Source organism: Vibrio sp. S12_S33 (genome assembly GCF_963889785.1).
In the GTDB taxonomy this organism is placed as follows: Bacteria; Pseudomonadota; Gammaproteobacteria; order Enterobacterales; family Vibrionaceae; genus Vibrio; species Vibrio aestuarianus.
This window is the reverse complement of the sequence record NZ_CAWPQZ010000001.1, coordinates 57672-173014: the sequence shown is the minus strand read 5'-3', so window position 1 is coordinate 173014 and position 115343 is coordinate 57672. Positions and strand designations below refer to the sequence as shown.

100 protein-coding genes and 4 pseudogenes (2 of these 104 cut by a window edge) are annotated in these 115343 nt (G+C 43.2%); 57 read left to right on the top strand and 47 right to left on the bottom strand.

Annotation, left to right across the window (positions count from 1 at the left end; genetic code table 11):
- Nucleotides 1–491 carry the 5' portion of an SDR family oxidoreductase gene (locus AACW06_RS00705; RefSeq protein ID WP_053310250.1) on the bottom strand. The gene continues 337 nt to the left of window position 1, outside the view, so 491 of the gene's 828 nt are visible here — the first part of the coding sequence; it begins with the start codon at nucleotides 489–491; the stop codon falls past the left edge of the window.
- Between the two features lie 8 nt (nucleotides 492–499).
- Complete coding sequence (locus AACW06_RS00700; RefSeq protein ID WP_192073587.1) at nucleotides 500–1414, bottom strand: TIGR01777 family oxidoreductase; 915 nt, start codon at nucleotides 1412–1414, stop codon at nucleotides 500–502.
- Nucleotides 1415–1669: 255 nt separating this feature from the next.
- Here AACW06_RS00700 and AACW06_RS00695 point away from each other — a divergent pair, with 255 nt between their 5' ends.
- Genes AACW06_RS00695 through yfcE form a run of 5 tightly spaced genes read left to right on the top strand, consistent with a single transcriptional unit; the run spans nucleotide 1670 to nucleotide 4531 of the window.
- The gene (locus tag AACW06_RS00695; RefSeq protein WP_192073586.1) at nucleotides 1670–2404 is read left to right on the top strand and encodes a DUF1538 domain-containing protein; all 735 of its coding nucleotides are present in this window, start codon (nucleotides 1670–1672) and stop codon (nucleotides 2402–2404) included.
- Nucleotides 2401–3195, top strand: coding sequence for a DUF1538 domain-containing protein (locus AACW06_RS00690; RefSeq protein WP_192073585.1), 795 nt, complete (start codon nucleotides 2401–2403; stop codon nucleotides 3193–3195). The genes AACW06_RS00695 and AACW06_RS00690 overlap by 4 nt, the downstream gene beginning before the upstream one ends.
- Nucleotides 3185–3535, top strand: coding sequence for a P-II family nitrogen regulator (locus AACW06_RS00685; RefSeq protein WP_192073584.1), 351 nt, complete (start codon nucleotides 3185–3187; stop codon nucleotides 3533–3535). Before AACW06_RS00690 ends, AACW06_RS00685 begins: the two co-directional genes overlap by 11 nt.
- On the top strand, nucleotides 3532–3936 hold the full coding sequence (locus tag AACW06_RS00680) for a CBS domain-containing protein (protein WP_192073583.1): 405 nt from the start codon (nucleotides 3532–3534) through the stop codon (nucleotides 3934–3936). The genes AACW06_RS00685 and AACW06_RS00680 overlap by 4 nt, the downstream gene beginning before the upstream one ends.
- A 49-nt stretch (nucleotides 3937–3985) precedes the next feature.
- Nucleotides 3986–4531, top strand: a complete 546-nt coding sequence (yfcE, locus tag AACW06_RS00675; protein ID WP_192073582.1) for a phosphodiesterase — start codon at nucleotides 3986–3988, stop codon at nucleotides 4529–4531.
- Nucleotides 4532–4547: 16 nt separating this feature from the next.
- Here the strand turns inward: yfcE and AACW06_RS00670 are convergent, their stop codons facing one another.
- The 3 genes from AACW06_RS00670 to AACW06_RS00660 all read right to left on the bottom strand — a co-directional run bounded on the left by AACW06_RS00670 (nucleotide 4548) and on the right by AACW06_RS00660 (nucleotide 6307).
- Entirely contained in the window at nucleotides 4548–4826 is a 279-nt protein-coding gene (locus AACW06_RS00670; RefSeq protein WP_168524053.1) for a SelT/SelW/SelH family protein, read from the bottom strand.
- Nucleotides 4827–4920: 94 nt separating this feature from the next.
- Complete coding sequence (locus AACW06_RS00665) at nucleotides 4921–5436, bottom strand: regulatory protein ToxS (RefSeq protein WP_192073581.1); 516 nt, start codon at nucleotides 5434–5436, stop codon at nucleotides 4921–4923.
- 10 nt (nucleotides 5437–5446) lie between these two features.
- The gene (locus AACW06_RS00660) at nucleotides 5447–6307 is read right to left on the bottom strand and encodes a winged helix-turn-helix domain-containing protein (RefSeq protein WP_192073580.1); all 861 of its coding nucleotides are present in this window, start codon (nucleotides 6305–6307) and stop codon (nucleotides 5447–5449) included.
- Between the two features lie 258 nt (nucleotides 6308–6565).
- Here AACW06_RS00660 and htpG point away from each other — a divergent pair, with 258 nt between their 5' ends.
- The 3 genes from htpG (at nucleotide 6566) to hemH (ending at nucleotide 10567) form a co-directional block, all read left to right on the top strand.
- Nucleotides 6566–8473, top strand: a complete 1908-nt coding sequence (gene htpG, locus AACW06_RS00655; protein WP_192073579.1) for a molecular chaperone HtpG — start codon at nucleotides 6566–6568, stop codon at nucleotides 8471–8473.
- A gap of 366 nt (nucleotides 8474–8839) precedes the next feature.
- A complete protein-coding gene (gene adk / locus AACW06_RS00650; protein WP_053310240.1) occupies nucleotides 8840–9484 on the top strand; it encodes an adenylate kinase in 645 nt (214 codons plus the stop codon).
- 117 nt (nucleotides 9485–9601) lie between these two features.
- Nucleotides 9602–10567, top strand: a complete 966-nt coding sequence (gene hemH, locus AACW06_RS00645; protein WP_192073578.1) for a ferrochelatase — start codon at nucleotides 9602–9604, stop codon at nucleotides 10565–10567.
- A gap of 122 nt (nucleotides 10568–10689) precedes the next feature.
- Here the strand turns inward: hemH and AACW06_RS00640 are convergent, their stop codons facing one another.
- On the bottom strand, nucleotides 10690–12078 hold the full coding sequence (locus AACW06_RS00640) for a peptide MFS transporter (protein ID WP_192073577.1): 1389 nt from the start codon (nucleotides 12076–12078) through the stop codon (nucleotides 10690–10692).
- Nucleotides 12079–12384: 306 nt separating this feature from the next.
- Between AACW06_RS00640 and rfaH the strand changes: the two genes are divergently transcribed.
- Nucleotides 12385–12882 carry a transcription/translation regulatory transformer protein RfaH gene (gene rfaH / locus AACW06_RS00635; RefSeq protein WP_192073576.1) on the top strand — a complete coding sequence of 166 codons (498 nt, stop codon included), beginning with the start codon at nucleotides 12385–12387 and terminating at the stop codon, nucleotides 12880–12882.
- A gap of 62 nt (nucleotides 12883–12944) precedes the next feature.
- Here the strand turns inward: rfaH and asnB are convergent, their stop codons facing one another.
- The 4 genes from asnB to nagA all read right to left on the bottom strand — a co-directional run bounded on the left by asnB (nucleotide 12945) and on the right by nagA (nucleotide 18877).
- A complete protein-coding gene (asnB, locus tag AACW06_RS00630; RefSeq protein ID WP_192073575.1) occupies nucleotides 12945–14609 on the bottom strand; it encodes an asparagine synthase B in 1665 nt (554 codons plus the stop codon).
- A 241-nt stretch (nucleotides 14610–14850) separates the two neighbouring features.
- A complete protein-coding gene (locus tag AACW06_RS00625; protein ID WP_192073574.1) occupies nucleotides 14851–16437 on the bottom strand; it encodes a cation:proton antiporter family protein in 1587 nt (528 codons plus the stop codon).
- Between the two features lie 86 nt (nucleotides 16438–16523).
- Complete coding sequence (gene nagC / locus AACW06_RS00620; protein ID WP_192073573.1) at nucleotides 16524–17738, bottom strand: DNA-binding transcriptional regulator NagC; 1215 nt, start codon at nucleotides 17736–17738, stop codon at nucleotides 16524–16526.
- A 2-nt stretch (nucleotides 17739–17740) separates the two neighbouring features.
- Entirely contained in the window at nucleotides 17741–18877 is a 1137-nt protein-coding gene (gene nagA, locus AACW06_RS00615) for an N-acetylglucosamine-6-phosphate deacetylase (RefSeq protein ID WP_192073572.1), read from the bottom strand.
- Between the two features lie 481 nt (nucleotides 18878–19358).
- On the opposite strand from nagA, the gene nagE reads away from it, so the two are divergent.
- From nagE to purF, 9 genes are all read left to right on the top strand, one after another.
- Entirely contained in the window at nucleotides 19359–20933 is a 1575-nt protein-coding gene (gene nagE, locus AACW06_RS00610) for an N-acetylglucosamine-specific PTS transporter subunit IIBC (protein ID WP_192073571.1), read from the top strand.
- A gap of 271 nt (nucleotides 20934–21204) precedes the next feature.
- A complete protein-coding gene (glnS, locus tag AACW06_RS00605; protein ID WP_192073570.1) occupies nucleotides 21205–22875 on the top strand; it encodes a glutamine--tRNA ligase in 1671 nt (556 codons plus the stop codon).
- Nucleotides 22876–23110: 235 nt separating this feature from the next.
- The gene (locus AACW06_RS00600) at nucleotides 23111–27310 is read left to right on the top strand and encodes a FimV/HubP family polar landmark protein (protein WP_192073569.1); all 4200 of its coding nucleotides are present in this window, start codon (nucleotides 23111–23113) and stop codon (nucleotides 27308–27310) included.
- Between the two features lie 100 nt (nucleotides 27311–27410).
- The gene (truA, locus tag AACW06_RS00595; protein ID WP_192073568.1) at nucleotides 27411–28205 is read left to right on the top strand and encodes a tRNA pseudouridine(38-40) synthase TruA; all 795 of its coding nucleotides are present in this window, start codon (nucleotides 27411–27413) and stop codon (nucleotides 28203–28205) included.
- 176 nt (nucleotides 28206–28381) lie between these two features.
- Nucleotides 28382–29308, top strand: coding sequence for an acetyl-CoA carboxylase, carboxyltransferase subunit beta (accD, locus tag AACW06_RS00590; RefSeq protein ID WP_192073567.1), 927 nt, complete (start codon nucleotides 28382–28384; stop codon nucleotides 29306–29308).
- A 44-nt stretch (nucleotides 29309–29352) separates the two neighbouring features.
- Nucleotides 29353–30618: a bifunctional tetrahydrofolate synthase/dihydrofolate synthase gene (folC, locus tag AACW06_RS00585; protein WP_192073566.1), complete on the top strand. Its 1266-nt coding sequence runs from the start codon at nucleotides 29353–29355 to the stop codon at nucleotides 30616–30618.
- Complete coding sequence (locus tag AACW06_RS00580) at nucleotides 30619–31152, top strand: SPOR domain-containing protein (protein WP_192073565.1); 534 nt, start codon at nucleotides 30619–30621, stop codon at nucleotides 31150–31152. It begins immediately after the preceding gene.
- 62 nt (nucleotides 31153–31214) lie between these two features.
- Nucleotides 31215–31706, top strand: coding sequence for a CvpA family protein (locus tag AACW06_RS00575; RefSeq protein WP_192073564.1), 492 nt, complete (start codon nucleotides 31215–31217; stop codon nucleotides 31704–31706).
- Between the two features lie 33 nt (nucleotides 31707–31739).
- Nucleotides 31740–33254, top strand: a complete 1515-nt coding sequence (gene purF, locus AACW06_RS00570) for an amidophosphoribosyltransferase (protein ID WP_192073563.1) — start codon at nucleotides 31740–31742, stop codon at nucleotides 33252–33254.
- 73 nt (nucleotides 33255–33327) lie between these two features.
- On the opposite strand, the gene AACW06_RS00565 is transcribed toward purF, so the two are convergent.
- Together AACW06_RS00565 and rnt are read right to left on the bottom strand one after the other, a co-directional pair.
- The gene (locus AACW06_RS00565; RefSeq protein ID WP_053310223.1) at nucleotides 33328–34653 is read right to left on the bottom strand and encodes a Na+/H+ antiporter family protein; all 1326 of its coding nucleotides are present in this window, start codon (nucleotides 34651–34653) and stop codon (nucleotides 33328–33330) included.
- A 21-nt stretch (nucleotides 34654–34674) separates the two neighbouring features.
- Complete coding sequence (gene rnt, locus AACW06_RS00560; protein WP_053310222.1) at nucleotides 34675–35331, bottom strand: ribonuclease T; 657 nt, start codon at nucleotides 35329–35331, stop codon at nucleotides 34675–34677.
- A 245-nt stretch (nucleotides 35332–35576) separates the two neighbouring features.
- On the opposite strand from rnt, the gene motY reads away from it, so the two are divergent.
- Nucleotides 35577–36458, top strand: a complete 882-nt coding sequence (motY, locus tag AACW06_RS00555) for a flagellar protein MotY (protein ID WP_192073562.1) — start codon at nucleotides 35577–35579, stop codon at nucleotides 36456–36458.
- A gap of 64 nt (nucleotides 36459–36522) precedes the next feature.
- Here motY and gloA read toward each other — a convergent pair whose 3' ends face one another.
- The 8 genes from gloA to rsxA are packed head-to-tail and all read right to left on the bottom strand — an operon-like array spanning nucleotide 36523 to nucleotide 43609.
- A complete protein-coding gene (gene gloA / locus AACW06_RS00550; RefSeq protein ID WP_168522881.1) occupies nucleotides 36523–36939 on the bottom strand; it encodes a lactoylglutathione lyase in 417 nt (138 codons plus the stop codon).
- 28 nt (nucleotides 36940–36967) lie between these two features.
- A complete protein-coding gene (gene nth, locus AACW06_RS00545; protein ID WP_171981097.1) occupies nucleotides 36968–37603 on the bottom strand; it encodes an endonuclease III in 636 nt (211 codons plus the stop codon).
- Between the two features lie 34 nt (nucleotides 37604–37637).
- Nucleotides 37638–38330 (bottom strand): electron transport complex subunit E, encoded by a 693-nt coding sequence (locus tag AACW06_RS00540; RefSeq protein ID WP_192073561.1) that lies wholly within the window; start codon nucleotides 38328–38330, stop codon nucleotides 37638–37640.
- On the bottom strand, nucleotides 38323–38961 hold the full coding sequence (gene rsxG, locus AACW06_RS00535) for an electron transport complex subunit RsxG (RefSeq protein ID WP_192073560.1): 639 nt from the start codon (nucleotides 38959–38961) through the stop codon (nucleotides 38323–38325). The genes AACW06_RS00540 and rsxG overlap by 8 nt, the downstream gene beginning before the upstream one ends.
- Before the next feature lie 8 nt (nucleotides 38962–38969).
- A complete protein-coding gene (gene rsxD, locus AACW06_RS00530) occupies nucleotides 38970–40016 on the bottom strand; it encodes an electron transport complex subunit RsxD (RefSeq protein WP_192073559.1) in 1047 nt (348 codons plus the stop codon).
- Nucleotides 40016–42430: an electron transport complex subunit RsxC gene (rsxC, locus tag AACW06_RS00525; protein ID WP_192073558.1), complete on the bottom strand. Its 2415-nt coding sequence runs from the start codon at nucleotides 42428–42430 to the stop codon at nucleotides 40016–40018. Before rsxC ends, rsxD begins: the two co-directional genes overlap by 1 nt.
- An 8-nt stretch (nucleotides 42431–42438) precedes the next feature.
- Nucleotides 42439–43026 (bottom strand): electron transport complex subunit RsxB, encoded by a 588-nt coding sequence (gene rsxB / locus AACW06_RS00520; protein WP_192073557.1) that lies wholly within the window; start codon nucleotides 43024–43026, stop codon nucleotides 42439–42441.
- A 1-nt stretch (nucleotide 43027) separates the two neighbouring features.
- Nucleotides 43028–43609 carry an electron transport complex subunit RsxA gene (gene rsxA, locus AACW06_RS00515; RefSeq protein ID WP_053310213.1) on the bottom strand — a complete coding sequence of 194 codons (582 nt, stop codon included), beginning with the start codon at nucleotides 43607–43609 and terminating at the stop codon, nucleotides 43028–43030.
- Between the two features lie 561 nt (nucleotides 43610–44170).
- Between rsxA and AACW06_RS00510 the strand changes: the two genes are divergently transcribed.
- From AACW06_RS00510 to AACW06_RS00500, 3 genes and pseudogenes are all read left to right on the top strand, one after another.
- Nucleotides 44171–45490, top strand: a complete 1320-nt coding sequence (locus AACW06_RS00510; RefSeq protein WP_192073556.1) for an efflux RND transporter periplasmic adaptor subunit — start codon at nucleotides 44171–44173, stop codon at nucleotides 45488–45490.
- On the top strand, nucleotides 45487–48594 hold the full coding sequence (locus tag AACW06_RS00505; protein WP_192073555.1) for an efflux RND transporter permease subunit: 3108 nt from the start codon (nucleotides 45487–45489) through the stop codon (nucleotides 48592–48594). Before AACW06_RS00510 ends, AACW06_RS00505 begins: the two co-directional genes overlap by 4 nt.
- A 108-nt stretch (nucleotides 48595–48702) precedes the next feature.
- Nucleotides 48703–48909, top strand: a pseudogene (locus AACW06_RS00500) (transposase); the annotation flags it as partial.
- 192 nt (nucleotides 48910–49101) lie between these two features.
- On the opposite strand, the gene AACW06_RS00495 reads toward AACW06_RS00500, so the two are convergent.
- Together AACW06_RS00495 and rne are read right to left on the bottom strand one after the other, a co-directional pair.
- On the bottom strand, nucleotides 49102–50661 hold the full coding sequence (locus AACW06_RS00495; RefSeq protein ID WP_192073554.1) for a SulP family inorganic anion transporter: 1560 nt from the start codon (nucleotides 50659–50661) through the stop codon (nucleotides 49102–49104).
- A 249-nt stretch (nucleotides 50662–50910) separates the two neighbouring features.
- Nucleotides 50911–53856, bottom strand: coding sequence for a ribonuclease E (rne, locus tag AACW06_RS00490; protein ID WP_192073553.1), 2946 nt, complete (start codon nucleotides 53854–53856; stop codon nucleotides 50911–50913).
- Between the two features lie 614 nt (nucleotides 53857–54470).
- Here rne and rluC point away from each other — a divergent pair.
- Nucleotides 54471–55418 (top strand): 23S rRNA pseudouridine(955/2504/2580) synthase RluC, encoded by a 948-nt coding sequence (rluC, locus tag AACW06_RS00485; protein WP_192073552.1) that lies wholly within the window; start codon nucleotides 54471–54473, stop codon nucleotides 55416–55418.
- Between the two features lie 60 nt (nucleotides 55419–55478).
- Here the strand turns inward: rluC and AACW06_RS00480 are convergent, their stop codons facing one another.
- Nucleotides 55479–56060, bottom strand: a complete 582-nt coding sequence (locus AACW06_RS00480) for a Maf family protein (protein WP_192073551.1) — start codon at nucleotides 56058–56060, stop codon at nucleotides 55479–55481.
- A 146-nt stretch (nucleotides 56061–56206) separates the two neighbouring features.
- Between AACW06_RS00480 and yceD the strand changes: the two genes are divergently transcribed.
- The 14 genes from yceD to ptsG all read left to right on the top strand — a co-directional run bounded on the left by yceD (nucleotide 56207) and on the right by ptsG (nucleotide 68606).
- Entirely contained in the window at nucleotides 56207–56731 is a 525-nt protein-coding gene (gene yceD, locus AACW06_RS00475; protein ID WP_168786617.1) for a 23S rRNA accumulation protein YceD, read from the top strand.
- A gap of 33 nt (nucleotides 56732–56764) precedes the next feature.
- The gene (gene rpmF / locus AACW06_RS00470) at nucleotides 56765–56935 is read left to right on the top strand and encodes a 50S ribosomal protein L32 (RefSeq protein WP_053311763.1); all 171 of its coding nucleotides are present in this window, start codon (nucleotides 56765–56767) and stop codon (nucleotides 56933–56935) included.
- 9 nt (nucleotides 56936–56944) lie between these two features.
- On the top strand, nucleotides 56945–57970 hold the full coding sequence (gene plsX / locus AACW06_RS00465; protein WP_192073550.1) for a phosphate acyltransferase PlsX: 1026 nt from the start codon (nucleotides 56945–56947) through the stop codon (nucleotides 57968–57970).
- A gap of 5 nt (nucleotides 57971–57975) precedes the next feature.
- Nucleotides 57976–58926, top strand: a complete 951-nt coding sequence (locus AACW06_RS00460) for a beta-ketoacyl-ACP synthase III (RefSeq protein ID WP_192073549.1) — start codon at nucleotides 57976–57978, stop codon at nucleotides 58924–58926.
- A gap of 63 nt (nucleotides 58927–58989) precedes the next feature.
- Entirely contained in the window at nucleotides 58990–59913 is a 924-nt protein-coding gene (gene fabD / locus AACW06_RS00455; RefSeq protein WP_192073548.1) for an ACP S-malonyltransferase, read from the top strand.
- A gap of 19 nt (nucleotides 59914–59932) precedes the next feature.
- Entirely contained in the window at nucleotides 59933–60667 is a 735-nt protein-coding gene (gene fabG, locus AACW06_RS00450; protein WP_192073642.1) for a 3-oxoacyl-ACP reductase FabG, read from the top strand.
- Nucleotides 60668–60900: 233 nt separating this feature from the next.
- Nucleotides 60901–61134 (top strand): acyl carrier protein, encoded by a 234-nt coding sequence (acpP, locus tag AACW06_RS00445; protein ID WP_053311759.1) that lies wholly within the window; start codon nucleotides 60901–60903, stop codon nucleotides 61132–61134.
- 91 nt (nucleotides 61135–61225) lie between these two features.
- Nucleotides 61226–62470, top strand: coding sequence for a beta-ketoacyl-ACP synthase II (gene fabF / locus AACW06_RS00440; RefSeq protein ID WP_192073547.1), 1245 nt, complete (start codon nucleotides 61226–61228; stop codon nucleotides 62468–62470).
- A 79-nt stretch (nucleotides 62471–62549) separates the two neighbouring features.
- Nucleotides 62550–63353, top strand: a complete 804-nt coding sequence (gene pabC / locus AACW06_RS00435; RefSeq protein WP_192073546.1) for an aminodeoxychorismate lyase — start codon at nucleotides 62550–62552, stop codon at nucleotides 63351–63353.
- Nucleotides 63350–64360 (top strand): endolytic transglycosylase MltG, encoded by a 1011-nt coding sequence (gene mltG / locus AACW06_RS00430; RefSeq protein WP_192073545.1) that lies wholly within the window; start codon nucleotides 63350–63352, stop codon nucleotides 64358–64360. The genes pabC and mltG overlap by 4 nt, the downstream gene beginning before the upstream one ends.
- Nucleotides 64361–64362: 2 nt before the next feature.
- Nucleotides 64363–64992: a dTMP kinase gene (gene tmk / locus AACW06_RS00425; RefSeq protein WP_192073544.1), complete on the top strand. Its 630-nt coding sequence runs from the start codon at nucleotides 64363–64365 to the stop codon at nucleotides 64990–64992.
- A 10-nt stretch (nucleotides 64993–65002) separates the two neighbouring features.
- The gene (holB, locus tag AACW06_RS00420) at nucleotides 65003–65971 is read left to right on the top strand and encodes a DNA polymerase III subunit delta' (protein ID WP_192073543.1); all 969 of its coding nucleotides are present in this window, start codon (nucleotides 65003–65005) and stop codon (nucleotides 65969–65971) included.
- Nucleotides 65962–66726 carry a TatD family hydrolase gene (locus AACW06_RS00415; protein WP_192073542.1) on the top strand — a complete coding sequence of 255 codons (765 nt, stop codon included), beginning with the start codon at nucleotides 65962–65964 and terminating at the stop codon, nucleotides 66724–66726. Before holB ends, AACW06_RS00415 begins: the two co-directional genes overlap by 10 nt.
- A 449-nt stretch (nucleotides 66727–67175) precedes the next feature.
- The gene (gene ptsG / locus AACW06_RS00410; RefSeq protein ID WP_192073541.1) at nucleotides 67176–68606 is read left to right on the top strand and encodes a PTS glucose transporter subunit IIBC; all 1431 of its coding nucleotides are present in this window, start codon (nucleotides 67176–67178) and stop codon (nucleotides 68604–68606) included.
- Between the two features lie 508 nt (nucleotides 68607–69114).
- On the opposite strand, the gene AACW06_RS00405 is transcribed toward ptsG, so the two are convergent.
- Nucleotides 69115–69216, bottom strand: a complete 102-nt coding sequence (locus AACW06_RS00405) for a MetS family NSS transporter small subunit (RefSeq protein ID WP_141652904.1) — start codon at nucleotides 69214–69216, stop codon at nucleotides 69115–69117.
- Complete coding sequence (locus AACW06_RS00400) at nucleotides 69216–70676, bottom strand: sodium-dependent transporter (protein ID WP_192073540.1); 1461 nt, start codon at nucleotides 70674–70676, stop codon at nucleotides 69216–69218. Before AACW06_RS00400 ends, AACW06_RS00405 begins: the two co-directional genes overlap by 1 nt.
- Nucleotides 70677–71504: 828 nt before the next feature.
- On the opposite strand from AACW06_RS00400, the gene cydH reads away from it, so the two are divergent.
- Entirely contained in the window at nucleotides 71505–71594 is a 90-nt protein-coding gene (cydH, locus tag AACW06_RS00395) for a cytochrome bd-I oxidase subunit CydH (RefSeq protein ID WP_172532636.1), read from the top strand.
- 18 nt (nucleotides 71595–71612) lie between these two features.
- Nucleotides 71613–72779, top strand: a complete 1167-nt coding sequence (locus AACW06_RS00390) for a patatin-like phospholipase family protein (RefSeq protein ID WP_192073539.1) — start codon at nucleotides 71613–71615, stop codon at nucleotides 72777–72779.
- 95 nt (nucleotides 72780–72874) lie between these two features.
- On the opposite strand, the gene pyk is transcribed toward AACW06_RS00390, so the two are convergent.
- The gene (pyk, locus tag AACW06_RS00385) at nucleotides 72875–74323 is read right to left on the bottom strand and encodes a pyruvate kinase (protein ID WP_192073538.1); all 1449 of its coding nucleotides are present in this window, start codon (nucleotides 74321–74323) and stop codon (nucleotides 72875–72877) included.
- 282 nt (nucleotides 74324–74605) lie between these two features.
- On the opposite strand from pyk, the gene mlc reads away from it, so the two are divergent.
- A complete protein-coding gene (gene mlc / locus AACW06_RS00380; protein WP_192073537.1) occupies nucleotides 74606–75823 on the top strand; it encodes a sugar metabolism global transcriptional regulator Mlc in 1218 nt (405 codons plus the stop codon).
- Nucleotides 75824–75914: 91 nt separating this feature from the next.
- On the top strand, nucleotides 75915–76859 hold the full coding sequence (locus tag AACW06_RS00375; protein WP_192073536.1) for a chemotaxis protein CheV: 945 nt from the start codon (nucleotides 75915–75917) through the stop codon (nucleotides 76857–76859).
- 72 nt (nucleotides 76860–76931) lie between these two features.
- On the opposite strand, the gene AACW06_RS00370 is transcribed toward AACW06_RS00375, so the two are convergent.
- On the bottom strand, nucleotides 76932–77675 hold the full coding sequence (locus AACW06_RS00370; RefSeq protein ID WP_192073535.1) for a YciK family oxidoreductase: 744 nt from the start codon (nucleotides 77673–77675) through the stop codon (nucleotides 76932–76934).
- Between the two features lie 90 nt (nucleotides 77676–77765).
- Here AACW06_RS00370 and sohB point away from each other — a divergent pair, with 90 nt between their 5' ends.
- Entirely contained in the window at nucleotides 77766–78827 is a 1062-nt protein-coding gene (sohB, locus tag AACW06_RS00365) for a protease SohB (protein ID WP_192073641.1), read from the top strand.
- Nucleotides 78828–78910: 83 nt separating this feature from the next.
- Here the strand turns inward: sohB and rrtA are convergent, their stop codons facing one another.
- Nucleotides 78911–79504, bottom strand: a complete 594-nt coding sequence (gene rrtA, locus AACW06_RS00360; protein ID WP_337923070.1) for a rhombosortase — start codon at nucleotides 79502–79504, stop codon at nucleotides 78911–78913.
- 3 nt (nucleotides 79505–79507) lie between these two features.
- Between rrtA and AACW06_RS00355 the strand changes: the two genes are divergently transcribed.
- The gene (locus AACW06_RS00355) at nucleotides 79508–80116 is read left to right on the top strand and encodes a tRNA-uridine aminocarboxypropyltransferase (RefSeq protein ID WP_192073533.1); all 609 of its coding nucleotides are present in this window, start codon (nucleotides 79508–79510) and stop codon (nucleotides 80114–80116) included.
- A gap of 15 nt (nucleotides 80117–80131) precedes the next feature.
- On the opposite strand, the gene AACW06_RS00350 is transcribed toward AACW06_RS00355, so the two are convergent.
- From AACW06_RS00350 to AACW06_RS00300, 11 genes and pseudogenes are all read right to left on the bottom strand, one after another.
- On the bottom strand, nucleotides 80132–81460 hold the full coding sequence (locus AACW06_RS00350) for an anti-phage deoxyguanosine triphosphatase (protein WP_192073532.1): 1329 nt from the start codon (nucleotides 81458–81460) through the stop codon (nucleotides 80132–80134).
- A gap of 58 nt (nucleotides 81461–81518) precedes the next feature.
- Nucleotides 81519–81872, bottom strand: a pseudogene (yfbR, locus tag AACW06_RS00345) (5'-deoxynucleotidase); the annotation flags it as partial.
- A gap of 383 nt (nucleotides 81873–82255) precedes the next feature.
- A complete protein-coding gene (locus AACW06_RS00340; RefSeq protein ID WP_192073531.1) occupies nucleotides 82256–83995 on the bottom strand; it encodes a methyl-accepting chemotaxis protein in 1740 nt (579 codons plus the stop codon).
- A gap of 1 nt (nucleotide 83996) precedes the next feature.
- Nucleotides 83997–84404 (bottom strand): hypothetical protein, encoded by a 408-nt coding sequence (locus AACW06_RS00335; RefSeq protein ID WP_238336602.1) that lies wholly within the window; start codon nucleotides 84402–84404, stop codon nucleotides 83997–83999.
- A complete protein-coding gene (locus AACW06_RS00330) occupies nucleotides 84401–85030 on the bottom strand; it encodes a bifunctional 4-hydroxy-2-oxoglutarate aldolase/2-dehydro-3-deoxy-phosphogluconate aldolase (RefSeq protein WP_192073530.1) in 630 nt (209 codons plus the stop codon). Before AACW06_RS00330 ends, AACW06_RS00335 begins: the two co-directional genes overlap by 4 nt.
- Before the next feature lie 9 nt (nucleotides 85031–85039).
- A complete protein-coding gene (locus AACW06_RS00325) occupies nucleotides 85040–86017 on the bottom strand; it encodes a sugar kinase (protein ID WP_192073529.1) in 978 nt (325 codons plus the stop codon).
- Nucleotides 86018–86020: 3 nt separating this feature from the next.
- Nucleotides 86021–87433 (bottom strand): glucuronate isomerase, encoded by a 1413-nt coding sequence (uxaC, locus tag AACW06_RS00320; protein ID WP_192073528.1) that lies wholly within the window; start codon nucleotides 87431–87433, stop codon nucleotides 86021–86023.
- Between the two features lie 12 nt (nucleotides 87434–87445).
- Complete coding sequence (locus AACW06_RS00315; protein ID WP_192073527.1) at nucleotides 87446–88909, bottom strand: fructuronate reductase; 1464 nt, start codon at nucleotides 88907–88909, stop codon at nucleotides 87446–87448.
- 12 nt (nucleotides 88910–88921) lie between these two features.
- Nucleotides 88922–91318, bottom strand: coding sequence for a TIM-barrel domain-containing protein (locus AACW06_RS00310; protein WP_192073526.1), 2397 nt, complete (start codon nucleotides 91316–91318; stop codon nucleotides 88922–88924).
- A gap of 59 nt (nucleotides 91319–91377) precedes the next feature.
- Nucleotides 91378–92679, bottom strand: coding sequence for a TRAP transporter large permease subunit (locus tag AACW06_RS00305; protein ID WP_192073525.1), 1302 nt, complete (start codon nucleotides 92677–92679; stop codon nucleotides 91378–91380).
- 16 nt (nucleotides 92680–92695) lie between these two features.
- Nucleotides 92696–93208 (bottom strand): TRAP transporter small permease, encoded by a 513-nt coding sequence (locus tag AACW06_RS00300; protein ID WP_192073524.1) that lies wholly within the window; start codon nucleotides 93206–93208, stop codon nucleotides 92696–92698.
- A gap of 300 nt (nucleotides 93209–93508) precedes the next feature.
- On the opposite strand from AACW06_RS00300, the gene AACW06_RS00295 reads away from it, so the two are divergent.
- The 4 genes and pseudogenes from AACW06_RS00295 to AACW06_RS00280 all read left to right on the top strand — a co-directional run.
- Entirely contained in the window at nucleotides 93509–94498 is a 990-nt protein-coding gene (locus AACW06_RS00295; protein ID WP_192073523.1) for a TRAP transporter substrate-binding protein, read from the top strand.
- Nucleotides 94499–94712: 214 nt separating this feature from the next.
- Nucleotides 94713–95459 carry an FCD domain-containing protein gene (locus AACW06_RS00290; RefSeq protein ID WP_192073522.1) on the top strand — a complete coding sequence of 249 codons (747 nt, stop codon included), beginning with the start codon at nucleotides 94713–94715 and terminating at the stop codon, nucleotides 95457–95459.
- A gap of 84 nt (nucleotides 95460–95543) precedes the next feature.
- Nucleotides 95544–96731 (top strand): mannonate dehydratase, encoded by a 1188-nt coding sequence (gene uxuA, locus AACW06_RS00285; protein ID WP_192073640.1) that lies wholly within the window; start codon nucleotides 95544–95546, stop codon nucleotides 96729–96731.
- A gap of 142 nt (nucleotides 96732–96873) precedes the next feature.
- A pseudogene (locus tag AACW06_RS00280) lies at nucleotides 96874–97476 on the top strand (ISAs1 family transposase); the annotation flags it as partial.
- Nucleotides 97477–97518: 42 nt separating this feature from the next.
- On the opposite strand, the gene yfbR (AACW06_RS00275) reads toward AACW06_RS00280, so the two are convergent.
- The 3 genes and pseudogenes from yfbR (AACW06_RS00275) to AACW06_RS00265 form a co-directional block, all read right to left on the bottom strand.
- The gene (gene yfbR / locus AACW06_RS00275; RefSeq protein ID WP_192073521.1) at nucleotides 97519–98118 is read right to left on the bottom strand and encodes a 5'-deoxynucleotidase; all 600 of its coding nucleotides are present in this window, start codon (nucleotides 98116–98118) and stop codon (nucleotides 97519–97521) included.
- Nucleotides 98119–98204: 86 nt separating this feature from the next.
- A pseudogene (yfbR, locus tag AACW06_RS00270) lies at nucleotides 98205–98435 on the bottom strand (5'-deoxynucleotidase); the annotation flags it as partial.
- A gap of 98 nt (nucleotides 98436–98533) precedes the next feature.
- Nucleotides 98534–99748, bottom strand: coding sequence for a pyridoxal phosphate-dependent aminotransferase (locus AACW06_RS00265; protein WP_192073520.1), 1215 nt, complete (start codon nucleotides 99746–99748; stop codon nucleotides 98534–98536).
- 202 nt (nucleotides 99749–99950) lie between these two features.
- Here AACW06_RS00265 and AACW06_RS00260 point away from each other — a divergent pair, with 202 nt between their 5' ends.
- The 7 genes from AACW06_RS00260 (at nucleotide 99951) to AACW06_RS00230 (ending at nucleotide 107565) form a co-directional block, all read left to right on the top strand.
- Nucleotides 99951–101273: an isochorismate synthase gene (locus AACW06_RS00260; protein ID WP_192073639.1), complete on the top strand. Its 1323-nt coding sequence runs from the start codon at nucleotides 99951–99953 to the stop codon at nucleotides 101271–101273.
- Entirely contained in the window at nucleotides 101270–102985 is a 1716-nt protein-coding gene (menD, locus tag AACW06_RS00255; protein WP_192073519.1) for a 2-succinyl-5-enolpyruvyl-6-hydroxy-3-cyclohexene-1-carboxylic-acid synthase, read from the top strand. Before AACW06_RS00260 ends, menD begins: the two co-directional genes overlap by 4 nt.
- Entirely contained in the window at nucleotides 102975–103754 is a 780-nt protein-coding gene (gene menH / locus AACW06_RS00250; protein ID WP_192073518.1) for a 2-succinyl-6-hydroxy-2,4-cyclohexadiene-1-carboxylate synthase, read from the top strand. Before menD ends, menH begins: the two co-directional genes overlap by 11 nt.
- Nucleotides 103755–103791: 37 nt before the next feature.
- Nucleotides 103792–104658 carry a 1,4-dihydroxy-2-naphthoyl-CoA synthase gene (gene menB / locus AACW06_RS00245; protein WP_053312178.1) on the top strand — a complete coding sequence of 289 codons (867 nt, stop codon included), beginning with the start codon at nucleotides 103792–103794 and terminating at the stop codon, nucleotides 104656–104658.
- 178 nt (nucleotides 104659–104836) lie between these two features.
- Complete coding sequence (gene menC, locus AACW06_RS00240) at nucleotides 104837–105823, top strand: o-succinylbenzoate synthase (protein ID WP_192073517.1); 987 nt, start codon at nucleotides 104837–104839, stop codon at nucleotides 105821–105823.
- Complete coding sequence (gene menE, locus AACW06_RS00235) at nucleotides 105823–107265, top strand: o-succinylbenzoate--CoA ligase (protein WP_192073516.1); 1443 nt, start codon at nucleotides 105823–105825, stop codon at nucleotides 107263–107265. Before menC ends, menE begins: the two co-directional genes overlap by 1 nt.
- 126 nt (nucleotides 107266–107391) lie before the next feature.
- A complete protein-coding gene (locus AACW06_RS00230; protein WP_192073515.1) occupies nucleotides 107392–107565 on the top strand; it encodes a hypothetical protein in 174 nt (57 codons plus the stop codon).
- 57 nt (nucleotides 107566–107622) lie between these two features.
- Here the strand turns inward: AACW06_RS00230 and AACW06_RS00225 are convergent, their stop codons facing one another.
- The 3 genes from AACW06_RS00225 to AACW06_RS00215 form a co-directional block, all read right to left on the bottom strand.
- The gene (locus AACW06_RS00225; RefSeq protein ID WP_192073514.1) at nucleotides 107623–108546 is read right to left on the bottom strand and encodes a YeiH family protein; all 924 of its coding nucleotides are present in this window, start codon (nucleotides 108544–108546) and stop codon (nucleotides 107623–107625) included.
- Nucleotides 108547–108707: 161 nt separating this feature from the next.
- Nucleotides 108708–110579, bottom strand: a complete 1872-nt coding sequence (locus AACW06_RS00220; RefSeq protein ID WP_192073513.1) for an MFS transporter — start codon at nucleotides 110577–110579, stop codon at nucleotides 108708–108710.
- 15 nt (nucleotides 110580–110594) lie between these two features.
- On the bottom strand, nucleotides 110595–111185 hold the full coding sequence (locus AACW06_RS00215) for a TetR/AcrR family transcriptional regulator (RefSeq protein ID WP_168786626.1): 591 nt from the start codon (nucleotides 111183–111185) through the stop codon (nucleotides 110595–110597).
- A 178-nt stretch (nucleotides 111186–111363) separates the two neighbouring features.
- On the opposite strand from AACW06_RS00215, the gene AACW06_RS00210 reads away from it, so the two are divergent.
- Both AACW06_RS00210 and AACW06_RS00205 read left to right on the top strand, forming a co-directional pair.
- The gene (locus tag AACW06_RS00210) at nucleotides 111364–112236 is read left to right on the top strand and encodes a Tim44 domain-containing protein (protein WP_192073512.1); all 873 of its coding nucleotides are present in this window, start codon (nucleotides 111364–111366) and stop codon (nucleotides 112234–112236) included.
- Between the two features lie 166 nt (nucleotides 112237–112402).
- Entirely contained in the window at nucleotides 112403–112720 is a 318-nt protein-coding gene (locus AACW06_RS00205; protein WP_192073511.1) for a DUF1244 domain-containing protein, read from the top strand.
- A 59-nt stretch (nucleotides 112721–112779) separates the two neighbouring features.
- Here the strand turns inward: AACW06_RS00205 and AACW06_RS00200 are convergent, their stop codons facing one another.
- Nucleotides 112780–113850 (bottom strand): PLP-dependent cysteine synthase family protein, encoded by a 1071-nt coding sequence (locus AACW06_RS00200; protein WP_192073510.1) that lies wholly within the window; start codon nucleotides 113848–113850, stop codon nucleotides 112780–112782.
- A gap of 119 nt (nucleotides 113851–113969) precedes the next feature.
- On the opposite strand from AACW06_RS00200, the gene AACW06_RS00195 reads away from it, so the two are divergent.
- Complete coding sequence (locus AACW06_RS00195; protein WP_192073509.1) at nucleotides 113970–114428, top strand: Lrp/AsnC family transcriptional regulator; 459 nt, start codon at nucleotides 113970–113972, stop codon at nucleotides 114426–114428.
- Between the two features lie 63 nt (nucleotides 114429–114491).
- Here the strand turns inward: AACW06_RS00195 and tesB are convergent, their stop codons facing one another.
- On the bottom strand, nucleotides 114492–115343 hold the 3' portion of the coding sequence (gene tesB / locus AACW06_RS00190; RefSeq protein ID WP_192073508.1) for an acyl-CoA thioesterase II. The gene runs 9 nt beyond the window's last position; 852 of the gene's 861 nt are visible here — the last part of the coding sequence; its start codon lies beyond the right edge, outside the window; the stop codon is at nucleotides 114492–114494.

The following is a 115343-nucleotide window of genomic DNA, read 5'->3' as shown; positions in this document are numbered from 1 at the left end:
AGTTCAAGACGTAAGGTGTCACTCCATCCTTCAATAGCAAATTTGGAAGCATTGTAAGCTCCGCGATATTTCATTGCTGCGAAACCTAACACTGAGCTATTTTGAATGATCCTTCCTTCTCCTTGTTTGCGAAAGTGAGGGATAATTTCTGTTGTGAGTTGATGCCAACCAAAAAAGTTGGTTTCAAATTGTTCACGTAAAGCTGCCGTTGGCAGATCTTCAATCGCTCCTGGTTGACCATAAGCTCCGTTATTGAATAGCGCGTACAGTTTTCCATCACATAAATCCATCGTTTGAGTAACAGCCTCTGTAATGCTTTTCTCACAACGTAAATCGAGTTGGATACAAGTTAACCCTTCTTGACGAAGCTTTTCGACATCTTCCAATTTCCGGCATGAAGCGATCACATGATAGCCGCGTTGCTGTAAGGCATGTGCTGCCATATACCCAATGCCAGTTGAGCAGCCTGTTATTAATATTGCTTTCGTCATACCAGTTCCTAAAGGTTGCGTTTTAGAATGTTTTTGAACGCAGGTTCTATATGTGAGTATTGGAAATGAAAGCCAAGTTCGGTCAGTTTTTTTGGTTTCGCCCGGATGCTATCAAAAAGTAACACAGTCGCCTCTCCCAAAATGATGTTCATTAGCCATTTAGGTGTGAATAATAGATGAGGTCGGTTTAGCGTTTTCGCTAATGATTGACTAAAAACCTTGTTGGTAACGGCGTGTGGTGCACACAGGTTAAAAGCACCTTGCGCATGCTGAGTTTCCAGTAAATAGGTGATGGCTCTTACCATATCCAACATATGTATCCATGGCATGTATTGCTCTCCGGAGCCTAGCGGGCCACCAAGCCCTAACTTGTAAGGTGGCAACATTTTCGCTAGCGCTCCCCCTTCGGTCGCTAGCACTATGCCAGTTCGTAATAGACAAACTCTGGTTCTTTCTGATTGAGCTTTGAGGGCGATTTGCTCCCATTTAGCGCAGACCTGATGAGGGAAATTGTTGCTGTGGGCGTGTAAGGTCTCATCGAAAGGATGTGATTGTTGATCTCCGTAATACCCCACTGCAGAACCACTGATAAAAACGTGCGGTGGTTCGGTGCTAGCGTGGATCAATTCAACTAATTGTTCTGTGATTTCCCAACGGCTAGCGCATATCGCTTTTTTCTGTTTTGGGGTCCAACGTTTATCGGCGATAGGTTCGCCTGCTAGGTTAATAATGGCGTCAAATTGGTTGAGATCTTTTAATGTTGATAGCGATGTTAAATAGGTGAAATTGCTATTATCAACGTGCTTGAGTTGCTCTTTAGCACGTGGAATATTACGGGTTAGGATGTGTATATCGTGGGCCAGAATCTGTTTTATCAATGCCTTACCGATAAAACCAGTTCCGCCAGTTAATAGTATTTTCATATCACTACCTCTTGGGTTATCCATGATAGAAGGTGGTCGCGATTTCTACTAAGTATTAGAGTATTGCTGCAACTCAATTGTTTTGAACATTTAACATTCAACAGGCCTATTTCAGAATACGTTAAATAATGACAGTGATAAATGACAAACTTTGTAACATTTGGTCACTTTTTTCTGCGCCTCGCAACCCATATCACACTCTCATCAGTCTTGATTTGCCATTATGAACAAAGATATCAAACACGGGAGGAATGAATGGACTCGATGGTGGCGCTACTTAAAGCGATGATAGGGAGTTTGCGAGATCTGCTGCCGATAGTTGCCGTTATTGTGTTTTTCCAACTCATTGTATTACAAGAACCACTGCCCAATTGGCTGCCAATCATTGTTGGTTTAGTGCTGGTTGTATTGGGGTTGACGTTTTTTATTTTTGGATTAGAGATGGGGCTATTCCCTATCGGTGAGTCAATGGCGCAAGCCTTTGCGAGAAAAGGAAGTGTCGCGTGGCTACTTACCTTTGCTTTTTTCTTAGGGTTTGGTACCACGATTGCTGAACCCGCTTTAACTGCTGTGGCAGATGAGGCGGCGAATGTGGCTGCAGCCGAAGGGGTGATCACCGAATCGGCTGAAAGTATGAACGATTATGCCAATGGTCTAAGACTCACAGTCGCGTTTTCTGTAGGAATCGCCATTGTATTAGGGGTATTACGTATTTTGAAAGGCTGGCCTATTCACTACATGATCATCGGTGGTTATGTTGGTGTCGTTATTCTGACCACTTTTGCGCCTGAAAATATTATCGGTATTGCTTATGACTCGGGTGGTGTCACCACTTCGACAATCACGGTTCCTTTGGTAACAGCGTTAGGGGTAGGTCTCGCTTCTGCCATCAAGGGACGAAACCCAATGATTGATGGTTTTGGCTTGATTGCTTTTGCCTCATTACTACCGATGATGTTTGTTATGGTTTATGGGATGGTGTTGGCATGAATGCATTAATCCTGTTCTTCGACATGTTAGGTTCCACTATTTTGGATGTCGTTCCCATTGTCACGATTATTTTTGGCTTCCAGTTCGCTGTATTACGTAAACCTATCGTGCGTCCGATAAGAGTTATTTTAGGTTTTTGTTACGTTATCATTGGCTTGACTCTGTTTCTTTTAGGGCTTGAATTGGCATTATTCCCTTTAGGGGAGATGATGGCGCAGCAGTTAACTGCTCCTCAATTTCTCGCTGAATTTAAAATTAGTATGGGTGGTTCCCTACATTGGTTTGACTACTTTTGGGTCTATCTATTTGCGTTTTGTATTGGTTTTAGTACCACGGTAGCTGAGCCATCTTTAATTGCTGTCGCGATTAAAGCAAACCAGGTATCCGGTGGCAGTATTAGCGTTAATGGTTTGCGAATCGCGGTTGCTCTTGGGGTAGCTTTTGGAATTTCACTTGGCAGTTATCGTATCGTGGTTGGTGACCCTATCCATTACTACATCATTGCCGGGTATGTGGTGGTAGTGATCCAAACCTTTTTTGCTCCTAAGCTTATTGTGCCATTAGCTTATGATTCTGGTGGTGTGACAACATCAACCGTAACCGTGCCAATTGTGGCCGCATTGGGTTTGGGTTTGGCTTCGACCGTTCCAGGAAGAAGTCCTATGATTGATGGATTTGGGCTGATTGCATTTGCCAGTCTATTCCCGATTATCTCTGTAATGGGCTATGCGCAGATCACTCAATGGTTAAATAAAGCTGCGTCATTAAAGGAGAAAGAAAATGCGCTTTAAACTGATACTGGCTTTTGTTGAAGACAGCAAAACCGATATTGTACTAGACGCTGCGCGTAATGCCGGCGCTACAGGGGCGACGGTTATCAATAATGCAAGAGGAGAGGGGTTAAATAAAAAGCGAACCTTCTTTGGCTTAACATTGGATGTGCAAAAAGATGTGGTGTTGTTTGTGGTCGAAGAACACCTTGTTCGCCACATTTTAGAAACGATTAATGATGTTGGGGAGTTTGACCAAGAGTCAGGGCAGGGGATTGCTATTCAAATCGATATTGAAGATGCCGTCGGTGTTGCTCATCAAGTCGCAACATTAACTAAAGTGGTTGAGGAAGAGCTATGAGTTTGCATAATAAGATCCGAGTTAGAGATGTAATGGCTAATACTTACGTTATCGTTGATGGTTTAACGACGGTGCATGAAGGCATTTATTTAGCTAAACAAAGTCAAGTCAAAGCGTTAATCGTTGATAAACGACACGAAGATGATGAGTATGGGATTGTGTTGATGAATGATATCGCTAAAAAAGTATTGGCTCAAAACCGAGCTACACAGCGAGTCAATATCTATGAAATCATGACCAAACCAGCGTTATCTGTATCTCCGGATATGAATGTGAAATATTGTGCGAGGTTGTTTGAGCGTTTTGGTATTAGCCGAGCTCCGGTGATTGAAAATGGTAAGGTGGTCGGTATGGTCAGCTACAATAATATTGTTATTAACGGCATGGCGAGAGATGACTAAGTGTTTTTAAATTCGTACAATTTCCCCATCAAAACTATGGAGATATATTGTGAAGTTGTTTTTTGCCTCTGATTTACACGGTTCACTACCTGCAACCCAAGCCATGCTAGCCTTATTTGAGCAATCAGATGCTCAAACCTTAGTATTGCTTGGCGATATCCTAAATCATGGCCCTCGTAATTCTATCCCTGAAGGTTATAATCCCGTAGCGGTTGCGGAGCGACTCAACCAGTATGCCGATAGCATTGTTGCGGTTAGAGGAAACTGTGATAGTGAAGTTGATCAGATGCTGCTCAAGTTTCCAATGATGATGGATTATGCTTGGGTATTACTTGAGTCTGGAGTGCGCTTTTTTATCACTCATGGCCATCTTTATAACGCACAACAGATACCACCGCTCAAAAATGGGGATGTACTGATTCATGGACATACCCATATTCCAACTGCAGAGCCACTAAACCAAGTGTTTATCATGAACCCAGGCTCTGTCACTTTTCCACGCAACAATTTCCCACCAAGCTATGCTATATATAGCGAAGGCTTATTTCAGGTATTAGGATTGAATGGCGAATTGATTGTTAAAAATTCAATTTAATGTACCAGTGAGGCCATTATTTATTGTCGGAATGCCCAAGATCTCTTTCAGGAGCGATAATGTCTCTTACCCGTTGTTTGAGCACTTTTGCTTCTGGAAAACCACCATCTTGTTTGCGTTCCCAAATAATTTTCTGGTTGCAAATTATTTCAAATCGTCCTCCAGTATCTGGGTGTAAACTCACAGAATCAATCTCTTCACTAAAAGTATGTAGTAACTCTTGGCTTAACCATGCTGCTCGTAGCATCCAATTGCACTGACGACAGTAATAGATGTGAATCGTTGCTTTATGCATCATTGTCCTTTTCGGGTATTCAATAAACGAAAGGCGGTTTTTACGCTATGTAACAAATAGCCGCCTTTAGCTTGGTTGTATGGGGTGGCTAGTATCAGTTGGTAAACAGAACCGTTGACCCATGACTGAGGCTGGTAAGCAGCAATGTTTTCTCGTTTACAACGTCGATACGCCGACTTTGTTGAGCATCCATCTTGAAGAATTGTGTAATTAACTCGAGCTGCTCAGGGGTAAAGTCTTTACCTTGAGTAGAGGTGATATCTTTAAATTCTGAAGGTGAGATTAGCAGGTAGCTGTCACTGACATCCCATTCGCCTGTTTCTGAAATGTTAATCCTACTTTCACTTTCTGAGCCAGTAGCAAATAATAAAATGTTAGACATCCTAATATAGCTACCATTTGGTAGATATTTTACATTAGAAGTAACATCAACACGGCGCAATGTACTGACGGAATCACTTCGCACGCTTGGTCTAATCACCGTCGTCATTTTTGATTGCCACTCTTGGGAAGTAAGGATCTGTTCAGTTTTAATATCACTGCCCCAGTAGATCCAAGCGCTAAAGATAGCTGAAACTACCAAGATAGTTGTTGCGATTTTCTGGTTCATCTTCATGCCCTTATTTACACACGTTGGTGAAATCATCTTGGTTAGCTAAAATGCGTAAGGTGATATTTTCACCAGAGAATTCAGAGCTATGGATGTAGTTCAATACCAATTGATTATTTTGCCCACCAGTTGCAATCACTTCTTTTGGTGCTAGCTCACCAGTGTGTGACTTATTGTATTTTTTGACGCATTTCTCAATAGAAGGCAGCCAGTTAGCCAAGTCAGGATGATTAATTGGCGTATTCACGACAATATTATTATATACGGCCAATTGCCTAAATTTAGAATGGCTAGGGCTGGTTAAGAGCAGAGCCAATATGGGCAATAAAATAGCAACCACTAACATCAATTTACTTCGTATGGTTAGTTTTTGTTTGTTGGCCTTAACATTAGGTGGGATAGTCGCATTAGGGATGAACTCTTCGCTGGGAGTGGGGCTCCCCGTAACGATAATAGAATCAGGTTTGAATTCTTCCACTTCAGCGCTCTCTTGTTGCTCGACCACCGGTTCTTTGTGAGAGTTTGGCAATGAACGCGAAATAGAAGCAATCATCTGATAACCACGTTTTGGAACGGTTTTCACGAAATCTGGTGATTTTGTTGAGTCTTTTAACATTTTTCGCAGTGTCGAAATCGCTTGTGTTAAGCTTGAGTCATCGACTTCAAAGCCTTGGTCTCTCCAAACAAACTCATGTAACTCATGTCGAGTAATCACTTCATTCGGTCTTTCACAGAGTAGCAGCAGAATACGGCTTTCATTACTGCCGAGCCGAACCATTTCGCTATCATTTTCTTGATCAATAAGAGAGTTGCTGTTGGGGTCAAAGGTGAATCTTTCAGCAAGTATATATTTTGTACCTATGTTACTCATTGTTATCTTCTTATTGTTGATATGGTGAGTAGTTCATCAACCTAGCCTGCTTGGGGAAGCAATTGATGAAGCAATATACTAAGTTTTATTTTCTTTAATAAAAATATTGCCAAGCATAATCAAAATAAATAAAAAAAACAGTGTTTTTATTATCTTTGACCTTGATTTTACATTTGTCATCCTCATGTTACTAGCAAATCATTCTCAGTTGCACACAATGGCGTGTGTGAATAATCACTCAGATGTTATGGAGCTAGTATGAGCGAAACTGCCACAAACAATAAAGAAACTCGTGGGTTTCAGTCTGAAGTCAAGCAGTTACTTCATCTTATGATTCACTCTCTTTACTCAAATAAAGAGATTTTCCTGCGCGAATTGATTTCGAATGCCTCTGATGCTGCGGATAAACTTCGTTTTCAAGCCTTATCAAACCCAGATCTATATAAAGGTGATGCAGAGCTTGGTGTTAAACTGTCGTTTGATCAAGATGCAAACACGTTAACGCTTTCGGATAACGGCATCGGTATGAGCCGTGAAGATGTGATTGAACATCTAGGAACGATTGCTAAATCAGGCACAGCTGAATTTTTCTCTAAACTGTCTCAAGATCAATCAAAAGACTCGCAATTGATCGGCCAATTCGGTGTCGGTTTCTATTCGGCATTTATTGTTGCCGATGCGGTTACAGTACGTACTCGCGCAGCAGGCCTTGCCGCAGACCAAGCCGTACAATGGCACTCTGCGGGTGAAGGTGATTACACGATCGAAAATATCATCAAAGAATCTCGTGGTACTGACATTATCCTGCATATGCGTGAAGAGGGTAAAGAGTTCCTAAACGAGTGGCGTCTACGTGATGTGATCAGTAAATACTCAGATCATATCGGTATTCCAGTTTCAATTCAGACTAAAGTTCGTGATGATGAAGGCAAGGAAACCGATGAGACGCAATGGGAGCAAATTAACAAGGCCCAAGCATTGTGGACCCGTTCTAAATCTGAAATTACGGATGAAGAGTATCAAGAGTTCTATAAGCATGTGTCTCATGACTTTGCTGCTCCGCTGTTGTGGAGCCACAATCGTGTAGAAGGCAAGAACGACTACACTAGCTTGCTTTATATCCCAGCGAAAGCACCTTGGGATATGATGAACCGCGATCATAAATCAGGTTTGAAATTATACGTTCAACGTGTGTTTATCATGGATGACGCGGCGCAATTTATGCCATCTTACCTGCGTTTTGTTCGCGGTTTGATTGATTCAAATGATCTGCCTTTGAACGTGTCTCGTGAGATTTTACAAGACAACAAGGTGACTCAGTCACTGCGTAATGCATGTACTAAGCGTGTCCTGACGATGCTTGAGCGCATGGCTAATAATGATGCAGATAAATATCAGTCATTCTGGAAAGAGTTTGGATTGGTATTAAAAGAAGGTCCTGCTGAAGATATCGCTAACAAAGAAAAGATTGCCAACTTATTACGCTTCGCTTCAACTGAAGTTGACTCTGCGGAACAGACGGTTAGCTTGGCGTCCTATGTTGAGCGTATGAAAGAGGGACAAGATAAGATCTACTACCTCACAGCAGACAGTTATGCTGCAGCGAAAAACAGCCCACACTTAGAACAGTTCAAAGCGAAAGGCATTGAAGTCATTTTAATGTTTGATCGTATCGATGAATGGCTAATGAACTACTTGACGGAGTTTGATGGTAAGCAGTTCCAGGCGATTACGAAAGCAGGTTTAGATCTTAGCCAGTTTGAAGATGAAGCTGAAAAAGAAAAACATAAAGAGACGGAAGAAGAGTTTAAGTCTGTCGTTGAGCGTACCAAGCAATACTTGGGCGAACGTGTTAAAGAAGTTCGTACTACCTTTAAGTTGGCAACAACTCCAGCAGTAGTCGTGACAGATGACTATGAGATGGGCACGCAAATGGCTAAACTTCTTGAAGCGGCTGGTCAAGCTGTTCCTGAAGTTAAGTACATTTTTGAGCTAAACCCTGAACATGCCTTGGTTAAACGTATGGCTGATGAAGCCGATGAGCAAGCGTTTGGTCGTTGGGTCGAAGTACTGCTTGGCCAAGCAATGCTTGCTGAGCGTGGTTCAATGGAAGATCCATCTCAATTTTTAACGGCGATTAACCAACTTTTGACTAAGGTTGAATAACCGTTAAATCAACAAAAAGCTCGCATATGCGAGCTTTTTGTTTTGAAGTGTGATGATTTGCTTAGAACTGACGCTAATTTGTGCAAAACGGAAGCGAAAATCTAAGCCGGATTACATTCTTTAGTCTTAATCTCGTTAGCAGCATTGAATTCTATGTTAGAATGCTGCACTTGAACCAAGCGAATAAGGTGTGTATTTTGCTCGCCAAACAGTGTGCTTTGCTCAACAGAATTGTTCGTTAAGCTGTAGTTATTCGCTCAAATCACTAATGTTATACCGAAACTTACCGTTGTATATGTTCGTATCTTTATGTTCGTAACGCTGTGAGCTTCGGTATAAATCATAATTTTCTAAAGAGGATTAAACATGCGCATCATTCTTCTAGGTGCTCCAGGTGCAGGTAAAGGCACTCAAGCTCAATTCATCATGGAGAAGTACGGTATTCCACAAATCTCTACTGGTGACATGCTACGTGCTGCTATCAAAGCCGGTACTGAGCTTGGTAAACAAGCAAAGTCAGTCATCGACGCTGGTCAACTAGTTTCTGATGAAATCATCCTTGGTCTTATCAAAGAGCGTATCGCTCAAGCTGATTGCGAAAAAGGCTTTTTGCTAGATGGTTTCCCTCGCACTATCCCTCAAGCTGATGGCTTAAAAGAGATGGACATTGCTGTTGATTATGTAATCGAATTCGATGTTGCGGATGATGTTATTGTTGATCGTATGGCGGGTCGTCGTGCTCACTTACCTTCTGGTCGTACTTACCATGTTGTTTACAACCCACCTAAAGTGGAAGGTAAAGATGACGTGACTGGTGAAGATTTGGTTGTTCGTGATGATGATAAAGAAGAGACCGTGCGTGCCCGTCTAGGTGTTTACCACGATCAAACAGCACCGCTTATTGCTTATTACAGCAAAGAAGCTGAAGCAGGCAACACTAAGTACCTAAAATTTGATGGTACTAAGCAAGTGGCTGAAGTGAGCGCAGATATTGAGAAAGCACTAGCATAATTGGCTAAGTACTGATTATCTAACTTTGTTATAGTGAAGGCGACCTAGATAGGTCGCTTTTTTTATGAACTTTCTAGTCATGGATTCGTATTCAATAGCTTACAGTGAAATAGATGAATGGAAGTTATGCAAAATAATATACAACGTGGGGTGTTACTGGTTAATTTAGGTACTCCTGATGCACCTACAGCTCCCGCGATTAAACGTTTCTTAGGTCAGTTTTTACATGATCATCGTGTTGTCGATATGAGCCGATGGATATGGTGCCCAGTATTACATGGCATCATTTTACCGATCCGTTCACCTAAAGTTGCAAAACTCTATCAGTCAGTGTGGATGGATGAAGGTTCACCACTGATGGTTTATTCACAACGTCAAGCCAAACGTTTAGCTGAGCGTATAGCCATGCCTGTCGAATTAGGGATGACCTATGGCTCTCCAAGTTTGTTAGATGGTGTTAAATCTCTATTAGAACAAGGTGTTGAAGAGATTGTCGTGTTACCACTTTATCCTCAATATTCTGGCACAACCACTGCGGCGGTTTTTGATGGCTTAGCTAAAGTGATGAAAAATATCCCGGTGACGCCAAACTTACACTTTGTGCGAGATTATCATGATCATCCACTTTATATTCGGGCGTTAGCGGACAAAGTTCGCCAATCTTGGAAGGAGAATGGACAAGGAGATTACCTGCTTTGTTCTTATCATGGTATTCCTAAGCGTTACGCTGATAATGGTGATATTTATCCGCAGCACTGCGAGCGCACAACGCAGCTCTTGGGGCAAGAATTAGGCCTAAATTTGCAACAAATAGGGATGTCTTATCAATCGATATTTGGCCGTGAAGAGTGGTTGCAACCTTATACAGATGAGACCTTAGAGGCTTTACCTAAACGTGGTGTGAAAAGTTTGGATATCATTACTCCGGCATTCTCGGTGGACTGTTTAGAGACCTTAGAGGAAATATCGGAGCAGGGTAAAGAAACCTTTATCCATGCTGGTGGAGAATCATTCACTTATATTGAATGCCTAAATGACTCAGAGATGCATATTGATATGATGGCTTGTCTTATTGCGCGCTGATTTGAATACCATTTAACCTCAGTTCGGGTTATTTAGATTGAACAAAAACGGTCACACTATTGTGACCGTTTTTCGTTATTATCCCTGAATTACCACCCTTAAGCCTAGTGGTATATTTGAAGCTAAACTAACTGAGCTTGCTGCTCTTCAATTTCTTCAGCGTGGCTTGCCGTTGTTTCAGCACCGTGCATCCAACGAACGAGCGTGTTTGAAAACAACATCAGAATGATGCCACTGATAATTGCGGTTACTGCAATACCGCTGAAGATAGCCATTGCGCCCAGTTCGCCAACATGAGAACCAACGTAACCTGCTACATAATTCGCGATTGCGTTACAACCGAACCATGCCCCCATCATTAATGAAGCAAGACGCAGAGGCGCTAGCTTAGTAACAAGTGATAGGCCGATTGGAGAGAGACACAGTTCGCCCAAGGTATGGAAGAAAAATGCACCGACAAGCCAAAGCATTGATGTTTTCACGGCAGTGTCACCACCTTGTTCCATAACCGCGCCAACCATGCAGAGGAAGCCCAAGGCTAAGAAGAACATCGCCAATGCAAACTTCGCTGGTGAGTTTGGCTCACGTTTACCCAATTTTACCCATAGAACGGCTAATACAGGTGCAAGAGTAATAATGAAGAATGGGTTGAGCGATTGGAACCATGCAGAAGGTACTTCAAAACCACCAACCATACGATCAGTGTATTGTTGCGTATAGATGTTCATTAGACCACCAGCTTGCTCGAAACCCGCCCAGAAAACGATAGTAAACAAACTCATCACAAGGATAACCTTGATACGATCTACTTCTTCTTTCGTTAAAGATTCTTTGCCTGCTGATTTTTTAAGCTTGAGATCACGCTTGGCTGCTGGCTCACGACCAATATCACCAAGCCATGATTGTGCCATTGTCATTTGCATGACCAAGCTGATAAGCATGCCAATACCCGCGACAACGAAACCGGCTTTCCAACCAAATGAGTTGGTCACAGAACCTGAAATCACACCGGCCAGCAACGCTCCTAAGTTAATACCCATATAGAAGATAGTAAATGCGCCATCACGACGGTTATCACCTTCATTATATAAGTCACCAACCATTGTTGAGATATTTGGCTTAAATAGACCGTTACCACAGATAAGAAGCGCAAGACCTAAATAGAAAGTATGAAGAGAACCAAGGCCTAGTGCATCAGCAGGTAGTGCTAGCGTAAATTGGCCGATAGCCATTAACGCACCACCAATAAGAATTGAACGGCGTTGCCCAAGGTAGTTATCTGCAAGGTAACCACCAATAAGTGGTGTGATATAGACAAGTCCAGTATAGGTGCCATAAAGATCTAGGGCATCTTTAGTCGACCAGCCAAGACCACCATTCATTGTCGCGTCTGTTAGATAAAGGACTAGGATAGCGCGCATGGCATAGTAGGAAAATCGTTCCCAAAGCTCTGTGCCGAAGAGTAAAAATAGGCCTCTTGGATGACCAAAGTATTGATGTTGGTTTGTCATAAGTTTTTTTGGTTTTATAGATTAAAAAAATTGTGGGTTAGATATACATGGGCTTTTATCGTACCGCAATTAGTAAAAAGCAGACGATTATGCTAGATGGTTGGTTAAGTTATTGTTCTTTAAATGATATCACCACTGTTTTAGGGTGGTTTTTGTGTGCTGCAAACTTACCTTTCAATATTGGTAGGTGATTTTTACCTTTTTCGAACAAATAGAGGTGTTGTTTGTGGCCTGGTGGTTTGTCGTTTATTGCGATGCACGATAGTGTTAGGATCCTCAGAAAATAGAGCAGTAGCTAGGAATAAAATGAAACGTTGGTATTTGCTGTATTGCAAACGAGGTGACCAATCACGAGCCAAGATGCATCTTGAAAATCAGGGTGTCGAATGCTTTTACCCAGAGATTGAAATTGAGAAAATCCTCAGGGGAAAGCGTCAAAAAGTGAAAGAGCCACTTTTTCCCTCATATATGTTTGTCAGGTTTGATTTTGAAAAAGGGCCAACCTTTACTTCAGTACGTTCTACACGTGGTGTTGTTGACTTCGTACGTTTTGGGGCGCAGCCCAAAGAATTAGAAGGAGATCTTGTCTATCAGTTGAAGGTACTTGAGCCGCATGAGAGCTCAGCTTCGGCTCAAAATATTCCCGAGAAAGGACAGGTTGTTAGGGTCAAGGGGGGACAGTTTTCAGGTATTGATGCCATTTATCAAGAATCCGATGGCGAGATGCGTTCCATTATGTTGGTTAAAATGATTAGCCAGACAATACCGATGAGCATTGATAACAGGCATTTAGAACTGAATTAGACGGTTTAATAGAAAAAGGCGCATCTAGCGCCTTTTTCATTGGTCATTGGTGAACTTGTAAATCAATAGGCTTCGTTATGAACGGCTTTAACGGCACGGCCAGATGGGTCTATACAGTTTTTAAATGACTCATCCCACTCAATCGCTTTTGCTGAAGAGCAGGCAACTGATGGGCCTCCAGGTACACATCGTGCCGCTGACTCAAGAGGGAATAACTCCTCAAAAATTTCGCGATATACGTAGCCTTCTTTAGTGCTTGGTGTATTGTAAGGGAAACGGTACTGTGCGGTTTCCATCTGCTTATCGGTCACTTTTTCTTCCGCTACAGACTTTAATGTATCAATCCAACTGTAACCTACACCATCAGAGAACTGCTCTTTTTGACGCCATGCGATAGCTTCAGGTAAATAGTGTTCAAAGCATTCACGTAAAATGTGTTTCTCCATTTTACCGTTACCGCACATTTTGTCGGCTGGGTTTAAACGCATTGCAACATCAATAAATTCTTTGTCTAGGAATGGAACTCGGCCTTCAACCCCCCAAGCTGCAAGAGATTTATTGGCGCGTGCGCAGTCAAACATGTTAAGCGCAAGGAGTTTGCGAACAGTCTCTTCGTGGAACTCTTGCGCGTTTGGCGCTTTATGGAAATATAAGTATCCACCGAATATTTCATCGGCTCCTTCGCCCGACAGAACCATTTTGATGCCCATTGCTTTTATCTTACGTCCCATCAAGTACATTGGTGTTGAGGCGCGAATAGTGGTGACATCGTAAGTTTCAATGTGATAAATCACATCACGAATAGCATCCAATCCTTCTTGAATGGTATAGGTCATTTCATGGTGTACAGTACCAATCTGATCTGCAACTTCGCGTGCTGCTTTAAGATCAGGAGCGCCTTCTAAACCAACCGCGAACGAATGAAGTTGCGGCCACCAAGCTTCTGTTTGTTCGTCATCTTCAATACGCATAGCGGCGAAGCGTTTAGCAACTGCCGAAGTAATCGATGAATCTAAACCACCAGAAAGTAATACACCATAAGGGACATCGGTCATCAATTGACGCTTAACGGCGGCCTCTAGTGCCTGAGTCAGTTCCTCTTTACTTGTGCTATTACCTTGCACGGCAGCATATTCATTCCAGTCACGGATATAGTATCGTTGCGGCTCGGCATCTTGAGAGCGGTAGTAGCTGCCAGGAGGAAACTCGCTGATAGTTTTACATACGGGTACTAGCGCTTTCATTTCTGAGGCAACATAGTAGTTTCCATTCTCATCATAGCCTTGATAAAGCGGGATAATACCAATGTGATCTCGGCCCACTAGATACTGATCTTTTTCTTCATCATAAAGAACAAAAGCAAAGATACCGTTAAGCTCTTCAAGGAGATCGGCGCCCATTTCTTCATAGAGAGCAAGGATGACTTCGCAATCTGAATCGGTCTGAAAGTCATATTTTCCTTCGTAGCGAGCGCGAATTTCTTTGTGGTTATAAATTTCCCCGTTTACGGCAAGGATGTGTTTTTTGTTTGGGCTGTATAAGGGTTGAGCACCACTATTTAAGCCAACGATGGCGAGACGCTCATGCGCTAAAATCGCTTTATCAGAGGCGTAAATACCTGACCAGTCTGGGCCTCTGTGGCGTAATTTTTTAGACATTTCTAGGGCTATTGGGCGTAAAGCCGCAGCATCACTTTTAATATCGAGAATGCCAAAGATAGAACACATACAACTTCCTTTTTGATAATTTTTAACCTGTTGACTTTAATTTGCCATTTAGATTAAAAAATGCAACCAAATATTATGGAAATTATCTTTTTATTTGCTTGTTGGTGAATGGTTTTCAATGAATTGTTATTTTTGATGAATGGTGTCTATTTTTTGGCGTTTGAATGAGCAGAAATGAAAATTTTGCGGATATAGAACCCAGATAAGAGCGCTGATAGCTTTTATCTGGGCGTTGATAATACTACGGTTTAATGAAGTTTGGTTGTAGCTGTTGACAGACATGACGTGCAAAACCGCTACCAGCTTCATTATAAATATTGAATGCTGCATCCACGCCACACTCTAATAATGACTCTAGTTGGTCAGGGTATTCTGCAATTGCGGCGATCTGTCCTTTAAAATTTCGATGTTGCAATTGTGACAAAGCGATTTGGTTTCCTTGGTGATGCGGCATGGCGAGTAAGACCAACTTAACATTTGCTGTGTCTAAAATACGCTCCCAAAAATCAGGGTCTGTGGCATCTCCAGAAATAACGTTACGACCTTGTGCGCGATGTGTATGAGCAGCATCTTCTCGTACTTCAATACCAAGGCTTATTTTTCCATATCGAGATCGCAGCTCATCGTAGGCACCAGTGCCTATACGACCCATGCCTAAGATCAATACCTGTGCGTGACCTGGGTTGATAAGTTGATCTTTGGTATTCAGTTTTTCTGCGGCATGCTCTTTAAGCCATGCTCTAGAATGTTGGTATAGCTCATGGCCTTTGCGGCTGATTGGGGCGGCAATCACAAATGAGATAGAAACCGCAATCGCCAATGCGACTAATATATCACCTGACATCCAACCCATTTTAAAAGCAAGTCCACCGACAATAAGGCCAAATTCGCTGAAATTAAAGAGTGATAAGGTCGCTAGTAGCGATGTGCGTACACGGAATTTAAATCGATTAAGTACCCAAAAATAGAGAACGCCTTTGAGAGGAAGCAATAACAATAATAACAGCGCTAGTGCAAAACCAGTCATAGTCGGTTGTGCAGATAAGCCAATGTTTAAGAAAAAGCAGACTAAAAACAGCTCCTTGAGATTGAATAAAGATTTAGACAGTTCCGATGCTTTGCTATGAGCTGCGAGTAACATACCTAAAATAAGCGCACCAAGGTCTGGTTTCATACCAACGACCTCAAATAGCCCAGCGCCCATAACCAAGGCAAAGAAAATGCCGAGTAAAACGAGCATTTCTCCGTGTCCAACCCAATCGAGTAGTTTGTAAAATAGCGGACGCATTAATGGCAGAGCAAACAGTATAATCGCATACCAATGTGGTAGTTTGCCTGTTGATATAGTTAGAAATACCACGGCAAATATATCCTGCATAACGAGTATGCCGATTGCAATCGTGCCATAGGTGGCATTCATCTCACCTTTTTCTTGTAGAGATTTTACGGCAAAAACTGTGCTAGAAAATGATAAGGCGAAACCGAGTAAAACGATTTGCTCAGTTGGCATCGTGGCTAAGCTACTAATGCCTAAGTATTTGAAAATTAATAACGCAACACTAAAGGCTAGGGTTGAAAGAAGATTGTGAACGGTTGCTCCGGCCCATATTTCTTTAGCAAGTAACGTTTTTACATCCAACTTTAAACCAATGGTGAACAATAACAGCGTGACCCCTAGGTCGGCCAAAGTGCGTATTGTATCGTTGCTCTGGTAGCCTGCAGCATGTAGAGCAAACCCTGCGCACAAGAAACCCACCAAAGGGGGTAAGTTGCATTTCAGTGCAATGAATCCGGCTAAAAAAGCGACTGTAATAAGGACCAGTTCCATAAATTCCTTTGGCAATGATTAAAGTGAGCTTATAAAAAAAGCTGTGTCGAGGTGACACAGCTTATCATTGTAATTCAATTAATTGCTTAATCACCAAGCAATTTTTGCAACAAAACACCATTTAACATTGCACGCTTAATCATCGCAAATGCGCCAATAGTGTCTTGGCTGTCAATCTGTGATGCGACAATCGGTAAATTATTGTGGAAAGTTTTCAGTGATTGATTTTCAACATTTCTTTGAATGGCTGGAAATACAATGTCTTGCGCGGTTGTTATCTGTCCAGCAATCACTACTTTTTGAGGATTAAATAAGTTGATTGTCATAGCAATAGCTTTACCCAGTTGATTTCCTACCCTGACTAAGCTCTGTTTCGCTAATTCATCACCAAGATTAGCGTGTTCACACACATCATTGATAGTAATGCTTTCTATGTTAGCAAGACTTGATTCATAACCTTGTGCTAGCAGTTTTCTAACGCGAGAAATTATGGCAGGGTTCGCCGCTACTGTTTCTAAGCAGCCAAAATTTCCACACTGACATTGCTCGCCAAGGGGATCAATTTGGATATGACCAATTTCCCCCACATTACGGTTATAGCCAAGGAATACTTGTCCATTTACGATAATGCCAGCACCAGTACCTCGATGAACACTGACTAATATTGAATCTTGGCAATCTTTACTCGCACCAAAGTAGTGCTCGGCGAGAGCCATGCCGCGAACATCGTTACCCATGAAGCATTGAACGTGAAAATTGTCTCGAATAATGTCACCAAGTGCTAGTGCATCAATCGATATATTTGGTATGTATTCAACAACGCCAGTTTCAGGGTTAACCAGGCCTGGAAGTGCAATACCGATCGCGATGAGTTGATCGATTTGCTCTTGTTGCTGTTTTATAAATGCTGAGAGGAAAGAAACTAACCCCTCAACTAATTGAGTTTGATGCGAATAGTGAAATTCATGGTAATCAGAAACTAGCTCTTTTCCACCCAAGTCATAGAGGCTGAGCTGAATGTAGTCACGCCCTAAACGAACAGCAACTGAGTGGAAAGGTGCGACTTCTGTCGTCAATGAGATGGCTCTACGTCCACCCGTTGATGCTTGTTGGGCGACCTCTTTGATAAGGCCGCGTTCAAGTAGTTGGCGGGTTATTTTTGTAACACTTGCAGGAGCAAGCTGACTCACATCAGCAACTTGAATTCGAGATATAGGACCTTGCTGGTCGATCAATCGATAAACTGCTGCGCTGTTGAGTTGTTTGACTAAATCTACGTTACCTATTTGTCCGCCATTCATTATCAATTGTGCTCGTATTTTCCGTTAACAACCGTCGCTTGAACATTGAAGTCACGATCAAAAACAGTCAAGTTTGCCACCATGCCCTTTTTAATTCGGCCTAGTTTGTTGTCAACCCCAATTGCTTTTGCTGGATACAGAGTAGCCATTCTTAGTGCTTCGTCCAAAGCGATACCAACGTGCTCAACCGTGTTTTGTACTGCCTCAATCATAGTGAGGGCTGAGCCGCCTAGTGTGCCATTTTCATCAACACACTTACCATCACGGTAATATACTTTCTTACCGACAAAAATAAAGTAATCCATGTTAGTACCTGCGGGAGCTGTGGCATCGGTCACTAATACGAGCTTTTCACCTTTAATTTTGTGGGCGATTCGAATGTTAGCGTAATCAACGTGGAAGCCATCGACAATGATTCCCGCATAAACATCAGGTGTATCATAAATGGCACCGACAACTCCAGGCTCACGTCCAACCATTGGGGTCATGGCATTGAATAAATGTGTCGCAAAGGTGATGCCTGATTCGAAACTATTTCGTGCTTCAGTATAGGTTGCGTTGGTATGGCCGATAGACACAACGATTCCCGCTTTCGCGAGGCGTTCAATGTGTTGTGGGTTATTGTGCTCTGGTGCGAGGGTAACTTTTGCTATCACATCGCTGTTTTCACACATCGTATTAATCATGTTGTCATCAGAAGGACGAATGAAATCAACGCTGTGGATACCTTTTTTCATCACATTCAAATATGGACCTTCAAGGTGTAAACCTAAGGACTGATTTTTGTATTTTGTTTGGTACTCACGAGCTGCCACGATAGCTTGGCGCATATCTTCATCAGATGAAGTGATAAGAGTCGGTAAAAAGCTGGTGCAGCCTGATTTTAGATTCGCTTTATGCATTGTGTGCATGGTATCGGCTGTTACTTCATCATTAAACATCACTCCGCCACAACCATTAAGTTGCAGGTCGATAAAGCCTGGGCTTACGTTCGCACCATTCAGATCTTGAGTTGTAATATCTTGTGGTAAATCTGCTAGCGGGCATACAGCTTCAATCAACTCATTCTTAATGATAACAGCGTGATCAACGAGGACATTACTGCCAGTGTAGATTTTACAGTTAGTTAGCGCGTACATAATCAGCGAATCCTTCTCTATCGATATCTTATAAGTTTGATTAAGCGACGAAATAAAAGATGAAATGAGTCGGTGTCTTGGCTTATTTTTCTTACTTCAATTAGGTCGCGAATTATCTATTTAGCAAACGGCCATTAGTACATGGTGTTAATGTTAAGTGCTTGCTTTAACTGGAATGTTTTATTTATTTGTACAGTTTATCTCTGTGAGAAACCAGTTAATCCGAGTTCTTCATGCAGGCTCTTTAAGTCTTAAGCAAGCAAATATTATCGTTAATTTTTCATTTTTTTTAATTGTAAAATAAGTTTTATGATCTCGCTAGCAAAAACCTCGATATTTGACGGTTTGTGGTGACTATGATCACAAATGATAAGGTTTTAATTTGCGGGGCGAAATTAATTACATAAACTAAGTTTGACTAAATTGAGCGACTAAAATAAGTGGCTCGACCAAATAAAAAATCCTATAGGGGGAATTTAAAGTGAATATTCTTGGATATGCGCAAAAGTTAGGTAAAGCTCTTATGCTTCCTATTGCAACGCTTCCCGTTGCGGCGCTCTTACTACGTTTAGGTCAAGGTGACCTACTAGATATTCCATTCATGGCGCAAGCTGGTGGAGCAATCTTCAGTCAATTACCACTTCTATTTGGTCTTGGTATCGCAATTGGTCTGTCTAAAGACGGTCAAGGCGCTGCGGGCCTAGCTGGTGCAGTAGCATACTTCGTGCTAACAGCAACAGCAACAACAATCAATGCTGACATCAACATGTCATTCTTTGGTGGTATCATTGGTGGTATCATTGCTGGCCACTCTTACAACGCTTTCTACACAACCCGTCTCCCTGAGTGGTTGGCATTCTTCTCAGGTAAACGTTTAGTACCAATTATGGCGGGCCTGTTCGCTCTAATAGCTGGGGCGATTGCTGGTGTAGTATGGCCAAGCATTCAAGGCGGTCTTGACGCGCTTGCTCATGCAGTATCTACTTCGGGTGCTGTTGGTCAGTTTGTATACGGCACTCTTAACCGAGCACTAATCCCAGTAGGCCTACACCACGTACTAAACTCGTACTTCTGGTTCGGTATGGGTACATGTCAAGAAGTTCTAGTAACTGGTGCTCAAGCAGCTGGCCAAGCTTTACCTGCTCTGCAACAGCTTTGTGTAGACCCAGCTCTAGCTAAAACTCTTGTTATTGGTCAAGCTCACACATTTGAATTCGCTAACGCTGTCACTCCAGAAATCACTGCAACTGTTAAAGAAGTAACAGAAACAGTTAAGTCTGGTGATCTTCACCGTTACTTTGGTGGCGATAAAGGCGCTGGTATATTTATGAATGGCTTCTTCCCTGTGATGATGTTTGGTCTACCAGGCGCAGCGCTAGCAATGTACTTTGCAGCTCCAGTTGAAAAACGTAGCCAAGTTGGTGGTGTTCTGTTCTCAGTAGCTTTCTGTTCATTCCTAACAGGTATTACTGAGCCACTAGAGTTCATGTTTGTATTCCTAGCTCCAGCTCTATACGCATTACATGCTGTATTCACTGGTCTTGCTCTAGTGGTTGCAAACATGTTTGGCACGCTACACGGCTTTGGTTTCTCTGCGGGTCTAATTGACTTTATACTGAACTGGGGTCTTGCAACTAAGCCGGTAACTCTATTACTAATCGGTGTAGGATTCGGTGCTCTATACTTCTTCACTTTCAGCTTCGCTATCCGTGCGTTCAACCTAAAATCGCCAGGTCGTGAAGATGACGAAGATGAAGCTGCAACTGCTCCAACTGGTGACGCTAAAAGCGGTGACCTAGCGCGTCAATACCTTAAAGCTCTAGGTGGTCACGACAACCTAACCTCAATCGACGCTTGTATCACTCGTCTACGTCTTACTCTAAAAGATCGCTCTATTGCTGACGAAGTTGTGCTTAAGAAACTAGGCGCGAAAGGTGTTGTGAAACTAGGTGAGAACAACCTTCAAGTAATCCTTGGTCCTCTAGCTGAAATCGTTGCTGGCGAAATGAAAGCAATCGGTGCTAGTGAAGACCTATCTGATGTAAAACTTCCATAATGACCTTTGGTTAATTGGTAAGTGATGAAAGCCTCCTTCGGGGGGCTTTCTTGCGTTTAGGGATAAACAAAACGAATTCGATGAAAAGCTAACCAGCATTTGATTGTTATCAAGTTAAATGAGGGATTATTTGCGAATAAAGCTTAGGTTGTAGTTGTGCATTGGCAAATAATTGTGGATCATTAGCGGCAAACTTTCTGTTTCTGCGGCATTACTGCTTTCCCATACAGAAAAACTTTCTGACAATACTAATAATTTTGAGGTGCTATAGATGAGTGAAGCTGAGGCTCGTCCATCGAATTTTATTCGCCAAATCATTGATAAAGATTTAGCGGATGGTAAACACACAAGCGTGCATACTCGTTTCCCGCCAGAACCGAATGGCTATTTGCATATTGGTCATGCGAAATCTATCTGCTTAAACTTTGGTATTGCTCAAGACTATCTGGGACAGTGTAATCTACGTTTTGACGATACGAACCCAGAGAAAGAAGACGTTGAATACGTAGAGTCAATTAAAGAAGATGTTAGCTGGCTCGGTTTCCACTGGTCTGGCGATGTTTGTTATTCCTCAAACTATTTCGACCAACTTTACCAATACGCTATTGAGTTGATTCAAAAAGGCCTTGCTTATGTTGAAGAACTCAGCCCAGAGCAAATTCGTGAATATCGTGGTACGTTGACTCAACCAGGTAAACTTAGTCCATATCGTGATCGCAGTGTTGAAGAGAATTTAGCACTATTTGAAAAAATGCGCGCTGGTGGCTTTGAAGAAGGTAAGGCATGTTTACGTGCGAAGATCGATATGTCGTCATCATTCATGGTGATGCGTGATCCTGTTCTATACCGTGTTCGTTTTGCAGAGCACCACCAAACAGGTAATAAATGGTGCATTTATCCAATGTATGATTTTACTCACTGTATTTCTGATGCGCTGGAAGGTATTACACACTCTATCTGTACACTAGAGTTCCAAGATAACCGCCGCTTATACGATTGGGTACTAGAAAACATTACGATTGACTGTCGACCTCATCAATATGAATTTAGCCGTCTCAATCTTGAATACACAGTGATGTCTAAGCGTAAGCTTAATCAGTTAGTTACCGAAAAATTGGTTGCAGGGTGGGATGACCCGCGTATGCCAACCATTTCAGGCCTACGTCGTCGCGGTTTTACTTCTGCGTCAATTCGTGAGTTTTGTAAACGTATTGGTGTGACAAAACAAGAAAACATGATCGAATTTAGTTCTCTAGAGTCTTGTATTCGTGAAGATTTGAATGAAAATGCACCTCGTGCAATGGCCGTTCTTGACCCAGTAAAAGTGGTTGTTGAAAACTTTGATACCGATAAAGTGGAAACATTGACGCTTGCTAATCACCCAAATAAACCGGAAATGGGTGACCGCGAAGTACCCTTTACCCGTGAGTTGTGGATCGAGCGCGAAGACTTCCGTGAAGAAGGCAACAAAAAGTACAAGCGTTTAGTTCTAGGTAAAGAAGTTCGCTTACGGGGCGCTTATGTCATTAAGGCCGAGCGTGTTGAAAAAGATGAAGCAGGTAATATTACAACTATCTACTGTACCTACGACGTAGATACGTTAGGAAAAAACCCAGCCGATGGGCGTAAAGTGAAAGGTGTTATTCACTGGGTGTCTGCAGATAAAGGATTGCCAGCGGAAATTCGTCTGTACGATCGTTTATTCACAGTAGCCAACCCTGCCGCTGCCGACAATTTTGCAGAAACGATCAATCCGGATTCTCTCGTTAGTATCACAGGTTTCGTTGAACCAAGTTTAGCCAACGCAAAAGCAGAACAAGGTTTCCAGTTTGAACGTATGGGGTACTTTTGTGTTGATTCTAAAGATTCCGCAGCAGAAGCTTTAGTTTTCAACCGTACTGTTGGTTTGCGTGATACGTGGGCTAAAATCGATACAGAGTAACTTCAAGTCATGAAGTGTAAAGGTCAGCAAATGCTGGCCTTTTCTAGTTGTGCCCAGATAGCTTCTCGTTGTTTTGCCCGCTATGGCTCATTTGGTAGCAGTAAAATGTGTGAGATTCCTGCGATTATTGTGGTCGTGACACATTTTTTACCATACGTCCTATAGTTTTGCTGCTGTTATCCGATATATTTAACAGATCACCGTATTTTTTTCCAAGCACATAGCTGAGCCTTATATGCGTCAAATTATTCAGCGTCTTCTATTGCCGATAGCAATCGTTGCCGTGACTCAGATTTCTATCGTTAGTGCAGAGAGCATTCGCCTGATTGGGCCGAATGGCGAGATCCAGTCTTCTCCTCAATTTTCAGAAAATCTAGCCCAAACTCGTAACTTACAACAAGCTGATAATCAGCCATCGAAGTTTTTTGGACCGACTTTAGAAAGTGACACTTTGTGGTCAATTGCAACTCGTTTACGTCCATCAAACGTAGTGACGGTTCAACAAACATTATTCGCTATCTATCGCCTAAACCCGCAAGCGTTTGAAAATCAAAATATCCATAGTTTGATGCCTGGAAGTAATCTACGAATTCCATCGCTTGCCCAAATCCGAAGTTCATCGACCCAAGATGCGGTAAATGTGATGGTGGCCCATCAAGCCAAGTTGGATAATATTGGCTCGTCATCGGTTGTTGTAGCTCCGCCTGCACCTGCAACACCGGTGAAACCACCAGTAACAAATAATGTTGTGGCCGCAGTGGAGTCTCCAACGGTCAAACCTGCACTTGAAGCGCCTGTCACTTCGCCAGCAATAAAAACATTAGAAACACAAATTGTAGGCTCAGATGCTGAGTTAATGGCTCTAGAAGAAAAAAATCATAAGCTGCGCTTGATGCTAGCGGATGTGAAATCTGAGGTTGATGAGCTAAAAGGTGAATTGGGTGATGAGAACCGTATTCGCTCTGAAGTTGAAAAACTACTCGATGAAGAGCGCAGAAAAGCAGCCGAAGCACAAAAATTAGCTCCAAGTGCTCTAGAGCAATTGCTTTCAAATCCATGGTTAGTCGCGGCCTTAGCAATTATACCTGGTTTATTGATCGGTCTGATTGTGGTTATGTTATTAGGACGCCGTTCTAAAACGGAAGCTCAGCAAGAGGTAACGCCACCAATTCAAGAAAATATTTCCCCAATTACTGTTGGTGACCCTAACATCGAAGATATCGGCGATGACTTGATGTTAGACGATGATTTATTTGGCGAATCAGACGATAGTGAAAAGCTGTTTGGTGATGATATTGCATTTGATGATGAGACAGATCCTAACGCTGATAAAGAACCGGACATCTTTGCTGACCTAGAGGATAGCGATTTAGATTTCAATCTAGAAGGTGAGGATGATGAAGACCCATTCGCTAGTATTGGTGATGATGGTGATTTAGAAGAGCTGACCTCTAGTAGCAATGGCATCAGTGTCAGTGGCGATGAAAAAGCCGTTGGCCTAGATGAAATGGCTCGCGCGCTTGATGAAGCTTCGGTTGATTCTGCCGATGAGAGCGAATTTGATCTGTCTGATGAACATGCTATGTCTGATACAGATATTGAGGCGCTACTCAACGGGGATGGAGCAACGGAAGAGCTTGAAAGTGATACGTTGGATCAATCTTTGTTGGATGACCTGCTTGCTAGTACTGAACAAGATGATCACGATGACTTTGATTTCGACTCTTTACTGGATGACTCTGGCGATGATTTTAATCTCGACTCTGAGCAGTCAGATCCAATTAATACCGACTTTGGTATAAAAGATGCCGAGCTGGCTTCTGATAGTGAGTTAGACGATTTATTTGCCAATATAGAGGCAGAGGCCGATCTCGAACAACTAGAAGCTAGCGCAATTGATGATACAGCTCTGCTCGATGAATTACTGAATGAAGAAGATTCACCGCAAATTGATAGTAATAGTATTGATTTATTAGATGAGCTACTCGACGAGGAAGAAGACGAGAGCTTACCAGACCTCACTCAAAGTACTGACTTATTGGACGAACTTGTTGAAGCTGACAATAATCAGCAAGATACTGATGAGCCAGACTTTTCTAGTGCTAAAACCTTAGATGAACTATTAGGCGACACATCATCAGAAGATGAAGATGTTGATTTAAAGCTTGATGAAGAAAGCACCGACTTATTGGATGAATTGCTGTCAGATGATGATGGTTCTGAAACGCTTAAAATTGATGAAACTGCGATCTTAGATGAGTTAGCTGATAATGATGATATTGCCGTTGAAGATGGCACCGAATTGTTCGAAGAGTTGCTCGAAATTGAGCAGCATGCTCAGCAGGTTGAAGGTACGCAGGAAACTGAAGTAAGTAGTGAGCTAACCGGGAGGCAACCTGAAATAGAAGAGGCGGAGTTCAACCGCAATACTTTTATTGATGACATGCTAAATGTGGCTCCTGACAAGGATCCACTGCTTGATGACGGAGAAATAGAACGTAGCACCGCGGAGGATAGTCGCGACTTTTCTGAGGAAGTTGGTAGTGATGATGACTTTGATTTTAACCCTGAAATCGAAGGCAGCGATTACTTAGAACAGAAAAATCAACAACCATCTAGCGATACTCCATCGCTGGTAGACGCAAACAATGAGAATGTAGATGCTCCTGAAGCGGTCGCTAATGAATTTGGTATCCCGCAAGATGGTGATTGGGAGCTTGAGCAAGAGCCGCTTTCAGACGCGAATGCCGAGCTGGCCGAAGAAAGCTCAGAGCCAGTGGCACAAGAAACGTTTGAAGCGATTGATGATGAGTCACTGCCCGAGTTCAGCGAAAAAGAGGCGTTAGCCTCATTTGAACCAGAAAAGGTTAGTGAGCAAGAGCCAGTTGAAGAAGACTTGCTCGCTTCACTAGAAGCCGAATCGGTTGATGCCCCAGTTCAAGAGCAGGACGAAGCGCTTGATGAGCTGGAATTGCCGGAATACACCGAGCAAGACGCATTGGCTGACGCAGATGCCGAGCAGGCCGAAGAAAGCTTAGAGCCAGTGGCGCAAGAAACATTTGAAGCGATTGATGATGAGTCACTGCCCGAGTTCAGCGAAGAAGAGGCGTTAGCCTCATTTGAACCAGAAAAGGTTAATGAGCAAGAGCCGGTTGAAGAAGACGCGCTTGCTTCACTAGAAGCCGAGTCAGTTGATGTGCCAGTTCAAGAGCAGGACGAAGCGCTTGATGAGCTGGAATTGCGGGAATACACCGAGCAAGACGCATTGGCTGACGCAAATGCCGAGCAGGCCGAAGAAAGCTTAGAGCCAGTGGCGCAAGAAACATTTGAAGCGATTGATGATGAGTCACTACCCGAGTTCAGCGAAGAAGAGGCGTTAGCCTCATTCGAACCAGAAAAGGTTAATGAGCAAGAGCCGGTTGAAGAAGATGCGCTTGCTTCACTAGAAGCCGAATCGGTTGATGCCCCAGTTCAAGAGCAAGACGAAGCGCTTGATGAGCTGGAACTGCCGGAATACACCGAGCAAGACGCATTGGCTGACGCGGATGCCGAGCAGGCCGAAGAAAGTTCAGAGCCAGTGGCGCAAGAAACGTTTGAAGCGATTGATGACGAGTCACTGCCCGAGTTCAGCGAAGAAGAGGCGTTAGCCTCATTCGAACCAGAAAAGGTCAATGAACAACAGCAAGTTGAAGAAGATGCGCTAGCTTCGCTAGAAACTGAATCGATTGATGCTCCAGTTCAAGCACCAGAAAATAATAACCGTCATCAAGAGGCGAGCAGTGAACAATCGCAGTTGATTGCCAAAGATGAGTTTGATGAACGGGCTTTAAATGATTGGTTAAATGAAGACGATTCCTCTCAAGCGCCATTTTCATTTGAGAAACCACTAGACGCACTGACTATAGACAGTGCTGGTATGAATATCGATGCCATGCTTGAAATGGGTGGCGAAGATTGGAATGGTTTTAACTTAACGCCTGATCAGCAAGCCTCAATTCCTGATGGCGTTCCAGAAGAAGAACGTGAAGTTTGGAACCAGGATATTCAGACGGAAGAGCCCGAAATTCTTGAAGAGAATTGGGCAATGCAGGATGTGTTAGATGACTTTGATGCCAAGAAAAGTCAGTACATGACTATTGATGAGCTGATGGCACAAGTCGATGATGCCGAGCAAGGAGCGATTAGTCCAGAAGATGAAGCTCTCAAGCTTGATGTTGGCTTGAATGAATTCCCTGATGTGATTGGAAATATCGGTGATGTCGATGTCGATAGCGATTCCGAGGCGTCTGGAAAACTTGATTTAGCTAAAATATACATCGAAATGAATGATGAAAAAGGTGCAATAAAATTATTGGAAGAAGCGATTGTTGATGGTAATGACGATATTCGCCGAGAAGCAAAGACCTTGATTGATATCATCAATGGTCGAGTATAGGTGAGTTTGGAGGCAGCTTGATGATGCCTTTTGGCATCGATTAGAATTTTGTTGTCATTACTATTATACTGCCAACCCCATTTTTAAAGAGAATTGCATCATGAGAATCGCTTTAGGTGTCGAGTATAATGGTACTCAATACTTTGGTTGGCAGCGACAACGCGACGTTAAGAGTGTCCAAGAAGAGTTAGAAAAAGCACTTGCAGTTGTCGCAAATCACCCTATTGAAGTATTGTGTGCAGGTCGTACGGATGCTGGTGTTCATGGTACGGGACAAGTTGTTCATTTTGACACTAGCGCGAATCGAAAAATGGTGGCTTGGGTAATGGGCGCCAATGCCAACTTGCCAAAAGATATTGCCGTTCGGTGGTCTAAAGAGGTTTCTGAAGATTTCCATGCGAGGTTTACGGCCACGGCTCGCCGTTATCGTTATGTCATCTATAACCATGCGTATCGTCCAGCAATATTATCTTCTGGTGTTAGTCACTACCACGGTGATTTAGATGTTGAGAAGATGCAGCAAGCGGGTCAGTTCTTGCTGGGGGAAAATGATTTTACGTCTTTCAGGGCTGTTCATTGCCAGTCACGAAGCCCTTGGCGAAATATCATGCACTTAAATGTGACTCGTCATGGCCATTATGTGGTGATCGATATTAAGGCAAATGCTTTTGTGCACCACATGGTACGTAATATCACAGGCAGTTTGATCACTGTTGGGCGTGGAGAACAGGAACCTCAATGGATGAAGTGGTTGTTGGAAGCAAAAGATAGAAGACTGGCCGGAGCAACCGCAAAAGCTGCAGGTCTATATTTGGTCGATGTTGATTATCCAGAAGAATTTGGACTACCAAGAGAAACGATCGGCCCTCTATTTTTAGCCGATAATTTGAACTAATTAAGAGTAACTTACTCAAAAAAATGCAGTGGCGTGTGTGAGATTAAGAGTCAGAAAATAGGTACAACCAGTTTTTTGTCTACACTCAGCATTTTATATGTTCTAATCCTCACGCATAAATCCCAATTTTGTATTTCCCGCAATAACGCGGGAGAGTTAAGAATAAAAGGTCTTCCATGAGTTGGCTTGAAAAGATTTTAGAAAAAAGCAACATTGTAACTTCACGTAAAGCATCGATTCCTGAAGGTGTTTGGACTAAATGTACTTCTTGTGAACAAGTCCTTTACCACGCAGAGCTTGAACGTAATTTAGAAGTTTGTCCTAAATGTGATCATCACATGCGGATGAAAGCACGTCGTCGTTTGGAAACGTTTCTTGACGAAGGTAATCGTGTTGAGATCGGTGAGGAACTTGAGCCTCAAGATAAACTGAAATTTAAAGATTCAAAGCGTTACAAAGAGCGTATCTCTTCAGCACAAAAGAACAGTGGTGAAAAAGATGCACTTGTTGTGATGAAAGGTGAATTACTAGGTATACCTTTAGTTGCTTGTGCGTTTGAGTTTTCTTTCATGGGTGGTTCCATGGGCTCAGTTGTCGGAGCGCGCTTTGTTCGTGCTGTCGATGCGGCGATTGAAAACAACTGCGGCTTGGTCTGTTTTTCTGCTAGTGGTGGTGCGCGCATGCAAGAAGCGTTGATGTCATTGATGCAAATGGCAAAAACAAGTGCAGCACTTGAGCGTCTCTCTGATAAAGGTTTACCGTTTATTTCGGTAATGACCGACCCGACGATGGGTGGCGTTTCAGCGAGCCTAGCAATGCTTGGTGATATCAATATTGGTGAACCTAAAGCCTTGATCGGTTTTGCAGGTCGTCGAGTGATCGAGCAAACAGTTCGTGAAGACTTGCCAGAAGGCTTCCAACGCAGTGAGTTCTTACTTGAGCACGGTGCTATCGATATGATCGTTGACCGTCGTGAAATGCGTCAGCGTGTCGGTGGATTAATAGCGAAACTAACGAATCACAGCTCTCCGTTAGTGGTTTCTGTTAAGGATTCTCCTGTTGAAGCTGATTACTCTGTACCAGAAGCGAACGAAAAAGGGTAAAGTAGGCACTAACAAACTAACTGCTTAATGGTTAAAAACGTTAGATGACTCAGAACCTTATTCCTCAAGCCACATCCTCCCTAGCGGTGTGGCTTGATTATTTAGCTAATATTCACACATCAGCTATCGACCTTGGGTTGGATCGCGTTCAAGCGGTTGCCCAAAAAGCACACCTTACTAAACCTGCCCCAACTGTTATTACGGTTGCCGGAACCAACGGCAAAGGCTCGACATGTGCGATCATGGAAGCGATCTTGCTTGATGCAGGCTATCGTGTTGGCGTTTACAGCTCCCCACACCTTATTCGTTATAATGAAAGAGTACGTATTAACGGTCTTGAACTCAGTGACGAAAAACATGCCCAGAGCTTTTCCTTTATTGAAGAGCAGCGTGGTGAAATCAGCCTAAGTTTATTTGAATTTGGTACGTTAGCTGCATTGCGTCTTTTCCAGACGGAAAAGGTCGATGTGGTTTTGCTGGAAGTAGGGCTTGGTGGGCGATTAGATGCCACGAATGTGGTTGATCACGATGTTTCTATTATCACCAGCTTAGCAATTGATCATGTTGATTGGTTGGGCGACGATATTAATGTCATCGGTTATGAAAAAGCGGGCATCTACCGCAGTGGTAAGCCTGCTATTTGTGGTCAGCCAAAGCCACCAGCTACGGTTGCGGCACATGCCGATGATATTGGTGCACAACTTCACCAAGTCGGGATTCAATTTAGTTATGAATTGGTGTCTGACACGACTTGGAATTGGCGTAGTGGTCGATTTGAATTAACGCAATTGCCTGTACCAAGTTTGCCTCTACCCAATGCGGCAACAGCACTCATGGCGCTAGGTTGTACTGAGCTGGATCTTAGTGATGTTAATATTGTCAACGGTTTGAAGAATGTGACACTAGCTGGGCGTATGCAGACAATAAACGATGCGCCAACCATTGTTTTAGATGTGGCGCATAATCCTCATTCTGCACAATATCTGGCCGATCAGCTTCAACAACGATATGCGCAACGTACTATTCATATGGTTGTGGGTATGCTGCATGATAAAGATGTAGAATCGACATTAAAACAATTACAACCTATCAGTAGTGCTTGGTATCCTGCCTCATTAAGTGGTCCTAGAGCTGCAAAAGCTGAAGAGCTATGTAGGCACCTTGAACAATACGTAGGGCAATTTACCAATCCTGTGAGTGCATTTGAAGCAGCAATGACACAAGCCAAAGAGAATGATGTGATAGTAGTTGTCGGTTCATTTCATACTGTTGGCGAAGTATTAGAACACTGGCAGAACAAAGGAGTATAAATGGCAAGCAAGTTCCAAAGTCGGTTAGTGGGCACGATTATTTTAGTCGCAATCGGTGTGATTGTTCTTCCGGATGTATTGGATGGAAAGAAGACCCATTATAAAGAAGAGATTGCTAGCATTCCGATCAAACCTGACTTAGATAGTGATATGGAAGAATTCCAGATTCTTGACCCCGTGGAAGATCAAATCGCGTTGCCTGACTCGCCAGTTGAGGTCACTGAGCAGAGTGCCACCTCGGAAAGTAAGCCGTTACCGATTAAGGTAACAGAGCCTACTGAGAAAAACGACTATCAAGACAGCGCTTGGATCATTCAATTGATGGCTTTAAAGAATGCTGAAAATGCCAAAAATATGGTGATCGATCTGCAAAAACGCGGTTATCAAGCTCACACCAAACAAGAAAATGGTTTTACTCGGATCATTATTGGTCCAGATGTATCCAAAAGTAAGCTTGAGCGTCAACTCCTAGAACTGGAAAAAATTACCGGTGCGAAAGGTCAAATGCTCAAATTTAAACCACTAAACCCATAAGAAAACGTTTGCGTCGCGTTTTTTTCTGTTAAAATGCGCGCCAACTTAAGATGTAAGAACTCATGAATTGGTTAGATATTGTCATTTTAAGTGTGATCGGCCTATCGGCATTGATCAGTTTAGTTCGTGGCTTTGCTAAAGAAGCTTTGTCATTAGTGATATGGTTTGGTGCTTTTTTTATCGCCAGCCAGTACTACGCAAAACTTGCGGTGTATTTTACTAATATTAATGATGACATGTTTCGTAATGGCACAGCCATTGCAGCATTGTTTGTTGCAACACTCGTTGTTGGCGCGATCATCAATTATGTGATTGCTCAATTAGTACAAAAAACTGGGTTATCTGGAACCGATCGCATATTAGGTATTGTCTTTGGGGCATTGCGTGGTGTGTTGATTGTTTCTGCGGCCTTGTTTTTTATGGATGCGTTTACCGCATTCCCGAGTTCAGAGTGGTGGAAAGGGTCGCAATTGGTGCCGGAATTTAGCCGCATTATTGCTCCGTTCTTTGAGCACTTACAAGCAACATCAAGTTTTATATCTGGCGCGATTTAGCGCCAGTTATTGTCGCAAATCGAGGATTAGGACATGTGTGGTATTGTTGGAATCGTGGGTACAACGCCTGTAAACCAGTCTATTTATGACGCGTTAACGGTATTACAGCATCGTGGCCAAGATGCTGCTGGTATTTGTACCATAGAAAGCAATCGTTTTCGTCTGCGTAAGGCGAACGGTTTAGTAAAGGATGTCTTTGAAGCGAAACACATGCAGCGTCTTCAAGGAACGGTTGGAATAGGGCATGTACGTTATCCCACTGCAGGCAGCTCTAGCGCCTCTGAAGCTCAACCTTTCTACGTAAACTCTCCTTTCGGTATCACTCTTGCTCATAACGGTAACCTTACAAACGCTAATGAAGTTCGCCAAAAGCTGTTTGAAAAAGACCGCCGTCATATCAATACCACCTCTGACTCTGAAGTACTACTTAACGTACTAGCGCATGAAATTGACACCGTAAAAGGTAATGTTACGTCAGATGATGTATTCCGTGCCGTATCAAATGTACATCGCACCATTCGTGGAGCGTACGCAGTTGTGGCGATGATTATTGGTCATGGTTTTATTGCGTTTCGTGATCCGCATGGCATTCGTCCATTGTGCTTAGGTAAGCGTGAGCTTAATGGACGCACCGAATACATGGCTGCTTCTGAATCGGTAGCGCTTGATGCTGTTGGTTTCGATTTTGTGCGTGATATTGCTCCTGGTGAAGCGGTGTATGCGACGTTTGATGGTCAACTGTTTACTAAACAATGTGCCGATAATCCAACACTTAACCCATGTATTTTTGAATTCGTTTACTTTGCTCGTCCTGACTCGTTTATTGATAAAATTTCGGTTTACAGTGCGCGCGTTGAAATGGGTAAAAAATTGGGTGCGCGTATCAAAAATGAATATTCAGACCTTGATATTGATGTAGTCATTCCTATTCCAGAAACGTCATGTGATATCGCACTTCAAATTGCTCAGGCTATTGATATTCCATATCGTCAAGGCTTTGTAAAGAACCGCTATGTAGGTCGAACCTTCATCATGCCAGGTCAGCAACAGCGCAAAAAATCAGTGCGCCGTAAACTCAATGCAATACGTTCTGAATTTAAAGGCAAGAATGTATTGTTAGTTGATGATTCTATTGTTCGTGGTACTACATCAGAACAAATCATTGAGATGGCTCGAGACTCGGGGGCAAACAAAGTCTATATGGTTTCAGCCGCGCCTGAAATTCGTTTTCCAAATGTGTACGGAATCGATATGCCAAGTGCGAATGAGTTAATTGCTCATGGCCGCGATACCGACGAAATCTGTAAACAAATTGGGGCTGATGCGCTGATATTCCAAACCATTGAAGATCTTGTCGAAGCAGTGGGTCTTGGCAATCAAGATATCGCCAAGTTTGAGGCTTCAGTTTTTAATGGCGAATATGTAACCGGTGATATCGACCAGCAATACCTTGATTACCTTGAATCGATGCGTAACGATGATTCGAAAACCGTTCGAGAAATGCAGCAAGATCTTGCCAACTTGGAACTGCATAACGAAGGTGCGTAGTTTGGCGTTGTTAAAGGCTCAATAAAAAGGCTTCCGTGATGGAAGCCTTTTTTACATTCGTAGCTTATGCAGCTTATAAAACCATGGCGGCAAGCCAACCAAAAGCGATCAATGGAATATTGTAGTGAATAAAGGTCGGTACGACCGTTTCCCAAATATGCTCATGTTGGCCATCAGCATTTAAGCCTGATGTTGGACCTAACGTGGAGTCAGAGGCAGGAGAGCCCGCATCACCTAGCGCAGCCGCAGTGCCGACTAGCGCAATGGTTGCCATTGGTGAAAAACCAAATGCGATCGCAAGCGGTACATAAATAGTTGCAATAATTGGAATGGTTGAGAACGAAGAGCCAATCCCCATGGTAACTAATAGGCCAACCACGAGCATGAGCAGCGCCGCGAGAGCCTTGTTGTCACCAATAGTGGTGGATAGTGCTTCAACTAATGACTCAACACCGCCTGTTTGCTTCATTACGGCTGCAAACCCGGCTGCGGAAATCATAATAAAGCCGATCATCGCCATCATATGCACACCTTTGGTAAACACATCATGGGTTTCTTTCCACGCAATTACACCACCAAAAGTGAACACCATAAAGCCTGCCAGCGCGCCGATGATCATCGAACCCGTCGACAGTTGCGCGGCAAGGGCGGTCACAATTCCTAAGCCTGCAATAAAAATGTGCTTTTTGTTGATCGCAGTTGGTTCAGTATGAACAGTGGTGAGTTCCGTTTCTTTATACTCACGCGGTTTACGGTAAGTAAAGAAAATTGCGACCAATAAGCCAAAAATCATGCCCATTGCTGGGAATATCATCGCAACAGGCACTTGACTTGCTGTGACGCCTTCAAGCCCATTATCGCGCAGATTTTTGAGTAAGATGTTATTGAGAAAAATACCGCCAAAGCCAACAGGCAGTACCATATAAGGGGTGATTAAACCAAACGTTAACACACAAGCGACTAAACGACGGTCAAGTTTTAGTTTTGCAAAAACGCCTAGTAGAGGTGGAATTAAAATCGGGATAAAGGCGATATGAACAGGAATTACGTTTTGAGAGGACATGGTCACCAACACCAACGCAATTAATACGGCATATTTCAAACCAGTACTGGCTGCGCTGTTTTCTTTGCCGTGGATACGCTTGATAACGCTTTGAGCTAATAAATCAGTAATACCTGATTTGGAAATTGCTACCGCAAAAGTCCCTAACATAGCGTAGCTTAATGCGATGGTTGCACCACCACCTAGGCCACTTTCAAATGCAGAAACAGCGTCGTTTAAACTCATCCCTGCAACTAAACCACCGACTATCGCACTGAATGTCAGAGCAACCACGACATTCACACGCATCAGTGCTAATAGCAGCATGATACATACAGAAATTACTACAGGATTCATATTTTTCTCGGTTAGTTGTGTTTACTTATTATCATCTGATGGTTCAATAAGTGGCCAGCCTCCTAAGGCTTTCCATTTATTGACGATGCCACAAAAAAGTTCGGCTGTTTTTTGGGTATCGTAGAGCGCTGAATGCGCTTCTTTGTTGTCAAAATCCATCCCCGCAGATTTACACGCTTTGGCTAGCACGGTTTGGCCATAAGCCAAACCACTGAGAGCGGCAGTATCAAATGTTGCAAAGGGGTGGAAAGGAACTCGTTTTAGCTTACAACGTTCGCTGGCGGCCATGACAAAATTAAGATCAAAAGTCGCGTTATGTGCCACCATAATGGCACGGCTACAATCATTATCTTTCTGTTCTTTGCGCACTAATTTATAAATTTCTTTGAGCGCTTCAGACTCACTTACAGCACCGCGTAAAGGGCTAAAAGGGTCTCGAATGCCATTAAATTCGAGCGCTTCTTTTTCAAGGTTGGCACCTTCAAAAGGCTCTACATGAAAATGAATCGTCGATGCTGGGTGGAGGTCGCCATGTTCATCCATACGTAATGTAATGGCGCAAATCTCTAATAGCGCATCGGTTTTTGCATTGAAACCGGCCGTTTCTACATCAATAACGACGGGGAAATAACCACGAAAACGTTTTTTCAATGTCAATGCTTCATTTATGTCAGTCATGCTAGTTCTTGTTTGTGTGACAGGGCTGGCATTATTGCAGATTCTCTCTACGATAAAAACCGAACATGTGAATAAAAAGCCATTTATCTGAGGAGGATTTGCATACGTTACTGCCACACTGAACACTTCTAGTTGCTCGGATGTGATAATTAGTGTGGCTAGATTTTTGCATAACTTGATACAATAAAAAACCAAGTGGCAATTGACCGCCACTATTGCAGTACCGCTCGGAGAATACAGCCATTATGAATAAATGGGTTATCGCTACTATTTTTACTACATTCGCTTTAAATTCTGTTGCGACATTTGCGATGGAAAAGCGTTATGTGGCAACGCCGCAGCAGTCTACGTGGCAAATGGTGGCTAATACACCACTGGAATGTCGTTTAGTACATCCTATCCCTAATTATGGTGATGCCGAGTTCTCTTCACGAGCAAACAAAAAGATAAATCTCAATTTTGAACTAAAAATGCGTCGCCCAATGGGTGAAACCCGTAATGTGAGTTTAGTTTCATTACCACCAAGTTGGCGTCCGGGAGAAAGTGCTGATCGTATTACGACATTGCAATTTTTTAAGCAGTTTGATGGCTATATTGGTGGGCAAACCGCGTGGAGTTTACTCAGTGAATTAGAGAAAGGACGTTACCCGACGTTTAGTTATCAAGATTGGCAAAGCAGAGATCAGCGCATCGAAGTAGCACTATCATCAGTGCTGTTCCAAGAAAAATACAATATCTTTAGCGATTGTGTGAGCAATTTGCTGCCGTACAGCTTTGAAGATATTTCCTTTACGATTTTGCATTACGACCGTGATAACGTACAACTCAATAAAGCATCGCAAAAACGACTCGCGCAAATTGCAGAATATATCCGTTATAACCAAGACATCGACTTAGTTTTGGTTTCAACCTATACCGATTCAGTGGATAGTAAGAGTGTAAGCCAAGATCTCTCAGAACGTCGAGCTGAAGTCTTAAGGGATTACTTCAAATCATTAGGTTTACCTGAAGACCGCATTCAAGTGCAAGGTTATGGTAAGCGCAGACCAATCGCTGATAATGCATCACCAATCGGAAAAGATAAAAACCGAAGAGTGGTTATCTCATTGGGACGAACACAGATCTAATCAAGCTCAATAGATATAGAAAAAGCAGCAATGGCTGCTTTTTCTATATCTAGTTTATGCTTTATTAGCCTTCTAATCCCGCTGAAGCTTGCTTGTTTTGAATAAGTTCAATCATGTAGCCGTCAGGGTCTTTTATAAAAGCGATGTGGGTCGTACCGCCTTTTACTGGCCCTGCTTCACGAGTGACATTACCGCCAGCCGCTTTAATCGCGTCACAGGTTGTGTAGACATCTTCGACACCAATGGCTATGTGGCCAAATGCATTGCCAAGGTCATAGCTGGTGGTGCCCCAGTTATAGGTCAGTTCTATCACAGCGCCTTGTGACTCATCACCATAACCCAGGAACGCTAATGTGTATTTATACTCAGTATTTTCATTGGTACGCAGTAACTGCATACCCATAACTTTGGTGTAAAACTCGATGGATTTATCTAAATCACCGACGCGTAGCATAGTGTGCAAAATACGACTATTTGACATGATGGGCTCCTAGCTTCTTGGCAAATTTTTATAGTTCAGTTTTTTCTTTGTATTCACAAAGGTCTTCAATAATACAGCTACCGCAACGGGGCTTTCTTGCCACGCAGGTGTAGCGACCATGAAGAATCAACCAATGGTGAACGTCAATTTTGAATTCTTTAGGGACGACTTTTAGCAGTTTTTGCTCAACGTCATCAACGTTTTTACCAACTGCAAATTTGGTACGATTCGAAACACGGAAAATATGTGTATCTACCGCGATAGTCGGCCAGCCGAAAGCGGTGTTGAGGACGACATTTGCCGTTTTCCGCCCGACACCGGGGAGCGATTCTAATGCTTCTCGATTCTCAGGAACCTCACCATGATAGTGGTCGAGTAAAATTCGACAGGTTTTAATCACATTTTCAGCTTTGGAGTTAAATAACCCAATGGTTTTTATATACTCTTTCAGTCCCTCAACACCCAAATCGAAAATAGCCTGTGGGGTGTTGGCAATTGGGTAGAGCTTGTCCGTTGCTTTGTTGACGCTGACATCCGTCGCTTGAGCGGAAAGCAATACTGAAATAAGCAGCTCAAAAGGTGTTGTCCATTTTAGCTCGGTTTCCGGTTTGGGGTTGTTTTCCCTTAAGCGTTCGAGAATCTCGACTCGTTTGCTATTGTTCATCGTGCTGGCTGCTTCCTTTGTATTTTGACTTATATTAGGCGTTGGTCACACGTGCTCGTTCTATGGTTGGCTTTTGTTCTTTTGGCTGGCGAGCAGCAATATTACTATCGATAATGTTTTTAGCCGCAATCAAAAAACCGACCCCAATAAACGCACCAGGTGGAAGCAGGGCAAGCAAGAAGCTGTTATCAAAATGGAATATTTCGATACGCAGTACGGTCGCCCAATCTCCTAGCAATAAATCGGCGCCATCAAACAGTGTGCCATTGCCAATCACTTCGCGCATTGCACCTAGAACCACTAAAATAGTGGTCATACCCATACCCATCCAAAATCCATCTTGAGCAGAAGGTAATACTGCATTTTTTGATGCAAATGCTTCAGCGCGGCCAATGATGATGCAGTTGGTTACAATGAGAGGAATGAAGATCCCAAGCGAGAGATACAAGCCGTAAGCGTAAGCGTTCATCAACAATTGCACGCAGGTAACCAGTGCGGCGATGATCATCACAAAGACGGGGATACGGACTTCTTTTGGTACGCAATCTCTAACCAAAGAGATAGTGACATTAGAGCACACCAGAACCAATAAGGTTGCGATGCCCAAACCTAAGGCATTGGTCACGGTTGACGATACGGCAAGCAATGGACATAACCCAAGTTGCTGTACTAACGCTGGGTTGTTGCTCCACATACCATTTTTAATTAGCGTTTTGTGGTCAGTCATCGTTGGCTCCTTGGCAGTCAAAAGGTTGAGCTAATAACTGTTCACGGTTGTTGTTAACAAAAACAACCGTATTTTTCACTGCTTTCACTACCGCTCTTGGTGTGATAGTTGCGCCAGTGAACTGGTCAAATTGTCCGCCATCTTTGCGCACCTTCCAAGTATCCAGATTCTGTGCAGTCACTTGTTTGCCTGTGAAATTCAATATCCAGTCTGTGACACGCAGGTCTATTTTATCACCCAGCCCCGGAGTTTCTTGATGCGCTAAAACTCGCGTGCCAGTGATCGTTCCATCTTGTTGGATACCTATAATGATTTTTATTGCACCGTTATAGCCATCAGGTGCGATTGCTTCAATCGCTAACGCGCTCGGCTGACCGTTGAGCGTTGCAATATAAGCATGCATCTGCTGCTCAGTTCCTAGTGCTGGGTCTTTAATCAGTGTGCAGGATTTATATAGCTCATTATCATGTGCATCATGAGCAATGACTTGGTTGAGGATCGACTGCAACTGCGCTTGCTCTTGTCTGCTTATTTGCTCTTCAGTGAGATACTGAGTTAAGGCTACAACGCCTGTCGAAGCACAAGCAAAGATAGCAAGGATCAAACCGTTTTTACGAATGGTGGTTAACATAGTGCTCCTTAATGACCATAAGCACGAGGTTTAGTGTAGTAGTCGATCAACGGTACACACATGTTTGCTAGCAATACGGCAAAGGCAACTCCATCGGGAAAACCACCCCAACTGCGAATAACAAAGACCATCATGCCAATGAATGCACCGTAAATAAGACGACCTTTTACTGTGGTCGAGGCGGTGACAGGATCGGTGGCGATAAAGAATGCCCCCAACATTGTTGCACCAGAAAGTAAATGAATCAGCGGTGATGCTGTTGTTCCTGGAGCAATAAGTTGAGTGATAAGGCTGGCAAACAGCAAACCACCCAGCACAGCAACAGGAATATGCCAATTAATGACTCGCAGCTTTATTAGTAGTAGTCCACCGGCTAGATAGGCGAGGTTGACCCATTCCCAACCAATACCCGCTAAGCCACTAAATTGTGGATGCGTCATGGCTTCAGACACAGTTTGACCTGCGCGTAGTGATGTTTTTACCGAATCTAGTGGTGTTGCCATAGTAACGCCATCAATGCCGGTTCGAATTTGTTGTAGTGAAAGCCCTTCAATATTAAAGCCGCTAAAAATGAGTGAAAATGCATCACTAAATGAAATGGGCTCTGGTGCCAATGCGTTCGGTGCTATCCAACTGGTCATCTGTACTGGAAATGAGATCAGCAAAACCACATAAGCAACCATTGCTGGGTTGAAGGGGTTTTGTCCGATTCCGCCATATAGATGCTTTGCGATCACAATGGCAAAAAGCAGACCAATAAACAGCACCCACCAAGGTGACATCGGAGGAATGGCAATAGCTAACAACCATGCGGTGACCAATGCGCTGTAATCACTCAGCGAGCGAGTTGGGTTGCGTTTGCGCAGCAGCATTACTCCGGCTTCAAGTGATAAAGCAATCACAATGGCCAATATGAGCTGAATAATAGTGCCCCAACCGAAGAAATAACTTTGTGCAATCAGTCCAGGGATAGCGCACAAAGCTACCCACTTCATCAAGTCTGAGGTGCTGCGCTTACTGTGCACGTGGGGGGAGCTGGCAATAAAAAAGGCCACTACTCATTCTCCTCATTGTTTTCATTAACTTGTTTTTGTTGTTGGGCTTTACGTGCTTTAGCACGCGCAATGGCCGCTGCCACCGCGGCTTTTTTGGGGTCGTCTTGCTCAGCCGGTTCCACTGGTGTTTGAGTGTGTGACGGCTCTGTTTGTTGCTCGGCTTTACGCGCTTTAGCACGCGCAATGGCCGCCGCCACCGCGACTTTTTTCGGGTCGTCTTGCTCAGTTGGTTCCACTGGTGTTTGAGTGTGTGACGGCTCTGTTTGTTGCTCGACTTTACGCGCTTTAGCACGCGCAATGGCCGCCGCTACCGCGGCTTTTTTGGGGTCGTTTTGCTCAGTTGGTTCCACTGGTGTTTGAGTGTGTGACGGCTCTGTTTGTTGCTCGGCTTTGCGTGCTTTAGCTCGTGCTATGGCCGCAGCTACCGCGGCTTTTTTGGGGTCGTCTTGCTCAGTTGGTTCCACTGGTGTTTGAGTGTGTGACGGCTCTGTTTGTTGCTCGGCTTTGCGTGCTTTAGCACGCGCAATGGCCGCCGCCACTGCGGCTTTTTTGGGGTCGTCTTGCTCAGCCGGTTCCACTGGTGTTTGAGTGTGTGACGGCTCTGTTTGTTGCTCGGCTTTACGCGCTTTAGCACGCGCAATGGCCGCCGCCACTGCCGATTTTTTATCCGTAGTGTCAGTAACCACAGGCTCTCCGGCACCGCTCGATTGCGCTTTTCGCTCTCTTGCTTGGCGTTTTCGCTCTTCTCGGAGCTTTATCATTTCAGAATTATCAGGTTGCGTTTCGCCTGCTTGAAGTGCTTGCGCCTGTTTAGCTTTTGCTCTGGCTATAGCGGCTGCCACTGCAGGTTTAACGTCAGGTGAATCCTTAGTTTCAGCTTGGGCTTTTTGTGCTTTAACGCGTGCGATAGCTGCAGCAACAGCATCATCACCACCTGTTTTTTTCATCTCTTGACGGCGTTCATCAGCGGCTTTCTTAAAGCGATTTTCACGCTCAGCTTTATCTCTTTCTAAGCGTGCTTTTTTCTCTTCAAAGCGTAGCTTGGCACGCTCTGCTGCTTCAGCTTCTTGCTTACGTGTTTTTATTTCCGCTTTTGCTTGACGATAATACTGCACCAAAGGAATTTCACTAGGGCACACATAAGCGCATGCACCACACTCAATACAGTCCTGTAGATGCAGTTCTTCACACTTGTCATATTCTTGTGCTTTTGCATGCCATTGTAGTTGTTGGGGGAGTAATGATGCGGGACAAACTTCAGCACATTGCCCACAGCGAATACATTCCATTTCGTGTTGTGACGATGCAATTTCTTTACGTGTAGGAGCAAGAATACAGTTGGTTGTTTTGGTGATGGGCACCTGAGAGTGAGGCAAGGTAAAGCCCATCATTGGGCCACCCATAATCAACCGAGACAGTTTTTTATCTGCGGTATAACCAAACTGTTCCAGTAAATGTTGCACGGAAGTGCCTAGCAATACCCATACATTACGAGGTTGCTTGAACGTCTTGCCAGTTAGTGTTACCACCCGGTTGATTAACGGCTCACCGTTAATTACAGCACGCTTAATAGCATAAATTGACCCAACATTTTGCACCATAAGTCCGATATCTGCTGGAATTTTCCCGACGGGAACTTCTTGGTTAGTCAGCAGCTTAATCAGCTGCTTTTCGCCACCAGACGGGTATTTAGTTGGGATAACGCGGATCACGATGTTTTTATTAGTAGCCGCTTTTTCTAATGCTCGAATTGCTTCGGGTTTGTTATCTTCAATACCAATGATGGTCAATTTTGGTTTGAGTATGTGTTCAACGATGCTAATGCCTAGGATGATTTCTTCTGCATGTTGCTGCATCAAAACGTCATCGGCGGTAATGTAAGGTTCACACTCGGCCGCATTAATGATCAGTATTTCTGTACGAGCCAAGCCCGATTGTATTTTTTTAGCTGTTGGGAAACCTGCGCCACCTAGCCCTGAAATACCCGCTTGGCGAATCACTTCAATCAGTTGTTCTGGTGTCTTCTGTTGGTAATCAGCTATAGGAGTGCGCGCGATCCATTCATCTTGTTGGTCTGCTGTTATGACGATACACATTTCGCTCAGCCCTGAAGGGTGTGCGGTAGTACGTGGTTCAATTGCAGAAATTGTTCCCGAGGTAGGAGCATGCACAGGCAGCATGAAGGTTGATGTATACTGGGTTAAAGGTTGTCCTTTTAGTACACGCTCACCAACCGTTACCAATAAATTACCTGCGCGGCCAATATGTTGCTTTAAAGGCAACACGATTTCGTTGGGAATGGATGCGTCAATCAATGGTGTTTGGTTTGATTGACGTTTATTTTCTGGTGGGTGAATGCCGCCAGGAAAATTCCAAAGCGCACCCGTTCTAATTTGTTCAATTAATGGCAACATACCAGTCCTTAATTCACGCTTTTCTGCGATTGAGATGCAGAATCGGTAACATCAACAACAGGAATGGCGTTCATTTGCCACTTCCAAGTATCGGTGGTTTGTTCTAATGGAATCATTTCAATACAGTCAGTTGGACAAGGCGCAACACAAAGGTCACAACCAGTACATTCCGATTTTATAACGGTATGCAGTGCTTTAGTGCCGCCGACAATCGCATCCACAGGGCAAGCTTGAATGCATTTTGTGCAGCCGATGCACATATCTTCATGAATAAATGCTACGGTCTTCACTTTATTATCAAGGTCGTGGGCTGACTCTTCTGCTTCGACGCCCATTAAATCGGCCAGTTTTTCGATGGTTGCCTGGCCACCTGGTGGGCATTTATTGATTTTGTCTCCGCCAGCGATGGCTTCTGCGTAAGGACGACAACCTGGGTATCCACATTGCCCGCATTGAGTTTGCGGTAAAATAGCGTCAATTTGATCGACGATAGGGTCTGCTTCCACTTTAAAGCGGATAGAAGCAAAGCCCAAAATAGCACCAAAAATGGCGGCTAGAGCAGCAAGCGCAAGAACAGCGATTAGTATCGTACTCATATTACAGTTTCACTAACCCCGTAAAGCCCATAAAAGCAAGAGACATAAGACCTGCGGTGATCATCGCGATAGAGGCCCCTTTAAAAGGCGTGGGTACATCGGCCACGCTGATGCGTTCACGCATTGAGGCAAACAGAATCAATACCAATGAAAACCCGACGGCAGCACCAAACCCATAAATAATGGACTGAATAAAATTGTGGTTCTCGTTGATATTGAGCAGAGCCACACCCAAAACAGCGCAGTTAGTTGTGATCAAAGGAAGAAAAATACCAAGTAGGCGATACAACGTTGGGCTGGTTTTGTGTACCACCATTTCGGTAAATTGCACCACCACTGCAATAACTAAGATAAAGCTCATCGTGCGCAGGTATTCAATGCCTAATGGGTGGAGTATGTAGTTTTCAACTAGGTAGGCACACACAGAGGCTAAGGTTAGAACGAATGTCGTCGCCAACCCCATGCCTATTGCCGTTTCTAGTTTTTTTGAGACACCCATAAAAGGGCAAAGCCCCAAAAACTTTACCAGTACAAAGTTGTTGACCAGTACTGTGCCAACTAACAACAAAAAATATTCGGTCATAGTTATATCAATCTTAAATTCCGATCCGGTCATTATCGTGCTTTGCAAGGGTAATAACAACCAAGGAAAGATAAGGTTTTAGATTGTTGGTGGGATTTTGTTCATTAATGAGTGGGAAGTTATGGACTGAGAGTTATTCCCCCCCTTTCCCCCAAGGCTTTGTTGCAGCCGAGGCATTTATTAGAGATGAATGATATCGAGAGCAGTGGAATGCTAAGTTACCAGTATCAATCTTCTTATGCTGATCAACAGGATCCCGATGAATAGCCAACAAGGCTATGACGTACAGGGTTATATTTCCTAATTCCTGATTGAAAAATTTGTCGCTAATGCCAGTAAGTTTTACATGCCTCATTAAGTCTCGGTACTCATGCTGCACATCGTTGCCCAAAAGCCAAAACCCTTTTAATAATCTAACCTTTGTAGTTCGGGAACCTTGTTATTCCAAAGTGATTCTATGTTTATAAAAGTGAACAAAGTCAAAACAGAACAGGATAGTAATATGTTACCTTTGTTTAGAGGATTCTAATGTAATTTGTACTAATTTATACAGGGTATTGCATGAAAAGATTTAAATGGACGCAAAGATTTTTATTTATCCCTCCCGTTCTTATTGGTGTTGCAATACTCGTATCTGCACCAGCAATGAAAGCCGAGCCACCAAAGATAATTGATAATAAAGGGGAAAAAGTGGTGAGGGTACTTAAAGTTGCGCCACGAGACATCCAACCCTCTGCTATTGGTTATGGTCACACCCAACCCGCAAGAGATTGGGAAGCACAAGCGGAATTGGAAGGTGCGGTAGTCTGGATAAATGATAACTTTCACGATGGCAACATAATCAAACAAGGCAATGAAATTCTCAGACTGGATCCCTCTTCTTATCAACTCTCTATCGCCCGTCTAGAGGCTGAACTTGAAGTCGCAAAACTCACCGACCAAACGATTCTGGAAACGCTGAATATTTCTGAGCAAGAGTATCAAGTGCAGAAATCAGAATATGAGCGTACGGTTCGCCTGAGTAAATCCGGGCATATATCCAAAACAGACAAAGATAAAGCCACCAAAGATCTTCTCAACAGTCAACAGCAGTTCCAGACACAAAAAAATAACCTTGCAATTAATAAAGCGACACAAAAGGTACTGCTGACAGAACTGGCTTTAGCCAAACGCGATCTTGAGCGCACCATCATTAAAGCACCTTTCGATGTAAGAGTTACAGATAAAATGGTTGGTCTGGCAGAATACGTTAACAAAGGCGAGATCATGCTAAAAGCCGATGGTATCGATGCGGTTGAGATCAATGCTCAGTTCCCGCTTGGTAAAATGCGCCCTTTGAGAAGATCGGAAGTGCTGAGTAAAGCAAACAGTAACGACTACACAGGCCTTGAGGCAATTGTCGAGCTGAATGTTGGAGAGCACCTTATCTCATGGGATGCGAACGTCAGTCGTTCGGGTGGGCATATTGATGCACAGACACAAAGCCAGAGCATCGTGGTGCAAATTGACAATCCGCTCAAGCAGGCGTCTCCGGGCCAACGTCCACCTCTCATTAGAGACACCTTTGTAAAAGTGACCTTGAAAGCACCAGTGATGAGCAAGCAGACCCTACTTCCCCTGACCGCTATCCATAACGATAAAATCTATTTGGTTCAGGACGGTAAACTGAAAATTCAGCCGGTAAAGGTTGATTTTGTGCAAGGTCAAGTTGCTGTTATCAAATCTGGCATTCAGAAGGACGATATTGTTGTATTAAGCAAGCTTTCACCAGCAGTAGAGGGAATGTTGCTTAAACCGCAACCCGATAAAAATATCAACCAGTGGTTGGATAAAGAAACCGGATTTAAATTAGATAAACCAAAGAGTGAGGTCAAATTATGATTTCATTCTTCGCCCGTCACGCGACCGGTGCCAATGTGCTGATGGTTGCGATACTTTTGCTCGGTGCTTTTGCACTACCGAAGCTGCAAAAAGACACCTTCCCGATAACCCAAACTAAAGAGATCGAAATTCGAGTCAGTTATCCGGGCGCTTCCCCTTCTGAAGTAGTCGAAGAAATTTGTACCCCGCTAGAAGAGGCTGTAGATAAGCTAAACGGAATCAAAGAGTTAACCTGCGATGCCAGAGAGAACATGGCTATCGGCAATGCTGAAATTGATGACGGCGAAAATATCGATGCACTCACCTCAGATATTCAGCAACAAGTAAACTCCATCAGTGATTTTCCCGACAGGGTTGAGCAGATAACCGTAACGAAACTAGACAGGATCGCAACGGTAGCAAGCGTCGCTATAACTGGAAATATGTCTACAAACGATCTCTACCTTTATGCTCAGGATGTTAAACGCAGGATAAAATCACATCCATTAATCGCGCAGGTTTCCGTTGGCGGCTTCTCCGAACAAGAGATAGAAATTCGTGTTTCTCAATGGAAGCTTAAGCAATACGGACTCAGTATTTCTGACCTGTCCAACCTTGTTCAGCAACAAAGTATAAGCACCCCTGCAGGCGTGTTTACTAACGATCTTGAAGAACTCAGTGTACGTTTTAATCAACTGGGTAGCGAAGTCGACGACTTTAAAAAAATCATAGTGAAATCCAGCGAGCTTGGTACTCAGGTTACACTGGGTGATATTGCAGAAATTGAACAGAAGTTCGCCAATGAAGAGGATCAAATTATCTTTCAAGGCCAGCGAGCGGCCCTACTGCAAATCTCCAAAACCTATTCCCAGGATTCTCTGAGGGTAAAAGAGGCGATTATTAATCTCGTCGAAAAAGAGCAGATGAGAGCGCCACAAGGTGTGGAATTTACCATTACTCAGGATGTCAGCGTTAATATTGAAGATAGGCTGAGAATCTTAACCAGCAACGGTGTTCAGGGGCTGGCACTGGCATTTCTGATGCTCTGGGCCTTCTTTAATCTTCGCTTTAGCTTCTGGGTAGCGCTGGGGCTTCCTGTCTCATTCCTAGGTGCAATCTTTGCCATGTATATGCTGGGCTATACCTTGAATATGATGACCATGGTTGGCCTCATTGTTGCTATCGGCCTGTTAATGGATGACTCTCTGATCATTGCAGAAAATATCGCAGCCAAAAGGCAGGCGGGTATATCGCCAGTTGAAGCAGCAATTAAAGGCACCACACAGGTACTTCCCGGTGTTATCGCCTCATTTGCCACAACCTTGATGGTCATTGGCCCACTAATGTTCCTGAGCGGAAATATGGGAGAGGTGCTGCGTTATATTCCGATTGTTTTGCTAATTACTCTGCTAGTAAGCCTGATTGAAGCTTTTTTGATTCTTCCGGCGCACCTTGCGCACAGCCATTTGGAATCAGGATCAAATCCTGTGCGAGAAAAGTTTATCGGAAGTTTTGAAAGAGTAAGAGACAAGTTCTTTGTTCCTCTGTTTGTTAAAGCAATGAATGCGCCTTACCTGACACTGGGCATTCTGACTATGGTCGTACTGCTCTCAACTGCAACCTTCTCCGCAGGGCTTCTTAAATTTAAAGCGATGCCATCACTGGAAAGTGACACGCTTCAGGCGCGTGTTCTTCTGCCTCAAGGAAGCCTGCTTTCTCAAACAGAGGACGTGGTTGCAAAAATATCCAAAGCTCTGGATAAAATAAATCAGGAATATTCGGAAAAATTTCCCGATTCAGAGCCACTGGTGAAAAGCAAAACCATTATGTACAACACCAATATTGATGCCAACGAATCTGGGCCTCATATGGCGACAGTCAGTGCGGATTTACTTCCGGCGCAGCTGCGTCAAGAGAGCATCAAATATCTGGTGCAAAGCTGGAAGGAGAAGACAGGCCCCACTGCAGACGTCGTTTCACTTAAGTTTACCGATAAAGAACGGGGGCTTGCAGGCAATGGTATTGATATTCGTGTTCAGGGTAACTCTCTTGAAGAACTAGATAAGGTAAGCCGCTCTCTTATCAAGTGGCTGAAAGGCTTTGATGGCGTCTTTAACCTTTCCAGTGATCTGCGTTACGGTAGATCTGAAATTCACGTAAAACTTAAAGACGAAGCGGGTGTTATGGGCGTTAACTCAGCACAGCTAGCCCAGACACTTCGCAGCGCGGTAAAAGGCAGTACGGATCTGACTGTTTTCCAGAGCGGTGAGATTATTGATATTACTGTCCGTCTTGACGAGTTTACTCACCAAGCGAGTTTGCACGAGCTAAAGGACCTCATGGTGACGGCTTCCAACGGTAGACTTGTTCCGTTGTCTGTCGTGGCTGATTTTGAAGAACAGCAAACATTCTCTAGAATTAACCGAATCAACGGTATTAATACGGTAACAGTTCAAGGCAATATCAACACCCAAATCGCCAACTCCAGAGAAATAATGCAGCAGTTCTACACGACGTTTGTCCCCAATGCTAAAAAGAGTTTCCCAGATGTTAGCTTTGTTTCTCAGGGACAAAACAAAGAAAGCGCCGATACCGGCTCATCCCTGCAAACCTTTTTTGCTATGGGTGTCATCGGTATTTATTTGATCCTGACCTTTTTATTCCAAAGCTATACTCAACCGATTGCGGTATTACTCGCCATTCCCATGGGGTGGATAGGTGTCGTTTGGGGGCACTTGGGAATGGGAATCGATTTGACGATTCCGAGTCTGGTTGGCTTTGCAACGCTTGCCGGTATTGTCGTGAACGACAATATTCTGCTAGTAACCTTTATTAAAGAGAACATAGCCAAAGGCGTCAGCTTGATGGAGGCTTGCCGTGAGGCCGTTCATGACCGATTCCGAGCTATCTTTATCACCTCGCTAACCACCTTTGCCGGGCTGTTACCTTTGTTAACCGAGAGCAGTACTCAGGCGCAGTTCCTGATCCCACTGATTGCCAGTATCGCCTTTGGCTTGATATCAGCAACCCTACTGGCATCCATTATTGTTCCTTGTGTGTTACTCATTTTTGATGACTTGGGTTTAAGTAAATTATCAGAACCCAACCTTAAGAGGTATGCATGATGCAATTATAAAATGGAATAAGCTGCGAGAGCTTTTATTTTGCTTAGTCGGCAAAAAGTAAAACGAGTTAATCCATACTTAGTTAGGAGTTCTGCATAAGATAAACCTCGCTCGATGTTATCTAAGCGGTTCATCATTGAAACCATCAACGACCAACTAAAGAATATTTCTCAGATAGAGCATTCTAGACACAGGAGTCTGCATGGATTCATGTTGAACTTACTTGGTGGGTTAATTACGTACTGCCTAAAACCAGAAAAGCCATCGTTGAACATAACAACCACTGAAAAATCAGGATTGATGGCGATGGCTTAAACCGATCTCAGGTTAACTACAGTTCACTGCCGCACAGGCAGCTTAGAAAATATGGAAGATGGGTTAAGCAAATTTACTATTAACTTTTTAGCTTAGTCCATAGCATCATGCTATGGGACGCTGGGATATGCAACAAGTGAAAGGTAATAAGGCTTCCATCGGAAGCCTTATTCTTAAGAGAAGATGTGCAAGTTAGCCAGCTAAAACATCGGTGGCAACTTTGTAGCTAGGATCTTCTTTTACATTAATTTCAACCAAGCTACCTGCTTTATGTAACAGAGCACGACAGTCTTGGCTTAAATGTCGTAAATGCAGCGTTTTTCCAAGCGCAGTATATCTTTCGGCGATCGTTTCAATGGCTTCAATTGCTGAATGGTCCGCTACTCGTGAGCGTGCGAAATCAACGATGACATCCTGTGGGTCGTTTTGTGCATCAAATAACTCAAGGAAGTTTGCTGCAGAGCCAAAGAAGATAGGTCCATTAATATGATAAACCTTAGAGCCTTCAGCATTGATTTGGCTACTGGCGTAAATATGTTTTGCGTGTTCCCATGCAAACATGAGTGCTGATGTAACCACACCGACTGCCACAGCGATGGCTAAATCAGTGAGTACCGTTACTACCGTTACCAATACAATGACAAAGAAGTCCTGCTTCGGTACGCGGCGAGCAAGTTTAAACGTTGCCCATTCGAAGGTTCCAATCACGACCATAAACATCACACCAACCAGTGCAGCCAGCGGGATCATTTCAATCAGTGCTGAAGCGAATAAAATAAAGCACAACAGCATCACGGCTGCAACTATACCAGATAGGCGTCCGCGACCGCCCGAGTTTACGTTGATCATCGATTGACCGATCATCGCACAACCACCCATTGCGCCAAACATTGAACAAGTGATATTAGCTAAACCTTGACCGACACATTCACGGTTTGATTGGCCGCGAGTGTTTGTCATTTCATCCAATACTGTAAGTGTAAGCAAGGATTCAATTAAACCGATCGCGGCTAAAATAATTGAATAAGGAAGAATGATTTGTAGCGTTTCCCAAGTGAACGGTACGCTTGGAATTGCGAATGTTGGTAAGGTACCAGCAAGCGTTGCTGCTTCATTTCCAGACATTGTGCGTAAGAAATCCACCACAGTTCGAGTATCTAAACTCAGACCTTGGACCAATAGCGTGATGGTCACAATAGCCACTAACGAAGAAGGGACGGCTGTTGTTAGTTTAGGTAAGAAATGAATAATCGCCATGGTTAGAGCAACCAGCCCCAGCATTAGGAACATTTGATCGCTTGGCAGCCAACTAAGTGCTCCTGATAAATCTGGCGCTTTAAATTGACCAAGTTGAGCTAAGAAGATCACAATTGCCAAGCCATTGACGAAACCAATCATCACAGGGTGAGGCACCATGCGAATAAACTTACCTAACTTGAAGATACCAGCGGTAATTTGCAGCAGCCCTGCAAATAAGATTGCCGCAAAAAGATATTGGACACCATGGGTTGCAACTAGGCTTACCATTACCACGGCCATAGCGCCAGTTGCGCCAGAAATCATACCAGGGCGGCCGCCAAAAATAGAAGTGATCAGACCAACAATAAAGGCGGCATATAGTCCAACCATTGGGTCAACACCAGCAACAAAGGCAAAAGCTACAGCTTCTGGAACCAGAGCAAGGGCAACGGTTAAACCAGAAAGCACATCATTTTTTACAGAGTGCTTAGAAAATTTTGGAAATTCGAACATGAGTACTCAGTGTTTGCGAATAATGAATGTAGTCCAACCGTCCACTCTTAAATGTAATCCAAGCAAAATGTATTAAAAAAGAGCAATGGAGTAGAGAAACGTCGTCGGCTCGAAGCGGGGAATGCTACAGAAAACTGTGATTAAGTTCAATAATGAAGCAAGTATTGAATCATATTTGTGGTAAATGGTTTCCTCGAGATAAGTAAAAAGGGCTGCAATAAAGCAGCCCTTTCGATGGTATAGCTAATGCTAAATGCTTTGAGGTTTACTCATTGCTGAACCTGCTTGGCTGCGGGCAACTTGACTGCCTGCACCACGAGCTTCATAGCGTTCTGAACGCAATGGAGCCGAAACCACTTCAATCTCTTTTAGTTCGTTTGAACCTGGCGCTTTTGCCATCGGTGCACAAGCATGAGCTTTAATGATTTTAGGTAGTGAAATGTTTGAAGTTGCCACTGGTTTTTCAACCGGTTCTGGAGTTTTAACTTCTTTTACCGTCGCTATTTCAGCCACTTCCACTGGTTGTGGTGTTTCAACAACAACCTCAACAGGTGCTTGTACTGGCGTTTCAGCTTTTGGTTCTGCGGCGCTGCGAATAATCACTTTGCCCATTGCCATTTCTGGACATGCGAAGCCACCGATGACCTTAGTGGTAGTATCTGTTACAACTGTTGCTACGGCCTCAACAACCGGAGCTTCAACTTTCTCTTCTTGGCGAGGTGCTTGAGTTGGAGCTTTAGCTAGGTCATAACGAGGCATCACTTTACCCATTGCCATTTCTGGTGATGCAACTCCACCTTTACGAAGGCGGAATGGGTTAGGGCGACGGTCACGACCGCGACGACGGCGTTGACCACTTGCACGTAAGTGACGAGGTGAACGACGATTACGGCGCTGATTTTGCTCATCTTTGTTATTTGCATCATCAGACACAACCGTTGTTGGCTCAGTGGTTTTGACTGACTCGGCTTTTACAGTTTCGATGGCTTCAGCAACAGTCGCTGTATCTTGTGAAGCGATGGCTACTACTGCTTCTTTTGCAGCGGCTTGATCTTTCACTCGAACTTGTTTATTCAGTTTACGGCGCTGACGGCGTTCTTTAACTTTGGCCGTTTTTTCTTCGGTCTTAACATCTTTTTGTTCAGCTTGTTGTGCTTCTACTGCAAGTTGCTGACCTTGTTCTGCAAGTTTTTCTGTCTTTAGGTCATCGCGCTTATTACGACGATCTTGTCGTGGTTTACGAGTTTGCGGTTTGCTCTGTTCAGCCGGAGTTACTTCTTTTTCAGAAGTGCTTTCAGCAGCAACAGGCTTGCGCTTATTCTTGTCACGATTAGCATTATCGCGGTTATTGCGGCGACGTTGGTCGTTGCGGTCACGACGCTGACGTGGTTGTTGGCTACGTTTGTTTTCTGGTTTTTCTTGCTCTTTTTCTGTGCTCTTTTCTTCAACAGGTGCAGAGAATAGGCTGCCGATAGCTTTAAATATACGACTGAATAAACCAGGTTTAGCACTTTCTTCAACCACGTTTTCTTTTACAACAGGTTGAGCCGCTTTTGGCGCTGGAGCAGGGGCTGCTTGCGCTTGAGCTGGTGCAGCAAAGCCTTTCAGAGCTGGCTCTTCAATACGTTTTGGTCTGAAATCTGCCTCTGAAGGTTCTTTACTTTCGGCTTCTTTTAGAGCTTCAAGCTTTTTAGGTACCATATAAGACAGGATGTCTTGCTCTTCACCTTCACGAACACGGATAACCTCGAAATGAGGAGTTTCCATATCAGAATTTGGAACAATAGTGATATTAACTTCTTGGATGCGTTCGATATGGCTGATAGAGCGGCGTTTCTCATTCAGCAAGTAAGAGGCGATAGGAACTGGTACCACCGCTAAAACTTGCGCAGTGTTATCTTTTAACGCTTCTTCTTCGATCAAACGTAGTACAGATAGCGCTAGAGATTCATTATCACGAACAACACCAGTGCCAGAACAACGAGGACAGATATGATGGCTTGCCTCTGCTAGAGATGGGCTTAGACGTTGGCGAGACATTTCAAGCAGACCAAAGCGAGAAATACGACCAATCTGAACTCTAGCTCTATCAAGACGAACTGCATCGCGTAAACGGTTTTCAACTTCACGTTGATGGCGCACTGGAGTCATATCAATAAAGTCAATAACGACTAGACCACCTAAATCACGTAGGCGCAATTGGCGAGCAATTTCGTCTGCAGCTTCTAAGTTGGTATTGAGAGCCGTTTCTTCGATATCTCCGCCTTTAGTAGCGCGAGCGGAGTTGATATCAATAGAGGTCAGTGCTTCAGTCGGGTCGATGACGATCGAACCACCAGATGGTAGGCGAACTTCTCGTTGGAAAGCCGACTCAATTTGGCTTTCGATTTGGTAATGACTAAATAGTGGCACTTCACCATCGTATTTTTTAACACGGCTGACAAAGTCTGGGCGCACTAACTGAATATGCTCAAGAGCACGTTCATAAATAGTATTGCTATCAATGAGGATTTCGCCGATGTCGCGGCGTAAATAGTCGCGAATGGCACGTACAATAACGTTACTTTCCTGGTGGATAAGTAATGGTGCAGGATGTAGTTCTGAGGCTTGTTTAATTGCACTCCAGTGGTTAAGCAGGACGTTTAGATCCCACTCAAGTTCTTCTGCGCTTTTGCCTACGCCTGCCGTACGAACAATTAAACCCATACCTTGAGGTAATTCAAGAGTACTTAGTGCTGCTTTTAGTTCGGTACGCTCGTCGCCTTCGATACGACGTGAAATACCGCCAGCACGAGGGTTATTCGGCATCAGAACTAAGTAACTGCCAGCAAGAGAAACAAAAGTCGTTAATGCAGCGCCTTTGCTGCCTCGCTCTTCTTTTTCTACTTGAACAATGACTTCTTGACCTTCTCTAAGCACTTCTTTAATGCTTGGGCGGCCTTGATAGGTATAACCTTCGGGGAAGTATTCGCGAGCAATCTCTTTGAGGGGAAGGAAGCCGTGACGTTCAGCGCCGTAATCTACAAAAGCAGCTTCTAAACTTGGTTCAACACGGGTGATACGTCCTTTATAAATATTCGCTTTTTTGGATTCATGTCCTGGACTCTCGATGTCTAGATCAAAAAGTCGCTGGCCATCTACCAACGCAACACGCAACTCTTCTTTTTGAGTGGCGTTAATTAACATTCTTTTCATTTAAAAATCTCGTTATCTTTCTTTAGTTTTGATTATTGATCTTGTTGCTTCGGTTCGTTTTCACGGTGCCAGATCCCATGACTTAAAGGTGCAGCCTCCCGGCTGGAGGGGATGCTCTAGGGCACTTCAGTTATCACACGCACACGATTGCCTGCGATCCGCATATATGGCGGAAATTACTCAACATGAAATGACGATGAGTAGAGCAACAAGATAGCTTCGCTCAATAGTGTCTTACGCCATATGCAGCACACTGACGCTTAGCTGTCTACTCACTATTTTGCTCTAAAATGAACGGTAAAGAATAAAAAATCACCAATTCATCCATTGCAGCTGTGAACTATAGCAGTGACAGGTAAACACAGCAATCTGCTTTGTTATGAACAGGTCAAAAAAAAGGAAATAGGCGTAAAAGTGATATTGTTAGTTCTCTGTTTTAAAAGAGTTTTATCTACTTTAAGTGGGAAATATTACGGAGTAATTATTAATTTTATCCACAGTCACATTTTGATTGGTGCAATTATCATCAATTTAAGGGTAAAGAAGCGATGAAAATATATTTCTCTTGCTAAGAAAATATGAATTTACGCGATTCACAGTGTTACAATACCACTATGAGCGAAATTAGAACCCAAGTCCAACTCATCGACATAGATGAAGATATGGCTGGTCAGCGCATTGATAACTTCTTGCGCAACCAATTAAAAACAATTCCTAAAAGTATGATTTATCGCATCCTGCGTAAAGGAGAGGTGCGTGTAAACAAAAAACGGATCAAAGCAGAGTATAAACTGTGTGCTGGCGATGTGGTGCGTATTCCACCGGTCAATATTGAGCAGTCAGCCAACGAAACCACAGCTCCTAATACTAAACTGAATAAAGTGGCTGAGTTAGAGCGTTGCATTATTTTTGAAGATGACCATGTGTTGATCCTCAATAAACCGTCTGGCACGGCAGTACATGGTGGTAGTGGCTTGAAATTTGGCGCAATAGAAGCGCTGCGTGCGCTGCGTCCTGAGGCTCGTTTCTTAGAGTTGGTGCATCGTATTGACCGAGACACGTCTGGTATTTTATTGGTAGCGAAAAAGCGTTCGGCTTTACGCCATCTTCAAGCTCAATTTCGAGAAAAAACAGTTCAAAAATACTATTTCGCATTGGTGATGGGGCAATGGAAGTGTAGCTGTAAAGTGGTCAATGCACCGTTACTAAAAAATGAAGTAAATAGTATCGTGCGCGTTAATCCAAATGGTAAGCCATCTGAGACTCGCTTTAAAATCCTAGAGCAATTTGAGCAAGCAACCTTGCTACAGGCGAGCCCAATTACTGGCCGAACACATCAAATTCGTGTCCACACTCAATATACTGGGCATCCAATTGCGTGGGATGATCGTTATGGTGATCGTCGATTTGACGCTTATACAGGACAAGTAGGTCTAGATAGGCTGTTTTTACACGCGGCCAATATTCGTTTTATCCATCCTGCAACTGAAGAGCAAATGGATATTAGCGCCCCATTAGATAATCAGTTAGAACAAGTCTTAGCTAAACTGCGAAATGCTTAAAAATACCCGTGTTGACTCGGCAATTGAGTGAACACGGATTTTTTGCTAAAAACAGCGCGCTTACAATATATTCACACCTTGCGACTCAAGTAATTTGACCAGTTTTATGAGTGGTAATCCGACTAATGTATTTGGGTCATCACCTTCTAAACGTTCAAATAAAGCAATGCCAAGACCTTCACTCATAAAGCTGCCAGCACATTGTAGGGGCTGTTCTTTTTCAACGTAAGCTGTTGCCATTTCCAGCGAAAGGTTTCTAAAATGAACAGTAAACGTATCAATGTCTACCAAGCATGTATTACTACACGAATTGTATAGAGCAAGCCCAGTATAAAAGGTTATTGCTTTACCACTTTGTTTAAGAAGCTGGGTGATGGCTTGTTCTTTGGTATGAGGCTTACCTACGATTTCGCCGTTAATAACGCAGACTTGATCTGAACCGATAACTAAACTGGCTTGGTTTATTGTGCAAGAGCGAGCTTTTTCTTCAGCTAATCGAGTAACTAAGGCTTGCGGAGATTCACTCCGATGCGCTGTTTCATCACATTGAGGAGAAGCGGTGACAAATGGCAAACCGAGCTTTTTAAGTAATTGCTGCCGAAAAGGGGATGTTGACGCTAAAACTAGTTGGTAATTTTGCATTTTGATTTAGAATTGCTGGGAGTTTTGTAGCAGCATATATCAACAACGGTTGCTATACATAATTCTCGCTGTGGAAAGGATAAAAAAGCTAACTTTTTTGTCTTTTTCTTTGACTAAAATAGATTTGGAAGATATATTCGCGCCCTATGCAAAAGGTAAAGATACCGCGCTCGGTTGATCCGGCTAAAGCTGCTCAGAAACGACTCGACTATGATGGCATCATCCAATCTAGTCTTTTCAAGCGTTTAGAAGAATCGGTTGCAAGCGTAAAACGCGACGCTCAAGTTTCATTGTCATTTGGGCTTGATGAACAGCGACTCGTTGTTATCTCTGGTAAAGCTAACATCGAAGTTGATTTAGAGTGTCAACGCTGTAATGAGGTTTTCGCACATGAGTGCGAAGTTGAATTCATTTATACTCCTTATTTAGGTAGTAAAACTGATGAAGACGCACCGGAAGAGTACGATTTGGTAGATCTGAATGAGTACGGTGAAGTCGACCTTGTACAGTTAGTTGAAGATGAGTTCATCATTAACTTGCCTCAAGTAGCAATGCACGATGACGCGGATTGTAGCGTTAACTCAAATAATTTGGTATTTGGTGAACTTCCGGAAGATATTGTGGAAGAGAAACCGAATCCATTTGATGTTTTAAAAAACTTAAAACGATAATTCGTTGTAAGTTAAGACAAAGGAGTAGGGTCAATGGCCGTACAAAAGAGCAAAAAATCACGCGCACGTCGTGGCATGCGTCGTTCACATGATGCACTAACTACAGCTTCACTTTCTGTAGATGCAACATCAGGTGAGACTCACCTACGTCACAACGTGACTGCTGACGGTTACTACCGTGGCAAAAAGGTTATCAACAAGTAAGGTTGACCTTTGCAATATTTAACCGTTGCACTTGATGCAATGGGCGGGGATTTCGGTCTTCGCGTTACAGTGCCTGCCGCCGTGCAGGCACTGTCGCATTTCCCAGAGCTCAAAGTGATCCTCGTTGGTGATAAGCCTGCGATAGCACGTCAATTATCTCAAATAGGTTACGAACCTAATGCTCGTTTGAGTATTTCGCATAGTGACCGAGTCATCTATAACTCTGAAAAACCGTCGTTAGCATTAAGAAATAGTGCGGGTAGCTCAATGGGCATTGCCATTGATCTCGTCGCTGACGGTCAAGCGGATGCTTGTGTTAGTGGTGGTAATACTGGCGCTTTAATGGCGCTTTCTCGTTTCCGTTTGAAGCTTCTCCCCGGAATTGATAGACCTGCATTGGTTTCTGCGTTACCCACGACATCGGGTAATCGTACTTGGATGCTTGATCTCGGTGCTAATGTATCGAGTGATGCGGATTCTTTGTTTCAATTTGCAGTGATGGGGAGTGCATTAGCTGAGCAGCACTTAGGCCGCCCAGCTCGCGTCGCAATTCTTAATATCGGTGCGGAAGAAATCAAAGGCAATGACTTGGTGAAACGTTGTGCTGAAATGCTCAACCAAACCCAAGCGGTTAACTATATTGGATATATTGAAGGTAACCAATTATTAGATGATGTCGCTGACGTCATCGTATGCGATGGTTTTGTTGGAAACGTATGTTTAAAAGCATGTGAAGGTACTGCACAACTCTTTATTGATAAGTTAAAAGCCAAGTTATTGGCCTCATCCATAAAGGGTTGGATCGCACGAATACTGTTTTCTGAACTATTTACTGAACTAAAAACATTGAACCCCGACCAGTATAACGGAGCAAGTTTGCTAGGATTGCGCGGCATTGTCATAAAAAGTCATGGAAGTGCTGATGTATCCGCTGTCGTAAATGCAATTTCCGAAGCGGTACACGAGGTCAAACGACAAGTCCCCAGCCGTATAAGCGATCGTTTGGAAGCGGTTTTACTCGAGAGGCATTATTAGTCTTCATGTATAGCAAAATTTTAGGTACTGGCAGCTACTTGCCATCTCAAGTGCGTACCAACGCAGACTTAGAGAAAATGGTAGAGACAAGTGACGAGTGGATCGTAGCACGCACAGGTATTCGCGAACGACGCATTGCAACTGACGATGAAACCGTGGCTGATATGGCTTTCTATGCTGCACAAAACGCCATCCAAATGGCGGGCATTGATAAAAACGATATCGATTTGATTATTGTTGCCACTACCAGTAGCAGCCATACTTTCCCTTCATCTGCTTGTCAGGTGCAAAGAAAACTTGGCATTAAAGGTTGTCCTGCTTTTGACTTAGCTGCCGCGTGTTCTGGCTTTGTCTATGCTTTGTCGGTCGCTGACCAACATATTAAGTCCGGCATGTGTAAAAATGTTCTGGTTATCGGCGCTGATGCATTGTCAAAAGCGTGTGATCCAACAGACCGCTCTACCATTATTTTATTTGGTGATGGTGCGGGTGCTGTGGTCGTTGGTGCGAGTGAAGATCCGGGTATCATTTCGACTCATATATACTCAGATGGCGCATTTGGTGACTTATTGAGTTTGCCAGTTCCAGAGCGTACTGGCGATGTCGATAAGTGGTTGTATATGGCCGGTAATGAAGTCTTCAAGGTTGCAGTTACTCAGCTATCTAAGTTAGTGAAAGATACGCTAGAAGCCAATAATATGCATAAGTCAGAGCTAGACTGGTTGGTTCCTCACCAAGCTAATTACCGCATTATTTCCGCGACAGCGAAGAAGTTGTCGATGTCTCTGGATCAGGTGGTTATCACACTGGATCGTCATGGCAATACTTCGGCGGCGACAGTACCAACGGCACTTGATGAAGCGGTGCGTGATGGCCGAATTAAGCGTGGTCAGACACTGTTATTAGAAGCGTTTGGTGGTGGTTTCACCTGGGGCTCGGCACTCATTAAATTTTAACGTAACGAATATCTATTTTAAGGGGTTGCTAAAACTCCTTATTTTTACTTAAGGAAACAAACAATGAGCAAGTTTGCAATCGTATTTCCAGGTCAAGGCTCGCAAACAGTGGGTATGCTTGCTGATCTTGGGCAGCAATATGATGTTGTTCAACAAACATTTGCTGAGGCCTCTGAAGCGCTAGGTTATGACTTATGGGCATTGGTGCAAAATGGTCCAGCTGAAGACCTCAATCAAACGTTCCGTACACAACCAGCGTTGCTGGCATCATCAGTAGCGATTTGGCGCGTATGGCAAAGTTTGGGTTTGGCGCAGCCAACGCTGCTTGCTGGACACAGTTTAGGTGAGTATTCGGCTTTAGTTTGTGCGGGTGTTATTGACTTTAAGCAAGCAATCAAATTGGTTGAACTACGTGGTCAACTGATGCAAGAAGCTGTTCCTGCGGGTGTCGGTGCAATGTCAGCTATCATCGGTCTTGATGATGAAGCCATTGCCAAAGCGTGTGAAGCAGCAGCGCAAGGTGAAGTGGTTTCTCCAGTTAACTTTAACTCTCCAGGCCAAGTAGTCATTGCGGGTAATAAAGATGCGGTTGAACGTGCGGGCGCATTGTGTAAAGAAGCGGGTGCTAAACGTGCTTTACCGCTTCCAGTATCGGTGCCCTCTCACTGTGCATTGATGAAGCCAGCGGCTGAGAAACTTGCTGTAGCACTTGAATCTATTGAATTTAATGCTCCGCAAATCCCAGTGATCAATAATGTTGATGTTGCGACAGAGACGGCTCCTGAAAAAATCAAAGATGCATTAGTTCGCCAATTACATAGCCCAGTACGTTGGACTGAAGGCGTGCAATTAATGAGCGAGCAAGGCATTGAGAAATTACTTGAAGTTGGCCCTGGGAAAGTCTTAACCGGCTTAACAAAACGTATCGTGAAGACGCTTGAAGCTGCGGCAGTGAATGACACTACTTCACTTGATGCTGCTAAGTAATCGAAGGAAACAGAACATGATGAATCTAGAGGGTAAAATTGCCCTAGTGACAGGCGCAAGTCGTGGTATTGGCCGTGCAATCGCAGAGCTGCTTGTTGAACGTGGTGCAACGGTTATTGGTACTGCAACCAGTGAAAGTGGCGCGGCTGCAATCAGCGACTATTTAGGTGATAAAGGTAAAGGTTTAGCACTAAATGTCACTGATGTTGAGTCGATCGAATCTGTATTAAAAGCGATTAATGAAGAGTTTGGTGCGTTAGATATTTTGGTAAACAATGCCGGTATTACTCGCGATAATCTACTTATGCGCATGAAAGATGACGAGTGGACCGATATTCTTGATACTAACTTGACATCTATTTTCCGTTTATCTAAAGCGGTACTTCGTGGCATGATGAAAAAGCGCAATGGTCGTATCATCAATGTAGGTTCGGTTGTTGGCACTATGGGTAATGCAGGTCAAACCAACTATGCAGCTGCAAAAGCGGGTGTGATTGGCTTTACTAAGTCGATGGCGCGAGAAGTTGCATCTCGTGGTGTGACGGTTAACACAGTTGCGCCAGGTTTTATTGAAACTGATATGACAAAAGCACTGAATGATGACCAACGTGCTGCTACACTAGCGCAAGTACCATCAGGTCGTTTAGGTGACCCGCGTGAAATAGCAGCAGCAGTGGTATTTTTAGCTTCTCCTGAAGCTGCGTATATTACGGGCGAAACTTTGCACGTAAATGGCGGGATGTACATGGTTTAGGCTTGTTTTTTACTGTTTTGGCAAAAATAGGCATCTATCATTATCAATATCGTGTAAAACTTGCTGGTGATATGCGCAATATTTGTGCATGATTTAAGTCAAAAATGATCTGAATTTCGGTTAAAATCGCTAAATTTGTGGTTTGACCAGCAATGACCCACTTGCAACTTTCCCTAGTTAGAATAAACTACGGAATCATCGCATTAGGCGAAATCTGTAAAGGAAAAGAAAAAATGAGCAACATCGAAGAACGCGTAAAGAAAATCATCGTTGAACAGCTAGGTGTAGACGAAGCAGAAGTTAAAAATGAAGCTTCTTTCGTAGAAGATCTAGGTGCAGATTCTCTAGACACTGTTGAGCTAGTAATGGCTCTAGAAGAAGAATTCGACACTGAGATTCCAGATGACGAAGCTGAGAAGATCACTACTGTTCAAGCTGCAATCGACTACGTAAACAGCGCTCAGTAATATCTCTCCCCAGGCGGCCTTCTGGCCGCCTGAGTTTTTTCTAACTCTTCTATACCTCTCATAGAATCTTTCAATCCCGGAGAATATGATCGTGTCCAAGCGTCGTGTCGTTGTCACTGGCATGGGGATGTTGTCACCGGTAGGCAACACTGTAGAATCCTCTTGGAAAGCCCTGCTAGCTGGTCAAAGTGGTATTGTTAATATCGACCATTTTGATGCAACCAATTTTTCAACTCGTTTCGCCGGTCTAGTTAAAGACTTTGACTGCGAAGCGTATATGTCTAAAAAAGATGCCCGTAAGATGGATTTATTTATCCAGTATGGTATTGCGGCGGGTATTCAAGCCCTTGATGATTCAGGTCTCACTGTTACCGAAGAAAACGCCCCAAGAATTGGTGTGGCAATTGGTTCTGGTATCGGTGGTCTTGACCTTATTGAAAAAGGTCATCAATCGTTAGTGGAAAAAGGCCCACGTAAAGTTAGCCCATTTTTTGTACCATCGACCATCGTCAACATGGTTGCGGGTAATTTGTCGATTATGCGTGGTCTGCGTGGTCCGAATATTGCCATCTCTACAGCGTGTACGACAGGTTTACACAACCTAGGCCACGCCGCTCGTATGATTGCATACGGGGATGCAGATGCGATGGTAGCTGGTGGTGCAGAAAAAGCATCAACTCCACTGGGTATGGCAGGGTTTGGCGCTGCGAAAGCACTGTCAACGCGCAACGATGAGCCGCAAAAGGCTTCTCGCCCTTGGGATAAAGGCCGTGATGGTTTTGTTCTTGGTGATGGTGCTGGTGTGATGGTACTGGAAGAGTACGAACACGCCAAAGCTCGTGGTGCAAAGATTTACGCTGAACTTGTTGGTTTTGGTATGTCTGGTGATGCTTATCACATGACATCACCAAGTGAAGATGGTTCAGGTGGCGCTCTTGCGATGGAAGCGGCGATGCGTGATGCTGGCGTAATGGGTACTCAAATCGGTTATGTTAATGCGCATGGTACATCAACACCTGCTGGTGATGTGGCTGAAATTAAAGGCGTTAAACGAGCACTTGGTGAAGAAGGTTCAAAACAAGTTTTGGTTTCTTCAACTAAATCGATGACAGGCCACTTACTTGGCGCTGCGGGTTCAGTAGAGGCCATCATCACGGTGATGTCACTGGTTGATCAAATTGTTCCACCAACTATTAACCTTGATGATCCTGAAGAAGGTTTAGGTATTGATCTGGTACCACATACAGCTCGTAAAGTCGAAGGTATGGAGTATGCGATCTGTAACTCTTTTGGTTTTGGTGGCACAAACGGTTCGTTGATTTTCAAAAAAATCTAATGACGTTGTGATGTGAAACTTGAGTTCAAACGGCTTGATGCTTTAGCATTGAGCCGTTTCTTTTTATAGGGTAGTGAATATGTTTTGGGTTAATGGCCAACCGAGTCAGACGGTTTCCCTCTCCGATCGTTCATTCCAGTATGGAGATGGTTGTTTTACTACCATTCTATCTTGTCATGGAAAGCTCCAATACTGGCATTGGCACGTTGAGCGCATGGATGCCTGTTTATTGTTGTTAGGGATTCCTTCTCCAGACTGGTCGCTAGTCGCCTCGTGGGTTGAGCAAGTTGTGCTCCAAGCCGACAACGCAGGGGTTAAAATCCATATTAGTCGTGGTGAGGGGGGAAGGGGGTATAGCCCAACGCAGAACCTAGAGCCGAAAGTGACAATCACTGTTTTTGACTATCCGGTGCACTACAGTGATTGGAAAGATAATGGAGTTGAACTAGGTCTTTGTCAGCAAAGACTTGGTATTAACCCATTATTGGCTGGTCATAAACACAATAATCGCCTTGAACAGATATTGCTAAAGTCCGAGATGGATGCAAAAGGTTATGTTGAAGGTGTGACATTAGATATTTTAGGGCATGTGATAGAGACAACATCTGCAAATATATTTTGGGTCACTAATGATAGACTCTGCACACCTAATTTAGACCAAGCGGGTGTTGCGGGTGTTGCACGCCGTAGAGTGTTATCTATCGCGCAGGACTTAAATCTGCCGATCTCAATTGATAAGTTCTCATTAGATGATCTGCTTAGTGCTGATGAAGTATTTATCACTAACTCCATTTTAGGTGTCGCACCTGTGATCAAAATTGCAGCGACCACTTTTTCCTTTGGCACCCACACACGATGTTTTCAGGAGTGTTTCACCTCGTGATAAAAAAACTTACCTTATTGCTTTTACTCGCAATCGCCATTACTAGTGCTGGCTATTTCTATGTTAAACAGCAAGTGGATGGATATCTGCACCAAGCGGTAGCTATCCATTCCTCTGAAATAATTACCATCCCATCTGGCACTAGTTTGAACGGTATTTTGAAAATATTGTCTGAAAAAAACTGGATTGCAGACTCACCGCTGAGCAAGTTAGTCAGAAGGCTACATCCTGAGCTCACCAAAATTAAAGCGGGGACTTATCAAATCTTAGCATCAGAGGCTTTGATTGATGTCTTAAATAAGGCCGTGGATGGTAAAGAGCACCAGTTCGCGATTACGTTTGTCGAAGGAAGTCGTTTCAATGAGTGGAGAGCACTACTTGCACAGACTCAAGGTTTAACTCGCACTTTAAATGCACTTTCAGAGGCTGAAATTGCAAAACAGTTGGGTATTGACCGAGATAAATTAGAAGGTCTTTTCCTCGCAGAAACCTATCATTTTACGTTTGGTACCACTGATTTAGAGATTTTGCAGCGTGCACATGCAAAATTACAAATATTACTTGATAAGTATTGGGTATCTCGACAAGCAAGCCTACCGCTCAAAACGCCTTATGAGGCGTTAATTCTTGCTTCGATTATCGAGAAAGAAACTGCAATTGCTTCAGAACGAGAGCGAATTGCTTCGGTTTTCGTCAACCGCCTTAACAAACGTATGCGCCTGCAAACTGATCCCACCGTTATTTACGGTATGGGCGATAGCTATGATGGTAATATTCGTAAGAAAGACTTGCGCACCCCAACTCCTTACAACACGTATACTATTTCGGGTTTACCACCGACACCGATAGCGATGGCTGGTGAAGATTCTATTAATGCGGCATTAAACCCAGAGCAAAGTAACTACCTGTATTTTGTAGCCAGTGGTACTGGTGGTCACGTTTTCTCGAAAACATTAACCGAACACAATCGCGCAGTTCGCGCCTATTTAAAACAATTAAGAAAATAATTATGAATGCTAAATTTATTGTTGTAGAAGGCCTTGAAGGCGCTGGAAAAAGTACGGCTATTCAAGCGATCACGGAAACATTAAAAGAGTTCGGTATTAATAATATCACCAATACGCGAGAGCCTGGCGGCACGGTTCTCGCTGAAAAAATGCGCGCACTAGTAAAAGAAGAACATGACGGTGAAGTATTACAGGATATGACTGAGCTGTTGCTAATGTACGCAGCACGAGTTCAATTGGTTGAGAATGTCATTAAGCCAGCATTATCTGCAGGTAACTGGGTTGTGGGTGATCGCCATGATATGTCTTCCCAAGCGTACCAAGGTGGTGGGAGACAAATCCCTTTCGATACCATGCGTAATTTAAAAGCGGTAACTTTAGGTGATTTTAAACCCGATTTTACACTGTATTTAGACCTTAATCCTCGTATAGGACTTGAGCGAGCAAAAGGTCGTGGTGAGTTAGATCGTATTGAAAAAATGGATATCAGCTTTTTTGAGCGCACTCGAAGTCGCTATCTTGAACTGGCAGAGTCAGAGGCAAATGTTGCTATTATTGATGCAGAGCAGCCAATAGAAAGCGTTGCAGCAGCAATTAAAGCGGCATTAATTCAATGGTTGAAAGTGCAATAGGATAGTGCATATGAACTCTCTATATCCTTGGCTGACAAGCTACTGGCAGCAGTGGCAACACAACCTTGCCAATCAGCGCTTCCCTGCGACGACGTTACTCGTTTCTCCTAAAGGACTAGGTGCTGAACAATTAGTTGATCGTCTTAGTGGTGCGTTGATGTGTTCACATCAGCCCACAGAAGCTTGTGGTTTTTGCCACAGTTGCGATCTGATGAAATCTGGCAGTCATCCTGATTTTCATCGAATTTTCCCAGAGAAAGAAGGAAAATCGATCACGGTCGACCAAATACGTCAGTGTAATAAATTGGCGCAAGAATCAGCTCAACTGTCTGGTGCTCGGGTTATTATCATTGAACCTGCTGACGCAATGAATGAATCAGCAGCGAATGCACTCTTAAAGACGTTGGAATCTCCAGGCAAAAACTGTTTTTTCATATTGGTCGCTTCACGCATTAACCACTTGCTACCGACCATTACTAGCCGTTGTCAAAAAACGCTATTGACTTCGCCAAGTTCGCTCGATGTATCGCAGTGGCTGAGTTCGCAAACCTCGCAAGTTATTCCTGCGTATGTGGCGCATCTTAACCAAAATTCGCCGCTTAACACATTAGCCTTTGTCAATTCTGGTGAATTAGATAAATATCAAGCCTTTGAAAAGAGTTTTCTAGATGTTTTCGTGAATTCCAATGCTGATGTATCCGCTTGGGCAAAACAAATCGCTAATGAACCAGCTAAGCATTTAGCTTGGCTTTGGACTATCCTCACTGATACGCAGAAGGTTCAGTTTGGTTTGATACAAGATGATTTTGTACCAATAAGCTTTTCTCTGGCTAAGCAAATCTCTTATCCGGTACTTTTTCGACAAACGAATGCACTAGTACGCTTAATGGAAAGGCTAACAACCTTTAGTAGTCTCAATTGTGAACTGCTAACAATGAATTGGTTATTTGATTTTAATAATGAGGAATTATGTTCGTAGATTCACATTGCCACTTAGATAAGCTTGATTATGAAGAACTCCATACCAGTGTGGCTGATGTAGTTGAGAAAGCATCCCAAGCCAATGTAAAACAGCTTCTTTCCGTTGGTGTCACATTGGATTCTTTCGACAATATGCTTGAGATGATCGAGCCGTTTGACAATGTTCACGCATCCTGTGGGGTTCATCCATTAGATGTTGAAAGTGAATTTGAGCTTGATCGTTTCCATAGGTATGCTAAAAATCCGAAAGTTGTGGCGATCGGTGAGACGGGACTTGATTACCATTACCAACCAGAAACAGCTGACTTACAGAAGTTACGTTTTGCCCAGCATATCGAAACCGCTGTTTCACTGAATAAGCCGCTAATTATTCATACTCGCAATGCTCGCGCTGATACATTAGATATGCTGCGAAATGGTGGAGCGGAAAAGTGTGGTGGGGTGATCCACTGTTTTACTGAAGATCTCGCTTTTGCACAGGCGGCCATGGATTTAGGTTTTTATATTTCTATTTCTGGAATTGTCACTTTCCGGCAGGCTACAGAATTAAAAGAAGTTGTTAGAGCTTTACCTCTTGAACGGCTGCTTATTGAAACTGATTCGCCTTATCTTGCGCCTGTTCCTCATCGAGGAAAGCAGAACCAACCAGCCTATGTTGTCGAAGTTGCTGCCTATATTGCACACCTAAAAGGTGTATCACTGAAAGATATTGGGCAAAAAACCACCCAAAACTATCAAGATCTTTTTTTGTGACGATAAGCAAGATTTGCATGTAAAGAGGAGGGGAATCTCCTTTTTTTTGTGCTTGATGTCATGATTATAGATAAAAACCCCCTTGTTTACTAAAACTGTTGAAGATTTATCCTTTAGAGGTGAAATTGTAATTTTGTTACCAAAAATAACAATGAGGCCAATTTTATTTACGTAATGAAATTAATAGTATTATTAATAAACTTTATATAAAACATTAAGTTGGTGTTGATGTAAAGCTTTTCATTAACGGTAACGCATTGTGATCCGTCTAATATTTTGAAATTAAATTTCATTACTGACTGGAAAGTTAGAGGGGTATCAATATATATTTAGAGGCGAAAAATATAATGCCACATGTGGTTACATTTTCATTGGGTGCTAACGTTTAGGCTACGGGGGTATGCCGTTAGAACCCAAGCAATTCTAATAACTTAATCAGGAGCATAAACATGTTTAAAAACCTTTTTGCAAACCTGCAGAAAGTTGGTAAGGCTTTGATGCTACCAGTATCAGTTTTACCAGTTGCAGGTATTTTGCTGGGTGTAGGTGCAGCAAACTTTAGTTGGCTACCAGAAGTTGTTTCACATTTGATGGAACAAGCAGGTGGTTCAGTCTTTGGTCAAATGGCACTACTATTTGCTGTCGGCGTAGCGCTCGGTTTCACTAATAATGATGGTGTGTCAGGTCTATCTGCTATCGTTGGTTACGGTATCATGGTTGCGACGCTAAAAGTAATGGCGGGCGTAATGGGTGTTGATGGTATCGAGACTGGTGTTCTCGGTGGTATCCTAGCTGGTGGTGTTGCAGCTTGGTCATTCAACCGTTTCTACAAAATTCAGCTACCTGAATACTTAGGCTTCTTCGCAGGTAAACGCGCAGTGCCAATCATTACAGGTTTCCTAGCGATTGGTTTGGGTGTAATCCTATCTGTAATTTGGCCACCAGTGGGTTCTGCTATCGCAGCATTCTCTGATTGGGCTGCAAACCAAAACCCAGTAACGGCATTTGGTATCTACGGTATAGTTGAGCGTTCATTAATTCCATTTGGTCTTCACCATATCTGGAACGTACCTTTCTTCTACGAAGCTGGTAGCTGTGTAAACAACGCTGGTGAACAAGTTAATGGTATCATGACTTGTTTCTTGACTGCTGATGACGCATCTCGTGCTGCGGGTAACGGTTTTGGTCAGCTTGCTGGTGGTTACCTATTCAAAATGTTCGGTCTTCCTGCTGCTGCTATCGCAATTGCACACAGTGCTAAGCCTGAAAACCGTGCTAAAGTAATGGGTATCATGGCATCTGCTGCTTTGACTTCATTCCTAACTGGTATTACTGAACCAATCGAATTCTCTTTCCTATTCATTGCTCCAGTACTTTACGGAATTCACGCAGTACTTTCTGGTCTTGCATATGTATTGACTAACTCACTAGGTGTTGTTCACGGTCACACGTTCTCTAACGGCTTCATTGACTTTGTTGTTCAATCTCCTCGTGCTGAAAACATGCTTCTTCTGGTTGGTCTTGGCATTGCTTACGCTGTTCTATACTACGTAGTATTTACTTTTGTTATCCGTACCATGGACCTTAAAACTCCTGGTCGCGAAGATGAAACAGAAGATTCTTCTACTACTACAGGTACAGAGCTTGCTGGTGAACTTGTTGCCGCATTCGGTGGTAAAGAGAACATTACTAACTTAGATGCTTGTATCACTCGTCTACGTGTTTCTGTTGCAAAAACAGAAGCGGTTAACCAAGAGAAGTTAAAACAACTTGGTGCTGCAGGTGTAGTTGTAGTATCTGGTGGTGTTCAAGCTATCTTCGGTACTAAATCTGACAACCTTAAAACAGAAATGGATGAGTGGATCCGTAACCACGGTTAATCACTCTCTATCCCCTATAAGGTAATAAAGGAGACTTCGGTCTCCTTTTTCTTTTCTTTAGTTATTTCAATTTATTAACGTAATTCTTCAGGCTCGAACTAGGTATTTGGTAATGATGGCAAGCATTGCTAAGTATAACTGTGTGAGTGCATGAGGAAGTTAACGCTTTCCATCGCATAATTCAGCCTTACATCATGTTTGCACCGTGGGAGATTCTTGACTGAGCTTTGCCGAGAGTTGAGCTACTATCCCAAGGCAAGAACAGAGGCGACTTTTGTTTTACTTGTTGTAAGGGTATTGGCTGCAATGACTTATTGAGCGAGCGTAAAAATACCTCTAGGCTGGCTAGTGGTAAGGTAAGGCACGTTTAGATATAGGCCTAGAGTGGCATGCAGGGGATTTTATGGGGTAATCAGTAGCACTTTCCTTGCAGCATGGTGTTTATTTTTTAAATATAAAAATGCCGACATTGACTGTCGGCATTTATATTCTTTAAAGATATTTCGGTTTATGAGTCTTGCTTATTCATAGCCTTTTTAATGCAAATGGCAGCGCCACCCCATGTAATACCCAAACCAATAACCATCATAATAATTGCGCTTGTTGTCATTAGTTGTGCTCCTTACTACTTGTTACGTTGATCGCTACACCGGTAGCAAATAACAGTGCGATCATCACCCAACCTAAGGTTAGGTCATAGCCACCGTAACCTTCTGTGAATAATGTTTGTAGCTTAGTGGCTACGATAATGGCAAGAATAACTGGCGAAACAAAACGTAGGCAGATATCAAACCAAACACCAATATTAAAGTCTGAGATACTATTGACGTATTTACGTACATCTGAAATTTTGAATAGCCAAGTCATCAGCACAATTTCAACCAAACAACTCACCATAATACCTACGTTGTTGGCAAAGTGATCAACAAGGTCAAGTAACAGTAAACCACCATTAGTAGCAAATGCCATTGAAACGACTAATCCAGTACCGATAACAATGTTTGCTGCTTTTTTACGATTCCATTTTAGCTTATCCATTACCGCCGAGGTTACCGCTTCCATAATAGAGATATGAGAGCTTAGGCCAGCGACTACTAAAGCAAAGAAGAATAGTGGCCCTAAAATATAAGGCGCAGGAAGTAGGTTGATTGCCGCAGGTAGAGTCACAAATGCAAGACCGACACCAGCAGAAACGACTTCTGTTAATGGCTTACCTTGTTCTTGAGCCATATAGCCAAGAACAGAGAAAATCATAATACCCGCTAGAATTGAGAAGCCACAGTTGATCAACACGGTCATAAATGCGTTGTTAGTAATATCTGATTTTTCAGGCAGGTAGCTAGAATAGGCAAGCATAATGGCAAAGCCAATACTTAGAGTGAAGAAAATTTGTCCGTATGCAGCCGCCCAAACTTTCACATCCCAAATCTTGCTAAAATCAGGCTCAAACATATAGTTAACGCCGTCTAATGCTCCTGGAAGAAAAATCATACGACCAATCAGCAGTAAGACCATAATGAAAAGTACTGGCATCATGATCTTAGAGGCGCGTTCAATCCCAGCTTTTACACCACCTGTAATAGCGGCATAAGTAATCGCCCAAGCAATGAGCATTGTAATGGCGATCTTCCACTGAATACTACCTAGATTAGTCGGTGAATTGTCACCCAAGCCTAAATAAGTACTAAAGAAAAAGGCATTGGTATCCGTGCCCCAACTTTGAGTAAATGACATGCCGAAATAAGAGATAGCCCAGCCAATAACTGCAACATAGTAAACAGCAATGACGGCAGCAACGCCAACTTGGAACCAACCTAACCATTCAAATTTAGCGTGAATTTTTGCTAACGTTGTTGGTGCAGAACCACGATGTTTTTGACCCATACTGAACTCTAGGATCATGAATGGAATTCCGGCGGTAATCATGGCAAAAAGGTAAGGGATAAAGAATGCACCACCACCATTTTCATAGGCCATATAAGGAAAACGCCAAATATTTCCTAAACCGATTGCTGAACCCACTGCGGCTAAAATGAATCCGGCTCGGGATCCCCATTGTTCTCGCTTCATTATTTACTCCTTTACGACTCCCTGAGGTATGAAGCTTCTCTTTGGCTAGAGCCAGTTTAAGAATGATGAATACAGTAGGTATGCTAAAGCGATCCTAAATATTTGTGCCTTCATCCATGAACTGGCAAAAAGTTAGTTTTATATGTTGTTAGCCTTGAGATTTCTCAGAATATTGTTCTTAATTATACGATGTGTGTTTGCGAAAACTGAAACAATCAGCTGCGCATGGCATTGAGACTACAGACTAAAGTTGGTTAAGGCAATAGATTGTAAATGTTATTTTCTGGTTTTTTGATGGTTTATTAGTTGTTAAATTGTCATTTTTTTAGGGTAATAAGCAGGAAGAAGTTACAACTTGCGGTTGATAAGTCTGTAATTTTTAGTTTTTTTAAATGATAAAACTATTTTTATTGCTAGGGTGTCTGACTGAAAAATAGACACTCACTAGTGGATATCACCGAAAATAGGCTGAGATGCAAAAATTCTCAGTTTAGCTAAGTGATTAAAAAGCGTTTATTGAGGATACGAAGTTGGTATACCCAGTTGTATCTGTGTTGGCTTCACCCCAATCACATAGTTTATCTATGCTCATGGGGATGAACTCACTTACCACCTATCTGTAACTTCAAGTTGTTTGGGTATATGTGTATATTTTGCAGGCAACGAAAATAATTTGATTATGTGTTTTCATTAACATAACTACATTAACCATTACCTTTATGATTGAGTTATTGTGATGATAACTCCATAATTGTATTTAGAAAATCAGCAACACTTGAAGCGTTTTTATCCAGATGTTACTACTTTGTTATATGGCAGGAGGTTTTTATGGAACACGAACTCAAATACGCTTTAGTTATCACTGCAACAATTTTTGTGATTCTCATTGGTTATGGGCTAATCGTTATTACTCATTAATGACGGAGGGTTCTGCTGATGAACAATAGTGGAACTGTCTCTGACAAAGAGAACAATGTCGATGTCGATCAATTTTCGAAGTACATTGGTGGTAAAAATGCATTAGTTGCTCAAGGTGGTGGGCAGAGAGGTATTTTTACTGCTGGTGTGTTAGATGCCTTCCTTTTATCTAATTTTGACCCATTTCATGAATTCTACGGTACCTCTGCAGGTGCACTCAACTTATGCGCTTATCTCTGCCGTCAGCGTGGTTTAGGTAAAGCGTTTATTTTAGACCTCACTACTGACCCCAACTTTTTTAACCTCTTTGGCTATGTACGGCGCAAACAATATTTAAATCTAGACTGGGCTTTGGACAGAATCTCTGAATTTCCGTACCGCTTAGATATTGATATGGGCAGAAAAGTACTTGAGAAGCGACAAGCTTACGCTGCGACAACCTCTGCAAGTACATTACATGATCATTACTTTCCTCTGCTTGGAGAGCAGTGGCGTGATGTATTGACCGCGACCTGCGCTATCCCACGTTTATATCCGAATGAAGTGAAATTAGGTGATAGTGCGTATATTGATGGGGGAGTATCCGCTTCGATACCGGCTCAGGAAGCGTGGAGGAAAGGCTCTCGTTTCCTTGCTGTTATCCGTACTGAGTGCGCTGACTACGACCCCCAAGCCAACACAACGCAACCGAAGCTTTCTTTTAGTGGCGAAGTTCATTGGCTTTCTGAACCCTTGAATAATATTCAAGGGCAGTGGCAACAAAAATTATCGCAATGGAAGCAAGATTGGAATGGTTTCGTACAACAGAAAATTGAGCGAGCCAAAGAACAAAAAAAAGAACAAATCCATTTACAGTTACTTAACGGAGGTCGATGGCTTTTTGGTGCTGATGATATTTATCGGTTAAGCCATTTGATTGGTGATAAATTTGATTCTGGTCTCGCTGACATGCTTATGGTGCATTATCAAACCTATTCGCTCACTCAAGATTTTTTGCATAAACCACCTGATGATGTTTTTGTTCTGCAAATCGTTCCCAGTGAGCCTTTAAAATCGAATTCACTGTTGAGCAACAAAGATGACTTGCTTTATGACTATGCATTAGGAGTAAAAGCAGGCTATGAATTTATCAAGCAATTTGATAAAGCGCAGTCAGTGTATAAAGAGCGTATTAAACAACGTTAATTCGGACGTGTTGGCGTTTCACGATAAGGGTAACCTCGAAATTTCAACACGCCCTGATAACTCCGCTAGCGAGTAAAGTGATATCAGACAGTCATTTACTCAAGAACTGGTAAAATACGCATACAGTTGGTTGAGCCTTCTACATCCATAATGTCACCTTGTGTGATGATCACTAAGTCGCCAAATTTTAATAACTTTCGTTCTTTTAGTGTATTTAAAGCTGCTGCTGCGACGTCAAACCCAGTATCTGCTTTGGTGTTAAAATAGACAGGAGTCACTCCTCGGTATAAAGTACAACGGTTTAATGTTCGTTCGTTGGGCGACATGGCAAATATCGGGAGTACAGAGTTGAGACGGGATGTCATCAGTGCAGTTCGCCCCGACTCGGTGAGTGTAACCATCGCTTTGACCCCTTCCATGTGATTAGCCGCATAAATTGTCGACATTGCGATGGTTTCTTCCGCGGTGAAGAACGATGTATCAATACGATAATTTTGTTGGTTTGCTTCAATCATTTTTTCAGCCCCAACACAGACCTCAGCCATTGAGCGGACGGTTTCTATAGGATATTTCCCTGCCGCAGTTTCGCCTGACAGCATTACAGCATCAGTGCCATCGAGTACCGCATTGGCTACATCCATCACCTCAGCGCGCGTCGGCATCGGATTTTCAACCATCGATTCCATCATTTGTGTTGCCGTAATGACAACCCGATTAAGTTCTTTGGCACGGCGGATGAGTTTTTTTTGAACTCCAACCAATTCTGGGTCGCCAATTTCAACACCTAAGTCTCCACGTGCAACCATGATCACGTCAGATGCCATAATAATGTCATCAATATTTGCATCATTCGCTACCGTTTCCGCTCTTTCTACTTTTGCCACTAATTTCGTTTCTAGTCCAGCATCGCGCGCCAAACGGCGTGCGTATTTCATATCTTCTCCATTGCGAGGAAAGGATATGGCTAGATACTCAACTTTGATTTCTGCGGCCAGTAAGATGTCACGCTTATCCTTTTCTGTTAAAGCATTGGCAGACAAGCCACCACCTTTTTTATTGATCCCTTTATTATTAGATAGAGGGCCTCCTACGGTGACGATGGTATGAATTTTCGTACCATCAACACTTGTGACTTGAAGCTGCACTCGACCATCATCTAACAATAATAAGTCATTACATTGCACGTCTTGAGGAAGCTTTTTATAGTCAATTCCGACCGAATCTTGATCACCTTCACCCGTTGGGAGGTCGGCATCAAGAATAAATTTGTCACCGTCATTTAACAGAATTTTACCTTCTTTAAATGTAGATACTCTAATTTTTGGGCCTTGCAAGTCACCGAGTATGGCAACATGGCGGCCTAATTTTGCAGCAATGGCACGTACTTTTTGAGCGCGTAATATATGGTCTTCAGCACTGCCGTGTGAAAAATTCATACGTACGACATTTGCACCAGCTTTGATGATGGCTTCTAATACTTCACCTTTGTCTGTCGATGGTCCTAATGTAGTGACAATTTTTGTTCTTCTTAATGCAGGGATCATTGTGCTCTCCGTTAATAGCATGGTGATACTGAGATAAGTATATGCAAGATCTCGCAAAATGAAGTGAGTCAATGAGTAATATATTGTGTTAGAGATGATATTTTCTGAAAGAAAATAAGACTGACTTCGCATTTGAATTATGTAAAAAATCAGTGATGGCTTGACTTAATTCGCAAAGATCCATGTATATCCGTGATGCTTGTCACGGCAATATACCAAAGCGCTTCACAATTACTTCGCAAAGTAAAAAAATTAGCATGTTATTGATTTCTGGAGCTCCCAATGTACATGGCTCAACCAGGCCATATTGATCATATCAAACAGGTCAATGCTGGTCGTGTATATAAACTCATCGACCAAAAAGGTCCCATTTCTCGTATTGATTTATCAAAGGAGAGTGAGCTTGCACCTGCAAGTATTACAAAAATTACTCGTGAGTTGATTGAAGCTCATTTGATCCATGAGACAACAGTACAAGAAGCTATTAGTCGTGGTCGTCCTGCAGTAGGTTTACAGACGAACAATGAAGGTTGGCAGTTTTTATCGATGCGTTTAGGTCGAGGCTACTTGACGATTGCGTTGCATGAACTTGGTGGTGATGTGCTGATCGATACCAAGATAGAAATTCATGAACGGGACCAAGACGACGTACTTGCACGGTTACTTTATGAAATAGAAGAGTTTTTTCAAACTTACTCTTCTCAATTAGACCGAGTGACCAGCATCGCAATTACTTTGCCTGGTTTAGTCAATTCTGAACAAGGCATCGTGTTGCAAATGCCACATTACAATGTGGAGTATTTAGCGTTAGGTCCAGAGATTTATAAGGCAACTGGACTGCCCGTTTTCATTGCCAATGATACTCGAGCTTGGGCGCTAGCTGAAAAGCTGTTTGGTCACTCACAAGACAACGACAACTCTGTCCTTATCTCGATTCACCATGGTTTAGGGGCTGGTATTATTCTAGATGGTCGGGTATTGCAAGGGCGGCATGGTAATATTGGTGAATTAGGTCATATCCAAATCGATTCTAACGGCAAACGATGTCACTGTGGAAATATTGGTTGTTTAGAAACAGTGGCAAGTTCGCAAGCTATTCGTGAAGAAGTGTCACAGCGTATTGCCGCAGGTGAAGCGTCGTCTTTAACGGCTCAAAGTGAAATTACGATTGAAGATATTTGCGCCGCCGCGGCGGATGGTGACCCACTTGCCGTTGATGTAATTGAAAAGCTTGGTCGTTATCTTGGTGCGGCTATTGCTATTGTCATTAACTTATTTAACCCTGAAAAAATATTAATTGGTGGGGTCATTAATCAAGCAAAAAGTGTATTATATCCTGCCATTCAAACATGCATTGAAGAGCAAAGTTTACCGGTTTATCACCAAGACCTCGAATTAGTAGAGTCTCGTTTTTATAAACAGGCGACGATGCCAGGGGCGGCGTTAATCAAACAAGCACTTTATGACGGGTTTTTATTGATGAAGGTGGTTGAAGGCTAATTTTTGCGTCTTTAATTGATTTATATTTTTTACAATGAACCCATATAGCTATATTGTTATACGGGTTTACATTTTAATTTTGGGATTTCGTATGTCAGGTGTTTTAAATACGGTTGATCAACGTACTAATCTGGTCGGTGAAAACCGCCTTGAGTTGTTGCTATTTAGCCTAAATAGTCGACAAATCTTTGCGATTAACGTGTTTAAGGTTAAAGAGGTGATAAAAGTCCCTCAACTGACTAAAATGCCGGGATCTCATCACAATATCACTGGGGTGGCTTCACTGCGCGGCGAGCCCGTTCCCATTATTGATTTACGCAGTGCTATTGGCTTTCCACCTTCTCGGTCGGATAACCAAGAGCAGAACCTTATCGTGACCGAATATAACCGTACGGTTCAGGGTTTTTTGGTTGGGCAGGTGCGTAATATCATCAACACCGCTTGGACTGAAATTCAGCCGCCGCCTAAATCAGCAGGACGTTCAAATTATTTAACGGCGATTACTCAAGTTAAGGACAATGAACAGTCATTTATTGTTGAGATCATTGATGTCGAAAAAGTGTTGGCTGAAATTATCTATTACGACGTATCGATTTCAGAAGATGTTCTGGATCGTGAACTTGCTAACCAGATGATTGGCCGAAAAGTTCTGATTGTTGATGATTCTTCAACAGCCCGCAACCAGGTTAAAGGAACGCTTTCTCAGTTAGGTATTGAAATTATTGAGTGTCGAGATGGCCTAGAGGCGTTAACTTTACTGAAATCTTGGTGTGATGAAGGACGTGAGGTGAGCAAAGAGTTATTGATGATGATAACCGATGCTGAAATGCCAGAAATGGATGGTTACAAGCTAACTCATGAAGTCCGCAGTGATAAACGGATGAAAGACCTGTATGTCACACTCAATACCTCGCTTAGCGGTAGCTTTAATGAAGCGATGGTACAGAAAGTGGGTTGTGACCGTTTCATCTCTAAATTCCAACCCGATTTATTGGTACAAGTTGCCCAAGATAGATTACGTGACGTACTTTCTTAGTGATATAAAGTTTTACATAACATAAAAAATGCCCCGCAGTGAGCAGGGCATTGAGCGTGGTGAGCTGAAGCTTTACTTTTTAGGTTGAGCGTCTATACACTGGCCGTTAATTTCTTTACCTTCTGCAGCCATTAAGTACACATACAATTGCATGATATCTTTCGGCATTTTCAGTAAATCAGTATCTTCTGCAGGAAAAGCTTTTGCACGCATACCTGTGCGAGTACCGCCTGGGTTAATCGCGTTGACGCGGATGTGCGTATTACTGAATTCATCTGCTAATACTTGCATCATACCTTCAGTGGCAAATTTCGAGATAGCGTATGTGCCCCAGAATGCACGGCCACTATGCCCCACGGTTGATGAAGTAAAAATAATTCGGGCATCTTCAGATTTATGCAGCAGTGGCAGTACGGCTTGAGTGAGTAAAAACTGAGCTTTGACATTCACTTGCATCACGTCATCGTATGAGTCTTCGCCAATTTGATCAAATGGGCTTATTACACCTAACATGCCAGCATTGTGTAGTATGCCATCTAAACGGCCAAATTGTTCCTCGATCGTATCAACCATATCAAGGTAGTGCTGTTTGGTGGCACCTTTCATATCTAGTGGAACAATGGCTGGTAGTGGGTAACCAGCGGCTTCGATTTCATCGTAAGTCTGCTCCAATTTCTTTACTGTACGGCCCAATAAAATGACGGTCGCGCCATGTGCGGCATAGCTAATGGCGGCTTGTTTGCCAATGCCATCACCAGAACCAGTGATTAAAATGACTTTATCCTTGAGGGCATCTGCAGAAACTGAATAATCCACGTTGTGCTTCCTTATTCTTATGATTTACTTTAAGTCTTTGTGACAAGGTGGGTACAATACACCAATTCGCACATTAAGAGGATTATGACTGTGGAATTTTTGTTGGACTACGGCCTGTTTTTGGCCAAGATTGCGACTGTCGTCGTCGCTCTCGTTGTATTGTTAGTCATTGTGAAATCCGTGGGTGGAAAAAACAGTGCGATAAAAGGTGAATTGGAAGTGGTGAATTTGACTGATCGCCATAAAGATATCGTCGAACAGCTTGAGCACCATTTACATGATGATGCGTTTATAAAGGCGCGAGATAAAGCTGAGAAAAAAAGCGAGAAAGAGAAAATAAAAGCGCGTGATAAAGCCATTAAAAAAGCAGCGAAAGAAGGTGAGTTAGACACAAAACGCGAACCACACCTTTTTGTTTTGGACTTCAACGGCAGCATTGATGCCAAAGAAGTCGCCTCCTTGCGTGAAGAAGTGACCGCTGTACTGGCCGTTGCTCGTGAAGGTGATGAAGTACTGCTGCGCTTGGAAACGGGTGGTGGTATGGTTCATGGCTATGGTTTGGCATCATCGCAATTAGATCGCCTTAAAGTTGCTGGCTTACCGTTGACGATAGCGGTTGACAAAGTGGCGGCTAGTGGCGGCTACATGATGGCGTGTATTGCCGATAAAATTGTGTCAGCACCGTTTGCGATTGTGGGTTCTATTGGTGTGATTGCGCAGCTACCAAACTTCAACAAACTGCTTAAAAAGCATGACATCGAATATGAGCAGTTAACGGCGGGTGAATACAAACGTACCTTGACTATGTTCGGTGAAAATAGTGATAAGGCACGTGAAAAGTTCAAGCAAGAGCTAGAAGAAACGCATGAACTGTTTAAAGACTTTATTCGTGATCATCGCCCAGCGCTTGATCTTGATAAAGTGGCGACAGGTGAGCACTGGTTTGGTACGCAAGCGAAGGCGTTAGGTTTGGTTGATGAAATTAAAACCTCTGATGATTTAGTCGTTGAAGCGTGCAAAGACAAAACGGTATTGGCGATTCATTACGTACAAAAGAAAAAATTGACTGATAAATTGGCCGGTGTGGCTGGTGAAGCCGCTGATAGCGTGTTGATGAAGCTAATCAGCCGTGGTCAACGTCCGATAGTTTAATCTACGCTGTTTTTTTTGGTTGAAATGTGTTGCATTTCAATTGAAAGAGAATGAGCAAAAGAGCCATTAAGCGGGGAAATGCGTTATTTCTCTGCTTTTTTTAACTGTAACCATTCACATAATCCGATTGCAAAGCCTGCCAGCATACCAGCCAGGTGCGCTTCAATGGCCACGCGGGCATTGATCAGTTCACTGGTGCTGACTGAAGCTCCGAACGTCTGTTCCCAGGTGACTTTAACGATAATACCTACCACTAACAGCCAACTGCTTCGGCGTCCTTGTAACGCTTCTTGTAGAGCCAAATAGGCAAACACCCCGTGTAGAGCACCAGACAAACCGACGTAAATCTGCATACTACTAAAAAAAAGGCTAACGCCAACCGTAAAGCTGGTCATAAGAAGGCTAAGTAGCAATCTTTTACTGCTAGGTTGAAACACAAAATGGATGACCCACAGTCCTGCGAGGTTCATGCCAAGATGTGCAAAGTTGGTATGAGTAAAATTTCCTGTTAGGATTCGCCACCATTGACCCGTTTCGATTACAGATAAGTTCCATTCGCTGAATGTAGCAAGGGGCTCAAATTGCAAAACGAAGCAAATCAAACTGATGGTCATTAGCGTTAGATAGCTTTTTTTTATACTACTCATTTTTAGAAAATTCAGGCGGAAGTGGTTCACGTTATGTCTCGTTATTGTTCTCAATGTGGTAAATCGCTTAAGGCGTGTATTTGTGCATCTATTGTACCGCTTGTATCGTCGGTGGAGCTTATCATCCTTCAGCATCCGACAGAAGAACATCGCCCGATGGGAACTGCGCGTATTCTGGATTTATCTTTGGCGAACAGTATGCGTTTGGTAGGAGAAGATTTCAGCCAACATGCGCAGCTCAATGCGCTACTTTCTGAGCCTGATGTCGCTCACTATGTGCTGTATCCCAGTGATATTTCTCGCTGTGCATCTGAGCTGTCGACGTTATCTCCAGCCAAAAAAATTCGTATCATTTTACTCGATGGTACATGGAAGAAAGCATATAAAATGTGGCAACTTTCCGGCAACTTGCACGCGTTGCCAAGTGTACATTTACCTAAAGACCTCATCGGTAATTACCGTATTCGTAAAGCGCCGAGTGAAAACAGTTTATCGACGGTTGAAGCTGGATATCATATTTTATCGCTGCTTGAGTCAACGCGAAATTTTCAACCACTAATGACAGCTTTTGAACAGATGATAGAGTTTCAAATTGCCCAGATGCCCCCGGGCGTATTTGAACGCAACTATCTAAATAAATAGTCTTTTCGCAACACATCAATAGTGGTGATGTGCTGAGAACAATTGTTGATGCATTCTTTGCGCATAGCCATCGGTCATGGCTGAAATGTAATCGCATATCACCCGCATCCCATCGCCAGAGCCATCTTCTGCTTGTTGCCATTTGCCGCGAGTTGTTTCGGGCAGTAGCCGTTCAGGGTCAGCACTGAGCGCCTCGAATAGATCCATGATGATCTGTTGTCCTTTGTATTCCACACGTTGAACTTGTGGAATTTGAATGACGTATTGGCTAACGAAATTCTTCAAAACTTCAAGCGCATTAGCCATATTGGGTTCGAGAAAGGCATTAAAAGCGAGGAGTTCATTGTGAAACGGAGCGTCCACTGGTTTAACATTAATGCTAGTGAGTAAAGCGTTGACCATGCCACCGATCGCATCTTTGCGGCGATAGTGTTTGCCAGCAAATAACATTTCACTGATTGAAGCAATGTGTTCTTCAAACCAAGCATCGCCACATTCAGCTAATTGAGAGGCTGCCGCCTCTTGCCACTGCTGGCGTGTGACCATGCCAAGTACGATAGCATCTTCCAAGTCATGCACCCCATAGGCAATGTCATCCGCTAGCTCCATTATGGAGCAATCCAGTGATTTAAAGCGCGTCTTTTTATGCTGATAAGGCGTTGCTGATAGGTCACGCATTTGGCTTAATAAGTCTTTATCTTGTGTTGATAACGGTTCAAAAACCCAAGTCAAAATCGATTGGTCACAATCATAAATCCCCTTGGCAGGAGACCAATCTTTTGCTTTGAGTTGACGTTGACGTGAGACCGCCTCGGGAAGTTTTTCAGCTCGAGTTTGGCTAAGTAAAGCGGGGTATTTTAGTAGTCCTAACGCCGTTCGCCGAGAAAGATTCATGCCATGGTGTTCGGTGTAGGGTTCAAGGCTTGTCACAATGCGAAAGGTTTGAGCATTACCTTCAAAACCACCATGTTCACGCATCATGTAGTTCAACGCGACTTCGCCTCCGTGCCCATAAGGGGGATGACCAATATCATGCGCCAAGCACAATGAGTCGATTAAGCTATCTGAAGGCAATAGATCACGAAATTCGGGTTGTTTTAGCTTTATCTGAGCAACAATACCAGTACCTAATTGAGCCGCTTCCAGTGAATGTGTTAAACGGGTGCGGTGGAAATCATTAAGGCTGGTACCGTGTACCTGAGTTTTCGCTTGTAAGCGACGAAAGGCCGCTGAATGGAGAATACGTGCGCGATCACGTTGGTATGGGCTGCGGTGATCATCTCGACGAATTTTATGTTCATCATCTTTGCGCTCAAGCCATTTAGGGCTAATGGAAATTTCCATATCATCTCCTGCAACATATTGCTAATTTTCAAACACTTACCTGGTAACTTATCGCTAATTAGCTGATTTCGTCCAGCGTTAATTCAAAACTTGGGGCAAAGGTATTAAGGAAATACTCCATTTCAGGCGTGCGGCGCTCTTTAAGAGTGATATCAAGGCGCTTTTTCGCGAGTGTATACTCGTGGTTTCCAGCGCTCAACTCTTCTAAACATTTGAGATAAGCACAGATAGAGTCAGCTTGTTTTACAATAGCCGCATCTTCAGGATGCGCTGCTTGCGTCACCAGATACGGTGCGAAGTATTCCTTCAGTTCCTCAGGTAGCATAGAAAGTAGTTTTTGCTCAGCAGCTGCTTCAATCTTTTTATACTCTTTGGCTATATCTGGGTTGTAGTATTTGACTGGTGCCGGTAAATTTTCGTGTTTCATGCCCCGTCGGCACACCTTTGGACTAAAATGAGTGTGCAAAATTAAGCAAGCAGCATTGTTGCTATAAGATTAACTTCCGCAAATTTTAGATACGCCCTAATTGAGAAGGATTACTATTAAGAAGTTATTCAATTCGTACTTCAAGGAAAGGGATAAACAGATTTTTTAAAGATAAATGGATTGACGAACATTGCTCAGAGAGCAGCCACAGTGCTGCACCCCGAATGTTCGCTCTTTCGCTGAGTTCAACAAAAAAGCCTATCATAGCTAGTGTAACTACGACAGAGTCAATGGTAATGATACCGTAAGTTTCCTTTGGCGATCACACTATTACACATGCTGAAAACGCTCAAATTGCGAAGTGACATCTAAAACTTAAATCTTGCAATGAGCTCATTTAACTGGTTGGATATTTCACTCAGTTTGATTTCAGTCCCTTTGCTGTCTTGTGCATTCTTATTTAATTTATCAATTAAATGTTGAATTTTATGCATATTTTGGTTGACTTCTCCTGTAACTGTGCTCTGTTCAATCGAAGATGTGGCAACAATAGAGTTCAATTGGTTTATTTCGACAACAAGACTGGTTACTTCATTTAAAGAATCCATCACTTGATGTGTATGTTCAGCTGTTTTTTCACAGCTTGAGCGGGTTGAGTCCATAGCAGAAACAACGTTCATTGTTGTTTCTTCAAGTTTGTTTAACATGTCGCTAATTTTAGATGTACTTTCTTGAGTTCGAGCTGCGAGTGCTCTAACTTCATCCGCCACAACTGCAAAACCACGGCCTTGTTCACCAGCCCTCGCTGCTTCGATAGCAGCATTTAACGCCAATAAATTTGTCTGCTCAGCGATATCTCCAATTATTTTTAGAATACTTCCAATTTCTTTTGTGCCATGGGCCATCTCGCTGATAGATCCAGACATTGACGAAACTTGATTAAGTAGATCCTTAACGCTATCAACTGCACTGGTCACCGTCTCTTTTGAACATTCTGCTTGTTTGTTTGTTTTTTCAGTGGTTTTTGCCGCTTCATTAGTACTTTGAGCCACAGCTACTGCAGAGCAGCTTAACTCTTCAATAGCAGTAATAGCTAATTCTGACTCTTTTGTATGCTTATGTAAGGTAGATAGGTTTTGTGCAGTTTGTTCTGAAAGTGAAGTTACTGAACTATCTATTTTTTGAGATAAATTTGATACGTCTACGAATATCTTCTGAAGTTGTGCAATAAAATTATTTATTGATTGAGATATTTCACCGACCTCGTCTTTAGAATTAACATTAAGGCGTTGAGTTAAATCAGCCTCTCCTTTATTTAAACCAGAAACCAGATTATTCAATTGGATAAAAGGTTTAAATGAAAAATTTAGCACCAGTGCATTAGCTATACACATCACAAATCCAGCTGTTACTAGAGCAACTGTTACCATCCAGTTTAACTCGGAGACGTGACTGGCAATGGCATTGTTGTCTATATAGCCAATTAGGGGCCATAATTGGTCTTCTATTTTTATGTCAAGTTCAATTGGTGTAGTGTTAGAATGCTTTTTATTAGAGAAAATAACATGATCATTTGCTATTAATTCGACGAAGCTGCCATTAAATATATAGCTTTCTATTGTATTATTGAGCCTGGCAAGGTTATAAATATAAAAGTTGGTTGAATTGTCACTTTGTCTAATTGTTACTATAATTGAGGGGTTACCTTCAATTAACTCTACGTGACTTAGGCTAAAGTTGGCTTTGTTTTTATTTGCAAGATCAATGAAGTAAAGTTCTTCTTGTTCTGTAAGATCCATTGTGTCATTGAGAACGAAATCACCGGATACTTTCACTACAGTGTCAAAATCAGAGTTTTCCTTAGCTTTGGTAACCCCCATTACATTATATTCAAGTTTTTTTATGAATGCTATTTTCTCGTTGAGGTTGGTTTCAATAGTGTTTCTAATTAATGCAATTGAGTGTTTAATGTTGTCTGACTCATTTTGTTTAATATAATCACTTATCACATAATTAACACTAATATATGAAATAAATATTGTTAGTGATAAACTTAATACTATCGACAACATAATCTTGTTCTTGAAAGATTTTTTAATGAATTTCATTTCAATAATTACCTTTTAACCCAGATTTTATAGCGACTAGCTTTTCATTTCCGGCGATCATACCCGGAACAAACACCAAACGATCGGCAGACATCTTTTGACCGTTCGGCATTTCAATGTGCGTGACCGCCCAAACAATACAACCTGATGTCAAATTAAATAATACGCGGGTCTGATTAAACAAAGTACCGTCGTTATAGGCAGGGCTAACCGAAAATGCTTCTCCTATCCAACTTTGTTCTAGATCGCTTTTTTTAATATTATTTAGATTACACACCAATATCTCAGGCTCAATGTCTTTTACTATTTTCATGACAATACGACAGCCAGAGTGAAGTTGTTCTAAGTATATTTGGTGAGGGATCTGTTCATCATTCCAATTCAATATCGTGCTGTTTTCTACTTTCATTGGTTCACCAAATCAACGGCTTCACGAGTTAGGCGTGCAAGCTCTTCCCAATTACCTTCTTCAATCAGTTTCTTGTCTACCATCCAGGTTCCGCCGCAGGCCAATACGCGTGGAATCGCTAAGTAATCTTTGATGTTGGCAGGGTTAATGCCACCCGTCGGCATCAGTTCGATGTCGGTGTAGGGCGCAAGCAGTGATTTCACCATGTTGATGCCGCCAGAGGCTTCCGCAGGGAAGAACTTCAAGGTGGTTAATCCCATTTCCAGCGCGGCTTCAACCGTGCTTGGGTTGTTCACGCCTGGTACGATATCAATGCCGATTTCTTGGCACGCTTTAACGGTATTTGGGTTAAAGCCAGGCGATACGATGAACGTTGCGCCCGCTTCTTTTGCTGCGATCGCTTGCTCGCGGTTCAGTACCGTACCTGCGCCAATCAGCATGTCTGGCTGGGTTTCTCGCAGAAGACGAATGGCTTCTACCGCGGCTTCTGAGCGGAAAGTGATTTCAGCGGCTGGTAGTCCATTTTCTGCCAATACTTTACCCAATGGGATAATGTCTTCTGCTTTATCGATAGCGATAACAGGAATAACTTTCAGAGTTTTTAATTGTTCTTTAATGCTAGACATGAGTGTTCCTTAAACGACGCCAAGCGCCGGTTGTGTGAATGCTTTGGGAATGATGGCACCGCGATGTTGAATCACAGCACCTGCCAGTGCGTTGCCTCTTTGACATGAGGTCGCGAGATCGGCGCCAGCAAGGTATGCCGATAAAAAGCCACCATTGAATGAGTCGCCCGCCGATGTGGTGTCCACCACTTGAGCGACAGGTTGGGTTGGCACGGCTTGTGGAGCCAGAGCCGCGCCCGAACCCTGATTTGTTGAGTCTTGAACCAAACAGCCATCCGCGCCGAGCTTGACGATGCATTTGCCCACGCCAAGAGAGGTAAGGCGTTCAATGGTTTGCTCTGGTGTTTCGTCACCCCAGATCAATTGCTCGTCATCGAAAGTCACCAATGCAATGTCAGTCAGTTGGTACATAGCTTGGTAAACGTTTTTGACGGTTTGATTATCATCGTTAGGCCACAATGCAGGGCGGAAGTTACTATCAAAAGCAATCTCAACACCTTGAGCCCTAAGCTCGACCAACAAATTAAGCAGCGAAATTCGGTCTTCTTCCGGCAAGATAGCTAAAGAGATACCGCTGAGAAATACCTCATCAACCTGAGTTAACGCTTGTTTAACCATTCCAAAATTTGGATGTTGAATTAGGTAACGTGCTGCTGATTGGTTACGCCAATATAGAAACGTACGCTCGCCTTGGTCATCAAGCTGAATCAAATACAAACCCGGTGTGCGAATCTCATCGCGCAGCACTAAGTCTGTCGAAATGCCTTCTTCTTGCCAGCGAGTCAGCATGCCCGTACTGATTGGGTCATTGCCAAGCGCCGTAACGTAAGAGACCTTAACTTCATCAGGTTTGCTATTGGCTTCGCAGCCGCGGCTCAAATAAACCGCAGCGTTGAGCGTATCCCCACCAAATGTTTGATGCATTGAGCCGAACGGTTTGCCATTCAGCTCAATCATACATTCACCAATAATGGCGATGTGCTTCATTGGTTACGCCCTCTCTTCAAAGTAGCGTTTTGCGTTACCAAAACAGATGTCTTCGACCATAGGACCAAGCAACGATAGGTCATTTGGAACTTCGCCGTTCTCTGCCCAACGACCGACCATGTCACACAAGATGCGGCGGAAGTATTCGTGACGAGTGTAAGACAAGAAGCTGCGCGAGTCGGTTAACATGCCGACGAATTGGCTGAGCAAACCAAGTTGAGAAAGCTGTTCCATTTGGCGTTGCATGCCGTCTTTCTGGTCGTTGAACCACCAACCAGAGCCAAACTGCACTTTGCCAGCGATGCCGCCACCTTGGAAGTTACCAATCATGGTTGCCATCATTTCGTTATCACGAGGGTTCAAACAGTAAAGAATGGTGCGAGGGAGCTCGTTGGTTTGGTCCATTTCATCCAACAGATGTGCCAGTTCAAAGGCAAATGAGCGATCGCCAATCGAGTCAAAGCCAGCATCGGCACCTAACAGTTGGAACATGCGTGTGCTGTTGTTGCGCTGCGCGCCAATATGAAGCTGCATGACCCAACCCAATTGCGCGTAGCGTTTGCCGAGCCAAACTTGAACTGCGGTAGAGAACTGCGCACATTCAAGCTCTGACAATACTTCGCCATTCAAACGACGGGTCAGCAACGCATCTAAATCAGCCTCGCTTGGGATCGGCGCGTAATAGACGATCTCAATGCCGTGGTCTGCCGCACGACATCCATGTGCATCGAAGTGGGCCAAGCGTTTATCAAGCGCACTCAATAAATCATCAAAGCGGCGGATCTCAATGTCTGCTACTTCGCCCAGTTTGTGCATGTAATCTGCAAACACGTCCAATTCAATCTTGAACGCTTTATCTGGACGCCAGCTCGGCAGCACTTTGACGTTAAAGGTGTCGTCTTCTGCGATCGCTTTGTGGTGTTCTAGTGAATCGATAGGATCATCAGTTGTGCCCGCCATTACGACGTTCATTTGCTGCATGATGCCGCGAGCTGTAAATTCAGGTGTCGCCAGTCGCTCATTACATTGATGCCAAATTTGGTCAGCTGTATCTGGGCTAAACAGTGTATTGGTAATGCCGAATGGGCGACGCAGTTCTAGGTGTGTCCAGTGGTAAAGCGGGTTGCCCAAGGTTTGAGGAACCGTCTTCGCCCACGCCATGTATTTGTCGTAATCGCTCGCGTCACCAGTAATCAAACGCTCTTCAATGCCTGCCGAGCGCATACCACGCCATTTGTAGTGATCGCCTTCAAGCCAGATTTGGCCCAAGTTATCAAACTGACGATTTTGCGCCACTTCCGCTGGATTTAGGTGGCAGTGGTAATCATAAATGGGCTGGTGGAACGCATGCTCATGGTACAAGCGACGCGCAGTTTCGTTTGAGAGTAAAAAGTCTTCACACAAGAAATTCTTCATCGTTAACTCCTATTACAGCGCAGCGACGGTGGCACGAGCACCGTTATCGATTAGCGATTGGTAAGCACTGCTCACCGCATCAATCACTTGTGGGTTTTGACCAAGCTCTGCAGGGAATATTGCTTCAACCGCGAGCAAGGCAGGCACAACAGAAACGTTCAAGCCGTGTTGGTCGCAGATGTGACGTAGTGTCTCTGCCATTGGATCGCGGACATCAATGTCGTTGCCTTGCTCATCCACGCCGGATACGTAGCGCATCCAGCCTGCAATCGCCGTTGCCAACCATGAGAAGTTGGAACCTTGAGCAAGATGGAATCGTAAGCTGCCGCCCATGCGTTGTGGGATCTTCTGGCTGCCATCCATCGCGATTTGCCATGTTTTATGTTTCAAACTTGGGTTAGTGAAGCGCTCGATAAGCAGTTTAGCGTAGCCTTCTAAATCGGTACCTTCTGGCATGGTCAGCGAAGGGGCTTGCGCTTGCATCATCATATCGAATGCCGCTTTGCGGTAGCCTTCATCTGTCATGGTGTCAGAGATGTGCGCGTAACCACCAAGGTAGCCTAGGTAGGCTAGGAATGAGTGGCTACCATTTAGCATGCGCAGTTTCATTTCTTCGTAAGGTACAACGTCGGCAACAAATTCTGCGCCAGCCACGTTCCAATCAGGACGACCTGCCACGAAGTTATCCTCGATAACCCATTGACGGAAAGGTTCACAAGCGATGCCACATGGATCTTCACAGCCAAGCAGATCTGCGATTTCGGTCAGCGTCTCTTCTGTGGCTGCTGGCACAATGCGGTCAACCATGGTGCAAGGGAAGGTTACGTTGGTTTCAATCCAGTCGCGCAATTCTGGGTCGAGCAGCTGAGCGAATTCCATTACCGCAGCTTTTGCTACGTGACCGTTCTCTTGCACGTTATCGCAAGACATCACGGTAAATGGCGTGAGACCGCGTTCACGACGCAATTTCAGTGCTTGCACGATGTAACCCAAGGCTGATTTTGGCTCAGTTGGGTTGGCAAGGTCAGCAATGACTAGCGGGTTGTTTTTATCAAGCGTGCCCGTTGCAGGGTCAGCGCAGTAGCCTTTCTCGGTAATCGTCATTGAAACGATCGCCACTTGTGGCTCTGCCATTTTTTCTATGACGCTATTAATGCCATCAAATGTTGGGTGGAGAGATTCCGTTACAGAACTAATGATTTTTACATCTGTCGCTTCTGCGCCTTTTTCTATAACGGTATAAAGGTGATCTTGTGCACGTAATGATTGAATTAAGTCTTCGCCGCCAAATAGGTTGACCTCGCAAATACCCCAATCAGAGTTCGTTTTTTCGAGCATTTCATTCGTGAATAACGCTTGGTGAGCTCGGTGAAATGCCCCAAATCCTAAATGAACGATTCGTGATTTTAACTTCGAGCGATCGTAAGTGGATTGGCTAACAGATTCGTTAAGTTGGCAGTTACTAATATTCTTCATTGAATCTAATCCTTATTGTATTGCTTTAAGTGCAAGTTCATCACCGTGATGATGTATTTTCCCATTGACAATGAGCTCGCGTAGTTCGTTTTTAGGGAGGCGCAATGTGACAGAGTTGTAAGCGGCTACAAATGCGCCCTCACGAGAGATCTCTAACTCTATGGTGTTGTGAGTGCAGGTCATTTTGATGTTTATTCTCATGTATTGACCAGACTGATAATCATACGTCTCGCCATCATCATCAAAGATACTGCATTGGGATTGGCCTACGCCTTGTAACGGGTAGATGTTTAGGTTTCGTCGGTCGTCTTGACTTGCATCAGCGTTTGCAATGCGTTCACTTGTCGGAATGATAGCCCCAGCCCGAATCAACAAAGGGATTCGCTCAAGTGGAGCATCTAAGGTGATGGTGTTGCCAGCGCTAAACCATTGTTCAGTGTAATAGTCGTACCATCCATAATGGTTGTCTGGTAAGTAGACATCACGTTTACGCTGACCTTCTTTTACGATAGAAGCAACAAGAAGATCCTTACCGAGTAAATAGTCGTCACTTTCTTCAAATGTGTTGACGTCATGTTCGTGATCTAGGAATGTCGGGCGCAGCATCGGTTCGTCAAATGCATGTGCTTGGAATAATGAGTCATAGATATAAGGAAGTAGTTGATAGCGAGTCTTCATTGCATCACGAACAATCGGGGTTACACTTGGATGCATCCAAGGTTCGTTGACGCTGCCATCATCATTCCAAGAGTGAATTGTGAAGCGAGGGTGCATAGCACCGTTTTGTACCCAACGAGCAAACAATTCAGGATCGGGTTTATCTCCAGCAAATCCTCCTATATCGTGGCCTACGTTGTATAAGCCAGACAAGCTCATTCCTAATCCCATCTTGATGTTGTATTTCAAGCTAAGCCAATTAGTGCGATTATCACCACTCCAAGTTTGTACGTATCGGTTCATTCCTGGGCAGCCAGAACGTGAAATTAGGTATGGGCGAAGCTGTGGAGCAAAGGCTTGTTGTGCTTCATAAGATGCACGCATCATTAATAATGGTTGAAGTGGTCGAATGAGATTAATTGGAATTTCTTTCCCAAAGCCGAAACAGCGTGCATTTTTGTCCCATATTTCATATTCGTTGTTGTCGTTCCAAGTAGAATCAATCCCTTTTTCTAACAACTGTTGCTTCACATTGTCTTGCCACCATTGAATGGTATTGGGATTGGTGAAATCGAGGTGAGAACCATCAGCATCCCAAAAAACGGAGTTTTCAGGTTGATCGTACTCGGAGTCTTTGATGAACAATCCTTTGTTTTTTGCTTCTTCAAAACGAGGATGATCGTGTAAAAGACAAGGCTTTATATTTGCGGCAAGTTTTAAACCATGAGAATGGAAATGATCTGACATCGCACTCGGATTTGGAACTTTGTCGTAATTCCAATTAAACACGTAGCGTTTATCGCCAATAGAGGTGTAGCCAGATGATAATTGGAATGAATCACATGGTATGCCATGTTCTGCGCATTGATCTACGAAACTTTCTAATAATTCTTGCGAATTTGGGGCGTCAGTGTACTGCATGGTGGAACCACTATAACCTAGACTCCATTTGGGACCAAAAGCAGTACCGCCAGTTAAGCGTACAAATTGTTGGGTGACTTTTTTAATGCTATCGCCGTACATGAAGTACAGGTCAAGATCGCCATCTTCGGCACGGTAGCTACGGTATTTAATGTGGTAGTTATCGAGCTCATTACCTAAATCAAACCAACAGTTTGCGAGGTTATCGTAGAACAGTCCAAACGATGCACCATCATTGTCAGGATCAGTTTTAGTAATGTAAAAAGGAATGTGCTTATAAAGTGGATCTGTTTTACTTGCATCGTACCCCATTGCATCAAGGTTGCGCATTTCAAACCGACGACCTTCACGATTTAGTTTGCCCGTTTTTTCTCCTAAACCATAATAGAGCTCATTGTCATTTCGGTTCATAAAATGAGCGATATCAGTGCAAGAAACCCCTAATTGATAAGCGCCTGTTTTTCGGTCCTGTGCAAGGGAGTGCCAAGTATCATTGACTTTGTGTTCCCATTCCATCCAAAGAGGTTGGTGGACAGTAAGTCGCAATTTTTCTGTTTCAATGATAAGTTGTGATTCGTGACTTTTTAGTTTGAATGTGGGTAGACCAAATCCTGAGACAGACATTCGATCTCGACCTTCCCAAGGAACGTCATTACCGTCTGGAGCAACCATCCATGTTCTATCTAATCGCAATTTGTTATCGCGCTTAAAGAGGATTCGAAATAAGTGACTTTCAAGAATGAATATGTGCAAAGAATGTTTGCCATCACAGCTTAAAATAATTTCGTTGCTGTTTTGCCGCGCAACCTGCCAATGTTTGATATTTTTCACGTGAGATTCCTTTAAATAGAGAGCCTATATAGGCTCTCCAAATCTTAATTATTATTGAGTTAATACCCGAGTATTAGTTGAGGAAGCGTTAAGCTTACTTGAGGTATAAAAGTAACCAGCATCAGTGCTAGAACTAATACGGCATAAAAAGGTAATAATGGCTTGATCACTTTATCTATTTTCACTTTTCCTACCGAGCAGCCGATAAATAGTGCCGAACCTACAGGTGGTGTGCAGATACCAATACATAGGTTAAAGGTCATCATGATGCCGAAGTGAACAGGGTCCATGCCTAAATCCATCGCAATTGGAAGGAAAATAGGAGTAAAGATAAGTAGGGCTGGCGTCATGTCCATAAAAACACCGACAATCAATAAGATTATATTAATAATCAGCAAGATAATAATTGGATCGTCCGATACTGCCATTAGTGCATCGCTGATCAGATATGGGATGTCAGCATTTGCCATGGCCCACGACATTCCCATTGAAGCACCAATAAGAAGTAATACAATGGATGTAGTGACAACAGATTCAAGCACAATACCCGGTATCTGTTTTAGTGAAACTTCACGATAGAAAATAACGGCGAGAAGTAATGTGTATACAACAGCGATTGCTGATGCTTCCGTTGCTGTAAAAATACCACCGATAATACCGCCCATAATGACAACGATCAGGCTCAAGCTTGGTAGTGCATCTAAGGTTTTTTTCAGTACAACAGAAGTAGAAGGTTTCTCGTTAACAGGGTACCCACGTTTTTTTGCAATGATGCCCGCGACGATCATTAAGCTAAGCCCCATGATGATGCCAGGAATATAACCAGCTAGAAATAGCGCACCAATCGAAGTGCCTCCGGAAATCAAAGAGTAGACAATGAAGGTATTGCTTGGTGGTATTAAAAGTCCTGTTGGACATGATGTAATATTTACCGCTGCGGAGAATGAAGGATCATAACCTTCTTTCTTTTGTAGTGGTGCCATTGTACCGCCGACTGCAGCAGCAGATGCGACGGCTGAGCCAGATATGGCACCAAACATCATGTTTGCGAGTACGTTTACATGAGCAAGTGACCCGGGTAAACGTCCTCCCAACACTTTGGCAAACTCAATTAAGCGTATTGCAATTCCACCTTGGTTCATGATGTTCCCCGCTAAAATAAAAAACGGGATGGCGAGAAGGGCGAAGCTATCTAAACCTGACGCCATTTTTTGCGAAATGACCGCAATGGCTGCATCAAATGGTAAAGAAAGCATGATGGTTAAAAGAGATGCAATGCCGATTGCAAACGAAATGGGTACTCCCAATCCTAAAAAAAGGAAGAAGCTACCAAATAATACAACTATAACTTGCCATTCCACGTTAATTATCCTTAATTTAGTTGTTTGATGATTCGGACAAAGAATGCTCTTTGCCTTCTTTAATGTTTACTAAAATGTCTTGAGCAAGAAAAACCATCATAAAGAGACCACTTAATGGGATTGCTGCGTATACAAAACCCATCTCAATACCTAAAGCGGGAGACATCTGGCCTGTCTGAAGTGTTTTCAGCATTAAAGTGCTACCACCATAAACCATAATGACACTGGCAAAAATCATACTTATTGAGTTAATGACAAGTTTTAATTTGGCATGCTTTTTGGGTTGGTTTTCCAATTTCATGGCTATTAAGTCGATGGCTAGATGGCGTTTTTGCCCCAATGTATATGCAGCGCCCATTAACCCGACCCAAATAAATAAGAAGCGAGCAACTTCATCGGTGAATGTGCTTGGGGTATTTAATACGTATCGAGAAAATACTTGCCAAACAACACATACGACCAAAACACTACTCAGAGATATGCAAAACAAGGATAACCCCTTGTTCATTATCACAATGAGCTTATTCATAAAGTCTCCTAATTGACTAATATTGCTATAACCTGTCTAAAAACATAGATCAGGATTTAAGGTTGAAGCGATTTAAGCATAGGATGCAAATATCTCGCGTGATGGAGTTCACAATTTAATTGGTCTAACCAATTTCACCTGCAAAAACCAGACATTGGTCAACCAATTGACATTTATTGGTTGAAATATGATAGTGAGTGAGCGAGGATTAACCCGCAAAGAAGAATAAGGTTGATTTTTTAATATTGGTTAACCGAAATTTCCCTACAACGAAATAAAACCTGAATGGAGACTCTCAATATGCGTTGGAATAAAAAAGCATTAGCCACCTTTGTTACTTGTGCATTTGCTGCTACGACCTCATTTTCGGCTGCTGCTGCAACTACGCTTAAACTGAGCCATAACCAAGATCGCTCTCACCCTGTTCATAAGTCAATGACCTATATGGCTGATATGGTTAAAGAATATACAAATGGTGAGGTGAAAATTCGTATTTACCCGAATGGACAGCTTGGTACTCAACGTGAATCTATGGAGCTATTGCAAAATGGCGCCTTAGATATTGCAAAATCAAACGCAAGTGAGATGGAATCTTTTGAACCAGCTTATGGCGCATTTAATATTCCTTATATCTTCCATGACCGCGATCACTACTACCGAGTGTTAAATGATGAAGTCGGAGAAAAAATACTCGCAGCGTCATATGATAAAGGCTTTGTTGGTTTGACATATTACGATGGTGGCTCTCGAAGCTTCTATGCGAATAAACCAATTAATACTCCCGCAGATCTTGCTGGTTTAAAAATTCGCGTACAACCAAGCCCAACCGCTGTTCAAATGGTTGAATTGATGGGAGGCTCACCAACGCCTTTAGCATATGGTGAGTTGTATACTGCACTTCAACAAGGTGTTGTAGATGGCGCGGAAAACAATCCCACTGCGTTAACCAATAACCGTCACGGTGAAGTTGCAAAAGTATATAGCTTAGATGAACACACGATGATCCCTGATGTGTTGGTGATTAGTTCTAAAGCTTGGGATAAGTTACCAGAAGATCAACAGGTTGCCCTTAAAAAGGCGGCGAAAGAGTCGATGTTGTATCACAAAGATTTGTGGAGCAAAATGACGGAAAAGGCATTAGAAGAAGCTCAGGGTTCGATGGGGGTTAAAGTGGTTTCTGTTGATAAGCAATCATTTATTGACGCAGTAAAACCAATGCATGATGCCGCATTGAATAATCCTGCCATTGCAGATTATGTACGTGGTATCGATGCGTTAGCAAATAAATAGCCATGCTTAATGAGAGCACAAAGTGTGCTCTCATTAAGGGAATCGATATGCAGATGTTGATTGATATCAGTACGCTCAAATTGATTTTATTTGTTGCTGACTAACTGATAAGAGGTTTTCTTTGTAATACAAGCTAAACGGGTTGATTAATTGGTTGACCAATCGTATGGCAATGCTATTATCGTTTTTAAGAGATTAAGATTAAGCATTAACTATGAATATCGCTATTAAAACACCAAAAAGGCTTTACCAAGAAATAGGGCTTGTATTACAAGAACGTATTGTTAATTCTGAGTTTAAGATTGGAGACCGACTACCACCAGAACGAGATCTAGCAGAAGAACTGCACGTCAGTCGGTCGGTTGTTCGTGAAGCCATTATTATGCTTGAACTTCAGCAGTTAGTGGAGGTGCGTAAGGGATCAGGTGTGTATGTCATTAATATGCCAAACTATGATATACCTTCTCGACCTGCAGACACGCGTGAAAACTCAGATATCGGTCCATTCGAATTACTTCAAGCAAGGCAGGTACTAGAAAGCCAGATAGCGAGTTTTGCTGCACAAAATATAACTAAAGCAGATATTTTAAGGTTGCGAGAAGCATTAGATACTGAACGAAAAAAACTGGAGACAGGGAATGGTGACTATGATGGTGATGAAATGTTTCATTTGACCATTTCAGAAGCCTCCCAGAATAGTGTATTGAGTGATATTGTATGTGAATTATGGGCTCGTCGAGATAAAAGTCCGATGTGGCGTCAATTACATTCACGTATTACTGATATAAATTATCGTTCTGCGTGGTTGGAAGATCATGAAAAAATACTGAAAGCATTGCATCGAAGAAATCCTGAAGAGGCTCGAAAAGCAATGTGGCAACATCTCGAAAATGTCAAACAAACGTTATTTGAATTATCTGATGTAGACGATCCACAATTTGATGGCTTCTTATTTAGATAATTAATTTAAAATATTAAGAGAAAATAATACTAGTGAATTTTGTATTTACTACGCACTAGTATTACCTAAAGAAAGGTAATGAATATGGAACAAACTTGGCGTTGGTACGGTCCGAATGACCCTGTGTCGCTAGACGATATTCGTCAAGCTGGCGCAACAGGCATTGTGAATGCTTTGCACCACATTCCAAATGGTGAAGTGTGGTCGAAAGAAGAAATTTTAAAACGTAAAGTCACCATCGAAGAGAAAGGCTTAACGTGGTCGGTGGTTGAAAGTGTTCCAGTTCATGAAGAAATCAAAACTCAGACTGGTAACTTCCAGCAATGGATTGACAACTACAAACAGACGCTGCGTAATCTTGCAGAGTGCGGTGTAGATACGGTCTGCTACAACTTCATGCCAGTACTCGACTGGACGCGTACCGACCTAGAATTTGAAATGCCAGATGGCTCTAAAGCTTTGCGTTTTGACCAAATTGCTTTTGCGGCATTTGAGCTTTACATTCTTAAACGCCCAGGCGCCGCAGCGGATTACACCGAATCAGAACAAGCTCAGGCGCTTGAATACTTCAACAACATGACGGCGGAGCAAATCCAACAACTGACAAGTAACATCATTGCTGGTCTGCCGGGTGCTGAAGAAGGCTACACGTTAGAAGAATTCCAAGCGCAGTTGGATCGCTACGCGGACATTAGCAAAGATAAACTACGTGAGAACATGGCTTACTTCTTAGCGGAGTTGATGCCAGTTTGTGAAGCGTGCGGTTTGAAGCTTGCTGTGCACCCAGACGATCCACCGCGTCCAATTCTTGGCTTGCCACGTATTGTTTCAACCATCGAAGATATTGATTGGTTGACCGAAAAAGTGCCAAGCAAAATGAACGGTTTGACCATGTGTACTGGTTCCTACGGTGTTCGTGGTGACAACGACCTCGTAAATATGATCAAAAAGCATGGCGATCGTATTTACTTCACCCACTTGCGTTCTACCAAGCGTGAAGAAAGCAACCCGATGACATTCCACGAAGCTGCGCACCTTGATGGCGATGTGGATATGTACAATGTGGTGATGGCGATTTTGGATGAAGAACAACGCCGCGCAGAAGTGGGCGATCACCGTTTAATTCCTATGCGTCCGGACCATGGTCACCAAATGCTGGATGATTTGAAGAAGAATACCAACCCAGGCTACTCAGCCATCGGTCGCCTGAAAGGCTTGGCGGAAGTTCGCGGCCTTGAAATGGCATTGAAGCGCGCTTTCTACACTAACTAAAGAGCATTGATATAACGGACTTATCGAAAGCACAGACTTTAAACGCTGTGCTTTAGTTCTAACTCGAAACAGGTACCTATGGTGTACGATAAGTGAACGCAACTCATCTGATTTACTGATATCGTTTAACCGTACCATTACAATGGCCTGTCAAACTAAAATTGCCAAAACCATTGTAGAGCAAGGAGGGGACTACTTGCTTGCTGTAAAGAGCAACCAAGGAAAACTCCGACAAGCAATAGAAAAGGCGTTCTCTTCTTAGCGAGCCAATGTAGCTGATGACCTTTCTCTTGAGAAAGGTCATGGGCGTATAGAATCTCGCCAATGCTATGTTTTTGATAGTACGAAACTTGAAGGTGACTTCTCTCGCTGGAAAGGCTTGAAGAGCATAGTTATGGTTGAAAACTTTCGCGTTGAGAAAGGCAAATCTGTCGCTCTAGAGTACCGTTATTACATCAGTTCAAAAAAGCTCAGTGCAGAGCAAGCAGCGATGGCAGTCAGAGAACATTGGGGCATAGAATCAATGCACTGTGTGCTTGATGTAACCATGAATGAAGATGCGTTCCAGATATATAAAGACCGCGGTGCAGAGAACCTATCATGCTTACGTCATATGAGTTTGAACATGCTCCGAGAAGAGTCAACCAAGCTAAGCATTGTTGGTAAGCAAAAGCGCTGCATGATGAATACATCGATGCTAGAGGCAATATTAAGTGCTGGTTTTAGTCAAGTGGTGAAAAGCTAGGCACTCATGCGCTCGCCCTGTATAGGTATCAAGAGGTATTATTTATCCTGATATTTTGTCAAATGTAGTAGTGCAACTATCACAAAATACATCCATAAAATCTTTTACTTCAGGCATTTCAGTAATAAGTCTTTTAATCTTTGGGTCAAGTCCTTTTTTGACATGTAAAAATTCATCATTATTAAATCGAAGTTCGTTTAGGGTCTTTATATAAGCTGATAGTATATCTGCTGCTTTTACAATCGCTTTATATTCAGTGTCTACATTTTTTTGAACAAGCAAATTTGAAAATTCATCACGTAAATCCTCTGGTAATGTTTCTAAACATTCTTTTTCTGCGATATCTTCAAGCTTTTTAAATGCTGCTGTAAATTCTGGGCTGTGGTATTTGGTTTTTGAATTTATATCCTGAAGTTTTGTTTCTGATATTTCATGATAAATAGCAGTAACTGCAGCTTTTTCTGGATTTAAGTTACCTCCATATCGTTTGTTTTTAATGACAGTTAACAAGTGAGCTATTACTGCAACTTGATGAGAATGTTCTGAAACATTTTCTTCTTGAAAGCAGTGCATTAATGCCCAGCGTTTTATTAATGGCATACGTGTCACCCATGCCATGAATGTACTTTGTGATTTTTTCAATTGAATATCCTTGCAATAGTCTAATGTTAACTTCTGTGTATTAACGAACTAAATCACTTGTTTACTTATATTAGAAAAACGAACTAATCGCCAGTTAATACTTCGCTGGTATCATGATACATCCCCAAAATTGCAATTCGGTCAGGATTAACCTTCCCACCGAATTTTTTGTTTTTGATCACCGCTAATGCGTGTGCGACAAAAGCAACTTGTAGGCTATGTTCTGAAATGTTTTCACTGGAAACCGAACGCATTAAAGGCCAACGTTGAATTAACTGCATTCGAGCGAGATGGGCAAAAAAATGGCTCTCTTTCATTGCAATAAACATCCTTGCTTTGAGTGAAAAAGAAAACGGACGCTCTTTCAGTTTAGGAAAATGCGTCCGTTTAGCATATGGAACTTTATGTTAAAATTCTACTGGCTGTAGGTTGATAAGAAACGTTCAAACCGACCAATAGCAATTTCCAAATCTTCAATGTGAGGCAATGTTACAATACGGAAGTGATCCGGTTTTGGCCAGTTAAAGCCCGTACCTTGTACAAGCAGCACTTTTTCTTGTTTCAGAAAATCTAGGACCATTTTTTGGTCATCTTTAATGTTGTACATCTTGGTGTCGATTTTCGGGAACAGGTACATTGCTCCTTTCGGTTTCACACAAGAAACACCAGGGATTTGGTTGATCAATTCCCAAGCGCGATCGCGCTGTTCGAGCAAGCGTCCGCCCGGCAGAATCAACTCATTGATACTTTGATAGCCACCTAGTGCCGTTTGGATGGCATGTTGCATTGGCACGTTGGCGCACAAGCGCATTGATGCGAGCATTTCCAAGCCAGCTACATAGCCTTGAGCGATATGCTTTGGTCCGGTGATAAACATCCATCCACCGCGGAAACCACATACTCGATAAGCTTTCGATAGACCATTAAACGTTAGCATTAAGACATCATCAGCCAGTGTTGAAATTGGCGTGTGAGTCGCACCGTCATAGAGAATTTTATCGTAGATTTCGTCGGCGAAGATGATCAACTTATGTTTACGAGCAATTTCGATAATTTCTAGTAAAAAGTCGCGGCTATAAACTGCACCAGTTGGGTTGTTCGGGTTGATCAACACAATGCCACGTGTTTTAGGCGTAATTTTATTTTTGATATCGTCTAGGTCGGGATACCAATCGGCTTCTTCATCACATAGGTAATGTACGGCTTTACCACCAGAAAGTGCGACAGAAGCTGTCCATAGTGGGTAATCAGGTGCTGGAACCAGCATTTCATCGCCATTATTAAGTAAGGCTTGCATCGCCATCACGATAAGTTCAGAGGCGCCATTACCAATATAAACGTCTTCGACATCTAAGCTGCGTAAGCCTTTTTTCTGGTAATGTTGCACTACGGCTTTACGTGCCGAATAGATACCTTTCGAGTCACAATAACCTTGAGATGTTGGGAGGTTACGGATCACATCAACAAGGATTTCGTCTGGGGCGTCAAAGCCAAATGGGGCGGGGTTACCGATATTTAGCTTCAGTATTTTATGCCCCTCTTCTTCCATGCGCTTAGCATGTTTGAGTACAGGGCCCCTAATGTCGTAGCAGACATTATCGAGTTTTGACGACATCTCGATATTTTGCATTGTGTGATTCCTGAAAATTAAATGATTTCTTTATTAAAATACACCAAATTGATTTTTGATAGAATAAAAATCTACAATAGGGTGCTTTTTCGGAAGTGATAGGCTAGCCCTTTATCACAGGAATTTACAAAAGATGGGAGGCAACCTTGATTTACGCTGCCTGTCTAAATAGAGTAGCCATCAGTAAAGCCCGTCTCTCAATATTTACGAGGTCGATTTGTCGCATTTTCATCAAGCCATTGCTCTGTTGATAGAGCAAATAAACGACGCGAAGGATGATGACGTTCGTTTTGTACAAAATTTGCCAGAAGCTCCACTTTTCGCGTCTATTGATTGGCTTGAAGCCCAACCAATTTTCCCTAAGTTTTACTGGCAATCACGTGACACGCGTGAAGAAGTGGTTGCGTTAGGTCAGTTGTATACGTTCTCTGAACCAGAACCTGCTTATACTATTTTAGGTGCTGAGCAACGTGTCTGGGGGGGGCGCTCGTTTGATGGTAATACCGACAAAAACAAGCGTTGCATGTCGTCATTCTTTTTTTTGCCACAAATTGAATTGATTCGGTTTGATGAACAATGGTCAATTGCTGTTAACGTGACCGCAGAACGCCACCGTACTTTAGCGGCGCTGAGTAAACTGCAAATGGATGTAAGCCCATTACGTTCAATCTCTTCACATATAGAATGCATAAAGCATGAGCCAAATGAGAGTCAATGGCAGCAGCTTATCGATCAGGTACTTGATGGGATTGAGGCAAATGCGTTTAAGAAAGTGGTGCTAGCGAGAAAAACAACACTGAATTTAGATTCGCCACTCAATGCAGCGCAACTGCTGAAAGCTAGCTCTACGCAAAATCATCACAGTTTTCATTTTTTGTTAGCACTGGACCAAAAACACAGCTTTATGGGCTCAACCCCTGAGCGTTTGTATGCGCGTCAAGGAAATGAGCTTTATACGGAAGCTCTGGCTGGAACCATTGGTCGTGGCATGAATGCGAGCCAAGATATGGAATTGGCAAATTGGCTCTCTCAAGATAGTAAAAATCTCAATGAGAACCAATATGTGGTGGATGATATTGTTGAGCGTTTAACGCCACATTCTGAATGTGTTGAGGTAGAACAGGAAGCGCGCTTAGTGCGGTTACGTAAAGTGCAGCATTTAAAACGTAGTATCCATGCTCAGCTTAAAAAAGGCATTAACGGTGTGCAACTGCTCAGTGCATTGCAACCTACGGCTGCGGTTGCAGGTTTACCGCGCAAAGAGGCGATGGATTTCATTCTCGCCCATGAACCTTTTGCTCGTGGGTGGTATGCTGGTTCGGTAGGCTATATCAGCCATCAAAAAGCGGAGTTTTGTGTGGCCATTCGCAGTGCATTATTAGTGGATAAACAAGTGCAGCTATTTGCTGGGGCTGGGATTGTCCCCGGTTCAGTGGCGGAATATGAATGGCAAGAACTAGATAAAAAGATGTCAACATTGTTGAGTTTGATCAGTGACCACTTGCCACTAGGAGTTGCATCATGAAACAAGATCAAGCGGTATTGAATCGAATTTGGAGCCAGACCCTTCTTGAAGAGCTGACACGCTTGGATGTTGAAGAGGTTTGTATTGCTCCGGGTTCGCGCTCGACTCCTTTGACCCTTGAAGCGGATGCCAATCAAAAACTCACACTGCATACGCATTTTGACGAACGTGGTTTAGGCTTTTTAGCTTTGGGATTAGCCAAGGCAAGTCAAAAGCCAGTCGCGGTAATCGTGACTTCTGGCACCGCGGTGGCTAATCTGTTGCCAGCGATTGCTGAATCTAAACTCACCGGCGAAAAATTGGTGGTTTTAAGCGCAGATCGCCCACTTGAGTTAGTAGGGTGTGGTGCCAATCAAGCCATCAATCAAGTTGACATCTATTCTTCACATGTGACTCAAACCCTTAACTTACCGAGCCCAAATACCGCAGTACCATTAACTTGGCTGCTCACTAGCCTTGATGAAATGATGGCAAACCAAGCTCGACAAGGTGGAACGGTACACATTAACTGCCCATTTCCCGAACCTTTATATTCGCAAGGGGATAAAACCCAGTTTGCTGGCTATCTAGCATCTATCGATTCATGGCAGTTAAGCTCTCAGCCATACAGTTCAAGCTTTGGGCAATGGTGTACTGAAAGCATGGATTGTGGTGAGCTATTTAATAAAAAAGGTTTAGTCATTATTGGTTCATTGAACCTTGCAAACGCAAAGAAAGCCAAGCAGTTTGCAAATAAACTCGGTTGGCCAGTATTGTGTGATCCACAATCTGGGGTGAACAGCGACTGGACACATTTTGATTTATGGCTGCAAAATAGCATAGCGAAAGAGCAGCTCAGCGAATGTGAAGTGATTGTTCAATTTGGGGCTCGTTTAGTGTCGAAAAGGCTTAACCAATGGTTAAGTGAACAGGTTACGCAGCGCGCAGCGCAGTATATATATGTTTCATCTCAAGCTGAGCGTAATAACCCTTCCCACTTACCTCAATGGCATTTTGTTGCTGATATTGAACAGTGGGTTGAAACACATATTAGCAAGTGGACGGCATTAGGTGCGACTCAAGCAGGTTGGGCTGACCAATTAAAAAGCAAAGCTAGCGAGCTTGAGCAACTGGCACAACTGCATTTGTGTGGTGATGAGTCATTAAGTGAAATTGCGGTTGCGTTGGATCTTGCTGAGCGTAGCCAAAATGCTGATCTTTTTCTTGGTAACAGCCTAATTGTGCGCCTAGTTGATATGTTTGCTACGCTCGACAATCGCCATGTCTATTCCAACCGAGGTGCTTCTGGCATTGATGGCTTAGTTGCAACCATGGCTGGTGTGCAACGTATTAACCAACAACCGATGCTTATGCTTATCGGTGATACCGCCTTGTTATATGATCTCAACTCTCTTGCACTAGTAACTCATACTTGTGCGCCATTAGTGATTGTGGTCACCAATAATGATGGCGGGGCGATTTTTGATTTATTGCCAGTACCTGAAGCCCAAAAGTCAGCGCTTTATCAAATGCCTCATGGTTATCAGTTTGAGTTTGCGGCCAAGCAATTTGGTTTGTCTTATGTTCGTCCTCAAACATTATCCGCGTATCAATCTGCCGTGAGTGAGCACTTACAGCAGGGACAAGGAACATTAATCGTTGAAGTGATCACACCTCCAGAGCAAGCTTCAACTCAACTTAGACAATTTACTCAGCAAATTGATGCCAGCTAGTCGATGTCAACAGCCAATAGCGATCAACAACGAACCCGTTTTGGTGTTTGTTCATGGTTTATTGGGGTGTGGTGATGATTGGCTAGAGAGTATTCATTACCTCACAGACTATCGTTGTGTGACGATTGACCTACCTGGGCATGGTATAAGCCAATCAACCCCAAGCGGTGGCTTTGAAGCTGATTGTAATCACATTTCTAATATCATTAATCGGCACATAGCACCGAATACTCCTATTATTCTGATCGGCTATTCTTTAGGCGGACGAATGGTGATGTATGGTGTTGCGATGCAATGTTTCAATACATTTAATATTCAAGGTGTCGTGATCGAAGGCGGTAATTTTGGTTTACAGAATGACGCACTCAGAAGTGAGCGACTTGCCAGTGACACAGCTTGGTCAGAACGATTCAAAAGTGAGCTAATTGAACAAGTGTTGAGCGATTGGTATCAGCAAGCGGTATTTTCTTCATTAAATCATGAGCAAAGACAAACCTTAATCACAAAACGTAGTGCTAACCTTGGCGCTGCGGTTGCTCAGACGCTAGTTTCTACCTCACTTGCCAAACAGCCTTATTTGCTTGATAAGTTAAAGTTGTCACAGACACCAATGTGTTATGTCTGTGGCGAGAACGACATCAAGTTTACCCAATTGGCAAAGCAAAGTGGCTTGCGGTATTACCCTGTGCCAGACGCTGGACATAATGTTCACCAAGAGCAGCCACAAGCTTTTGCTGAAATTATTCGAGAGTTTATACATCGATGCTAAATAAGCATCGAATTTAGAACAACAATGGAAAATCATCATGGCTAAAACTGTTGGTATTACTGAAGAAGAATTATACGCGCCCGTTGTGTGGAATGACTGCGGCGCAGCATATGAAGATATTCACTATCACAAATCCCCAGATGGCATTGCAAAAATCACCATCGCTCGTCCACAAGTGCGCAATGCATTTCGCCCTCAAACCGTAAAAGAGATGATCAATGCGCTGGCGGATGCACGCTATGATGAACAAGTTGGCGTGATCATTCTTACTGGTTTAGGCGAAGATGCTTTCTGCTCTGGGGGCGATCAAAAAATTCGTGGTGATTACGGCGGCTACCGTGACGATTCAGGCACGCACCACCTTAATGTACTTGATTTCCAACGCCAAATTCGCACTTGTCCAAAACCTGTCATTGCTTCTGTTGCTGGGTGGGCAGTAGGTGGTGGTCATGTACTGCACATGATGTGTGACTTAACTATCGCGGCTGAAAACGCACAGTTTGGTCAAACTGGCCCAAAAGTGGGGTCATTTGATGGCGGTTGGGGGGCTTCTTACATGGCTCGTATAGTTGGTCAGAAAAAAGCGCGTGAAATTTGGTTCTTATGCCGTTTTTATGACGCGAAAGAAGCGTTGGATATGGGTTTAGTCAATACCGTCGTTGCGGTTGATGAGCTAGAAAAAGAAACGGTACGCTGGTGTCGTGAAGTTCTTCAGCACAGCCCTATGGCGTTGCGCTGTCTGAAAGCAGCATTAAATGCTGACTGTGATGGTCAAGCCGGCCTACAAGAACTGGCGGGTAACGCAACCATGATGTTCTATATGACAGAAGAAGGCCAAGAAGGTCGTAATGCGTTTAATGAAAAAAGACGCCCAGAGTTTAATAAATTTCCTCGCAACCCTTAATTGAATATCATCAGTCGTTTCATGGTTATATTGGAGGTGCTTATTGGTAGTACTAAGCATCTCTTATCGCCTTTGATGGCTGTTTTTATTCACGGTACATTGATATACCCAAACAACTTTATAGCTAGAGAAGGTTTATTACTCTCTAGAGAACGTCATTAAGAAAGAGATGAAATTTATGCGCAGTGCCAAACTATATCGTTACTGTCTACCGATGGATAGCGGCGTAATTCTTCGTGATCAAAAGCTGGTGGAGCGCGAAGGCTTCATAATTGAGTTGTGCGAAGGCGAAAATAAAGGCTTAGGTGAAGTTGCACCGCTGGTCAGTTTTAGTGTGGAGTCAGCCGAAGAGGCACAACAGCAAGCTGTGCAACAACTTGAGCTTTGGGTTGGTGGTGAGCAAATTGCCTATGATGATCTTTTCCCTTCGGTTGCTTTTGGTCTATCGATGGCAGAGCTTGAGCTGAACGGTGAATTGCCACCAATGGGTAACTATCACGCTGCACCACTGTGTACTGGCGACCCTGATGAGTTGATCCCATTGTTAAATGCCATGCCGGGTAAAAAAGTGGCGAAAGTAAAAGTGGGTCTTTACGAGGCGATCCGTGATGGAATGCTAGTGAACCTCTTTTTAGAATCGATGCCTGATTTACAACTTCGTCTGGATGCGAATCGCGCTTGGACGCCAGCCAAAGCAGAGCATTTTGCCAAGTATGTTTCTCCTTCGGTACGTCAACGCATTGCTTTTTTAGAAGAGCCATGTCAGTCGCCAAGTTACAGTCTCGCTTTTGCGATTAACAGTGGTATCGCCATTGCCTGGGACGAAACACTACAACATGCCGTGCGTCGAGATGATTTTTGTTTAGAAGATTTAACGGGTGCAAAAGCCATTGTGATTAAGCCGACATTGATTGGTTCTGTTGCGCGTTGCGTAGCATTGATTGAAAAAGCCAAAGCGATGGGCATTCAGGCGGTGATAAGTTCGAGCATTGAATCCAGTTTGGGACTGTGCCAATTAGCCCGTTTGGCACAGTGGCAATTGCCCGACGAAGTGCCAGGGCTAGACACCATTGGTTTATTTAAAGCCCAATTAGAAGTTAGTTGGCCGGAGTGCGATTTACCACTGCAGTCTTTGACTGACCAATGCGTTGTTTGGCAGTCATAATGCAACAAGCTCGACACACATTCTCTTCTCTCCCTTGGGAGCAGAAAGTGCAACAGACGGCCAATTCACAGGCTTTAATTACCCCGTCAGGTGATTACACGTGGTCAGCGTTAACACAGTTAGTGGATGGCTATGCTGATGCGCTTAGGCAGCAAGGGTTAAAAGCCAATGACGTATTAACGTTGGTGGGTAAAAATAGCCCTGAATTGCTGTTTTTGTATTTGGCGAGCCTTAAACTTGGCGTGATCTGCGCGATAACCATGCCGCAGCCTTACGAACTGCTTCAAAAAAAGCTGAAGACCTTATATAAGCCCGACCAAACCGCGTGGTTGTGGCTCGGGTGTGGTGCGACGTTGAGCATTGCTGAAATCGCTGCATTAACACCAAAAACAGTGGTCGTTAAGCTTGATGATAGCCAGATGCTAGCGAGTAGCACTCCCATTACAGAAGGTTTTGACGCAAAGCAATTGAGCTCGATCGTGTTTACTTCCGGTTCAACGGGTGAGCCCAAAGCAGTCGTCCATACTTCTGCACAGCATTTTGCTTCTGCAACTGGGCTATTGGCGCACTTTCCCTATACAGAGCAGGATACATGGCTATTGAGTTTACCGATGTATCATGTTTCTGGCTTGGCGATTATCTACCGCTGGCTTAGTGCTGGGGCGTGTTTAAAAGTTGGGTGTGGAGAACTGAGTCAAGATATCCAGCAAGTCACTCATGCTTCTTTGGTGGCTACGCAATTAAAACGTCTGCTTGAAAGCGGGCAGACACTTACTTTAACTCATGTTTTGCTCGGTGGTAGTCATATTCCACATAGTCTTAGCCAACAAGCGGCACAACTTGGTATTGAAACTTGGTTAGGTTATGGCATGACCGAAGCTGCGTCGACAGTCACCGCCAAGCGGGTAGATACTCAAAATAGTGCGGGTTATTTATTACCGAATCGCCAGTTGAAAGTAGAGCAAAAGCGTATATGGATTAGTGGCGAGACTCTGGCCAGTGGTTACTATCGTCAGGGGATTGTTATTCCTTTTGTCGATGCTATGGGGTGGTTTGACAGTAAAGATCTCGGCGAATGGTCAGGTGACGAACTGCGTATTATCGGACGAGCCGATAACCAATTTATTTCCGGCGGAGAGAATATTCACTGTGAAGAAATTGAAGCGGTGCTCAATCGCCATCCTGATATTGAACAAGCGATGGTGGTAGCGGTTAAAGATGCTGAATTCGGCTGCCGAGCGATTGCCGTGGTACGTGGGAATTTACCACTTAATCAGCAAGAAATAGAGCTGTGGTTGACGGGTAAATTAGATAAGTTTAAATGGCCAGTGGCTTATTTTTTGATGCCAGAAGCATTGACAGACTCAGGCATCAAAGTCTCTCGTAGTGCCCTTAAAGCGTGGTTGTCCAACCACCAATCCCAGTACCGAATCGCGGATTAACTCGCACTCACCCCACGAGTACAACATGCCTTAGTTATTAGATAGTCCAAAACTGAATTTCTCAAGCTTATAACTCAACCTCATAATGAAGCTATTAAAAAGCTGAGTTTGGAATAGCGAGAAATAATGAAAGGCGTATTTATCATCATCATCGCGCTACTTGTTGGAATATCGATAAGCAGTGAGGGCGTGATTCGCTCAGTTGCTGAGTTATTTGCTTTTGTTGCTATTGTCGTGTGGCTGTTTAGATATCGAATCGATAAGTCTCAGCAAAAAACTTTCAAAACTGAAGATTTTTAGGCTTTTCCTTTCTCAATATCACCTGATACATCGTTGTTCTATTTTCCCATTTCGGTATTAAGCGAACATTAACCACGCCAATGATGAAACTGAAATAGCAAACCATAGGGTGATGCCAAGAATCAGGGGTTTCGGTCCTGATGCTTTAAGTTTTTCTACTGAAATACCACAACCAATCAAAAATAGACAAACGACGAGTGCTTTTTTCGCCACAGTAAATATTGCGTTATATATCGCATCAAACTGCGGAAAAAAATCACTGACTAAAATTGCGATGCAATAAAAGACAATGAAGTAAGGGATAGTGACTTTCTTGGATTGGCTGCGAAAAATCATAGCACTGATTAAAGCAACAGGTACTATCCACAAGGCTCGCGCGAGTTTTAGTGTTGTCGCGGTTTTAAGTGCTTCTTCGCCATAAGCAGAAGCTGCCCCTACAACAGAAGAGGTGTCATGGATAGCGATGGCAGCCCAAGTACCAAAAGTGTGTTGATCGAGCTGCAAAGCATGGCCAATGAGTGGAAATATAAACAGAGCAACCGAGTTTAAGACAAAAACGGTGGCCAGCGCTAAACCGATTTCATCATCGTCAGCATTGATGGCTGGGGCGACCGCAGCAATGGCGCTACCACCACAAATTGCGGTGCCTGAAGCAATAAGATAGCCAGTTTTTCGTGCCAATCCTAGCCGTTTAGTTAATACCCAGCCTACACATAACGTGGCTGTAATCGAAGCCATAATAAGTCCTATCCCATTGCTGGTTACCGTTAACGCTTCTTGCAAAGGTATACCAAACCCCAAGCCGACGATTGAATAGGCGAGCAATTTCTTAGTCATTTTGGCAATCGGTAGATTGCCTGGCACTAAACCTACACTCACAATAAAAAAGCCAATTACCAAAGCGGTAGGAGAGGTGATGTAAGGTGTTAAACAAGCAATAGTGGCCAGTAAAAATGCAATGTGCTTAAAAGAGATGTTCATCGTATTAATCGAAAGATAAGAAGAGTGTCATTGTATAGGATACACACGCGGTTGTAGTTTCGATGTTTTGAACTGGCGTTCAGTTTTATTGAACGCCAGTTCAAAATGATGGCAATGAGAGTAGAGTATTACGCAAAGACAAAGCGCAATTTGTAAGCGTGTTAACGCCAGTTCCCACGTAGTTGAATAACTTTTTCTTGCATCACTTGCGTTGTGGCTTGTAATGGAGCAACTGGTTCTCCGGCTTCTATTTCGAGACGAGACCAGAATCGAGTTGGTAAACCGCAACACGCTTGTCCTTTTGCTCGGCTAAAATAGCTGCCCCATAGCCCTTTTAAAGCCATCGGTAGGACAGGGACGGGGCTGCGTTTCAAGATGATATCCATTCCGCGCATGAAGTCATTGATTTCTCCATTGGCCGTTAACTGCCCTTCAGGGAAAATACACACGATATGGCCTTCGGCTAATGCTTGTTCTACCTCACTAAAAGCGCGACGAATAGAGCTTCTGTTACTTGCCGAAATAGGAATAACGCCAGCACGCTTTAGGAATCGGCGTAAAGGCGGCAAGTTTGCATAATCTTCCTCCATCACAAATCGGATTAATCGTGGGCATACGGCGCTGAGTAGTAATGCATCCATATAGCTGACATGGTTACATACGATCAATGCTCCGCCTTTTTCGGGGAGATGATGCAGGTTTTTATGGTTCACTCGGTACATAGTGTGAGTCAAAATCCACACCAAAAAACGAACTAAAAAAATGGGCACCTGTAAGCACAAATAGAGTGTAACGAATAGATTGAGTAACGCTAAAATAACAAATAATTGAAGGATGGAGAATTCCAGTATAGTTAAACAAACAATACCTAAAATGGCACTACTGACCATAAATAGTGAATTATAAATATTGAGTGCGGCAATCACTTGTGCTCGCTGTGTCACTTTAGCTTGTTGCTGCATTAAGGCGTATAAAGGCACAATAAAGATACCACCAGAGACACCAATCATCAGCAAATAGAAGAATAATGGCCACAGTGGTTGGTAGCTTAAAAAGCTATGAAAGTCGTTAAATATCGGCAAGTTATTAGGAACCGCTTGTGCCATCAAATAACCAAAAATAGTAATACCAAAGCTACCGATAGGAATGATACCGACTTCGATGCGATGGTTAGAGAGCCTATCGCATGCCATTGAACCGGTGGCAATTCCAATCGAAAAGAGCGCCAGCAAAAAGGAGACGGCGCTTTCGTTACCATTTAAATAATGGTGAGTGAAATTAGGAAATTGAGTTAAATAGGCAGCGCCCAAAAACCAAAACCAGCTGATGGCCATTATCGATTGAAAAATTATGCGATCACTTTTTGCTATGGCAATGGTTTGCTTGGTTTGTTTGATTGGATGCCAACGAAACTTCAAATCAGGTGCGCAAGCGGGAGCATTAGGGATATGGCGACTGGCTAAGTAACCCACAATAGCAAACACGACAACCGCCGCAGCGGCAACGTATTTTGCATTCTCTGCTGACGCAATCAACCCAGCACCTAACGTACCTAATAAAATCGCCAGAAAAGTTCCTGTTTCTACCAACGCATTGCCAGGAACCAGCTCTTCAGATTTAAGTTGTTGAGGGAGTAACGCGTATTTGACTGGGCCAAAAAATGCCGATTGCGTGCCCATTAAAAAGAGTAATAACAGTAAAATAGCGTAACTTTCAGTAATAAAGCCTATTGCTCCAAGGCACATAATGCCAATTTCGGCCAGTTTGACTTTACGAATAAAGGCGGATTTCTCGTACTTGTCTGCAAGCACACCCGCAGAGGCAGAAAAGAGGAAGAAAGGCAGAATGAATAACCCAGCAGCGAGGTTTATAAAAAGGTTGCTTGATATAGGTAAAACATTTGCACCGGCAAAAGCGACGAAAAGCAGCAGTACATTTTTGAAAATATTATCGTTAAAAGCCCCAAAAAACTGGGTGATAAAGTAAGGTAGAAAACGTCGTTGAGTAAGCAGCGAGGATTGATGCTGAGGCATTGCCATTCCTTATTTTTACCAGTTAGTGAGATAATTGGAGAGTAAGTTTTCGATCAGCTCCTTACCATCAATCGGTTCGGCTGCGAAAAACTTGTCATCTACACTTAATAAGGTAATACCATGCACGCCAGACCATAATACGCGACTTGCTTGCAAAATTTCTTGTTTGGTGCGCTGTGGTGCGATTATTTGTAACAAACCTTCAAGCATGGTTGTCATGGTATCTATGCGCTCAGCTTGCCAGTCAGGTAGGGCTTCGCCATTCATATTGTGTTCGAAAATAAGCTGCCAACGATTAGGATGCTGCAAAGCAAAGTCATGATAGCAGTAGGCTAACAGATAGAGCGCTTGTCTTGGGTCATCACATTGATTGACGGCTTTTTTAGCTTGCGCTGATAATTCATCAAGCGTTTGTGCTACGGCATGCAAAAGCAGCAAATTGTAGTTACCAAACACATTGACTAACGTACTTGGTACATAGCCAATCATGGTAGCGATTTTGCGTAAACTTAACTCATGATAGGTGTGATCCTCAAGAAAGCGTTTTACTACCTTGAGTGTCAATTTAATCAGCTCTTCTCGGGTGTGATCGTTTCGTCTTGCCATGGTTATGTTTTAATAATGAACAATGTTCGATATTCTAGATAGGTGGTGTATAAGCGTCAACTGATACACACTTTATTTGCAATATTCTGATACATGTCCACTTAAAACAGAGGTTTTCTTGTATATCCGAAGTGGTTATGATGGTCGCGCCTCAATAAAAATAACCCTAAGGAAAAACATGAAACGTCTTTTTTCCCTTGTTGTGCTACTGATGGTCGCTGTTGCGGTCACTCCAATAGCCGAAGCAAAGAAATTTGGTGGCGGTAAGTCATTTGGTAAAAGTTTTAAAACGGCACCAGCGCCAAAACAACAAACACCAAAAAATGACACAATTAAACAAGATCAAACAGGTAAAGCTGGCTCGACCAAAAAAGGTCTAATGGGCGGCTTACTTGGCGGTTTGTTAGCGGGCGGCCTTCTTGCTGCCTTCTTTGGTGGTGCGTTTGAAGGTATCCAGTTTATGGATATTCTTATCATGGGCCTTATCGCGTTTGTCTTATTCAAGCTTATGCGCGGCATGCTTGGAGCCAAGCAAGGCAGTATGAATCGACAACAGCCAGCTTTTGGTGGTGCGAACAGCAATCAACATCAATTTGAACAACCTAACGTTCACAACTTCGAACAGCAACCACAAGCAACGGGTGGATTTGGTGCCAATGCACACAGCGATATCCCGCATAACTATCCTGCTGGTTTTGATAAAGTCTCCTTTGTAAATGGTGCACGTGAGCACTACCGTATTTTACAAGGTGCGTGGAACCACAACCAACTTGAAACGGTTGAAGAGTATGTGTCTCCAAGCTTGTTTGAAGACCTAAAGCAAGAGCGTGCTAAGCTAGATGGTGAACAACATACCGATGTGATGTACGTTGATGCTGAAATCGTCCGTGCGGACTACGATGCTAATAAAGCGCAACTGAGCTTGCAGTTTAGCGGTCGTTACCGTGATGCTGTAGAAGGTATTGAAGAAGATATTGAAGATGTGTGGCATTTAGAACGAGATCTCACTCAGCCTAATGCGCCATGGTTAATTGTCGGTATTCAAGGCTAACCGCTGTTATTTAAGGTTATATATTAATCTGATGATCATATTAAACGCTCAAGTCTTCTTGGGCGTTTTATCTTTCTTATCTCCCACAATCTTGTAAGACGTTGGCAAGGGTTGATAGTTAAGACATACTCATGTCTGTCTTCAATAAAAATAAAAAGGAAATAAAGTGGCTGAATTTAAATATAAAAACCTTGAACAAGCAGAGCAAGATAAGCTAGATGCTGCGGTTTTTCGTCGCCTGCTAGCACATTTAGATGATAATAAAGATGTGCAAAATATAAATTTAATGATTCTTGCGGGTTTTTGTCGTAATTGCTTTAGTAAATGGTATAAAGCAGAAGCGGATAACCAAGGGATTGAACTGGATATAGATGACGCCCGCGAGCGCGTATATGGCATGACTTATGATGAGTGGAAGCAGAATCATCAGCCGCCAGCTACTCCAGAGCAACTTGCGGCTTTTGAAGCTAAACAGAATAAATAAACGAGAACGCCCTCATCACAGAGGGCGTTTTGCTAAAAGGCTTTTGAATTTGAGAATAGTTAATTGATTATATGACCGGTTTGCTCGAACAGGTTCAGTTTATCTAAATAAGGTTGTAAATCACTGATGTTGCTGGCAACCCACTCTGGGTTATAGTACGTGTCTAAATAGCGTTCACCGCTATCGCACAACAGTGTCACAATTGACCCTTTCTCACCGCGTTGTTTCATTTCACTGGCGAGTTGCAATACACCGTACAAGTTAGTGCCTGTCGATGGGCCTGCTTTTCTTCCAAGTAATTTTTCTAGCCAATAGGTGGTTGCAAGGCTTGCTGCATCTGGGATTTTGCGCATGTCATCGACTACGCCAGGGATAAAGCTAGGTTCAACACGCGGGCGACCAATCCCTTCAATTTTACTGCCACAGACCAGAGTAAGGTTAGGATCACGGCTTTGGAAGTAGTCGTAAAATACTGAGTTTTCAGGATCAACGACACACAGTTTTGTGTCGTATTTTTGGTAGCGGATAAAGCGACCAATCGTTGCTGAAGTACCACCAGTACCAGGACTCATGACAATCCAAGTAGGAACGGGGTAGTCTTCCATTTTCATTTGGCTAAAAATGCTGTCGGCAATGTTGCTGTTACCACGCCAGTCTGTTGCGCGCTCTGCATAAGTAAATTGGTCCATATAGTGACCATTGAGTTCTTGTGCTAAGCGGTGAGATTCAGCATAAATTTGGTCTGAACGATCAACAAGATGTGCTTGGCCACCGTACATTTCAATCTGCTCAATTTTCTTGCGAGCCGTACATTTCGGCATCACCGCGATAAAAGGCAAACCAAGCAAGCGGGCGAAGTACGCTTCAGAAACCGCAGTGCTACCAGATGATGATTCAATAATGGTGGTTTCAGGGCCAACCCAGCCATTACAAATAGCGTAAAGGAAAAGAGAACGCGCCAAACGATGCTTTAACGAGCCTGTCGGGTGTGTGCTTTCATCTTTCAAATAGATGTCAATGCCATCGACACAAGGCAGATCTAATTTGATCAAGTGCGTGTCGGCTGAGCGTTGATAGTCAGCTTCTATTTTTTTTATTGCATTATTAATCCACTGATGATCAGTACACATGAGTCTATCTCCGTTGTTATTATGAGTGTAATTTACCCTTAGTTTAGGAGAAAAACCTTGCTATATTGACTGTGGTTTTGTATTTTTATAGAAAATAATTCTCCTTTTTTGGTGAAAAGATGGAACTTGATAAAGTTGATAGGATGATTCTCTCATTACTGCAACAAAACAGTACCTTATCACTCAATGATTTGGCTGAAGCGGTAAACCTGACGACAACTCCTTGCTGGAAGCGATTGAAAAAATTAGAAGAATCCGGTGTGATCGCCAAGAAAGTGGCGTTGTTAGACCCTGAGAAGCTGGACCTAAGTTTTACGGCGTTTGTACTCATAAAAACCAGTGACCATTCACATGAATGGTATAGCCGTTTTGTTGCGACAGTTTCGGAATACCCAGAAATCATGGAATTTTATCGAATGGCCGGAGAATATGATTACATGATGAAAGTGCTGGTAAAAGACATGAAGTGTTTTGATCAGTTTTATAAAAAACTGGTCAATAGCGTTGAAGGTATCAGTAATGTTACGTCAACCTTTGCTATGGAGTCGTTGAAATATACCACTCAATTACCTTTATGAGCGGAGCCAGTTACTCAAACAAAAAAGCTTTATCCTTGGTGAAGGTAAAGCCTTAGTTGGTTGCTATTTGGTAAAGCGCATGACGCCTTCTTGAACGGCTGTTGCGACTAAGTCACCTTGACGGTTATAGATTTCCCCTCGAACTAATCCGCGTGTGTTACTAGCTGTTGGGCTTTCTATAGCGTAGAGCAACCACTCATCCATTTTGAAGGGGCGATGGAACCAGATGGAATGATCGATGGTCGCAACCTGAAAATTAGGTGTCATCAAAGAGACTTCATGTGGGTGTAGTGCAGTCACTAAAAACCCCCAGTCTGAGGCATAACCCATCAGGTATTGGTGGATCAATTGGTTGTCGGGCAGTGCGCCATTAGCTCTAATCCAAAGGTATTGTTTTGGCTCTGCTTTTTTGGGTTTCAATGGGTTAATCACAGTGACAGGGCGTATTTCTATCGCTTTTTCACCGCAGAACATTTTCTTTACCTTCTCTGGTAAAAATTGAGCGATTTGCTCGGCTAACTCTGACTCGGATGCAAAATTTTCCGGCCCTGGGATATTGGGCATGGTGTTTTGATGCTCAAATCCTGGGGCTTCACCATGGTACGAAGCGGTGAGATAAAAAATAGGGCGGCCATTTTGAATCGCTTTGACTCGGCGTGTACTAAAGCTACGGCCGTCTCTGAGATTCTCTACATCGTATACAATTGGCTTTTCAGGATCACCAGGGTAGAGAAAATAACTGTGGAACGAGTGAACGGTACGGTCTGACTCTACGGTGTAACGAGCAGCTGAGAGAGCCTGACCAATGACCTGCCCACCATAAACTTGTGGCAAGCCTAAATTTTCACTTGCACCCCGATATAGCCCTTCTTCTAATTTTTCGAGTTGCAGTAAATCTAATAGTTCATTTAGTGG

Bases quoted from the DNA above. Each gene is read 5' to 3' on its own strand.
- AACW06_RS00700 (WP_192073587.1), bottom strand. From the start codon at position 1,414: ATGAAAATACTATTAACTGGCGGAACTGGTTTTATCGGTAAGGCATTG.
- AACW06_RS00695 (WP_192073586.1), top strand. From the start codon at position 1,670: ATGGACTCGATGGTGGCGCTACTTAAAGCGATGATAGGGAGTTTGCGA.
- AACW06_RS00690 (WP_192073585.1), top strand. From the start codon at position 2,401: ATGAATGCATTAATCCTGTTCTTCGACATGTTAGGTTCCACTATTTTG.
- AACW06_RS00685 (WP_192073584.1), top strand. From the start codon at position 3,185: ATGCGCTTTAAACTGATACTGGCTTTTGTTGAAGACAGCAAAACCGAT.
- AACW06_RS00680 (WP_192073583.1), top strand. From the start codon at position 3,532: ATGAGTTTGCATAATAAGATCCGAGTTAGAGATGTAATGGCTAATACT.
- AACW06_RS00670 (WP_168524053.1), bottom strand. From the start codon at position 4,826: ATGCATAAAGCAACGATTCACATCTATTACTGTCGTCAGTGCAATTGG.
- AACW06_RS00665 (WP_192073581.1), bottom strand. From the start codon at position 5,436: ATGAACCAGAAAATCGCAACAACTATCTTGGTAGTTTCAGCTATCTTT.
- AACW06_RS00660 (WP_192073580.1), bottom strand. From the start codon at position 6,307: ATGAGTAACATAGGTACAAAATATATACTTGCTGAAAGATTCACCTTT.
- htpG (WP_192073579.1), top strand. From the start codon at position 6,566: ATGAGCGAAACTGCCACAAACAATAAAGAAACTCGTGGGTTTCAGTCT.
- adk (WP_053310240.1), top strand. From the start codon at position 8,840: ATGCGCATCATTCTTCTAGGTGCTCCAGGTGCAGGTAAAGGCACTCAA.
- hemH (WP_192073578.1), top strand. From the start codon at position 9,602: ATGGAAGTTATGCAAAATAATATACAACGTGGGGTGTTACTGGTTAAT.
- AACW06_RS00640 (WP_192073577.1), bottom strand. From the start codon at position 12,078: ATGACAAACCAACATCAATACTTTGGTCATCCAAGAGGCCTATTTTTA.
- rfaH (WP_192073576.1), top strand. From the start codon at position 12,385: ATGAAACGTTGGTATTTGCTGTATTGCAAACGAGGTGACCAATCACGA.
- asnB (WP_192073575.1), bottom strand. From the start codon at position 14,609: ATGTGTTCTATCTTTGGCATTCTCGATATTAAAAGTGATGCTGCGGCT.
- AACW06_RS00625 (WP_192073574.1), bottom strand. From the start codon at position 16,437: ATGGAACTGGTCCTTATTACAGTCGCTTTTTTAGCCGGATTCATTGCA.
- nagC (WP_192073573.1), bottom strand. From the start codon at position 17,738: ATGAATGGCGGACAAATAGGTAACGTAGATTTAGTCAAACAACTCAAC.
- nagA (WP_192073572.1), bottom strand. From the start codon at position 18,877: ATGTACGCGCTAACTAACTGTAAAATCTACACTGGCAGTAATGTCCTC.
- glnS (WP_192073570.1), top strand. From the start codon at position 21,205: ATGAGTGAAGCTGAGGCTCGTCCATCGAATTTTATTCGCCAAATCATT.
- AACW06_RS00600 (WP_192073569.1), top strand. From the start codon at position 23,111: ATGCGTCAAATTATTCAGCGTCTTCTATTGCCGATAGCAATCGTTGCC.
- truA (WP_192073568.1), top strand. From the start codon at position 27,411: ATGAGAATCGCTTTAGGTGTCGAGTATAATGGTACTCAATACTTTGGT.
- accD (WP_192073567.1), top strand. From the start codon at position 28,382: ATGAGTTGGCTTGAAAAGATTTTAGAAAAAAGCAACATTGTAACTTCA.
- folC (WP_192073566.1), top strand. From the start codon at position 29,353: ATGACTCAGAACCTTATTCCTCAAGCCACATCCTCCCTAGCGGTGTGG.
- AACW06_RS00580 (WP_192073565.1), top strand. From the start codon at position 30,619: ATGGCAAGCAAGTTCCAAAGTCGGTTAGTGGGCACGATTATTTTAGTC.
- AACW06_RS00575 (WP_192073564.1), top strand. From the start codon at position 31,215: ATGAATTGGTTAGATATTGTCATTTTAAGTGTGATCGGCCTATCGGCA.
- purF (WP_192073563.1), top strand. From the start codon at position 31,740: ATGTGTGGTATTGTTGGAATCGTGGGTACAACGCCTGTAAACCAGTCT.
- AACW06_RS00565 (WP_053310223.1), bottom strand. From the start codon at position 34,653: ATGAATCCTGTAGTAATTTCTGTATGTATCATGCTGCTATTAGCACTG.
- rnt (WP_053310222.1), bottom strand. From the start codon at position 35,331: ATGACTGACATAAATGAAGCATTGACATTGAAAAAACGTTTTCGTGGT.
- motY (WP_192073562.1), top strand. From the start codon at position 35,577: ATGAATAAATGGGTTATCGCTACTATTTTTACTACATTCGCTTTAAAT.
- gloA (WP_168522881.1), bottom strand. From the start codon at position 36,939: ATGTCAAATAGTCGTATTTTGCACACTATGCTACGCGTCGGTGATTTA.
- nth (WP_171981097.1), bottom strand. From the start codon at position 37,603: ATGAACAATAGCAAACGAGTCGAGATTCTCGAACGCTTAAGGGAAAAC.
- AACW06_RS00540 (WP_192073561.1), bottom strand. From the start codon at position 38,330: ATGACTGACCACAAAACGCTAATTAAAAATGGTATGTGGAGCAACAAC.
- rsxG (WP_192073560.1), bottom strand. From the start codon at position 38,961: ATGTTAACCACCATTCGTAAAAACGGTTTGATCCTTGCTATCTTTGCT.
- rsxC (WP_192073558.1), bottom strand. From the start codon at position 42,430: ATGTTGCCATTAATTGAACAAATTAGAACGGGTGCGCTTTGGAATTTT.
- rsxB (WP_192073557.1), bottom strand. From the start codon at position 43,026: ATGAGTACGATACTAATCGCTGTTCTTGCGCTTGCTGCTCTAGCCGCC.
- rsxA (WP_053310213.1), bottom strand. From the start codon at position 43,609: ATGACCGAATATTTTTTGTTGTTAGTTGGCACAGTACTGGTCAACAAC.
- AACW06_RS00510 (WP_192073556.1), top strand. From the start codon at position 44,171: ATGAAAAGATTTAAATGGACGCAAAGATTTTTATTTATCCCTCCCGTT.
- AACW06_RS00505 (WP_192073555.1), top strand. From the start codon at position 45,487: ATGATTTCATTCTTCGCCCGTCACGCGACCGGTGCCAATGTGCTGATG.
- AACW06_RS00495 (WP_192073554.1), bottom strand. From the start codon at position 50,661: ATGTTCGAATTTCCAAAATTTTCTAAGCACTCTGTAAAAAATGATGTG.
- rne (WP_192073553.1), bottom strand. From the start codon at position 53,856: ATGAAAAGAATGTTAATTAACGCCACTCAAAAAGAAGAGTTGCGTGTT.
- rluC (WP_192073552.1), top strand. From the start codon at position 54,471: ATGAGCGAAATTAGAACCCAAGTCCAACTCATCGACATAGATGAAGAT.
- AACW06_RS00480 (WP_192073551.1), bottom strand. From the start codon at position 56,060: ATGCAAAATTACCAACTAGTTTTAGCGTCAACATCCCCTTTTCGGCAG.
- yceD (WP_168786617.1), top strand. From the start codon at position 56,207: ATGCAAAAGGTAAAGATACCGCGCTCGGTTGATCCGGCTAAAGCTGCT.
- rpmF (WP_053311763.1), top strand. From the start codon at position 56,765: ATGGCCGTACAAAAGAGCAAAAAATCACGCGCACGTCGTGGCATGCGT.
- AACW06_RS00460 (WP_192073549.1), top strand. From the start codon at position 57,976: ATGTATAGCAAAATTTTAGGTACTGGCAGCTACTTGCCATCTCAAGTG.
- fabD (WP_192073548.1), top strand. From the start codon at position 58,990: ATGAGCAAGTTTGCAATCGTATTTCCAGGTCAAGGCTCGCAAACAGTG.
- fabG (WP_192073642.1), top strand. From the start codon at position 59,933: ATGAATCTAGAGGGTAAAATTGCCCTAGTGACAGGCGCAAGTCGTGGT.
- acpP (WP_053311759.1), top strand. From the start codon at position 60,901: ATGAGCAACATCGAAGAACGCGTAAAGAAAATCATCGTTGAACAGCTA.
- pabC (WP_192073546.1), top strand. From the start codon at position 62,550: ATGTTTTGGGTTAATGGCCAACCGAGTCAGACGGTTTCCCTCTCCGAT.
- tmk (WP_192073544.1), top strand. From the start codon at position 64,363: ATGAATGCTAAATTTATTGTTGTAGAAGGCCTTGAAGGCGCTGGAAAA.
- holB (WP_192073543.1), top strand. From the start codon at position 65,003: ATGAACTCTCTATATCCTTGGCTGACAAGCTACTGGCAGCAGTGGCAA.
- AACW06_RS00415 (WP_192073542.1), top strand. From the start codon at position 65,962: ATGTTCGTAGATTCACATTGCCACTTAGATAAGCTTGATTATGAAGAA.
- ptsG (WP_192073541.1), top strand. From the start codon at position 67,176: ATGTTTAAAAACCTTTTTGCAAACCTGCAGAAAGTTGGTAAGGCTTTG.
- AACW06_RS00405 (WP_141652904.1), bottom strand. From the start codon at position 69,216: ATGACAACAAGCGCAATTATTATGATGGTTATTGGTTTGGGTATTACA.
- AACW06_RS00400 (WP_192073540.1), bottom strand. From the start codon at position 70,676: ATGAAGCGAGAACAATGGGGATCCCGAGCCGGATTCATTTTAGCCGCA.
- cydH (WP_172532636.1), top strand. From the start codon at position 71,505: ATGGAACACGAACTCAAATACGCTTTAGTTATCACTGCAACAATTTTT.
- AACW06_RS00390 (WP_192073539.1), top strand. From the start codon at position 71,613: ATGAACAATAGTGGAACTGTCTCTGACAAAGAGAACAATGTCGATGTC.
- pyk (WP_192073538.1), bottom strand. From the start codon at position 74,323: ATGATCCCTGCATTAAGAAGAACAAAAATTGTCACTACATTAGGACCA.
- mlc (WP_192073537.1), top strand. From the start codon at position 74,606: ATGTACATGGCTCAACCAGGCCATATTGATCATATCAAACAGGTCAAT.
- AACW06_RS00375 (WP_192073536.1), top strand. From the start codon at position 75,915: ATGTCAGGTGTTTTAAATACGGTTGATCAACGTACTAATCTGGTCGGT.
- AACW06_RS00355 (WP_192073533.1), top strand. From the start codon at position 79,508: ATGTCTCGTTATTGTTCTCAATGTGGTAAATCGCTTAAGGCGTGTATT.
- AACW06_RS00350 (WP_192073532.1), bottom strand. From the start codon at position 81,460: ATGGAAATTTCCATTAGCCCTAAATGGCTTGAGCGCAAAGATGATGAA.
- AACW06_RS00340 (WP_192073531.1), bottom strand. From the start codon at position 83,995: ATGAAATTCATTAAAAAATCTTTCAAGAACAAGATTATGTTGTCGATA.
- AACW06_RS00335 (WP_238336602.1), bottom strand. From the start codon at position 84,404: ATGAAAGTAGAAAACAGCACGATATTGAATTGGAATGATGAACAGATC.
- AACW06_RS00330 (WP_192073530.1), bottom strand. From the start codon at position 85,030: ATGTCTAGCATTAAAGAACAATTAAAAACTCTGAAAGTTATTCCTGTT.
- AACW06_RS00325 (WP_192073529.1), bottom strand. From the start codon at position 86,017: ATGAAGCACATCGCCATTATTGGTGAATGTATGATTGAGCTGAATGGC.
- uxaC (WP_192073528.1), bottom strand. From the start codon at position 87,433: ATGAAGAATTTCTTGTGTGAAGACTTTTTACTCTCAAACGAAACTGCG.
- AACW06_RS00315 (WP_192073527.1), bottom strand. From the start codon at position 88,909: ATGAAGAATATTAGTAACTGCCAACTTAACGAATCTGTTAGCCAATCC.
- AACW06_RS00300 (WP_192073524.1), bottom strand. From the start codon at position 93,208: ATGAATAAGCTCATTGTGATAATGAACAAGGGGTTATCCTTGTTTTGC.
- AACW06_RS00295 (WP_192073523.1), top strand. From the start codon at position 93,509: ATGCGTTGGAATAAAAAAGCATTAGCCACCTTTGTTACTTGTGCATTT.
- AACW06_RS00290 (WP_192073522.1), top strand. From the start codon at position 94,713: ATGAATATCGCTATTAAAACACCAAAAAGGCTTTACCAAGAAATAGGG.
- uxuA (WP_192073640.1), top strand. From the start codon at position 95,544: ATGGAACAAACTTGGCGTTGGTACGGTCCGAATGACCCTGTGTCGCTA.
- AACW06_RS00265 (WP_192073520.1), bottom strand. From the start codon at position 99,748: ATGCAAAATATCGAGATGTCGTCAAAACTCGATAATGTCTGCTACGAC.
- menD (WP_192073519.1), top strand. From the start codon at position 101,270: ATGAAACAAGATCAAGCGGTATTGAATCGAATTTGGAGCCAGACCCTT.
- menH (WP_192073518.1), top strand. From the start codon at position 102,975: ATGCCAGCTAGTCGATGTCAACAGCCAATAGCGATCAACAACGAACCC.
- menB (WP_053312178.1), top strand. From the start codon at position 103,792: ATGGCTAAAACTGTTGGTATTACTGAAGAAGAATTATACGCGCCCGTT.
- menC (WP_192073517.1), top strand. From the start codon at position 104,837: ATGCGCAGTGCCAAACTATATCGTTACTGTCTACCGATGGATAGCGGC.
- menE (WP_192073516.1), top strand. From the start codon at position 105,823: ATGCAACAAGCTCGACACACATTCTCTTCTCTCCCTTGGGAGCAGAAA.
- AACW06_RS00230 (WP_192073515.1), top strand. From the start codon at position 107,392: ATGAAAGGCGTATTTATCATCATCATCGCGCTACTTGTTGGAATATCG.
- AACW06_RS00225 (WP_192073514.1), bottom strand. From the start codon at position 108,546: ATGAACATCTCTTTTAAGCACATTGCATTTTTACTGGCCACTATTGCT.
- AACW06_RS00220 (WP_192073513.1), bottom strand. From the start codon at position 110,579: ATGCCTCAGCATCAATCCTCGCTGCTTACTCAACGACGTTTTCTACCT.
- AACW06_RS00215 (WP_168786626.1), bottom strand. From the start codon at position 111,185: ATGGCAAGACGAAACGATCACACCCGAGAAGAGCTGATTAAATTGACA.
- AACW06_RS00210 (WP_192073512.1), top strand. From the start codon at position 111,364: ATGAAACGTCTTTTTTCCCTTGTTGTGCTACTGATGGTCGCTGTTGCG.
- AACW06_RS00200 (WP_192073510.1), bottom strand. From the start codon at position 113,850: ATGTGTACTGATCATCAGTGGATTAATAATGCAATAAAAAAAATAGAA.
- AACW06_RS00195 (WP_192073509.1), top strand. From the start codon at position 113,970: ATGGAACTTGATAAAGTTGATAGGATGATTCTCTCATTACTGCAACAA.